Source organism: Sphingobium sp. YR768, assembly GCF_900111125.1.
Classification (GTDB): domain Bacteria; phylum Pseudomonadota; class Alphaproteobacteria; order Sphingomonadales; family Sphingomonadaceae; genus Sphingobium.
In genome coordinates this window covers 110,224-196,067 of the sequence record NZ_FOGE01000007.1, presented here as the reverse complement: position 1 = coordinate 196,067, position 85,844 = coordinate 110,224, and the positions used below count along the sequence as shown (strand labels likewise).

Genomic DNA, 85,844 nt, shown 5'->3' with positions numbered 1-85,844 from the left:
GCCCCCGACTGGCCCGCTTCATCACAGTGCCTCGACGCAAGGACGCTGCCTTATGAGGAAATTTTAGCCGGCCGCGCTGCTGGTTGAAGTGACTGCGTGCCCGGTAGCGTGAGAAACGAAGTTATTATCTCAGTTCAACGTGGCGCCCGCAGTCGGAACAGCTTGCACCTCTCGTGTGCGAGCACAGGCTGCCTTGCGTTGACTGCCCCCGAGCTCGCGGGTCGAACTTGATCACTTGCCAGACTTGACGCGAAGATTGCGGAAATGGGCAACTGTCCCAGACTCGATCCAGATACCAACACCCCCACGCTGGTCCGACGGCAATTTCATGTCGTTGACGATAAAGGCGGGACGCGGCGCGTGATCGAGATAGAGCTGGGCTGTCGATCCTTCGACGACAAGGCGCATGTGAATCCAGCGCCCCGTCGCGATATCGGCGTAGCTTTCATACTTCTCGGGAAACTGCGCCCGCAACATGTCGAACCTGAAATCGGGATAGGCGGCATATTGCACGGTATGATTGCGCCGCACCTGGTCGGGCGCGGTACTATTGGTTGGGCGAAGGTAGATATTCTCGAAGCGCCCCTGCGCGTCTATCCGGTAGGCGAGCCCGATGAAGCCGCGTGCATAGGCGGGAGCATCGGATGCCAGGTCGCTAGCCACCTCCACGTCGATCGTGCCGTTGCCGAAGTCGAGCGGCAACCATGCCATGAAATTGCGGTCCGATAGTTTCTCTCGCGCGGGATCTTGCCAGAAAGATGGCGGCATCGTCAGTTCGAAGGCTTGAGCGCCCTGATATGTCGACTCCCTGAGCGTCACGCCCGAGAGCCTGAACTGTTCGACTCTCTCCTGGGCGGCTCCGGGACTGGTGAGCGCGGCCGTGGTCACCACGGCAAGGATGATATTCTTCATACTCGGTCCTTCTTCTCTATCTGAGTGCCTTCCGAGGTCCGTTCGCCTTCCGTCGAAATGACGCCTGTAGCATCCGTCCCGGTTACGAAGGTGGCGAAATCCTTGAGCTTAGATGCCGTAATGGGCCGGCGTCTCTAAGGTAGCCAAGTGGGAGCTGTCCCTCAGAATGATGGTGTTGGAACGAGGTCCGAGCGATCGGCCTCAAGCATCATGAGAGGAACAGCCATGGACTATTATGCCGGGATCGATGTCTCTCTGAAAGAGAGCAGCGTTTGCGTGGTGGATGCGAAGGGCAAAGTGGTGCGCGAGGCCAAGGTGGCCAGCGGGCCTGAATGCCTGATTGGCTATTGCGACGAGCTGGATTTGACGGTGGTTCGCATTGGTCTGGAGGCAGTTCCCCTTTCCCAGTGACGGCACGCGGCGCTGGTTGCATCGGGACGGGAAGTCGTTTTGCTGGAGACCCGGCACGTGAAAGCGGCGCTGTCCGCCATGACCGTGAAAACGGACCGGAAGGATGCGCGCGGGATAGCGCAGTTGCTCCGTATGGGTTGGTATCGCCCAGTTCATGCAAAATCGCCACCGGCCCAGGACGTCCGGGCGCTTCTGGTCGGACGCAAGCTTTTGCAGGGCAAACTCCTCGACGTGGAACTGAGCATCCGGGGTATCCTGTGCGGCTACGGATTGAAGGTTGGCGAGGTCAGCCGCGGGCGTTTCGAGGCGCGCATTCATGAACTGATCGAAGGACAGGCCGCATTGTCGATTGTGATCGGCGGGATGCTGGCAGCGCGCACAGCACTGTGGGACGAGTTCACGCGAATCCACCGGGCAATGCTAAAAATTGCCCGCGCCGACAAGGTTTGCCAGAGATTGATGACGACGCCTGGCGTGGGCGCGCTGGTCGCGTTGACCTATCGATCGGCCGTTGATGATCCGACCCGTTTCGGGAAATCGAGCACGGTGGGCGCCTATTTCGGGCTCACGCCGAAGAAATATCAATCCGGCGAAACGGACCGGGATGGCGGCGTCAGCAAGGTCGGCGACGCGATGGCGCGGACCGCCTTGTTCGAAGCGGCGCATATCATGCTGACTCGAGCGACACGCTTTTCCAGCCTCAAGCGCTGGGCCCTCGATGTGGCGCAGCGCCGTGGCATGAAGCGCGCGAAGGTGGCGCTGGCGCGCAAGCTGGGCGTCGTCCCGCACCGCATGTGGATGGATGCGACGGACTTTCGCTGGAGCGCGAATGCCGTCGCGGCGTGAGGAGAGCTATGTGATTGACGCAGGCAAGTAGAAGGACTGCGTCTGATGAGGTCCCGTCGCTGGGACGCAGGCTTGGCAAGGTCGTGTGTAGTACTGTGATTGCATTGGCGAGGCACGCTCCCTAGATTGACCTGTCAGCTTGAGAATCTGATGGCATGGCGTGGCGGCCTTCGTGTCGGCCACGGACAGAAGCAATATCCTAGCGACGAGATATCATTCAGAGGAACTTGACGAATGAAGGACCACTACAGACGTACTACTTTGGCAGGTTGACGGATCCGATTAGAAGCGTCATTGATTCTCGTGTGTCAGTGTAGGCTGACGGATCATGTGTGATGGCGGTGGACGAGACGTGGAGGATTGATCTGGAGCGATGGCTTGAACCGTTTCTGGCGGGGCTGTCGCACCCGGCGCGGCGCAGGATGTGCCCGCATTACATTGCCGGTTTGATAGGGCCGGGAGATCGTAAGAGCGTACAGCCGATGGCGGCTCGCGCCGGCGAAGTGGGGTACGATCAACTCCATCATTTTGTTGCGGCGGGTATTTAGAACAGCGCTCCTTTGGAAGCGGCTCTGCTGGCAGAAGCGGATCGCCTAGTTGGTAGCACAGACGGCTTTCTGGTCATCGACGACACGGCGTTGCCGAAGAAGGGGCGCCACTCGGTCGGCGTAGCGCCCCAATATGCATCTTCGCTCGGCAAGACGTCGAACAGCCAGTCGCTCGTTTCAGTGACACTGGCATCGTGCGAAGTACCCGTGATGGTCGGCCTTCGTTTGTTTCTGCCGGAGAGTTGGACGAGCGATCCGGACCGGATGACGCGCGCTCGCATCCCAAAGGAACGGCAGGCCGCCATGTCGAAGCCCGAGATCGCGATCGAGGAGATCGACCGCGTCATCGCATCGGGCGTCCGCTTTGGCTGCGTGCTTGCGGATGCGGGCTACGGGTCCAGCGCGCCATTCCGACACTCGCTGAGCAAACGCGGTCTCCGTTGGGCAGTCGGCAAGTCGCGCCGACAGATGGTCTATCCCACCGATGTCGCCATGATCTTCCCAACGGAAAAAAGCCCGCAAGCCGCGCAAGCACCATATCCCTGATATGCCGCCGGTCTCGACCGAGGAGATGTTGGCCGATGAGACGTGGCGGAAGCTAAGCTGGCGGCGCGGCACGAAGGGACCACTCACGTGCCGCTTTGCGGCTCGGTGTGTCCGCATCGCTGATGGCCACAAACACCGTATTTTCGACAAAGGCGTCTCCAGAATGCCCGGTGATGAAGTGTGGATTATCGGAGAGCGCTAGTCGACCGGGGAACGCAAATATTACATCTCGAACCTGCCTGCCGATGCTAATCTCAAGGCACTCGCTGCCGCCGTCAAAGCCCGTTGGATTTGCGAGCAAGCCCATCAGCAACTCAAAGAGGAACTGGGCCTCGACCACTTTGAGGCGCGGTCCTGGACGGGATTACACCGACACAGCCTGATGACGATGATCGCCTACGCCTTCCTTCAGTCCCGCCGCCTCCAGGTAGCGGGGCGGAAAAAAGAGTCTCGGGACCACCGCCCCAACCGAGCATGCCGGCGGTTAGGCAGGTCATCCTCAACCTCTTCGCACAACCACAACCCAGCCGATGCCCGCACTGCCAGCGGCTGATCGCCGTATCGACTAAACCCAATGTGCCAAAGTAGTGTTAGTCGGTCGGTCACGCGATGCCTCTATACGAAAGGAAAAAAAAGGTAGAGGTTAGACGCGAATCGCAGAAGCAGGCTTAAACGGCGCAAGATCGTGAGGCGGGGACAGGACGGGATGATGCGCGGAAGTCAGTCACCAGCAGTGATGAACAGGCGTGCCGATGGCATAAATGCCTGGAATGATATCGTTCTGGAATCATTTTCGGGATCAAGTGTTGATGCCGCCGCAAGCGAATTTCCTGCTGAATTGGCCCGCTGTTCCATCGAAGAACTGAACTTCATTTGCGTGGAATCGCAGCCTTCCCAAGTCCATCGGTGGGCCACGGAACGTCCGTCAGGAAGCTCCGGCATTGCGCTGCTGCATCTCCAGGACACCGGACAGGGGGTCAATCACCAATGCGGGCACAGCGTTCCGCTGGCCCCCGGAAATGGCGTCCTTTGTAATCCTGACCAGCAATACACGGTTGATTTTAAAACCCCCTATCGCATGTTCATCGTTGAATTGCCGATCCGTCGCATTGCGGGAAGACGGCCGATGTTCGACTTGGAACAGGATGCAGGCTTGGGCGTGAACGCGCACAAATCGCGCATGCTGCTGTCGTTGCTGCGCTCGGCCTGGAGTGAATTCGAGTTTCTAGGCGACGATGAGGATTGGCGGCAGTGCGTAAGCCGTGCTGGCGTCGAACTCGCGCTGGGAGCGCTTGGGGGCGTCTCCTGTCCCCGCCCGGTCGGTCCTTCGATGGAATTACGGCGCGCCGTGATCGAACATATTCGATGCCACATCGATGATCCCAACCTCCGGCCCTCCGCGATCGCAGCGAAGTTCGGGGTCAGTCGGCGCACGATCCAGTCGGTATTCGAAAAAATGTCCACCACACCCAGCGCCTACATCCTAGATGAACGCTTGCGCGCAGCGGTCGAAATGCTGAGGGAGGAAAAAGGATCACGCACCATAACTGATGTGGCCCTATCATCGGGCTTCAGCGATTCCGCCTATTTTTCCCGCTGTTTTCACAAGAAGTTCGGGGTACCGCCACGCCTCTATATGAAGCGCTAAGAAGCCACCACAGCCTTATCGCACAAGGCAGGATCGAAAAGTTCAATCCTTTCCCAATAATCCAATTCCGTTTCCCACGAGTCAAAGACCCGCCGAATAAAGTCCTTAGGTTACCCCATATTGCCTCGTCAAAAAGAAGGCAGATGGGAGACAGGATGACAAAGAGGTATCTGTTCAGCACGGCCGTCGGAATATCGATGGTCTATTCGCTGCCGGCGATCGCGCAAGACGCGCCTCCACAAACCACCGGGCCTAATATCGGCTTGGACGATATTGTCGTAACCGCACAAAAGCGCGCCGAAAATATCCAAGACGTGCCTATAGCCGTCAGCGCTTTTTCTGGCGATGCCATCGCCCAAAAGAGTATTGGCGCCATTCAGGGTTTGTCCAATCTTACTCCTAACGTTACGCTTGATGCCGGCTCGCCTTTTTCAGGCTCATCCTCCGTCCTGACTGCCTATGTCCGTGGTATCGGCCAGGATGATTTCGCATTCAATCTCGATCCGGGCGTCGGTGTCTATGTCGATGGAATTTATCTTGCCCGTACCGTCGGGGCAAACACCGATCTCCTCGATGTCGAACGTATCGAAGTGCTGAAAGGCCCGCAGGGCACATTGTTCGGTCGCAATTCCATCGGCGGCGCTATTTCCATAGTCACCCGCGAGCCGGGCGAAGAATTCGGAGGCAAGGCGGAGATCACTACCGGCCGTTTCGACCGGCTGGACATTCGCGGCACCGTAGATTTGCCTTTGATTGCCGATAAACTATTGTCGACGCTAACATTCTCGTCGACGAAGCGCGACGGCTATGTCAAGCGCATACCCTTCCCCGGCACCTATGTCACCGACCCGCTTACCTCCGTCCCACGGTCGGGCACGCAGACGTCGGATACCGAAGGCGGCGAAAGCCAATGGACGGTCCGTGGTAAGCTGTTGTGGAAGGTCAGCGACAGCGTAAAGCTGACCCTCAGCGGCGATTACCAGAAGGGTGACCAGCCCGGCATGGCAAGCACACTCATCAAGGTGCTGTCGAACAACGGCGCGCCCACATTCCCAGGCGAGTTGTTCGGGTCGGTCTATAATCTGTGCATCAATGTCCCCAATGCGCTGCTGCCCAGTGCTATTGGCGGCAATATCCAGGCCATGTGCGGGGTACGGGGCACAAGCGGCACCAGCATCGGAAACGCCAATGTGGATGCCGATCCCAGCAACAATCGTCTGACCTGGAATCACCAGTTCATTACGGGCGACATAGACAAGAGCTACGCTACCGGGCCTAGCTTTTCCCGGCTTCAGAATTGGGGACTTTCGGGGGTCCTAGACGCCGACTTGACCGACAATATGTCCGTCAAGTCGATTACAGCGTACCGCAAGCTCAATTGGGCAGCCGGTATGGATGCCGACGGTTCGCCGATCACGATCATTGAACCTGGCTTCACCATGCATCAGCAGCAGTTCAGTGAAGAGCTGCAATTTTCGGGCAAGGCCTTCGACAACCGTCTTGATTATGTGTTCGGCTTCTATTATTTTCGGGAAACCGGCAATCTTCACGATTACGTGCCATTTGGTCAGGGGCTATTGCAGGTCGATGGCTTCAATACGTTCAAAACCAGGGCACTGGCTGCGTTCACCCACCTGAATTACCGCTTCTCGGATCAGTTCAGCATCACGCTGGGCGGTCGCTATACCGACGAAAGGAAACAGTTCGAGGGATTCCAGCGCGACCCCAACGGCTTCCTGTACAAACTGGTGCTCGGTAAGCAACTTAACGAGATCACCGAGGCCGATCGCATTGCACTGGGCTTCCCCGATCCCACTGACCCGCTGCGTTTTTATCCGACTGGGTTGAACAAGAAAAAGTTCACGGACTTCTCACCGCGGGTCGGCCTGGAATTCAAGCCCAGCGATGATGTGATGCTCTACGCTTCCTTCTCGCGGGGCTACAAGACGGGCGGTTGGACGACACGGCTGTCCAATCCCGAAACGGTTGCACCCGATTTCGACGAGGAAACCGCAAAGAGCTGGGAAGGCGGTATCAAGAGCGAATTGTTCGACCGTCGGGTCCGGCTCAACGTGGCGGGCTTTTACACCGAATATAACGGCATCCAACTCACCCAGACCAACGGCATTTCACCGACCACCAAAAATGCCGGCAATGCCGAGATTTACGGTGCGGAAGCTGAATTCCAGGCGGTGCTCACAGATGCGGTCCTGCTGACAGGCAGTCTGGGTTACGTGCATGATCGCTATGTCGAGAAGCTGCCTGGAACGACTGCAGGCGACCGCCTTCCCAAAACACCGCGATGGAAGGTCAACATCAGCCCCAAATATACGCTGGATCTGGAGGCCAAGGGGCAGGTCATCGCGATGGTCGATTACACCTATACTTCGTCGCTTTTCAACAACACGGAAAATACTGTCGAATTGAAGCGCAAGCCCGTCAACATGGTCAACGCGTCACTTATCTATGAAGAACCGGGGAAAAGCTGGTCGATCACGATCGGCGGTACAAACCTGGCCAACGAACGCTATATCACGACTGGCCAGTTCCAGCCGGGCGGTGGGCTTATCTACGGCACCTATAGCCGACCACGCGAATGGTATGCCAAACTGGGGGTAAGCTTCTGATGCGTCTTCGCGGAATTTTCGGCGGCGGCCTCCTGTTGGCTGCCACTGCCGGATATGTCTTGACGTCGCCGTCGGGCAATTCGGAGGCGGCAACGCCGCCGCCTTCCGCGACGCCCCGCTCCGGCGAGCTCGTGTACCAGCAGAGCTGCGGCTATTGCCATGGGCGCAATGTGGGGCCGGTCATACGTGGCCGCGCTCTGCCGCAGGATTATATCCGCCAGATGGTCCGCCGGGGCCAGAACGCCATGCCCGCATTCCGCCCCAGTGAGATCAGCGAACCGGAACTGGCTGCGGTCGCGACGTTCATCGAAAAAAGCAGAGCCGACAGCAAGGAGCATGGCCAATGAGCCTATTGGATCGCCGCGAGGCGCTTGGCCTCTCCGCGCTGACTCTCGCTGGTGCGCTCTCAAATTCAGCAACGTCATTCGCCGGCGCGTCGTTGCCGAGCGGACTGTCGGGCGATAGGTTCAAGGCGGCCCTTAAAGATTTGCGCTTGATCGTGGGCGATGCGTGGGTTTTCGCGGACCCTGAGGCAATATTGCCTTACGAAAAGAGCTATATACCCGATCCGCAGGGCCGCCATATACCTTGCGGTGCGGTTTGTCCGGCGTCGACGGAGGAAGTACAGGCCATTTTACGCGTTGCCGGCCAATATGGCCTGCCGCTCTGGCCGATATCGACCGGCAAGAATATGGGCTATGGCAGCGCTACGCCGGCCACGCCTGGCCAGATGATTCTCGACCTGAAGCGCATGAACCGCATCCTGCATGTGGACCCCGATCTGGCCACTGCTCTGGTCGAGCCGGGCGTAACCTATCAGCAGCTTTCCGACTATTTGGCCGAACACAATATTCCGCTGTGGATCGACGTGCCGACCGTCGGTCCGATCGTAGGCCCGGTCGGCAACACGCTCGATCGCGGTGTCGGCTATACGCCCTATGGCGACCACTTCATGTTTCAATGCGGCATGGAAGTCGTGCTGGCTGACGGTCAAATATTGAAGACCGGCATGGGGAGCCTCCCCCAAAGCACGACCTGGCAAGCGTTCAAATGGGGGTACGGTCCTTATCTTGACGGACTGTTCACTCAGTCGAACTTCGGCGTGGTCACCAAAATGGGCCTTTGGCTGATGCCAAAGCCCCCTGTTTATAAGCCATTCATGGTGCGGCATCACAAGATGGAAGACATCGGCCCGCTGGTCGAAGCAATGCGGCCGCTGCGGATCGCGCAACTCATACCCAATTGCGTGTTGATGATGGGGGCCGCCTATCAACTGTCGATGTTCAAACGTCGTTCGGACGTATGGGACGGCGAAGGCCCTATTTCCGACGAAGCCGTAGCAAAAGCGGCAAAAGCAAACGAACTGGGTATGTGGAACAGCTATTTCGCGCTGTACGGGACAGAGGAAATGGTCGCAGCGATCGAGCCAGTGACTACGGCGGCGCTCCGGGCCTCTGGCGGCGATGTCCTGACCGAACGGGAGATGAACGGCAATCCCTGGTTCCATCATCACGAGACGCTGATGCGCGGCGGTCTGAACCTCGACGAAATCGGCATGGTACGCTGGAAAGGCGCTGGTGGTGGTCTCGCATGGTTCGCGCCGGTAGCGCCCGCCAAGGGCGAGGAAACCAAGGCGCAGACCGATCTCGCCAAACAGATTTTGGGCAAATACGGATTCGACTATACGGCCGCCTGGGTCATTGGATGGCGCGAACTGCACCATATCTGCGCGCTTCTCTATGATCGCAGCGACCCCGAAGAACATGCGCGCGCCGATCAATGTTACAACGAGCTAGTGGTCAGCTTCGCAAAAAAAGGTTGGGGCTCCTACCGAACCGGCGTGTCGTCGATGGACCTTGTCGCCAAACAATTTGGTGAAACCAATCGGAACGTTAATCAGGCGCTCAAACGCGCTCTTGATCCAAAGGGCATCATCGCGCCCGGCAAATCCGGGATCATGTGAGGATGACCATGCAGCGCTTCACTGGAAAAACTATTCTGATCACTGGCGGCGCGACCGGCATCGGTAGATCAGCAGCCCAAGCTTTCGCCGCTGAAGGCGCGAGCGTCATGATCGGCGACATAGACAGCCGCGCGACTGAAACCGTCGATCTGATCCATGCAGCCGGCGGAACGGCGGATTTCCTTCTCTGCGACGTCGCCCAAGGCAGTGAGACAAGCGCACTGGTCGCGGCTTGCGTCCAGCGTTTTGGCGGAATGGATGCCGCGTTCAACAATGCGGGCATTCTACCGCCACCGCTGCCCTTCCATGAAGTGCCGGAAACAGATTTCGATCGGATCATGAGCGTCGATCTCAAGGGCGTGTTCAATTCTATGCAGGCCCAGATACGCCATTTCCTGTCGTCGGGCGGCGGGGCCATCGTCAATACCGCTTCGGTGGCAGGGATAGTCGCCGATCCGAACATGTCCTCCTATGTGGCGGCCAAGCATGGCGTGGTTGGCCTGACCAAGGCGGTCGCCATCGAATATGCGCAGCGTGGCATTCGCGTAAACGCGATCGGGCCCGGCTTCATAACCACGCCGATGACCCAGGCGTGGGTCGATAGCGAGGAATTCCGCAAGGTCTTCTTTGCCGAGAATATCAGCGGCCGGGCTGGGCGACCGGAAGAAGTCGCAGGCACTGTCCTGCACCTGTGCTCCGATGCCGCCAGCTTCATCAATGGTGCGCTGTTCGTCATCGACGGCGGCCAGACGGCCCATTGAGAGCACCTATGAAAGATCATCCCATGAAGCAGAAAATGGCAATCCTGCTCGCAGCGGCCGGTTTTTTGGTCGCAAACCCTGCTGTCGCCAAGCCGCTAGAGATGCAAGTCATCCCCACGAGCGTCAACAGTATGCATGCTAATATGACGCTCATTCTGGGCGAAAAATCCGCGGTTCTGGTGGATGCGCCCTTCTCGCGCGCCGACGCGCATCGGGTTGTCGCTGCGATCGTCGATAGCGGCAAGAGGCTCGAAACCATCCTCATCACGCACGACCATCCCGACCATTTCTTTGGGCTGGACGTGCTGAAGGATGCTTTTCCCGAAGCGAAAGTCGTCGCACATCCGATCGTCGTGAAGGATATCACGCGGTCGATCCCGATAAAGTTCGAGCGCTGGAGTCCGCTGCTTGGTACCAATGCGCCGCAGCAGGCCGTTATTCCTGTCGCCTTGACCGGCGACAGCATCACGCTCGAGGGCCATAAGTTAACATTACTCGGGCCGATGCAGGGTGACCATGCGCGCGCGACGGCGTTGTGGGATGGCGAGACACAGACGCTGATCGCGGGCGACCTGCTCTACAACGGCATCTATGTATGGCTCGGCGAGCATCTAAAACCGCAATATGACGGTTGGCGCAAAACGCTTGATACGCTCGCCGCCATGGATCCGGCGCGGATCATCGCAGGTCATACGCGTCCCGGCCTGCCCGACGACAGCTACGCGATCGAATGGACGCGGGCCTATATCGATGCATTTGAGCGTGAAGCGAAAACAGCCAGGTCGTCTAGGGAATTGGGTGAGCGGATGCGGGCCCTTTATCCAACCGCCGTCGATGTAGCGGGCGGCTTTCTGGTCGGGGTGTCGAGCCAGGTGGGGACAGGCGAGATACCTCCATGGGATGAATGACCGCGCGCCCGCTCCCCGCCAAATCCGTCTTTGTTCGAGGTTCATAATGTCGTCAGCAAAACCACGCATCCTGCTCATCGTCACGCAGGACACCAAAGAGGTCGAAGGACAATTTCTGCGCGAATGCCTGGAAGAAGCGGGGTGCGACGTCATTCATCTCGATCCGAGCGTAAGGCGGACCGTGGGTGGTGCCGAGATCGGTCCTGACGCCGTTGCCGCTGCGGCCGGCAAGTCGATCGAAGACATTCGGGCAATCGGCCATGAAGGCAAGATCCAGATGGAGATGATCGCGGGTGCGAGCAAATTGGCGCTGGAAACTCATGCGAGCACACCTCTGTCGGGCATTATTTCCGTGGGTGGATCGATGGGAACGACCTTGGGCACGACGGTCATGCGGGCTTTCCCCTATGGCCTGCCCAAAGTCATGATCTCCACGCTGGCGTCGGGCTTCACTGCGCCTTTCGTCGGCCTCAAGGATATCGTGATGGTCAATGCCGTGTGCGACATATCCGGGATCAACAGCATCACACTGGACGTCTATCGCAACGGCGCGTTCGGCATCGCAGGCATGGCGCATCATTATGAAAAACGCGTCGCCGACAAGCGTCCGCTCGTCCTGATCAGCACTCTAGGGACAACCGAGCGTGGGATGCGCCGCCTTCGCGAAAGTCTGGAAGGTGACGGCTATGAAGTCATGGTATTCCACACTACCGGCATGGGCGGACAGACGCTGGACGCCATCGCCGCAGAGCGCGATGTCGCCGCCATCGTCGACATGTCGCTCGTCGAAATCAACGACTTGATCCATGACGGGATTTGCAGTGCTGGACCGGACCGCGGCACGGCAGGCCTAAAACGCGGCATTCCAGTGATCTTCGCACCGGGCAACGCTGATTTCTACATTATGCCATCGCCCATGGCTGTAGGAGACGACCCGTTCCAGGGACGCCGCTTCCACGTCCACAACGCCGCGCTCACCGCCGTTCGCACCGGGCAGGCGGATCTGGAGAAGCTGGCGGATCATGTTGCTGGCCTCGTGCAGGAAGCGCCCGGCCCTGTCCGCTTCTATGTGCCGCTCAAGGGCTTCTCAAGCCATGACAGCGAAGAGGGCTATCTCCACGATCCCTCCTTGCCGCCCAAATTCGCGACCTATGTCGAGGCTGTCATGCCCGCCAATGTCGATGTGCGCCGGTTCGACGCCCATATCAACGACGCAATATTTGGTGACGCGCTGGCCGATGCGGTTCGCGAAATGACGAAAGCAAAGATCGAAGCATGAGCAAGGATATCATTCTGACCCCGGACGACGTGGCCGAGATCATCGCGATCATCGACGGCACGTCCTACGAGCATATCGACATCTCCACCCGCCGCTTTTCGTTGCGCCTGGCGCGATCAGGCGAGGGCTGGACGCAGGACTGGACCTGGGATCGCGGCGACGCGGCCCCAGTCGCGGTGGCACCAACCGCCGTGGGCGATGAAGTGGAAGCGGAAGCCACGGACGGCAGCATCGCCGTCCGCCCTCCTTTGCCCGGCGTTTTCTACTGCGCCCCTCAACCCGGCGCGGAGCCGTTCGTCAAAGCGGGCGACATCGTGACGTCGGAAACCGTCATCGGGATCATTGAGACGATGAAACTGATGAACCCGGTACATGCGGGGGTTGCCGGGGTCGTACAGGCGATCCTGATCGACAATGGCGTTCAGGTCGATCCCGACACGATCATCCTCCGCGTTGTGCCCGAAGTCCGATGATCCACCGCCTCTTCATCGCCAATCGCGGCGAAATCGCCCTGCGTATCATCCGCACAGCACGCCAGATGGGGATCACGACCGTCCTTGGCGTGTCCGAAGCCGACCGGGATTCATTGCCCGCCAGACAGGCTGATGAGATCGTGATCGTCGGCCCGGCCCGATCGTCGGAAAGCTATCTGTCCATCGACCGGGTGGTCGCCGCCGCCGTATCGGCGCGAGCCGATGCCGTGCATCCGGGCTACGGCTTCCTATCCGAAAATGCGGCTTTTGCGACAGCCATCCGAGCCGCCGGAATTCGCTTCGTCGGCCCGGAACTCGCCAGTCTGGAGGCGATGGGCGACAAACTGATGGCGCGCAAGGTCGGCATCGAAGCCGGACTGCCCGTCGTGCCGGGCGGTGAGGCGGCCGACAAAACCGAGGCCCGTCGCCGGGCGCAAGAGACAGGCTATCCGCTGTTGCTCAAGGCCGTATCTGGCGGCGGTGGGCGAGGCATGAAACGCGTCAATGCGCCCGAGGAACTGGATGCGCAGATCGACATGGCGATGGCGGAGGCCCAGGCGGCATTCGGTGACCCGCGCGTCTATGTCGAACGATTCATCGCCCGCGGCCGCCATGTTGAGGTGCAGGTGCTGGGCGATGGCGAAAACGCCATTCATTTGGGCACGCGCGACTGCTCGATCCAGCGGCGCTTCCAGAAGCTGGTCGAGGAAGCCCCGGCACCGGGCATCCCCGACGACAAGCACCAAGCGCTGATGGAAGCCGCTGTCCGGCTGACCCGCCATTTGAACTATCGGGGCGCGGGTACGGTCGAATTTCTGGTCGACGCAAAGACGTTCGATTTCTTCTTCCTCGAGATGAATGCGCGCATCCAGGTCGAACATCCGGTGACCGAAGCGATCACCGGTATCGACCTCATTGAACAGCAATTGCTGATCGCCGACGATCAGAAACTGGGCTTGACCCAGTCGGAAATATTCCTGACTGGGCATGCTATCGAAACCCGCATCAACGCCGAGGACTGGAGCGCCGATTTCCGGCCATCGCCGGGGACGGTACGGCGCGCGCTCTGGCCAGGGGGGCCGGGCGTGCGGGTAGATAGCCATATCGCCAGTGGCGACGTCGTCCCGCCCTATTACGACTCGCTCATCGGCAAGCTTATCGTGTGGGGCGCCACGCGCACCCAAGCCGTCGAACGGCTGGAACAGGCCCTGGCTAGCCTCGATATCGAGGGCGTCTCGACTACGGCCGATCTGCACCGCTGCATCGTCGCCGACGCGCGATTCCGCGCGGGCGGCATTGATACCCGCTTTTTCGAAGGACTGGCGCATGGCTAAGGTTGATCTCGTCGATGTGTCCATACGCGATGGCAATCAGAGCCTATGGGGCGCAACCGGCCTACGGACGGCGCAGATGCTGGAGATCGCAGCAAAGCTTGATCGCGCCGGCTTTCGCGCGATCGACTTCACTTCTTCAAGCCACATGGCCGTCGCCGTTCGGTATTTTCGCGACAATCCCTGGGAGCGAATAAGGCGTATGCGGGCGGCGATGCCGCGCACCCCGTTGCAATTCATCACCACCGGATTGCGTTTCATCGCCTGGCAGCAGGCCGATCCGGACTTCATGCGGATCGTCTATCGGCGATTGCAGGCCAATGGCATTCGCCGGATGGTGATGCTCGATCCGATGCATGACGCCGACGCCGTGCTGGAGGCATCGCGGATCGTCAGGCAGGAAGGCGATGCGGAGGTGATGGCCGCGCTGACCTTCACCCTGTCCGATGTGCATGACGACGCCTTCTATGCTGGTTTCGCCGCTAAACTGGCCGCCAGCCCCGACATCGACCTGTTCTACATCAAGGATCCGGGCGGTTTGCTTTCGCCCGAGCGGGCACGGACGCTGGCCCCCGCGATCAAGGCGGTCATTGGCGATAAGGCGTTGGAAATCCATTCGCACTGCACGATCGGCTTTGGCCCGATGGCATCGCTTTCCGCCGCCCAGACAGGCGCGATTTCGGCAGTCCATGTCGGCATAGGCCCGCTTGGCGACGGCAGTTCCCTGCCCGAAGCCGGCCGGATGATCGCCAATTTGGAAGAGGCAGGTCATAATGTGCCTGTCGATCCAAGCCTGCTTGGCGATGTCAGCGATTATTGGTGGCGCCTTGCCAAGGCCGAGGGGCTGGAGCCGGGCGCGCCACAGAATTTCGATGCCAGTTTCCTGCGACACCAGATCGCGGGCGGCGTCATGACCACGACGAAGCGCCAGTTGCAGGAACTGGGCCTGCTCCACAGGCTGCCTGAAGTGATCGCGGAGACCGAGCAGGTCCGATCGGAACTTGGCCAGCCGATCATGGTCACGCCCTTTCCGCAAATGGTCATGAGCCAGGCTCTCTTCAACGTGATCGGCACGGGTCGCTACGCCCAGGTGTCGGATCAGGTGATCCGCTATGTCATGGGCAAGTTCGGGCGTCCCACCCGACCGATCGATCCAACGGTCGAAGCTGCGATCCTGGGGCGTGGCCGCGCGAAGGAAATTGCCGCCGAGGAGGATTTTCCTTCGCTCGCCGATCTGCGCAAACGTTTTGGAGCAGGGATGGACGAGGAAGAATTCCTGCTCCGCGCGGTTATGCCCGGCGAGCAGGTCGATGCGATGCTGGCGGGTGGCCCCAGCCTGGCGCGCTACAATCCGCAAGCCGTACCGATCTTCGCGCTGCTCCGCGCGCTCGCCGAACGCCCGGCCGCGCGCGATATCGTCGTCGAACGCCCCGGCCTCCGCCTGGCTTTGCATGCGGGAGACAGCGTTGCCTGATCTTGACCCGGCGATCGCCCGACGCATGATCGACGCGACCGCATATATCTTCGACATGGACGGCACTCTCGTGCTCGGCGATGCCGCCAGCGGTGGACACAAGGCTTTGCCCGGTGCGGCCGATCTGCTGTCGACTTTGCGATCACGCTACACACCGTTTCGCGTCTTTACCAACGGCACCGCCAAGCCGCCATCGGTTTACGCTGCCAGTCTGCGTCATGCCGGGCTCGATGTCGCCGATCACGAAATGATGACGCCGTCGACCTCCGCGGCAGCATGGTTCGTTCGCAAGGGTATCAAGCGCGTCCGGGTTCTGGGCTTGGACGGAGTCCAGGCACCGCTCATCGAGGCCGGCATTGAGGTGGTCGGTCCCTCGGAAATGGCATCGAACGTGGAGGCAGTCTACACTGGCTGGTTTCGCGAATTCACTCTGCCCGATCTGGAAATGGCCTGCCGAGATGTGTGGGACGGCGCGATCGTGACCACCGCGTCCAATGTCCCGTTCTTCGCTGCCTTGGGGGGGCGGGCCATCGGTGCAAGCTTTGCCATCAATGCGATGATCCGCGCAATGACGGGGAAGCAGGCCAAAGTCCTTGGCAAGCCATCGCAAAATGCCCTGCACAGCGGATTGGCGCTGATGAACCTGCCCCGGTCCGCCGCAAGATCGACGGTGATCGTGGGCGATGATCCGGCGCTCGAAATGCGGATGGCCCGCGTATCGGGCGCGCTGGGCGTCGCCGTAACCACAGGCCTCAACAACGCGGCCGATTTCCTGGCGTGCGCACCATCCCAACAGGCCGACGTCATTCTTTCCGGCCTCGAACCCATCGTAAAGGCGCTATCCTGACATGTTTGTGAACCGACGTGATGTCACAATCGAATGGGGTGACTGCGACCCGGCGGGCATCGTCTATTATCCCCGTTATTTCGCCATGTTCGACGCCTCCACCGCCGCATTGTTCGCGGCGGTAACGGGCATGCACAAACGAGCCATGCTGGCGCGGTTCAGCATGATCGGATTTCCGATGGTCGACACGAGTGCGCGCTTCATCACGCCCAGTCGCTTTGGCGACATCGTCACGATCGAAACCCAGGCTACGGATCTAGGCCGCAGCAGCTTCGGCATCTTGCATCGCATGGTCCGCGCCGATGGCACACTCTCGATCGAGGCTGTCGAAAAGCGGGTCTGGGCGAGCCGGCACCCGAATGACCCTGAACGCATCACCGGGACGGCAATCCCGGACGCCGTTCGTGCCGCTCTGACCAACGGTCCCAATCTCTCTCTTTTTTCCCAGGAGCAAATATGAGCAAGGTAATCATCACCGTCGCCCCCACCGGCGGCATGGCATCCAAGGCACAGAACCCGAATCTGCCGACACAGCCGGAGGAAATCGCGGAATCGGTGCACAAGAGCTTCAAGGCGGGCGCAAGCATCGCGGCGCTCCACGCCCGGCGGCCGGACGATGGCGCGACCTGCAACGCCGAGATCTACCGCGACATCAATGCCCGCATCCGCTCGCGCTGCGATATCGTCATCAACAACTCCACCGGCGGCGGATCGAGCGGCGACATGTTGATCGAGCGACCCGACGGTCTCTACGAATCCAGCTTCGAAGAACGGCTCAAGGGCTGCGAAGCAGGTGCCGAGATGGCGACTTTCGATGGCATGACCTTCGTCGATGTCCATGGCGGCAAGGAGATCTTGGTCATCACCCCACCCAGCCGCTGCGAGACACTGGTCAAGCGGATGATAGATCGCGGGATCAAGCCGGAATGGGAAGTATTCGCGCCCAACCACATCCTTCAGGACGTGACGCGCCTGATCCAGAAAGGATATGATAAGCCGCCTTATTATATCAACATGGTGCTGGGCGCGGACAAGGGCTTCCAGGGCGCGATGCCTTACAGCCATGATGTCCTGAACGCGATGATCGCCGCTTTGCCGCCGCAATCGATCTTCTGCGTATCGGCAATCGGCCCTGCCCAGCTTCCCGCCACAACGCAGGCGATGCTGCTCGGCGGTCATGTCCGCGTCGGCCTGGAAGACAATAATTATTTCAGCCGCGGCGTCTTGGCGACCAATGAACAGCTTGTCGCCCGCACAGTCGGCATCGCGACGGAACTGGGCCTAGAGCCGACAAGCCCAGCCGAAGCGCGCGAATTGCTGGGCCTGCCGCAGCAATGAGGCCGTAACAGAAATGGAAAGCTTAACGATGTCGGCATTGCCGGAACTATTCGATTTAACCGGGCAGGTTGCGCTCGTCACGGGCGCGGCTAGTGGCCTGGGTGTCGCTATTGCGGAAGCCTTGGCGCAGGCGGGTGCCGACGTCGCCCTGTTTGACATCGATGGGGACGGCCTGGCGCAGACAGCCGCGCGCGTCACCGCGCTGGGCCGTCGTCCCTTGCCCATCGTCGTCGATATCAGCGATGAGGACGCGGTTGAACACGCCTTCGCAGTCATGGATGCCGAATTTGCTCCCCTCGACATCCTTTTCAACAATGCGGGAATGGGCGATCCGGAACCCAGACTGCTTGACAGTTACGCGACGCAAAACTGGATGAAGGTCACCAACGTCAATCTCCATGGCACATTTTTCTGCGCGCGAGCGGCACTGGCACGTATGGTGCCCAGAAGGCGCGGCAAGCTGATCAACGTCGCGTCGATGTGGGGACTGGCTGGGCCTTCGAGCATATTTCCCCTGCCCGCCTATGCGGCGACAAAAGGCGCTGTGGTCAATCTTACCCGTGAACTAGCGCTCCAATATGCGCCACTGGGAATTAATGTGAATGCGATTTGCCCTGGCTTCTTCAGGACGAATGTCGGGCCGTATGACGACCCCGAGTTCATGGCGGCAACCACCAGCTTCACCCCGGCGGGACGGATTGCAGACGCGGAGGAGATCAAGGGCACGGCGCTCTATCTGGCATCGCAGGCGTCCAGCTTCGTGCATGGCGCAATAATGGTCATAGACGGCGGATGCATGGCGAAATGAGGAATGTTTTGGAACCGACCGTGCCGCGTGCGCGCGCCGAATGGTGCCGCGAGGATATCGCAGCCCTTTTCGACCTGCCCTTTGCGGATCTGCTGTGGCAGGCGCAGGTTGTGCATCGTGCGCATCACAACCCCAATGTTGTGCAGCGCGCGACCCTGTTATCGATCAAGACCGGGGGATGCGCCGAAAATTGCGGCTATTGCAGCCAAGCGGCGGGCAACGACACTGACCTTAAAGCAACCAAGCTGATGCAGGTCGAAGAGGTTCTGGCCGCAGCGCGTGAAGCGAAGGCAGGCGGCTCAGAGCGCTTCTGCATGGGCGCAGCATGGCGATCCCCGAAGGATCGCGACATGGACGCGATTGTATCGATGATCGAGGGCGTAAAGGCCCTGGGCTTGGAAACCTGCATGACTCTCGGCATGCTCAGCGCTGATCAGACCGGTCGTCTCGCGGATGCGGGCCTCGATTACTATAATCACAACCTCGACACTTCGCCCGAATATTATGGTAATGTCGTCACAACCCGTACCTACGGGGATCGGCTCGAAACGCTGGAGCGCGTGCGCAACGCCGGGATCAACGTCTGCTGCGGAGGCATCGTGGGCATGGGCGAGAGCCGCGCGGATCGCGTCGGCTTCCTCCACGCGCTCGCGACTCTGCCGGAACCGCCTGCCAGCGTGCCGATAAATCGACTGGTGCCGATCGAAGGGACGCCGATCGGAAACATGCTCAAGGGCGTACCAAGCGCGCAGATCGACGAGATCGAGTTCGTTCGTACCGTCGCGGTCGCCCGAATCACCATGCCCCCATCCATCGTCCGCCTGTCAGCGGGTCGCGAGAGCATGAGCGACGCAACCCAGGCGCTTTGCTTCCTTGCAGGGGCCAATTCGATCTTCACCGGCGACAAATTGCTGACCACTGGTAATGCCGGAGCAGACATCGACGCCAAGCTCTTCGCCAAATTAGGACTGGCTTCCCCAGCGACGAGCGCGGGCGGATCCGCGAGCTAACGACAATTTTCGACTTCATCCCAATTCGCAGGACAATGGCGCGCAACTTTCAGGCCCAATGTCGCGGCGTCATGGTCAGGTCGCGTCAGCGTAGGGTAGTTTGTGCGAGTGGAGTTATCGAGCAGTAGCCGGATTGCCTGGATGACGGCATCGCGCAGCACAACCTGCAATGGCATCTGAATACTCGCTATTGAATCGAACGGCATGCGCCCGCTCGATCTTTGGCCATAGGCTCGGTCGGCCAGGTTTCCGTACCGACCTGCGACCGGGCTTCCGCCATATAACGAGGTCCAAGACGCGCATCGACATGGGCCTGGACCCGCATGAAGGCTTCCAACGCACCTTCTTCGGCGCGCTTCTCCTCATGTTCGGTCAGAGCGACCGCATCGAGGGCGGCCACAAATGCGCGCCAGTGCGGCGCGGGGCCCTCGGGCGCAGGGGCGAGATGGCGCGCACCGACATCATCGGTGAGGCCGAGCTTTTGCGCCTCCTTGCGGAGAGGGCAGCGCCCATGTTCGAGCCTTCGGCGACATAGAGCCAGCCCAGCGCAATCCCCACGTCCACCGTGGCACCGGCGACGAAAGCTGGCGTGCCGGCGTCCGGTGCGGCAACGCCGAGATCCTCCATGTCGGCCGTAACGAGCGGGAGGCGGCAGCGCTGGACGAGATCAGGGAAGGCTGCCTGGAGACGTGCATCCGCATAGAGGGCGGCCACGTCGCGGTGGAAGAGATACTGAAGCTCGGCTCGAACTCGCCGGGCAGGAGCAGATCGTAGGCCAGACAGGCGCGGCGTCACTGCCGCTACGCCGCATCACGCGTCTGGAAGTCGACGGCAGGACGATGGGGCCGATCGTGGCGAGTGAACTGCCTGAACGTGCCGATGGTACGGTGATGGCGGGTATCATCGTCCTCGACGTGATGGGCGGCTATCTCGTGGACTTCGATCTCCCATCTGCCCGCCTATCGCTGCTGGACGGCGCCGAGGCCAAGGCCCTGGTCGGATCGCTGGGACCCGCCGTGCCCGCCCGCTCGGTCAATGGCGGGCTGCTCGCCGTGCCCGTAAAGGTGAATGGCGTAACTGGATGGGGCGTCATCGACACCGGCGCACGCGAGACTCGTATCAACACCCGCTTTGCGAATCTGGCGCAGATCGCGGTGGACCGGGCGGGGATGTCCACGACGGTATATGGTGCAACAAACAGCGCTTCCTCCTTGCGGCCGGGACAAACTCGCTCGGTCCATTTGCTTGGCCGCGAACTGGGCGTAACGTCGATCCGCATTGCCGATCTACCCGTTTTCGAAACATTCGGTCTTCAAGACGAGCCGGCGATGATCATTGGCGCTGACTATCTCGGACGCTTTCGCTTGGTGATCGATTTTCCGACGCGCCGCGTTTGGTTACGATAACGCCTCCCATGGCTCGGACGAATGCCTGCTGTTCGCGGTCGCGTGCTCAAAGCTACTAGCCTACTTTGGCAAAGTATTGATATTTGGGATTGAACTAACCCGCTGACGCGGCAGACGGGCGGGTCATGGCCAGAATTGCCTCCTGATGAGATGGTTTGGTCGCTGGACCAACTTTCAATCAGGGGACCATCCGATGACTGGCGCCACGGCAGCGGTAAGCCCGCTGCGTCATGGTATGATCGATGATATGAGCCTGCGCACCCTGTCGCCTGCAACGCAGCGCTCCTACATTCACGCGGTCAAGCAGTTCAGCCGTCATTTTGGCCGTTCACCTGATCTTCTGGGGTTAGAGGATGGTAAGCGCGAGATTCCGCGCACCTGTTCGGTTAAGTGACGTGATTGTGAAGGTTGTGTCCACCAAGGATGAGGCGGACACATGGAGATGGCGTCAATGGGCTCCTATGAACGAACTCGAGGTTGTGAGGGTGGCGAGTAACGGCCGGCGCTATTATGATCCGGCGGGAAAGGGACGGTTGGTTGAGGCGTGCCTCGAGCCGGGCATATCGATGGCGGGGTTTGCGCTGGAGCACGGTCTCAACGCCAATCCACTGCGCAAATGGGTCAGGAAGTCTCAGCAGCGGCAGTACGATCGGGCAGTGGAGTGGCGCGCGGAAGCAGTTGCCGGATCCGTCGGCGTTTGTCCGGGTGGAGACGTCCCCGCCGCGAACCGTGCGACGCACTGGTTGGATCGCAAGCCGGCCTGCGGAATTGGTACCGTCAGCGCGGCTGCAGGCGTCGATGCCGAAATCTCCGATGCCGCCCAATCCTTGATGTGGGTCCCTTGATGCGGTTCGGCGGCAGCATACGCTCGATGACTAAACGGGAACGCCATTCATTCGGCACCAGTCTGGTCGCGCAGATGAAGATGCCGATCGACCAGGCGGACCAACTCTTCGCCATTCCCTGCTTCCAGAAGCTTGAACATCTGGACGTGATCCTCGTGGCTACGCCCGATACTTTCCACGGTGCGCCAGCCGCCCCGGAAGCCGTTCTGCGCCCGATGCCGCAGCGCCTGGATCTGCTCTTCCAACACGGCATTGCCGCAAATCGCATAGAGCCGGTCGTGAAACGCCGCATTGAGCTGGCGTAGGTACACGAGGTCACCACTGAGCATGTTCGCAGCGAAATTGTCGAGAACTTCGCGCAGGTCCGCCAGATCCTGAGCGGTCACATTGCGTGCCGCCAACATCATCGCCGCACGCTCTAAAATCGCGCGCGTTTCCAACAGGTCTGAACGCTCCTTGTCGCTCAGAGACGAAACGCGGTAGCCGCGATTCGGCAGGTGCTCCAACATCCGCCGCGCACTCAAATCCTTGAGCGCCATGCGCACGTCGAATCGGTTTGCCTCGTAACGTTCCTCGATATCGGCCTGCTTCAACCATTCGCCCGGCCTGAAATGACCGGACAGCAGGTCTTCCTCCATCCGCAGGATAAGAGTGCTGGGGCTGCGGGCCTTGCGCGCCGAAAGTTGAATAGTCGCCAAAATCTTCTCCTCAGCGCCTCCTTTAGCTTCACTCGTCGCTGTGGACCAGAGGATCACGCGGCGACAGCGTTGCATAGAAAAACTGCGAAAGCACAATTGCGTATTGACACGTTCAGAATAGTAGCCAATCTATACACATATAAACGCGCCTATTTCCAAGCATGCTCATAGCTCCGACAGGGAGGCCGAATTTTGACCGCGACATTCAAGGTGGCGTGCGTGCAGAGCCGCGCGACGCCCGATCATACCCGCAGCGTCGCCGAGGCGATTGATCTCGCCACGCAGGCGGCCCAGGTCGGCGCGCAGATGATTGCGCTGCCCGAGGCGTTCGACTGCCTCGTTCCAACGTGCGAGGAACTGCTCGACTATGTCCGGCCAGAGGACAGCCACGCCGCCGTCCTCGCCTGCGCGGCCTTCGCACGGTCGCACGCTGTATGGCTGCTCGCCGGTTCGGTTTCGGTACTCGCCGAGCATGGCCGCCCGGCCAACCGCTCGCTGCTGTTCGCCCCTGACGGCAACGTGGCCGCGCGCTACGACAAGATCCACATGTTCGACGTGGACCTGCCCAACGGCGATACCTTCCGCGAATCCGACTTCTACGAGGCCGGCCGCCGCGCGGTGGTGACGCCGCTGCCCTGGGGCAACCTCGGCCTCAGCATCTGCTACGACGTGCGCTTCCCGTACCTGCACCGCGCGCTGGCGGGGCATGGCGCAGCGATGATCGCCGCCCCGGCGGCCTTCAGCAGCATGACTGGCCCGTTGCACTGGGAGCCCCTGCTGCGCGCCCGGGCGATCGAGACCGGCTGCTTCGTCGTCGCCCCGGCGCAGTGCGGGCACCACTACGGCGCGCGGCACAGCCACGGCCATTCGCTGATCGTCGATCCTTGGGGCTGCGTGCTCGCCGAGGCGGGCGACGAGCCCAGCTTCATCGTAGCCGACCTCGACCTTGCCGAAGTGGCCCGTTTCCGCGCCGCGATCCCCTCGCTCGCGCCCGACCGCGCCTTTGCCATCGAGAGCGCCGCATGACCCCGAAAGTCGAACGCATCCGCCTCGCCGAAGGCTTCGAGGTCGCCGCCTATGTCTATGGCAACGGGCCGGAAACGCTATTTCTCGCCAACGGCGGCCCCGGCCTGCCCAGCCTTTACTTGCGTGAGCCGCACGCCGTGCTCGCCGGGCGCGGATACCGCGTCGTTGCGTGGGACCAACTGGGCTGCGGCGCCTCGGACCGGCCCGACAACCCGGCCTTGTGGACCCTAGAGCGCTACGTCGCCGAGGCCGAGCAGGTGCGCGGCGCGCTGGATCTGGGGCAGGTCCACTTCCTCGGCCACAGCTGGGGAACCTGGCTCGGCACCGAATACTGCCTGACCCATCCGGACAAGGTGAAGAGCTACATCGCCGCCGATGGCGCCTGCGACATCCCGCACCTGATCGGCGAACTCCAGCGCCTGCGCGGAGCACTCGGGCCAGAGACGGTGGCGATGATGGTCGCGCGCGAGGCCGAAGGCAGCCTCGACCACCCCGAATATAAGGCGGCGATCGCGCTCCTCAACTACCGCCACGTCTGCCGTCTGGCCGAGTGGCCCGCCAGTCTCACCGAAGCCCTCGCCGACTGGAACATAGGGCCCTACCAGACCATGCAGGGCCCGAACGAGTTCACCTATACCGGCAACATGAAGGCGTGGAACCGCATCCCCGCCATGGACGCGATCACCGTGCCCGCGCTGGTGCTGTGCGGGCGCTACGACGAGCTGACGCCGGCCTGCTCGTACCTGATGCACGCGGCGATGCCGAACTCGCACATCCGGGTGTTCGAGCAAAGCTCGCACATGCCCTTCTACGAGCAGCCAGAAGCTTACTTCGACACACTCGAAGCCTTCCTGAGCGTGGTCTGATCGGTTTGCACGCTAAAAAATTTAACTGAGAGAAAATTGGCTACTATTCTCTCAAAAAGATACAGGGATGGTACACGCATGAAAAACGTAACGAATTTGCTTTGCACCGCCGCGCTTTGCACCCTTGCCTCGCCGGTACTCACCGCCCCCGCACTGGCGCAGGACGTGGCCTCGGCCGACAATGTCATCGGCGGTGACATCGTCGTCACCGGATCGCGCATCGCAGACACGCTCGAAACTTTCCCCGGTTCCTCCACCGTGGTCGACAAGGCCCGGCTCGACCAGCAGCTCTCGGTCACCAACGACCTCGGCTCGGTCCTTGCCGCCACCATCCCCGGCCTCGCCGCATCGAGCAACACCGCCGCCAACGTCACGCAGAGCCTGCGCGGCCGCCCGTTGCGCGTCTTCATCGACGGTATCCCCATCTCCAACCCACTGCGCGACGGCGGCCGCGACTTGCGCCTGATCTCGCCCAACGCGATCCAGAGCATCGAGGTGATCCGCGGCGCCTCGGCGCTCTACGGCCAGGGCGGCGCGGGCGGCATCATCAACTACGTGACGCGCCGGGGCAGCGCCTCGGACGAGTGGAAGTTCCGCACCGAACTCTCGACGGGCTTCTCCACCCAGCACTTCAAGGACAGCCTCAACCCGGCGATCGAGCAAAGCGCATCGGGCGCGATCGGCGGCTTCGACGTGACGTTCAATGGCCGCTACGAACGGACCAACGGCCAGTTCGACGCGGACGGCGAGCGCATCGCCCCCGATCCCAACAATTTCGGCGGCATCGCCGATTCCGAAATCTACGACGTGTTCGGCAAGATCGGCTACAACTTCGGCGACCAGCGCATCGAGGGCATGGTCAACTACTACCGCCAGCACCAGGACAGCGACTACATCCCGGTCGCGGGCAATATCGCCGCCGGCATCAAGGAAACTGCCGTCAAGGGCGAGCTCGATCCGCGCGCGATGGACCCGGTCAACCGGAACTTCATCTCGTCACTGTCGTACTTCAACAACAGCCTGCTCGGCAGCTTCCATGCGCAGGGCTATTACCTGAAGAACTATTCGGTGTTCTCGTTCAACGCCGCCAACTTCGGGGGAACGCAAAGCGTGATCCGTTCGAAGAAGCTCGGCCTGCAGATGGACTTCAACACGCCGCTGGCAATGCTAGGGCTTGGCGACGGCGAAATCCTGTGGGGCGCCGACGTCAACCGGGACGAGACCGAGCAACCGCTGATCCCGCAGACCGCCACCCCTGGCGACGGCCGCACTTACACGCCGCCGCTGCAGCAGATGAACTACGCCGCCTTCATCCAGCTGGAAAAGCCGCTGACCGACTGGCTGACCCTACGCGCCGGTATCCGCCACGACATTTTCCGCATGAAGATCGACGACTTCGTTGCCGCGCTCACCAACGTCCACGTCGCCGGTGGCAAGCTCAAATATAACGCCACCCCGGTCAACATCGGCGCGACGGCGAAGATCTCGCCCGCCGTCGAGGTGTTCGGCGGCTTCTCGCAAGGCTTCTCGATCCCCGACATCGGATCGCCGCTGCGGCGCGTGTCCGCGACCTCGCTCGACGGGTTCCATCCCGAGCCGCAGATCATCAACAACTACGAACTGGGCCTGCGCGGCACGGTGCTGGGCAGCGTCACCTATTCGGCTGCCTACTTCATCAGCACCGCGAAGTTCGGCACCGACTTCGTGATCGACCCGCTCAACCCCAACGATGCCGCGACCCTGCGCCAGAAGGAGCGCGTCCACGGCTGGGAGATCACCGCCAGCGGCAAGATCGGCGCGGCGACGCGCTGGTCGGCGAACTATGCCCACACCGAAGGGCGCACCGACGCCGACCAGGACGGCAAGCTGGATACCCCGCTCAGCGGCCGCCGCATCGGCCCCGACCAGTTCAACCTGATGCTGGAGCACGACCTCGCGGCCGACTGGAGCGTTAGCGCGCAGTACAACCATTCAGGCAGCCGCAACGCCTTCCCGGACTCGCCCATCGGCAACTACTACACCGGCCGCGTGCGCCCGACCGATCGCATCGACCTGTCGAGCCGGTTCAAGGTCGCGCCGTTCGACTTCAGCGTGGGCGTGCGCAACCTGCTGAATGCCGATTACTACTCGATCGACTCCCAGCTCCTCAATCGCAACGAGCTTTACAGCAAGGCCGAGGGGCGGACCATTTTCGTCAAGATGGGCGTGAATTACTGACTACCGATTACCGGCCACCACTTATCGGCCTCCAATTACTGACTGCCAGAGCAACGTCGCCCTGCCGCCGCCCCCCGGATCACCCGACCGGCGGCAGGGCACGATACGGGATACCACATGACCACCCTATCCGAAGCCGGGCGCTTTTCCGCCTACGACCTCAAGCGCACGCCGGCCACGGCCTGCAAGGCGGACCAGCGCTTTTCCTACTGCCTATACGTTCCCCCTGAAGTCGATCCGGCGAAGGCACGCGTGCTTGTCGCCATCCATGGCACCGAGCGGGACAACGCGGCGCTACGCGACCTTTTCGCGCCGCTGGCAGAGCGGCACGGGCTGATCGTTATCGCCCCGCTGTTCCCCTGCGGCATAGACGACCCGCGCGACCGCGAGAACTACAAGTACATCGAATATGGCGACATCCGCTTCGACACCCTTGTCCTGTCAATGGTGGACGAAGTGGCCGAACGATACGACATAGGCGCGGACCGGTTCGGGCTGTTCGGCTTCTCGGGCGGCGCGCATTTTGCGCATCGCTTCTTCTACCTGCACCCACAGCGGCTCGATGCCGTATCGATCTGCTCGCCGGGCTCGGTGACGCTGCTCGACGAACAGCGCGACTGGTGGGTCGGCGTCGCCGACATGGAGGCGCGCTTCGGTCGCTGGCTCGACCTGCCCTCGATGCGGCGCACGCGCGTCCATGTCGCGGTTGGCCGGGCGGACGACGCCACTTGGGAAATCACGCACAAGCCCGGCAGCGCCGCGTGGATGCCGGGTGCCAACGACGCCGGCGTCACCCGCGTCGAGCGTGCCAACAGTCTCGAACGCTCGTTGCGCGAGGGCGGCATCGACGCGCGCTTCGACATCCTGCCGGGCGTGCGCCACGAACGCGACCGCCTCGTCGCCTCGGCGACCGAATTCTTCGATGCGGTCTACGGCAAGAACGATGTTGCGGCCTAACCCGCTGCGGCAGGCGGTCGCGGCCCGGCGCCGCGCGATCGGGGCGTGGCTGTTCATGGCCTCGGCATCGAACGCCGAACTGCTCGCCGACGTGCCGTTCGACGCCCTCGTCATCGATCAGGAGCATGGTCCCGGCGGGCTGGAATCGGTGGTCGCCCAACTGCGTGCCGCCGGCTCCACCCAGAGCGCCCCGGCGCTGCTGGCGCGCGCGCCCGATTGTTCGATGGCGGCGATCAAGCCGTTGCTCGATGCGGGCGCAGAGGGCATCTTCGCGCCCAATGTCGAGAGCGCCGATCAGGTCGCCGCACTCGTCGAGGCCATGCACTATCCGCCGCGCGGACGTCGGGGGCTGCACTACACCGTTTCGCGCGCCGCCGGCTGGGGGCGCCATGTCAACGAGTACGCCGACCATGCCGAGCGCGAGTTTCTGACCGTGGCCATGATCGAATCCGCAGCCGGCGTCGCCGCCCTGCCGCAGATGGCCGCGCATGGCGGGATCGACATGTTCTTCATCGGCCCGCTCGACCTGTCCGCGAGCATCGGCCACGCCGGGGACTACGCGCACCCGCAGTTCCGCGAACTGCTGGCCGAGGCCGAGCAACGTATCCTGGAATCGGGCGCGGCGCTGGGCGGTGCGATCATTCCCGGCCATGACGCCAGGGCGCTGTTTTCACGCGGCTATTCCTTCATGACTGTGGGCGCCGACGCAGGCTTCCTGCGCAGCGCGGCGCTGCAGGCGCTGGCCACTGCCGGAGCGGATCGCGATGGCTGAGCACCGCCTCTCCCGCCGCCAGTGGATCGGTGGCGCTCTCGCCGCAGCGACCATCCCGCGCATGGCGCTGGCGGATGATCTGGAGCGCCGCTCGCGCGCCGAGGGCAGCCTGCTGATCTATTCCAACATGGCCGAATACAACTGGCAGCCGATCGTCATGGGCCTGCGCCGCCGCTATCCGTGGCTGCGCGTCGATGCCATGGACATGGGGCCGACCGAGGTTTTCGAGCGCTATTACGCCGAGACCTCCGCCGGGCGGCGCTCGGCCGACATCATCGTCAGCAGCGCGCCCGATGCCTGGCTGCGCTTTGCCGGGCAGCAGCAGATTGCCGCGCATCGCAGCATTGAAGACGCGGCGCTGCCGGGCTGGTCGAAGCCGCTGCCGGGGCTGCACACGCTCTCCGCCGATCCGATGGTGATGGTCTACAACAAGGCGCTGCTGCCGCCGCAGATGCGCCCGCGCGGGCTGCGCCAGCTGGCCGCGATCGCCGCCGCCAATCCGCGCAAGTTCCGCCACCGGATCACCACCTACGATGCCGAAGTCCATGCCCTCGCCTATGCCGTGCAGTGGACCGCGATCAGCGCCGGAAGGCCCGGCGGCTGGGATCTGATGGCGAAACTAAGTCCTTATGTTCGGGTGGAAAGTGGCGGCGCCACGATGCTCGACAAGGTCACCGTCGGCGAATATCTTGCGGGCTATCACATCTCTGCCGTGACCGTGCTGCCCAAGATGCGCGACAAGGGCCGCGCCGAGATCGTCAGCTGGGAACTGTGCGCCGACGGTACCCCCGTCGTCCCGCGCGGGATCGCGGTGACGCGCAAGGCGCGCAATCCCGCCAGCGCCGCGCTGGCGCTCGATTTCATGCTCGGCCGCACCGGCCAGATCGCCGCCGCGCAAGGGGGCCTGACGCCCTATCGTCATGATGTGGGAGAACGCGAGGTGCCCTATCTCACGCTCGACGGGATCGCCCGCAGGATCGGCCGGGAAAACCTGGTCATGGTTGGCTACGACCACCGCATGGTGGCGCAGAACACCGCCTTCATCCGCAAATGGGACAGCATTTTCAAGAGGTTCGACGGATGAACGCGCCCGCTTTCCCGTCCGGGAACACAACGGCACCTAGCGGCACCATGGCGGCACCTAGCGGCACCAACCGCCAGCTTACGCTCGCCATCGGCATCCAGTGGCTGACCGCCATCGCCACGCTCGTTCTGGTGCTCGCGCCGCTGGGCCCGATCCTGTGGCAATCGCTGCTCGACCGGCCGCTCTACCAGCCGAACGCCGTCCTTTCGTTCGACAATTTCGCCCGGCTACTGAGCGACGCGGGGTTCCTGCGCGCCGTCGCCACCTCGTTCGAACTGGCCTTCGCCGCGACCGCCATCGCCTGCGCCACCGGGGTCGGCCTCGCGCTGTTCCTCGAACGCACAGACCTGCCCGCGCGCGGGGCCTTCCGGTTGTTCGCGCTGGCGCCGATGTACATGTCGCAGCTGGTCAACGCCTTCGCCTGGTATCTGATCTATGGCCCAGCGGGCTACCTCACCCTCTTCGGCGAGATGCTGGTCGGGGTGCCGCCCTGGGACATGTACGGCATCGGCGGCATGGCGATCGTCGCGGGCACGTCGATGACGCCGCTGGTCTACCTGTTCTGCTCCAGCTCCGCGCGCATGGCCGACGCCACGCTGGAGGACGCCGCGCGCAGCGTCGGTGCCGGGCCGCTCAGGGTATTGTGGTCGGTGTCGCTGCCGCTGATGCGCCCCTCGATCATCTATGCCGCGCTGCTGGTGTTCATCGGCACGCTGGAGACGCTGGCGGTGCCGCTGGTGTTCGGGCGACCGGTGGGCCTCGAAAGCTTCACCACCTTCCTGTTCAGCCGGGGCCTTGGCGCGATCACGCCGGACTACGGACTGGTCGGCGCCGCCGCCGTGCTGCTCCTGGTTCTCGTCGCCGTGCTGCTGGCCGTCCAGAGCGTGCTGCTCAAAGGCGCGGGGCGGTTCGTCACCGTGCGCGGCAAGGCGCAGCGGCCGCGCCGGATTGCGCTGGGCGCGCTGCGGCGGCCGGTCGCGACGGTCTTCTGGGTCTACTTCGTACTGACCTTGATGCTGCCGCTCCTCGCCATAATCGCGCGGTCCTTCACCACGTTCCTGACGCCGCTGCTCTCGCCACTCAAGGTGCTGACCACCGACAACTACGCGCTCGTCCTCGGCCACCCGGCCTACTTGCGTTCGATCACCAACAGCGTGATCGTCGCCTCGGTCGGTGCGCTGGTGGCGACGCTGGGCATCGCGGTGATCGCGCTCGTCGCCAAGCGTTCCGCCTTCCGCTTCGCCAAGGGACTGGAATATCTCGCGATGTTCCCGCGCGCGATGCCGGGGATCGTCGCTGGCATCGGCTTCTTCTGGGCGATGCTGCTGCTGCCTTTCGCGCACTGGCTGCAGGGGACGATCTGGATCCTGATGATCGCCTTCGCCATGCGCGGCATCCCTACCGCCTACGGCGCCATCGCCGCCGCGCTCGTCCAGGTCGGCACCGAGCTGGACCAGAGCGCCCGTTCGGTCGGCGCAGGCTGGTGGAAGACCTGCACCGCGATCGTCCTGCCGCTGATCCGCCCGGCGCTGTTCTCCGCCTTCACGCTGCTGTTCCTCGGCTTCCTCAAGGAATATGCCTCGGCGGTGTTCCTCTATGCGCCGGGATCGGAGATCATCGGGACCACCATGCTCTCGCTGTGGTCCAATGGCGATACCGGCGCCGTCGCCGCGCTTTCGGTGATCCAGATCGCGATCACCGGCGTGTTCGTCTCCCTTGCCCATTTCGTCACGAGGACCAACCGCGATGTCTGATGTCCTGATCCAGCGCCTGACCAAGCGCCACGGCGAGGTGACCGTGCTCCACGGCATCGACCTCGACGTGCCGCGCGGCGAATTCCTCACCCTGCTCGGCCCCTCGGGCTGCGGCAAGTCCACCACGCTGTTCGCGCTGGCGGGGCTCGACAAGCCCTCGGGCGGGCATATCGCGGTGGGCGGGCGCACCTTCTACGATGGCGAAGACGGCACTTTCGTGGCGCCGGAGGAGCGCAACCTCGGCCTCGTCTTCCAGTCCTACGCGCTGTGGCCGCACATGACGGTGGCGAAGAACCTCGCCTTCCCGCTGACACTGCGCAAGGTACCCAAGGCCGAGCAGCGCAGCCGCATCGCCGAAGCGCTCGAACTCGTCGACCTCGGCGATTACGCGGACCGCTTCCCGCACGAGCTTTCGGGCGGCCAGCAGCAGCGCGTCGCACTGGCGCGCACGCTGGTGTTCCGCCCCTCGCTGCTGCTGCTCGACGAGCCGCTGTCGAACCTCGACGCCAAGCTGCGCATCAAGTCGCGCGCGCTGCTCAAGTCGCTGCAGCGCCAGTTGGGCCTCACCACCCTCTACGTCACTCACGATCAGGAAGAGGCGCTGGCGATGAGCGACCGCATCGCGGTGATGGAGAAGGGCCGGATCGTCCAGATCGACCGGCCCGAGGCGATCTACAATCGCCCCGCCACCCGCTTCGTCGCCGACTTCGTGGGCGCGGGCAACTTCCTGCCGGTGCGCGCATCGCGCGGGCGGCAGGGCGAGATCGTCGAGGCCCGGCTGGACCATGGCGAAGTGCTGCGCGCCGTCCGCAGCGCCGCGACGGGAAGCGACACGCAGGGGTTCATGACCGTGCGCCCGCAATACCTGCGCCTCGCCCCTGCGGGCAGCGCGGTGGCGGCGGGCAACAACCGGCTCGACGGCATGATCGAGGAGCGCACCTTCCTCGGCGTGCGTAATGGATATGCCATCCGCGTGGGCGACCACCTCGTCACCGCCGAAAGCGAGGACCGCTTCGAAACCGGCCCGGTCACGCTGGCGTTCCGTCCCGAGGACACCCTGCTGCTGGATCACTGAGCGCCATGTACCGGATCGACCTCGGCGGCACCCGCCACATATTCGCCAGTCTCGCCGCGCTGCTCGCGGCAGCGAGTCCGCTGCGCTCGGGCGACGTGCTGGCGGGGCTGGCGGCGGGCAGCAACCTCCAGCGGGTGGCCGCGCGCATGGTGCTGGCGGACATGCCGCTGGCCGACCTGCTGACCGACGCGCTCGTCCCTTACGAGGCCGACGAGGTGACCCGGCTGATCCTCGACGGCCATAACGACGACGCCTTCGCCCCGCTCGCCCACCTCACCGTCGGCGAGTTTCGCGAATGGCTGCTGGCGGACGAGACCGACGGCGCCGCGATCCTCGCCGCCAGCCCTGGTCTGACGCCCGAGATGGTCGCGGCCGTCTCCAAGCTGATGCGCAATCAGGACCTGATCGCCGTCGCTGCCAAGGTCGAGGTCGTCACCCGCTTTCACAACACGCTGGGCCTCAAGGGGCATCTGGCGGTGCGACTACAGCCCAATCACCCGACCGACGATCCGCTCGGCATCGCCGCCGCCGTGCTCGACGGGCTGCTGATGGGCTGCGGCGACGCGGTGATCGGCATCAACCCCGCCAGCGACAGCGTCGATGCCGCCTGCACCCTGATGCACATGCTGGAACAGATGCGCCTCGCCCATGCGATCCCAACGCAGACTTGCGTGCTCACCCACGTCACCAACACCCTGATCGCGATCGAGCGCGGCGCGCCGGTGGACCTGGTGTTCCAGTCGATCGCCGGGAGCGAGGCCGCCAACCGCAGCTTCGGCATCGACCTTTCCCTGCTGCGCGAGGGGCGCGAGGCGGCACTCTCGCTGGGGCGCGGGACGGTGGGCGACAACGTCATGTATTTCGAGACCGGGCAGGGTTCCGCGCTCTCCGCCGACGCGCATCACGGGGTTGATCAGCAGACCATGGAGGTCCGTGCCTACGCGGTGGCGCGCGCGTTCTCGCCGCTGCTGGTCAACACCGTGGTCGGCTTCATCGGACCGGAGTATCTCTACGACGGCAAGCAGATCGTGCGCGCCGGGCTGGAGGACCACTTCTGCGGCAAGCTGATGGGCCTGCCGATGGGCTGCGACGTCTGCTACACCAACCATGCCGAGGCCGATCAGGACGACATGGACACGCTGCTGACCCTGCTGGGCGTGGCGGGGGTTAACTTCGTGATGGGCGTGCCCGGCGCCGACGACGTGATGCTCGGTTACCAGTCCACCAGCTTCCACGACGCGCTTTACGCCCGCACCACGCTGGGCCTGAGGCCCGCGCCGGAGTTCGAGGCGTGGCTGGGCGCGGTCGGTCTGCTGGGCGACGACGGGCGACTGCGGCAGGTGGCGTTCGACACCGCCCCCCGCCTGCTGGCCCTGCCGGACACGATCCGATGAACGGCACCCCCGACCCGCGCCGCTCCGCCGCATGGCTGCGCACGCAGACGCCCGCGCGCATAGGCATCGGCCGCGCCGGCGCCGGAGTGCCGACAGCCCCGCTGCTGGATTTCCAGCTCGCGCATGCCCTCGCCCGCGACGCCGTGCAGCAGCCGATGGACTGCGCGGCGCTGGCGCAGGAATTGGCGCAGGCGCTCGGCAGCGCGCGCGCCCTGCTCCTTGCCAGCGCCGCCGCCGACCGCGCGACCTACCTCACCCGCCCCGACCTAGGCCGCAGGCTGGACGATCCCTCGCGGCGCTTGCTGGAGGAGGCCGATCGCCAGCCCTGCGACGCCGCGCTGGTGATCGTCGACGGGCTTTCCGCCACCGCCACTCGGTCCCACGCCCCCGCGCTGGCGGAGGCGCTGACGGAACGGCTTACCGGCTGGCGCTGGGCCGCGCCCGCCATCGTCACGCAGGGCCGCGTCGCGATCGGCGACGAGATCGGCGCCCTGCTGCGCGCCGACATGGTGCTGGTGCTGATCGGCGAACGCCCCGGACTCTCCTCGCCCGACAGTCTGGGCGCCTACCTGACCTGGAACCCCCGCGTGGGGCGGAGCGACGCGCAGCGCAACTGCGTGTCGAACATCCGCCCGCCGCACGGCCTCTCTCCAGCGCAGGCGGCAGACAAGCTGGCGTGGCTGATGACACAGGCGCGACACCGCCGCCTCACCGGAACCGCCCTCAAAGACGAGCACCTGCTGCCCGCTTCCATTTCATCCCCGCCGGAGAGCTGACCTTCATGTTCACAATCGCCCCCATGCCCGCCTGTCCGGGCGCCGAGACGCTTGGCCGCCTGGCACAGATCGAGACGGCCACCTTCGGCCATATCCTGCACGCGGGATTCCCCGACCGCGCCATCGCCGCCGTCGTCCCCGGCAAGCGCGTCGCCGGCCGCGCGATAACCGTGCGCATCGCGGGCGCGGACTCCACGCTACTCCACTACGCTGTCGGCATGGCCGGGCCGGGCGACGTGCTGGTGATCGACCGCTGCGGCGACGACCGCCATGCCTGCTGGGGCGGCGTCACCGCCACCGCGGCGCATTTGCGCGGCATCTCGGGCATCGTCATCGACGGCCCCGCCACCGACTTCGCCGAGATCCGCCGCCTTGACCTTCCCGTCTGGTGCCGGGGCCAGACCGCGCTGACGACCAAGTTCCTGACCTTGCCCGGCGCGATCAATGTACCGGTCCAGATCGGCGGCACCACCGTCACCCCCGGTGACGCGATCCTCGCGGACGACTGCGGTGTGGTGGTGCTCGACCCCTCTGCCCTTCCTGACCTGATGGTCCGCGCAGAGGCCATGGAAGCGCGCGAGCCTCAAGTCATCGCCCGCCTGCGCGCGGGAGAGGCACTTGCCGACATCTCCGGTGCCACCGGATTATTGTTCCCAGCGGATGTCTAAGCGCGAACTGCTGGCATGGCATCGCCGCATCGGCATCGCCTGCGCGCTGTTCCTCATGTTGCAAGGCCTGACCGGTGCGGCGCTCGCCTGGCGCGGCCCGCTGGAACGCGTGCTTGCACCGGAACTGCGGCTTACCCCGTCGTCGAAGCGCAATCTTCCTGTGGAGCGCCAGATCACCTTGGCACGTGCGGCCCAGCCCAACGCCGTCCTGCTGCGGGCGACTTACGCCGACGACGACCTTTCTCCGCCCCGGTTCCTCTTCGATGCGAATGGACGTTTCTTCATGCTTGCCCTCGATCCCCGCAGCGGCATCGTGCTGCGGGAAGGCGGCCTGGCTCGCTGGCCGATCGAATGCGCTGTGCGCCTGCACGCGAACCTGATGAGCGGAAGCGTCGGTCACATCCTCGTCGGACTGGACGGTGCAGCGCTCGTGCTCCTCGTCGTGCTGGGCTGGCAGCTGTGGTGGCCTGGCAAGAAGCGGCTCCGCAACGGCCTGAAAATCGTGCGCGGCGCCGGTGCCGAACGGTTCCTGCGCTCCGTCCACCGAACCGCAGGCGGTATCGGTGCAGTGCTTCTGCTCTGCGCGGGCCTTAGCGGAGCCACACTGTCCTGGTTGCCGCACGTGCAGCCACACTTCGGTTCCGAGAATGTCTTCACTCCTCGAGGCACGCTCGACATGGCACTTAAATCCTGGTCACTGCGGCATAACCACGCCACGCCTGCCAGATTCACTTTCGAACCGGGGGAACAGGAACCCGCCCAGATCCACTGGAACAGTTCGGTGTCTGCTTTGCCATTGCGGACGACTCTGCGCAGAGGGCCTCACGGCTTGCGCATCTCCGAAACCTCATCTACCCCCGGCATGGCAGAGTTTCAACTGGTAGTGCTGGGTCTGCATTCGGGCCGGGTCATCGAGCCGCTGGGCCGGCTGATCGCATTGACGACCGCATTCCTTCTGATGGGTCTGTCCGGAACCGGTACATGGATCTGGTGGCGGTTCGATCGGCAGCGCCGCAAACATCCTTCGGAGCATCATAGAAGGAATTTGCCGTCGAATACCGGATCCTAACTAAGGTCGCAGATGGGGTGAGCAACCATGGGCTGACGAAAGCTACCGATTGAGCGCTAGCGACACCGGACGATCAGATATTCCCACGCAGCCGAATGCCGAAACTCCAAGCATTATAGGGGACGACGGCAGCGCGTGTACTGTAGCTCAACTGCGCGCCCTGCCAATACACCTCGTCGAACAGGTTGTTCATATAGGCCGTCACACTCCATCGATCATGCTCGATGCCGACGGACAGGTTGACCAGATCATAGGCAGGCAAGGTTCCGGCCGGCCCCAGACCCGTCCATGGAAATGCCGCGTTGCTGCTGTCACGGTGCGAATAATCGACGCGCGTGACCAGTTTGAGTGCATCGCCGACCGGTTGGGCATAGGTCGCCGACAGGTCCACCGTCCAAAGGCTGACGCGGGGGAAAGCCACGTCGGCATAGGTCTGTCCTTCATACACAATGCTGTCGATGGTCGACTTAACATAGGACACGCGGCCGGTAAGGCTTAGGCGGTTGAACGGCTGCCATGCCCCCTCGACCTCGAAGCCATAGGCCTTGGCGCTGTTGACGTTGTCATCGAACCGAATTAACTAGAGGCTATCCCGCTTTCTCCCCGAACAGCCAATCAGCGCAATAGCAATTCAACTGGCGTGACAGAGCGCGCCATCGCATCACCATCAAGTTCCGATGCTCGCATCGCGATCCAGTTGCCGAAATCGACGAGCGCCGGGTGGTTTTCCCATCCCTGGCGTCGGACGAGATAATAGGCCTCCTCGCTGGAGAGCGACTGCGAAAAAGGCATGGCGAGTGCGCCTGATTCCAGTTCCGGATCGATGAGGAAGCGGGGGATGAGCGCCACCCCTGCCCCTGCGGCAGCCGCCTGCGCCAGCATCAGGAAATGTTCGAAGGTCGCTCCTTTGAGCGGCGGCAGGTCGGCGATCCCGCAATCGGCGAACCAGCGGTTCCAGGCGTTCGGTCGGGACGACTGGAACAGCAGCGGCTTGCCGATCAGGTCGCGGGGTTCGCGGATATTGCTGTCGCGCAACCATGTCGGTGCGCCGACCAGCACCGCCTGCTCGCGGAACAGGAACAGGTGCGAGGCATCCGGCCAGTCGGGCTTGCCGAAATGGATCGCGGCGTCGAAGCCCTCGTCGCGCAGATCGAAGGGGAAGGCGCGCGCCGCGAAATTCACCGTCATCTCGGGATGCCGGGCGGTAAGGTCGGGCAGGCGCGGCGCGAGCCATCGCATGCCGAAACTGGGCAATGTGGCAACGGTCAGTTCATGACTGCCCTTCTGGTGAAGCAACTGGCCGGTCGCCGCACGGATGCGGTCGAGCGCCGGGCGCACCTGATCGGCATAGGCCTGCCCCGCCGCGTTCAGCGTCACCCGCCGCCCCTTGCGGTCGAACAGCGGCGTTTGCAACCATTCCTCCAGGATCGCGATCTGCCGGCTGACCGCGCTCTGCGTCAGCCCCACCTGCGCACCCGCGCTCGAGAAGCTGCCATGGCGGGCCGCCGCGACGAAGCTGTTGAGCGCGGCCATGGGCGGCAGCAGTTGCCGCCCCTCACTCATTCCATAACGTCATCAACAGATGATCCTATTGTGTTTTGATCTGGCGCATGAAGGCTCCATATAGTCTCAAATTGTCCCCGCCACGAGATGAATCATGATGACGATCGCGAATGAAGATTGGGTGATGAAGCTGACCGGCGCCGTATTGGGAGAGGAACGGCGCGACGCCATCGCCGCCATCCTGGCCCCCATGGTCCCGGACGTGCAAACGGACGGCGTGACCCGCGCGCAATTTTCCGCCGCGATGAACGTCCTGCTGTTTGCCGATCTACTGGAGCGGGTGCCGAGCGGCGCGGCCTATGTCGCGGATGTGCGGGCGAGCGGCGCAACCGTGTGCTTCGATCATGGCGCGATCCGGACTATCGCCCTGGTCAAGGGAGACACCGGCGCACTGCCGCGCGGCGAACTGGCCTTTCGCCGGATCCTTGAACCGCTCGGCTATGAGGATGCCGCGCTCTATCCCCTGCCCGCCCTGCGCATGACCGGCCGCGCCTATCGCCACCGCGACTTCCCCGAGGCAATTCCGCAATTTTTCGTGAGCGAACTGCATGTCGACCAGTTCGATGCGGAATTCGCCGCGGCGGCGGTCCGCGTCTTCGGCGGGTCGCGCGATCCGCTCGACACCCATGCCGAGGCGGTGCTGGATCGCTTCGCAACGGGCGAAACCGTCTCCTTCGAGGACGCCGTCCGCGCCCTGCCCACCGTCGTCGGCGCCTTCGACCGGCAGCATGAGCAGCCCACGATCACGGACTATGAAATCCTCAAGCAGTCGTCCAAGGAAGCCGCATGGATCGCGACCGAGGGCAATGCCTTCAACCATGCGACCGATCGCGTCGCCAATGTCGTCGCCCTGTCCGACGCACAAAAGGCGATGGGCCGGCCGATGAAGGAGAAGGTGGAATTCTCCCGCACCGGCCGCGTGCGCCAGACTGCCTTCCGCGCCGACATGATCGAGCGCGGCTTCATCACCGCCGACGGCGCCGAACAGCGCATCATGGTGCCCGGTTCCTTCTATGAGTTCATCAGCCGCGATCTTGACCCGGAAACGGGCGCGCTCGACCTATCCTTCGACAGCGGCAATGCCACCGGCATCTTCCACATGACCAAGGGCGCATGAGCGATACCGCCGTCCTGATCGAGCGACTTGCCACCATCGTCGGCCGTACCAAGGTGCTGACCGATGCGGACGATGTCGCCGGTTATCGCGCGGACGGACGTGGCGAAGGCGGCGGCGCGCCCTTGGCAGTGGTGCGTCCGGCCGATGCCGACGAAGTCGCGGCGCTGGTACGGCTGGCGGCCGAGACGGGGCTGCGCATCGTCGTGCAGGGCGGACGCACGGGTCTTGCCGGCGCGGGCCTCGCTTCGGAAGCGGGTGGCGACATCATCGTCAATCTCGACCGGCTGTCGCGCCATATCGAGATCGATCCGGTCAACCGCACCGCGAGCGTGGATGCGGGCGTGCGCCTGTCCGCGCTCAACGTCGCGGCCGCCCAGCATGGGCTGTTCTTTCCCATCGATCTGGGCGCGGATCCGTCGATCGGCGGGATGATCGCGGCCAATACAGGCGGGGCGCGGCTGCTGCGCTATGGCGACGTGCGCGCCAACCTGATGGCGGTGGACTATGTCTGCGCCGATGCGGATGGCACGCAGCAGACGCTTGGCGCGCCGCTCTGGAAGAACAATACCGGCCTCGACCTGAAACAGATGCTGGTCGGCAGCGGCGGATCGACCGGCATCGTGACCCGCGCGACGGTGGCGCTGCACCGCCGCCCCGCGCACCAGATGACGGCGATGATCGCGCTGCGCGAGGCGAGTCCCGCACTAGGGCTGTTGCTCGCGCTGGAGGACAGTTTCGGCGCGTTTCTGTCCGCCTTCGAGGGGCTGAGCGCGCCTGCCATGGCGGCGGCGCTCGATCATGTCCCCGGCCTGCGCGCGCCCTTCGGCGCTATCCCGGCCTATGCCGTGCTGGTGGAATTGTCGGCTCCCGCCGCCTTCGATGCCGATATTTTGGAGGAACAGCTCGCCGCGGTGCTGGCGCCGATGATGGAAGGCCTGGAGGCGCCGGTGATCGATGTCGCCATCGACCATCGCGACGGCCTGTGGGCGATCCGCCATGCGGTGCCCGAAGGGCTGCGCGCCAAGGGGATGGTCGTGGCGTGCGACATTGCGCTGAGGCGCGGCGACGTCATGCGGTTCCGAACCGACATGGCCGCGCGGCTCGCCGAGGCGGCTCCCATGCTCCAGCCCCATGATTTCGGCCATATCGGCGATGGCGGGCTGCACTATAATCTGGTCTGGCCCCACGGCGCCGGCACGCCCGACGCGGCGATGATCGAGCGCGCCCGCACGATCATCTTCGACGCGGTCGTCCGCGAATATGGCGGCAGCTTCAGCGCGGAGCATGGCATCGGCCCGCGCAACATCGCCCATTATTCCCGTTTCGTGCCCGCCGGCGTGCGCCGCCTGACCGGAGCAATCCAGCGCCTGATGGCGCCTGTCCCAATGGGACGCATCGATTTCGGAATGGAGTAAGTGACTATGTCGAGTGACATGATGGGGTCGAGTGACCTGATGGCAGTCTATAACCGCGCGCCGGTGGAGGTGGAACGCGGTGATGGTGTGTGGCTGCATGCCACGGACGGCCGCAGTTTCCTCGACTGCGTGGCCGGCATCGCCACCAACAGCCTGGGCCATGCCCATCCCGCCCTCGTCGCGGCGCTTACCGAGCAGGCCGGCAAGCTGTGGCACGTCTCCAACATCTTCCGTATCCCAGGACAGGAGGCGCTGGCGCACAGGCTGGTCGAAAACAGCTTTGCCGACGTTGTCTTCTTCGGCAATTCGGGATCGGAGGCGGTCGAATGCGCGCTCAAGACCGCGCGCCGCTATCACAGTGCCAATGGCGCGCCGGAGCGGATCGACATTTTCGGCTTCGTCGGCTCCTTCCACGGCCGCACCTATGCCGCGATCAATGCGGCGGGCAATCCCGGCTATGTCGAGGGCTTCGGCCCGCGCCTGCCCGGCTATGAGCAGCTGGACATCGACGATGCCGCCGGGATCGAGGCGGCGATCCGTCGCCCCACCAGCGCCGCCGTCATCGTGGAGCCGGTACAGGGTGAAGGCGGTGCCCGCGCGCTGAGCGAAGACTGGCTGCGTCGCCTGCGCCAATTGTGCGACGAGACCGGAACGCTGCTCATCTATGACGAGGTGCAGTCGGGCATGGGGCGCACCGGCAAGCTTTTCGCCCACCAGTGGTTCGATGGCGTCGCGCCGGACATCATGGCGGTGGCGAAGGCACTGGGCGGCGGCTTTCCGGTGGGCGCCACCCTCGCCACGGCGCAAGCGGCCAAGGGCATGGTCGTGGGCGTCCACGGCTCCACCTTCGGCGGCAATCCGCTGGCGATGGCGGTCGGCAGCGCGGCATTCGACCTGATCGCGCGGGAAGAGACGCTGGAGAATGTCCGCACCATCTCGGCCCGGCTGCGCGCGGGGCTGGAGGCGCTTGCCGCCCGCTATCCCGACATCGCGGTGGATGTGCGCGGCAAGGGGCTGCTGATCGGCGTCAAGCTCGTCACCAACAATCGCGAGATGATGGCGACCGCGCGCGACCATGGCCTGCTGGTGGCCGGCGGCGGCGAGAATTGCATCCGCATGCTGCCCTCGCTGCTCATCACTGCGACGGAAGCCGACGTGGCTGTCACGCGGCTGGAAGCGGCGTTCGCAGCGACCCGCGCATCCCTCGCCAAGGCGGCCTGATGCTTGTCGTCCGTCCGGCGGGGCCGGCCGACATCGATGCACTGATGGAACTTGCCTATCTCTCCGGCCGGGGCTTCACCAGCCTGCCGGAGGACCGGACGACGCTGACCGATCGGCTGGCGCTGTCGGAAGCCAGCTTCACCGGCGCCGTCGAGCCGCGCGATGCCTGGTATGTGCTGATGCTGGAGAATGGCGAGACCGGCCAGATCGAGGGTGTGGCCGGCGTGAAGGGGGGCGTCGGCATCGCCCGCCCCCATTTCTCCTTCCGCGTGGTGACGCTGGCGCAATATTCCTCGGCCACGGCCACCCGTTTCGACCATAACGCCCTGGTGCTGGTCAATGAGTGCAGCGACATGTCCGAAGTCGGATCGTTGTTCCTGCGGCCGGGCAAGCGGCAGAGCGGCGCCGGCGCCCTGCTGGCGCGGGCACGCTACCTGCTGATCGGGACGCAGCGCGAGCGTTTTTGCGAGACGATCATGGCCGAATTGCGCGGCTGGTTCGACGATGCCGACAACAGCCCCTTCTGGGACGGTATCGCCAGCAAATTCTTCCGCCTGCCCTTCGAGGAGGCGGATCGCATGATCACCTCGACCGACGGCCAGTTCATCCTGGACCTCGCCCCGCGCCACCCGCTCTACACCGAACTGGTCGATGCCGCCGCGCGTGAGGCGATCGGCGTGGTACACCGGCACGGCGTCCCGGCGCTCAAGATGCTGGAAAAGGAAGGGTTCCAACGCTCCGGTCTGGTCGATATCTTCGACGGCGGGCCGACCATGACCTGCCGCCGCGACACCATCAGCACCATCGCCGGGGCGCGGATGCGGTCACTGAAGATCGCGCCCGTCGATGAAGGGAGCGAGGAGAGGCTGATCTCCACCGACAGCATCGCCGCCTTCCGCGCGACGCGGGCACCCGTCCTGGTGGACGGCGACAGCGCCACCCTCTCCCCCGCCACCGCCACCCTGCTGGGACTGGCCGAGGGCGCCACCCTTCAGCTAAGCTAGGACTTATGATGCTTCGTTCGATCGACCCCGCCACGCAGGATATCGTCTGGGAAGGCCCGGCCCTCGACCCCGCCGGCTGCGAGGCAGCGATCACGCGCGCCCGCGCCGCCTTCCCCGGCTGGGCGGCGACCGCCCTCGACGCACGGATCGCGATCGTGCGCCGCTATGCCGACGCTTTGAAAGCGGATGCGGAAGACATGGCCCGCACCATCTCACGCGAGACGGGCAAGCTGCTGTGGGAAAGCCGGGGCGAAGTCGCCGCCATGATCGGCAAGGTGGAAATTTCCATCACTGCCCAGGCCGAGCGCGCCGGCACGAAGGACCAGGCCATGCCCTTCGGCCGCGCCGTGCTGCGCCACCGGCCGCATGGTGTGATGGTCGTGCTCGGTCCCTATAATTTTCCCGGCCACCTGCCCAACGGCCATATCGTGCCGGCGCTGCTAGCGGGCAATGTGATCATATTCAAACCGTCCGAGGAAGCGCCCGCGACGGCCGAGCGGATGCTGGCGGCGTGGCGGACAGCGGGGCTGCCCGAGGATGTGCTGCAGGTTGCGCAGGGCGGCCGGGAGATCGGCGCGGCACTGCTCGCAGCGGATATCGACGGGCTGCTCTTCACCGGATCCGCCGGGGCGGGCGCGCATTTTCGCCGCCTTTTCGTGGACCGGCCCGGTGTCATCCTGGCGCTGGAGTTGGGCGGCAACAATTCGCTGATCGCGTGGGACGGAGAGCCCGACGCCATCGCATCGCTGGTGGCGCACAGCGCCTTCATCACCACAGGCCAGCGCTGTTCCTGCGCGCGTCGGCTGATCGTGCCCCAGGGCGCGGCTGGAGACGCGACAGTGGAGGCGATCGTCGCGCTGGCCGCCCGGCTGCCGATCGCGGCGTGGGACGAAGATGGCGAAGCGTTCATGGGGCCACTGGTGTCGGCCCGTGCTGCCGATGGCGCGCGTGCTGCGCTCGACGGCCTGCTGGCCGCTGGGGCAAGGCCGCTGCTTGGCCCCAGCGCGCTTGAAGGCCGCAACAGCGCCTTCATGGCGCCGGTGGTGCTGGAGACGACTGGCATCAGCACGCCCGACAACGAAATTTTCGCGCCGGTGCTGCAGATCCGCCGCGTCGCCGATTTCGATGCCGCCATTGCCGAAGCCAACGCTACCGCCTTCGGCCTGTCCGCGGGGCTGATTTCGGCCGATCCGGCACTGTGGGACCGTTTCTCCGCGCATATCCGCGCGGGCGTGGTCAACTGGAACCGGCCGACCACCGGCGCAGCCTCCTCCATCCCCTTCGGCGGACTGGGCAGTTCCGGCAATCACCGGCCGAGCGCCTATTATGCCGCCGACTACAGCGCCTTCCCCGCCGCCAGTTTCGAAGCTTCGGCAGTCGAGGCGATGGCCGTGCCGGGACTGAGCTGATGGCGACGGACGCGGACCTGCTGCCCGAAGACCGGCCGGTACTGGAGGCAGCCTGCGCCGCGCCGATGCTCGACCAGATACTTGACTGGTCGGCGATCAACAGCGGATCGCGCAACATGGACGGGCTGTCGGCAATGGCCGGGCGGCTGGTCGACGCCTTTTCCGTGCTGCCGGGCGACCTTGACCGCCTGCCTGCTGCACCGGTGACGTCGGTTGCGGCGGACGGACGGGAAAGCCCGATGGCATTGGGCGACAATATCCTGCTGACGGTTCGCCCGGACGCTCCGCTGCAACTGCTTTTCACCGGCCATATGGACACGGTGTTCCCGACAGATAGCCGCTTCCAGACGTGCCAGTGGCTGAATGAAAGCACGCTCAACGGCCCCGGCGTCGCCGACATGAAGGGCGGGATCGCGGTGATGCTGGCCGCTCTCAAGGCGTTCGAAGCGTCGCCGCTGTGCGACCGCATCGGCTATCAGGTGGTGCTGAACAGCGACGAGGAGATCGGATCGCCCGGTTCCGCCGCGCTCCTCATGCAGGCCGCACAGGGCAAGCAGGCCGCCTTCACCTATGAACCCTCCGCCCTGCCCGACGGCACATTGGCGGGCGCGCGGCCGGGCAGCGGCAATTTCTCGATCGTCGTCACGGGCCGAAGCGCCCATGCCGGGCGCAATCCCGGCGACGGGCGCAACGCCCTGTTGGCGGCGGCGGATATAGCGCTCCGGCTGGAAGCGCTGATCCGTGACGGGCTGACCATCAATCCCGCGCGGATCGAGGGCGGCGGGCCGAACAACGTCGTGCCCGATCATGCAATCCTGCGCGTCAACATGCGCGCCCGGACACCAGCCGACCAGCAGATGGCGCAGGACGCACTGAAGGCGGTGCTGGACGAAGTGGCGGAGCGCCGCGAGGTGGCGATCCACATCCATGGCGGCTTCGGCCGACCGCCCAAGCCGATGGATGATCGCGCGCTCGCGCTGTTCACGCTGGTACGCGATTGCGGCCGGTGGCTGGGGCAGGACATCGGCTGGCGCGACACGGGTGGGGTGTGCGACGGCAATAATATCGCCGCCTGCGGCGTGCCCGTGGTGGACACGATGGGGGTCCGCGGCGGATCGATCCATTCGGATCAGGAATATCTGATCGTGCCGAGCCTGGGCGAACGGGCGAGCTTGACGGCGCTGCTGCTATACACGCTGGCACGGAACGGGATGCCCCGCCCCGCCTGACGTCCCGTCCTCCGTCGTTCGAGAAACGAACGGGAAGCAAGGGTTACAGCGCGGCGACCTCGCTCAGCAGCGTCGGCGTGTCGGTGACGCGGCAATAGCCCTTGGTCAGCTCCAGCGCCCAATGATGACGGTCTTGTGTATAGGTCGCGCAGGCATCCTCCGGCACGACGACCAGAAACCCCCGATCGCACGCATCGCGTACGGCGGAAATCACGCACTGGTCGGTCAGGAGACCGACGATCACCAGCCGGGTGATGCCGAGGTTGCGCAAAACATAATCAATGGCGGTGGAATTGAACACGCTCGACGTCGACTTGGCGAAGCGCATCTCGTCACCCTGCGGCGCGATCGCGTCCAGAACCTGCGCCTCCCGGGAGCCGCGCGCCACGTTGATGCCGCTCACCTTATAGTCAAGGCTACGGTCGCGGCCGTCGTCGGTCAGATTCTCGACCGTGGTGAAGATCACTTCGCTCCCCGCCGCCCGGAACGCATCCTGCAAGGCGCGGATATTGGGCAGCATGACCTGCTCGATCCGGTCCATATACCAGCGCTTGTCGTCCGGCAGTGTCTCGCGGGTGTAGGCGGCCAGATCGCCATGGCCATAGGCCGCAACCTCATATTGCACATCCACCACCAGCAATGCGGTGGTGGCAGCGTCGGAGAGCGGCGCGTTGCGAAGGGCGGTCATGGTCCTGTCCTTAGTAGATGGCGGCGTAACGGGCGCAGACGGCGTCGGCATCGAGCCCCTCACAGGCTTCGATCTCGTGCCGCTTGGCGAGCAGGAACGCCTCGACCAGCGGCGCGCCCAGGGCGGCGCACAGCACCTCGTCCGCTTCCAGCCGGTTCAGCGCCTTGCCCAGCGACTGGGGCAGGCGCTCGATGCCGCGCGCTGCAAGGTCCGCCTCGGGCCATTCGGATGGGTCGGTGTTGACCAGCGGCGGCGCGCCAAGGCCGGCGCGAATGCCGTCGAGCCCGGCGGCGATCAGCGCGCCCAGGATCAGATAGGGATTGGCGGTCGCGTCGGCCGCACGATATTCGACGTTGAACTGGTGATCGACCGGCGTCGATCCGCCCGTCACCACCGGGCAGATGCGCAAGGTCGCTTCCCGGTTGCGGTCGCCCATGCAGGTATAGGCCGAACTCCAGCGATGCGGCTGAAGCCGCTCATAGGACACAACCGAGGAGGCCGTCAGCGCGCAGAGCGCGGGCATGTGCCGCACGATGCCGGCACAGAAGGCCTGCCCCAGGACGGTGAGGCCGCCCAGCCCCTCGGGATCGTGCAGCAGCGGATTGCCGTCGCGGTCCCAGAGCGAGAGATGGACATGTACGCCGCTGCCGACGCCCCCCGCCACCCGCAGCGGACAGAAGGAGGCGCTGCCGCCGGCATGATGCACCGCCGCCCGCACGACCTCGCGCGAGACCACGGCACGATCGGCGGACGCGATGCCGAAGCTCGGCTCCATCGTCATTTCGAACTGGTCGGCGGCAAATTCGGCAAGCAGCATTTCGGGCGCACAGCCAGCCTGCTGCAACAGCGCCATAAGAGCCGCGCCGAAGGGCTCGTTGCGGATCGCACGCTGATAGGAAAAGCCCGGCGTCGCCGCGCCGCTGCCCGGCATGTCCAGCCAATATTCCTGCTCGAAGGAGGAGAAGATGCGCAAGCCTTCCGTCTCCAGCTCCGCGATCATGCGTCGCGCGAAGCCGCGCGCGCAGATACCGAGATCCGCGCCGTCCAGCCCCGCGATGTCGCACAGCACGAAGCGCAGATCCGGTCCGTCTGGCAGCGTAACATCGACCAGCGTGTCCGGGTCTGTACGCAAGCGGCAGTCGCCATGCGATCCCCAGGGATTTGGCGAAGCGATCGTGTCAAAGGGCGAGATGATCTGGTTGACCGGCACCCAGCCGACGCCGGATTTGAGCGGCGCCCCCTTCGCATCCCACACGCCGCGGCCGCGGGTCATCGCGCCGAGATCGGTGACGAGATAATGGGTTAGCTGATGGTCGTTGGACATGGTCAGGCGCGGCCCTTAAACTATATTCGCTTCATATTATCCATTTTTGGATATTATGGAATATAAATTTCACCCGTCTTCGCCGCGCGTGCCTTGCTCGCCAAAGCGACGGATCTGCTCGATTTCGACGATCCGCTCACGCCCTTTCTCGCTCGCCGCGCGCGTGATCGCGGCGATCATCAATTCCACCACCGCCATGCACGGCACCAGCGAATCATAGGGCGAAGGTGCGTCGAGATCGCAAGTCAGGACATGGCTGGCGATGCGGGCGATTGGCGACAGCAGCGGATCAGTGACGAGCACGATCGTCGCGCGGCGCAACTTGGCAAACTCCGCCAGTTCGATCACATCCTCCTGATAGCGGCGGATGTCGAACACCACGAGCACGTCGCGCCGGCCGATATCGACCAGATGATCACGCGGCGACACGACCCCGCTGCGCAGCACATAGGCGCGGGGGCGCAACTGGTGCAGATGGCCCCAGAGGATTTCGGCCAGATGATGGGTGAAGCGTCCGCCCAGGACATAGACGGCATGCGACCCGTCCGCGAGCAGATTGGCGACCTTGTCCAGCGTCGCGGCGTCGATGCGGGTGAGCGACCGGCGGATGGCCTCGCTGAAGATATCGGCGGCCTGGGCCGAGAGCGTGTCGCCCTCCCCGCTCTGCCGTCCATAGAGGTCGAGCGGCGATGCGAGGCGGCTTTCGATGTCGAGGCGCAGGCTGGCCTGCATGTCGGGATAGCTGTCGAAACCGATCTTGGTTGCGAAGCGGATGACCGTCGGCCCGCTGACCCGCGCCCGCTCGCCCAGCCTGACGACGGTGTCGAGACCCGCGAGCAGATTGGTCGAGAAGAGAACCTCGGCTATGCGCTGCTCACCGGGGGTAAACTGGTCGGAATGCTGCTTAATCCGATCCGCGAAGCTCAATTTCCCACCCTCCATCAGTCGTTTCCGACAGAGTGATGGATCATTTGCTTCAGGCTCGCCAGTATAGACTGCATGGTCTGAAATATTTCACGCGCCGGCGCAGAACATCTGGCGCGCCGCCGCCGATTGCCGGCGCCATGCGTGAAAGCCCTTCAGACCATCGGCAGGCGTCACATGCTGTTCGGTGCGATGCCAGGCGTCACGATCGCCGATCGTCTCGAACGCATCGACGAAACGGTCCGCCCAGCCTTCCGCCTTGCGGCGATCGGTCAGCAAATCCTGCCGGAACTCCAGCTGCAGATGGGCCAGGCCGCGCGTCATCGCATGTTCGGGCGTGGTGAAATCCATGCCCAGATCCAGCCCATAGGGTTGATTGTCGCCAACCACCACGTCGCCTCGCGCTTCCAGCGCCCGGATCAGCGGTGCGGACATGCGCGTGTCACGGGTCCAGCCCACGCCGATTTCCCATGGACGCGGCGTACCGTCCATCGCCGGCGCGCAGCTATGGATGGAGAGCAGCGCAGGCGTGACGCCCGCGGCCAGCGCCCGATCGAGATGATCGGCAATAACCTGGTGATAGGGCAGGAATATCCCGGCAATCCGTGCGTTGCGATCGATATTGGAGAGGCCGTCATTCGCTGGCACGACGCGCCCGTCGCTGATTGCGGGCATCGCGTCCGTCGCTTCGGGATAGCGGTTGCAGTCGATGACAAGGCGGGAATAGACGCCTTCCACCAATGGCGCCCCCAGCCGCGCGGCGATCCGGCGCGCAACGATGGCCGCGCCCGGATCCCAGCCGATATGATCCAGCCGGTCGGCCAGCGCCATGCCAAGATCACCCAACTGCGCCGGCACCAGATGCCCGGCATGATCGCATATGATCAGAAACGACAGGTCAGCGCCATCCGCGACCCGGAAGGGTGCGGGCTCATGCACGGAGAGCAGGGACGGAAGGCGAGCCGTGCCGTTCATGGCAGCATGCATCCTTTGTCCGATGCCGCGATATTGCCTCTGTACACACGTCCCTCATTGCCTCTGTACACACGTCCCTCACTTTGCCGGACCACCGCGCTTCCTCCTGGGAAGGCTGCGCCGTGTCGCCTGATGTAATCCTGTTCGCCCACCGGGTTAGGAGCCACGCACAGACCCTTTGGAGTGCGCGATTCTCATTCCCGTCCCCACCTCAATCCCAAAAATGTAATAGTTTTGTCAATATGGCCATTGACGGCAAATATTAAAGTGATGTTTCATTGACGCATAACGAATCAGCCAAGCTTGGGGAGGCTAAGGGCCAAAAGGCCGGAAAAAGGGGGAAGCATCGACATGATGGTTAATGAGATTCGTAAGGGATATATCCGCAGCGGCGTCGCGATGATCGCGATCATGACAGCGATGACCGGCATCGGCGCATCCGGCACGGCCTTTGCCCAAGCCCCCGATGCACAGGACGCATCGGTCGACACTGCCGGCGGCGAGATCGTCGTTACTGCGCGCAAGCGGCAGGAATCCATGCAGGACGTCCCCGTTTCCATCACCGCCTATGGCGCCGAGGATCTGGCGAAGGTGGGCGCGACCAATGTCGAGCAGACGATCGGCGTGACGCCGGGCCTGGCCGTCACCGTCAACGGCCTGTCCCCCGCCCGCGACTTCCGCCAACTGGTGATCCGCGGCATCGGCGCCAATTCGCAGCTGGAACCATCCACCGCGACCTTCATCGACGGCGTCTATTCGCCGGGATTGAGCTTCGATTCCGATCTGCTGGAAGTCGAGCGCGTCGAAATCCTGAAGGGTCCTCAGGGCACGCTGTTCGGTCGCAACACCGAAGGCGGCGCCGTCAACATCGTGCTGCGCCGCCCCGACGCGACGACGCGCGGCCGAGTGGATGTGGCCTATGAATCCTTCGACACGGCCAAGGCCAGCGCATCGCTGAGCGGCCCGATCGCCGGCGACACGCTGTTCGGCTCGATCGCGCTCAGCATGACGCAGTCAGACTATTTCGTGAAGCAGAACGGCAGCGCACAGGTGGGCGAGAACCCCTTCTGGCCGGGACGCGATCTCGAACAGGAATATAATGCGGGCAATACCAATATTAAGTCCGCAGACGGGCAACGGAGCCTTTCGGGTCGCGCTGCATTGCGCTTCGTTCCCACCGACACGCTGGAATTCAACCTTTCGGGTCATTATTCCAGCTTCAAGGGTGTCGATCAGGCACCCGGCCCACTGTCGACATGCCACTGCTACACGGTGGATGGCGACCAGGCGTTCCAGAACACGTCGAAAAACTATGGCATCGCCCTGAATGTCGAGAAGACGTTCGATGCCATGACGCTGAACCTGATCGGCGGCTACGAGTTCGCCGACAGTTCCGCGCCGTTCGATTTCGACGGCACCGCGACGCGGGTGAATAACTATCACGACTTCGATCGCACGCAGAAGAGCGCGTCGGTGGAACTGCGGCTCCAGTCCAATCCGGGCGGCCCGCTGCAGTGGCTGGCTGGCCTCTACGCCTTCCACGACTATCAGTATAACAGCCGCTGGTACAATTTCTCCAACATGGACGATCCGGCGGGCGCGGCGCCGCAAAGCTCCTATGACGGCCTGTGGAACCAGCAGCTCGCCGTGCTGAAGCGCGACGGCGTGGCCGGCTTCGGCCAGGTCAGCTATGAAATCACGCCGCAGCTGGAAGCCACGGTCGGCGCACGCTATTCCTATGAGAAGGTCAAGGTTTCGGCCCTCGAGCGTTTCGAATTCCCGGTCAACGGCGTCATCCGCGCCTATACGCCCAGCACCGCCTATGGCTGGGCCGATTTCGTGACGCCGGTCAAGAACAGCGAGGGCTTCAACAACTTCTCGCCCTCCGCCTCGCTGCGCTACAAGATCACGCCGCAGCTGACGACCTACGCCACCGTATCGCGCGGGTTCAAGGGCGGCAGCTTCCAGGTCGCGCCGGTGCAGCCGTCGGACGTGGTGCCGATCAATCCCGAAACCACCACCAACTATGAAATCGGCCTCAAGGGCTCGCTGTTCGACCGGTTGGTGAGCTTCAACCTCGCCGGCTATCATATCGACATCAAGGACCAGCAGCTCCAGTCCTCGGTCATTCGCGGCAATTTCGTCGCGACGACGATCAACAATGCGTCGAGCAGCAAGGTCGACGGCTTCGAGTTCGACATGACGGTGCGGCCGACCAGCCGCCTGACCCTGTCGGGCAATGTCGCCTATACCCGTGGCCGCTTCACCAACTATCTGGTGTCGCCGGGTGACCGCAATGGCGACGGCGTCGTCAACCAGGCGGATCAGGTCGATAAGTCGGGCGATCCCTTCCCCTATGTGCCCGAGTGGACCTATTATCTGTCGGCCGACTATCGCATTCCGGCGGGCAGCGGCGACGTCGTCCTGGGCGCGAATTTCCGCCACGTTGCCAGCACGACGGTGGGCTCCGGCGCGACGTCGAGCGATCCGGTCTACCCGCTGCCCGGCTGGGACCGTCTGGACCTTTCGATCGGCTGGGAAAACGCCAACTGGAAGATCCGTGCCTATATGCAGAACGCGACCGACGAATACATCATCCTGTCGCGCTGGAAATCCTTCCAGGTTCAGCCCAATGCAGCCTTCTGGCACGATCGCGTCGATGCGCCGCGCCGGACCGGCATTTCGGTCGGCTATCGTTTCTGACGGCTGACATAAGGGAGACATTCATGCGCGGCCTATCCTCCTTCCTCGCCATCGCGGCCTTTACCCTGGCCATGGCGACGCCGGCGGCCGCGCAGGATGTCTCCCACGCCCGGATCGACCGTTCGGCCGATGCGGTGGAGGCGCAGGTCATCGCCTGGCGCCGGCAGATCCACCAGTATCCCGAACTCGCCTTTCAGGAGGTGAAGACGGCGGCGCTGATCGCCGGGGCATTGCGGAAGATGGGCTATCAGGTCCGCACCGGCGTCGCCGGCACGGGCATCGTCGCGACGCTGACGGGTGGTCGCCCCGGCGGCGGCGTCGCGCTGCGCGCGGACATGGACGGCTTGCCGGTGAAAGAGGAGACCGGCCTGCCCTTCGCCTCTACCGACACCGGCGTGTGGGAGGGCAAGACCGTCCCTGTCATGCATGCCTGTGGCCATGACACCCATGTCGCGGTGTTGCTGGGCGCCGCAAAGATCCTGTCGGACATGAAGGCCGACCTGCCCGGTTCCGTGACGCTGCTGTTCCAGCCCGGCGAGGAAACCGGCTGGGGCAAGGAGCGTGACGGCGCGGCGCGCATGATCGCGGAAGGCGCGCTGAAGGCTGCGCCGGTCGATGCCGTCTTCGGCCTGCACGCGGGCAGCGATCTTTATGTGGGCGAGGCGGCAACCCGGCCCGGCCCCTATCAGGCAAGCTACGACACGGTGAACATCGTCGTGCAGGGCCGCCAGACCCATGGATCTGCGCCATGGACGGGCGTTGACCCCGTGGTCGGCGCAGCGCAGGTCGTAACCGCGCTGCAGACCGTGGTCAGCCGCCAGATCAACGCGACCCAATATCCGCTCGTCTTCACCATCGGCAGCATCCATGGCGGTGATCGCGCGGGGATCATCCCCGATTCCGTGGCGATGGAAGGCGCAATCAGCACCTATGACGAGGGCTTGCGCGATCAGGCCTTCGCAAAGATCAAGGCAACGGCAGAGGCCGCCGCCGCGACCGTGGGCGCCACCGCCAGGGTCGAGCTGGTCAAGGGCTATCCGGTCAACGTCAACGACGCCGCACTCTACGAATGGGGCAAAACCTCTCTCGCTGCGGCGTTCGGCAACGGATTGAAGCTGGCCGACCGGCGCACCGGATCGGAGGATTTTTCCTGGTTCGGCCGGGAGGTTCCTGGCCTCTTCCTCCACTTCGGCATCACGAAGCCGGGCACCGACATTGCCACGGTCGCGCGCAACCATTCGCCCAAATTCCTGGTGGATGAGGACGGCCTGAAATATGGCGTCAAGGCGCTGACTTATCTGGCCGTCGATTATCTGTCACAGCACAGCAAGCCGGCTGCGCAATGAGCGCCGAGCCCCCCGCCGACACACTGCATCGCAGCCGCACCGGCTGGTTGATGCTGGCGGGCCTTGGCGTTTCCTACGTCATCGGCGGCGACTTTTCGGCCTGGAATTTCGGCCTCGCCAAGGGCGGCTGGGGCGGGATGATGATCGCGGTCGGCCTGTCGGCGCTGATCTGGATTGCGCTCATGATGACGCTCGCCGAACTGTCAAGCATCCTGCCGACGGCGGGCGGTGGCTACAGCTTCGCCGACCGGGCGTTCGGGCCACTCGCCGGCCGGCTCACCGGCTTTGCCATCATGGTCGAATATGGCGGCGCGGCCGCCGTGGTCGCGATCTTCATCGAAGCCTATTTCAAGAGCCTGACCGGGATCGGCGGGCTGCCTGTCATCCTGGCGGCGTTCATCATCCCCGTCGCAATCCATTTGCGCGGGGCGAAGGAGGCCATCGGCACCGTCTTCGCGCTGACGCTGGTGGCAATCGCCGGCATCGTCCTGTTCGGCGCGGCGATGGCCCCGGCCTTCTCTCCCGCCAAACTCTTCGACATGGCCCCGGTGGGCAGCGGATCGGCGTTTCTGCCCCATGGCTGGACTGGCATATGGGCCGCCATGCCGTTCGCTACCGCCTTTTTTCTGGCGGTGGAAGGCATAGCGATGGCGGCCGAGGAGGTGGTGGAGCCGCAGCGCGTCCTGCCCCGCGCGATGATCGCTGCGGTGCTGGTGCTGCTGGCCATGGCCGTGATCCTGCTGCTGGCGGGGCCCGGCGGGGCGGGTACTGCGAGCCTTGCCGACCGCAACGATCCCCTGCCCGCCGCGCTCAATGCCGCGGGATCGGGGCGTGCGGTCGTCATGATCGTCAATATCGCCGCGCTGGTCGGGCTGGGCGCCTGCATGTTTTCAGCGATATACGCCTTTTCGCGGCAGGCCTTCGCCCTTGCGCGGGAGGGGCACCTGCCTGCCGTCCTCGGCCGCACCAACCGGCACGATGTGCCGGCCAACGCCATATTGATACCGGGCACCCTGGCACTGGTGGTCGCATTGTCCGGCGAGGCAGAAGGCGTGTTCGTGGCCATGGTGTTTGCCGCGATGGTTTCCTATCTGTTCATGACCGCCGCCCATATCCGCCTGCGGCGGACGGAACCTGGCCTTGCGCGCCTGTATCGGACACCTGCAGGGGGTCTTGTCGCTGGCTTCGCTTTTGTCGCGTCGGCGCTCCTCTTCATCGCCTGTGTCAACGCCAGTCCGCTCTGGTCGCTGATAACGGGCGTCCTGCTGATAGCCATGGTAGGAAGCGTCACGGGAAAACGCATAGAGGTTACCCGCTGAAATTCTTCTACCTAACGGACATGATGTACTGCCTCGCTTGGTTGCAGTTCCAAGATCGGCCAAAGAGCTTTTTGTCAGCTATTTACTTACGAATAGCCATCGTTGGATGGTGCTTCAAATCGGACGCGGAGGCGGCTGGTTTTACATTTTCTGCTGGTTTCGAGCTTTGAAATCGCCGCTTCTCCCAGTCCTGAGTCCCGCGCTAGATAGTGCGCATCGAGGATCGTCGCGACGTCCCTGAGGCTGTGTCCGGTGATAGTCGCGATCTGCGGGACAGTGCATCCCGCGATCGCCAGACGGGTCACGACGGTACCACGCAGATCGTGGAAGGTCAGGCCGGCGACCCCCGCTTTTATGCACCCCTTGCGCCAGGACGTCCTGAAACCGTCACTTGTCCACTCGCTGCCCCGCAGCGTTATGAGGATCGTTCGCGGGAGTTCCTTCCCCTCGGCCTCGTAGCCGGCCTTGAGCGTGTCGAGCGATTCCTTGAGTGGCGCCCCCACGGGAATGACGACACGATTCACTTGCAGTTTGGCGGCCTTGCTCCTCGTCTTGTTTTGCGCCAGCCGGATATGAGTTCCGTCATAGGCCTTCCAGGGGAGCTTGATGAGATCACCCTGCCGCTGACCAGTCCACAGCGCCAGTTTGAGCGCGAGATGGAGATGCTCTGGCGCATTGGCATAGAAGGCAGCTTCCTCTCCTTCCCGCCAGATATATTCGGCGCGACTGCCCCGATAAAGCCGGCCAGGTCGTTTGCAGGGATTGGCTGTCACAAGGCCCCGGTCAAGGGCCCATGCCAGGATACGAGCGAGAATCGCGAAACGGTAGTCCGCCGTCCGCTCGGAAGTTTTCCCAACCCTGTCTCGCCAGGCGAGGAACTCACCTCGGGTACGGCGATCGCCAAGGGCTGAGACCGGAAAATCGCCGAATTCGGTCTCGATGTGCCGCAGATGCTTTGCATAGTCCTTCCGGGTTCGGTCGGCGAGAGATGTATAGGCTGAGGATTGCTCGAAAGCCCGAAACACTGCGTTGAACGTATCGATCGGCTTGTTGGATCGCGTCGCATGGGCCGCGACATAAGCCTGGTGAAATTCCGGCGTGCCGAATTTGGCCTCGATGCGGGGCCCCCGCGCCACGCGTAATAGCAGGTCGCGTACAGGCCCGTCGCCAGTTTCTTACGAAACCTGTGGACACCTTTAAGATTGACGCGCATCGCGCCGCGCCTTCCATTCGTCGAACGGGGTCGACGAAACCGCGGATGGTTCCGTTTCCAGATGCACGAGGATGATCCGCCCATCGGGGTGGATCTCGGTACGCACGATCGTCAGTCCGCCCTCGCAGGCCATGCGGATGGCCTGGGCGAGACTGGGGCGTCGTGGTGAGGATTTACGCGGTCCGGCCACAGCACGCTACCCAAGGCCGCAGGGCGCAGACCCAACTCGTGGTCCCCTGCCCGCCGCACTCCCCCCTCCCTCCCCAGGCGAGTCGGCTGGAGAGCGCTGACTTTACGCCTGGCTGCGTCCGCAGGCGCCGTATCCCGGCGAGGGTCGCCGCTGGTGCATGGGCCACAGCCTCCAGGCGGCGACGGATCGTGGCTGCAACAGCCAGAAGGACCAGAGGCGGTCCCGAGTACCAAAACATGGCAAAACGCATTGCGCGCTCCTCACTGGAGCACCCACGCGATGTCATGAAGCAAAGCCAATAATATCATAGTCTGGAGCAACTTGAAGACCGTCCTCTATCGGTTTTCTCATTTCAGTTGCACGGAGCCGTGAGGAGGTTCAGCGCACAAACACATCGTTCCCAAACCTTGCGCTCAGGTGCACGGCCACAGAGGCGGTATAGTTACGCTGACGCCACGCCGTCGGGCTGTGGTAGACGCCGACTGCCTTCCAATAGTCTCCCGTGGTCCGCAGGGCGGACAGAAATACCCACCGCGCGGCCTCGGCATTGAAACAGGGATCAAAACGGAGCCAATGGTGCACATGGGTTTTCGGTCGGTCGATATGCGCTGCGATGCGCGCTACCCACCAACTGTTGATCTGCAACGGCCCCAGATCATGGGTGCCGTTGGTGTTGGCAACCTCGGCACCGATCCAGCCTGCCTCCTGATCGCGCAAACCCCACAGCGTCTTTTCGAGCCAGGGCCTGCCGAGCGAGGCGCGTCGGATGCACGCTCCTATCAGACGTTCGTCGTCCGGATTGCGCGTCCTGGCCTGCGCCGGGGATGGTGCGATCAACGCTGCCCACAGCAGCGCGCAGATGAGATAGGGAACGCAGCGCGTCATTGACCCGTCATCCCCACCGACACCGATCGAGCATGAAGTCTCGTGCCGCTGAGGTCCGGGAACGGCCCATCCGTCAGCAAGGCCAGCAACGCGCGCCCGGCAAGGATTTCGATAGTGCTGCCGTGAGCGACGACGGCCCGACTTTGCGGCCCAGTCCGCCCAGTATGGATGAAAAGGCCGCGCTTCCCTCTCGCGCGACAGAGCGCCTCGAAAGCCGAGACATGTTCCGGCCGGATCGTATCGGCATAGCGCTTGGCCTGGATCAACCAGATGGCGCCATCGATGACGACCTGTCCGTCGATCCCGCCATCGCCCGTGTAACGGCGGTTGCGAATGACCTTGTAACCACGGGGCTCGAAACTTTCGAGCAACAGCTCCTCGAATGCGAGCAGGTCCATGGCGCGCAAGCGGGCATAGAGAAGCTGTGGCGGCTGCAACCGGTCCCGCCCGCGAAGTTGAGCCGCCATGGTCCTGGCCTGCCGCCGCCGCCAGCCATGCTTTACCGGCACCCGCAATCGATGGGCGAAGAAGGCCAGGATGATGAGCATGACCGCGGATAGGGCAAACAGCATGAGAGGCAACCTTATCGCTCGGGACCACGAGAGGGCTCGGGGTGATGGACAGGAGATGGCGCCGGCCGCGCCGGCTGATTGTCCGATGCGTCGCGATTAGTACGAGCGCGGTCGAGAATGCCCTCGAGAATGCGATCGAGGACCTGCGCGACGCTGCGCGCGCCCTCGGCGAGATGTTCGGCGGCGCCGCGCGGCGGACGCTGCCGGCGATCGAGTTGCCGTTCGAGCATTTGATCACGGCGCTCCGCGCGCAATTGCTCCTGTTCGGCCCTGAGGTTGGCCAGATGCTCACCGCGGCGGCTCGAGAGAGCATCGACGCGGTCTGCCTTCAGCCGGCCCAGTCCTTCAGACGAGGATGTTTTCTCGCCGGACTGCCGCTCGAGCTTTGCGATCAACGCCTTGACATCGTTGGTCCAAAACCTGGCGCCGAAGGCCGCACGGGTGATGGCGGTGTAGAAATTCTGGGCATTGACGAGCGGCGATTCGACCGGCGCCAGCACGAAGACGCGCGGATAGGTTTTGGACTGGGCGGAATAGACGGTCTCGGTATAGCCATGATCCCAGGTCCTGTGCTCGGAGAGATCGACCTTCTGTACGCGCCCGTCCCGATCCCAGCGGATCGTTGCCAGCGCCCCTTCCAGTTGAGCCACGGTCCCACGCTCGGCATTGCGCAGATCGAGGTCACGGTTGACGAGACGCCACTGGATACGATCTCCCTCGGCAAGGTCGCGATCCTCAGGATTGAATATGTTGATATGCCGGGCCCTGGTGGTCTGCGGATCCCAGCGGATCGTGCGTCCCTGCTCATCGATCAGGCGCACGACCTGCCGGCCATTGGGCTCACGCCCCAATCCGGCGACGCGATAGCCGACATTGCGGGCGACGCCGAGACCCACGATATCGCGGTCGAAGCGCACGACCTGACCAGAGCTATAGAAACGCGCCATATGCTTCTCGACGTCCGTCAGGCCGGCCGGGGCCAGGATAGACAGGCGGCTGTCTTCGGCGGCGAGACCATTCTCGTCTTTCAGCGCATCGCGAATCTTGCTGTTGACGATCAGGCGCGTCGCATTGTCGAGAACGAGGATGTTGGTACCGTCCCGCGAATCAGGTTTGAGCCGCACCCAGGCATGGACGACCTGCTCGGCCATCTTCTCATTGTCGGTCACGGTGCTGACGCTATCGAGTTTGGAAAGCGCTTGCGCGAAGTTACCGGCTCGCGCCTCCGTCACCGCAGCCTTGATCGATCTGGTTTCCTGACGCACGGCCTCGGTGAGTTCGACCGTCGGCAGGCCCAGTTTGCGCATCAACCAGAACGGCTTACCCTGCTCGATGGCACCGGTCTGTTTCTCATCGCCCAGGAAGAGCAACCGTGCCCCGGTCGTCCTGCTGATCTCAAGCAGCCGCTGGGCCTGACGGTTACCCAGTTGCCCTGCCTCGTCGAGGACCAGCACATGGCGGTCGGTGATCCCCTGCCCGCCTCGCGCGACAAAACCGGCAACGGTGAAGGACGCTATGTCGGCCTTCTTGCCCAGTTCGGCTGCCGCTGAAGATGTAGGCGCCAGGGCGATCAAGGTCGTGCCGGGCTCAGCCGCTTCGACCAGCACGCGGACCAGGGTCGATTTGCCGGAGCCCGCCACACCGTGGATGGCGGTGACGCGATCGCGGGTCAACGCCGTCTCGACAAGGGCATTCTGTTGCTGCTTGTTGAGGCCGGTTCGTTCGAGGATAGCGAGCAGTCGATCGCTTGAGGCGATCGGGCGGGTATCGCCCAGCCCCAGCGCGATATGCTGGGTGAGCGCCAATTCCAGCCGCCAGGTTTTGCGGCTGGTGCGCCCGCGGGTCAGAACCTTGTCCCCGGTCTGCTCATGAGTGGGGAGCAGCTTGCGGACGAGTTCGTGGCTTTCGATGCGGGGACGGATATCCTTGAGCCGGACTTCGCCGACATGAGCGGCGAGCCCTGTGCGCAGGATATCGCCGAGATTGTTGACTGCTTCCGTGGTCTCCAACTGCCGCAGGCCGAACAGCGCCGCGCGCGATGCCTCCCGTTCGGTGGGTGGCAGGTGCATGTCCTTTCGCTCCTGCGTCGCTGTGGCGATCAGGTGAAGCGGCTCGAGGCGGGGTCCTGTGCGCCGGTGCCACCGCGCGACAAGTTCCTCCTTGCCGATCTTCACCTTGGCCTTGCGCGTGGCATAGAAGGAGGCCCGCTGCGCCTTCTGCCCGACCAGCTCATGCTGGCGGGCATGTTCCTCGATCGCCTCGGCGCGCTGCGAGAATTGCGCGATGAGATCCCCGGGCACACCGCGAATTTCAAAGAGCCCTGACCGTGGATCTGTGTCGATCTCATAGCCTGCCTCGCGCAAAGTAAAGGCCAGCGCATTGCGATATATCTGGCCGGCCACGCGCTGCTCGCCATACATGACCCGGCTTTCCAGGCTCGCCATGGGATCGCCGGCTTGGCGGTTGGTCATGTTGAGGACGACCAGATGAGTATGGAGATGGGGATCGAGTTCCCGGCTGCCATGTTCGGTGAAGCGCGCGACGAGGATGCGACCGGTGGTTTCGTGCACGATCTTGCCTTCGTCACGGCGGCGCAGTTGCGCCTGCTCCTCCAGATAGGAGATGGCGGCGGTCACCGCGCCCTCATGGGCCGCAAGCACGCGCTCGTCGCCCGCCACCAGCGCCATGATCGACACCGACTTGGGCGCATTGACCGCAAAGTCCCAGCCGGGATGATGTTGTAGCTGCCCGTCGCCTCGGTAACGGCCAAGCTGCTGGCCGCCGACCTTGCCCGCGAGAAGCGGCCGGAAGACTTTCGGGTCGACCGCGCCTGACAGCCCAAGATCGTCCGCGAGCTTGCCGGCCCATTCCGAGGGCTCGTTCCCACCCTTGGTGTAATAATCGCCCACCGTATAATAGCGGGCAATGTTGGCAGGCTGACCATGGAGGCGCTGAGGCTGGATCATGCCGGCCTCGCCGGTTCGCGCGGGCCGTCTTCACGGCCGTGCTGAACAAGGTCCGAGCGAATCTCCCCCTGCTTGCCGGCAAGGATGGTCCACAGGGTTCGCGCGGGAGCCGGGAGCTCGGCATGCTCTTCATTCAGCAAGATGTCCTCGACCCGCTGCGGATCGATATCGGGTGCCGGAGGGCTGAACAGATCCGGCTGTGGAGGTGGGGCCGCCGGTGCATCAGGAGATGGCCGGGGTTTCCTGGATGGCGTGTCCACCGCGTTGGGAGTTGGCTGAGTCTGCGCGGCCTCGCGCTCCATGGCTTCACGGACACGCGATTCGGCGTGGGCAATGCGAACGAGAGCTTGTGCCTTGTCGATCTGGACGGGCGGATCAGTGCGCTCGGAAAAGGCTTCTCCCAGCGAGGGAATGTCGTTGAACCGGCTTTCAAACCGCACCACGGGAAGATTGCGGCCGAAGCGCAGGAAGCCGATCAGATTGGGCAGATTGGTGACCTCGGTCGGCATGACCAGAGGCCGGGTCACCTGCATGCGCGACAGATTGACGCCGTCGCGCATGTCGTTGACGCCATAGGACATGCCCTCATTGGCCTCGACTTGCTCGACCTGACCAAGGTTGATCGAGACATGCTCTGCGGTATCCGTGTCATTCGCCCGCAGCGCCACCCAGGTCGAGCAATAGCCGGTGATCGCCGCAGCATCTTCCTTGCCGTAGGTGGCCTTGAGCTGGGGATAGGACTGGAAACCCAATATACCGCATCCGCCATATTTGCGGGCCCGCGCAAGGAAGTCCGAGAGCGACGGCAGCTTCTGCAGCGTCGGCAACTCGTCGATCACGCAATAAAGCCGCCGGTCGCGATCGGGCGTCAGGCTCATGATCGCGCTGATCGCGATGTCGAGCCAGACGGTGATCAAAGGGCGGAGCGAGGGTAGCTGATCGGCTTTCACGGTGATAAAAAGCCAACTGCCCTCTTCACCCTTCTCCACCCAGTCCCGGATCGAGAAGCCGTCCTCGGTATCATGGAGATAGCCGAAGCTGCGCATCACCGAGGCGAGTTCGGCCTGAATGCCGGCGGACGTGCGTTCACCCTCGGTGCTGATGAAGGCGGCGGCATCGGTGCCGGTCACGAAGGCAGCCAGATCCTTGAGCTTCGAGCGCAACAGCCGGTCCAGCAGGACCGAGACATAGGTGTGCTTCTGGCGCGCGAGTTTGCGCATGACCGCGACCAGGGTGCCCCGCGCCGCCTTGGCCCAGAAAGGATCGCCATGCTTGTCTGGGATCGTCGACTCGGCAATTTGATCATAATGGTAGTCGCAGGGTACATCGACCCAGGGCGACCAGCGCGCCGTGCGTTGATCGAGCGGGTTGAGCAGCATGTCGGTGCCCTGCCGATAGAATTTCTCGACGAAGGTACCGGCGGTGTCATAGACGATCGCGCGACGACCTGATTTACGGATACCCTCGAGCATGCCAACGATGAGGTTGGTCTTGCCGGTACCCGGAGCGCCGCACAGCAGGATATGCTCGGGCTCGAAGGCTTCGGGAACGGGAACGGGCCCGATGACGAGGGGCCCCTTTTTCTGGCCCCACAGCGCACGTCGGACCTGGCGGATCGTGCCGAAGCGCGCGCCTCGCAAATATTCGTTGGAGCCCAGCCCCCTGCCCGTCCGCGTGAAATAGAACCAAGCCCAGCCGAGCATGACAGCAGTGAACAGCCCCGCAATCAGCGCCCCGTGTAGCAGATAGCCCTCGAAAGACCGCAGGGTCTTGTTCGCCAGCGCCGAGGCGACCAGCCAGTCCGCCGAAGTCCAGTAATCCTGCCCTTCCGGGGTGCGAAACTGTACTGGGTCATTGGTTCCGCCGGCCGCATCGACCTTGATGGTCGCTTCGGCCAGCTTGAGCAGAACGAAACGCTCATATTCGCTCGATTTCTCGAACGCATACCAGACTGTGCCGATGATCCAGATGATGAAGCCGGCTAATATGGTCTGGTAGAAGACCTGCGTGGTCATGCGGACGTTGTGGACGATCGCCTGGCCGCCGCGCGTCCAGGAACCCAGCATATCGTTGCGGAAGATGCTCATAGGGCATCCTCCCCGCCAAGCAGACCGCGTTCGGCGAGAATGGCGCGGGCTTGGGCCATTCCCTGCTCGAGCGCCTTGGGAGACTGCTGGCCGACGGACGTCGCGACGATCGAGAGGATCTGGATCGAGGTGGCGAGGATCTCATCCTGCGAGGAGAAGACGTAGCGCTTGCGTTCATCGACCGCCTGCTCAAGCAGCTGGCGGATGAAGCCCGACAAAGAGAGGTTCGCACCGCGCGCACGCCGCGTCAACGCTGCGTACAGCGTACCATCGAGGCGAAAATTGACCTTGGGCAAGCGAAGGGTCTCCCTGTCCGGGGACCTTCGCAGATGTCATGAAGCGAAGTGATGGTACCGAAGCCGCATTCGTCGCGCAAGTCGCGGCGATCTAAAAATCCATAATCGAAGGGTTATAGGAACAGTTTCCGGCTGTTAGCGACCGCGGGGTGTTTCACGCATGGAGTATGGATATGCTTCCTCGCGGCTAATCGCCTTGATGGCGTGCGGAGATTGAGCATTACCATATCGAGTGGTTGGTCAGGAGGAAGGCATCAGTGGAAGAACCGGACGACCTCTCCCGCTGGTCCCGCCTTACCCACAAGCATCGCGCCTGCCTCGACCTTGTAGTTGAACGCAAGAGCTCGAAGGAAATCGCACGATCCTTCAGATTTTCAAACCCACAGTTGATCAGCGCATCACCGCCGCGCGAAAAATTCTCGGTGCAGCCGACCGCGATGAGGCGGCCGTCGTCTACGCCCGGCTGAAGAGCGTATATGATCGCGTCACATATGATCTGGTGCAGCTTCCCCCCGTGCCTGTTCTGGTGCCATCCCACTTTTCGGACGGCGACCCGTTATCGGTTCTTTTGCTGAGCGACAGCATTGCGCCCAGCATCGGGACCGGGGGGCGCAGGGAAGGATCTTCTGGCGCCGTTCCAGGAAGGGTGGAGACACGATTACAGCATCCCGGCACGCATAATGATCATGGTTGCTATGCTCACCGCCCTGGTCATCGTCGTGTTTCTGGGCCTCGGCATTGCCGAGACGCTTACGCGCCTCGTTTCCAACTGATCCTGACAATCTGGCCCAACATTGCTCCGGAGCGCTCCGCGCTTCCGGCGAAGGAGAAACTATGTCCAATTCCGAATCGCTCGCGGTAGCGCGTCTGCAACGTGATGTGCCCTGTGCATCGCAATTGAATTGGCAAAATGCCAGGGCTGCGGGCGAATGGCCGGCCTGATCGACGGCTGCCGCGCCACCTTTGTTGGCAATTACGTGCGCAGCGGCGGCAAAAGCCTGATTTTCGGACATAGATTCCGAGATGGGGTTTCAAACAACGGCTGCGTGAGGTGCGAAGCGGTAGCCATCGATCTACCGGGAGGTGCGGCACTGTTCGCGTTGCTTACGAGTGCCGATGGTGACGCTGACTATGCGCGTCAGCTTCCTGGAAGGGCGCTCGGAAGCAGGCTGTCGCAAGAGCCAGCCAATGACAAAGCCTATCGGTGGCGCGATGTCACAGAACTCTGGCCAACACACCCTGATACAATTGGTTTTGAGAGGACCAATCCACTGCCGAGGCTCATTCGGTTCCGTGACCCGAATGATCCAAGGAGTGGTGAGGAAGTAGCGCCCGGCAAACTGGCCGCAGTTTTCGGACCCGGAGTTCGGCTCAAACGTATCACGATCGAGAAAACGTCGGAGACCGTGACGGGCGGGATTGAAAAGCGGCTGAGGTGGCTCGACCATCTAATTGTCTGGTTGCGACACATCATTGGGACATGGTAAGTAGCGCTATCGCGGATCACGCGTGGCGCTTTGCCGCTTTTGCTGATGAGGTTTCGTGATGGTGCAGATACATCCCCAAGCCCGAACCATGCCTGTTGTGCGGGCGGAAATCGCTCGTTCTAGCGAGCCCGCCAGTGTTCTCGCAAAGCGCTATGGCATCAGCGACGAAACCGTCCGCAAGTGGCGCAGACGCGGCGAGCAGGCGGTCCAGGATTGCTCAAGCCGGCCTAAGCGCCTGGCTTGGTGCATGACCGAGGAAGAACGCGCCATCATCTGCGCTGTGCGCAAGTCGACTGGCTCGCCCTGGATGATCTCACCTTCGTGCTCCGGCACTTCCTGCCACACCTCAATCGCGACAGCATCTATCGGGTGCTTAAGGCCGAGGGTCTCAACCGCCGCCCACCCAAACCCTCGACGCAACCGCGCAATGGGCAAGGCCGCTTCAAGGACGAGGATCTGGGCTTCGTCCACATCGACGTAAAACATCTGCCCAAGCTGCGCACTGCGGACGGTGAGATCCGCAAGCGCTTCCTCTATGTGGCCATCGATCGTTGCTCACGGTTCGTCCATCTCAACGTCTACGACGCCGAGAATGCCGCCAACGCTATCACCTTTCTCAATACCGCCAGGAAGGCATTCCCTTTCCGTGTCACCCATGTCCTGACCGACCGGGGATCCTGCTTCACCGCCGACGATTTTGAACGCACTTGCGCCGAGATCAAGGTCAGTCAACGCAAGACAAAACCCTATACACCCCAGACCAATGGCATGGTCGAGCGCTTCAACGGCCGCATCGCCAGCGAGGTGATGGGCATCAACGTCGCCGGCCACGCGGATCTCGAAATCCTGCTGGCCGGCTTCAACCGCGCCTACAATCGACGACGACAGCGCGTGTTCCAAGGCAACTCACCACGCCAGAAGGTGGAGAAACGGATCGCGCAGGCACCCGCGCTCGCCAACCCTCTTTACAAGCCCACGGCGCCAGACGATCTTATGGCCAAAGTCGACGACGTCCTATATTATGCCAATGATGTGTCGCAACCAGACAGTCAGATGAGATGACTACCGCACGATTAAAGCGAACCATTTACGAGCACATTACCAAGTGAAATCGGCGCTCTGCGCAGTCGATGATAGGATAACAGTCCCAGCTATCAAGCCGTTCGACAATCACATGGTCCACGCGCATCTGCGCGAGAAACTGCCCGACGGCAAGAAGCCGGAACCACTCAAGAACCCGGTCTGATCGCTACCACGACGGTTGCAATCGACCTGCCTGGGTCTTTTGCGTTCGGCGCCCAAAGATTTATTTTTCCGGGCAAGGGGATCCTCGTGATGCCGATTTGACCATCAGGCGTCGTTCCAGAGATAGTCAAAAGGCGCCTCTCGAAAAGCGAAGCGGTCGAGATGTGAGGTCACGACATGCTTCATGGCTTCCAGTCCTTCCGCTTCGTCCGCACGCAAGTGAACATTTAAAGCGTCGTCGTCGGCATGCATGGTCAGAAGCGCCTGCGGCAGCTTCACGATAGCGTGGGTTTCATGCTCTTCCACGTTGAGCTTGTGCCCCCAATGCTTGCAAAGCTGGCTTTGATAACGTCTGGAATTCGTCGTCGCGATGGTAACATGGCTCTCGGCCATCTTCGATCTCCTGATTGAGCAAGCACGCTGACCGGCGCAGGCGCTCGTCGCTACTTTACGATACGCATTCAAAAGACCCCACCGCGGATTTCGCAGGCTGGACCTCACGACAGCAATTCTGGATTTCGCGATAGCCCCGCGCATTGCGGCGCGATCGACCTTCACCCTATTGCAAATTACTCGCAATAGGGGATTCAGATGAGTGGTGTGAGACTATCCGCGCGTAAAGAAATGTCCGACCTTCGGGGAGCAGCCCAGCTGAAGCGGCCGTCCATTGCCGGCTCCCTGCTGGCATATGCGCTTGTGTCGGCGGCACCGGCGGTTGCGCAGGATGGCAGCGAGGCGGACATCGTCGTGAACGCCTATCGTCCGGCCGAGACGATCGACGCTTCGACCAAGACCACCACCCCGCCGCGCGAGACGCCGCAATCGGTGTCTGTCATCACCCGCGACGAACTGGACGCGCGCGGTGTACAGACGCTCAACGAAGCCACCCGCTATGTCGCGGGCGTCCTGCCCGAAAGCCAGGGCATGGATAACCGCATCGACGACATGTACATCCGTGGTTTCGATGCGGGCGGATTTGCCAGCAACATCATGCTCGACGGGCTGCGAATGCCGTCCGACAGTTCATCGAGCTGGAACCATGCCGCCTATAACAATTGGAGCATGGAAAGGGTCGAGGTGCTGAAGGGCCCATCGAGCGTCCTCTACGGCCAGCTCGCGCCCGGCGGCATGGTCAACCAGATCAGCAAGACCCCGCGAGCCGGGCAGCCGCAGATGCTGCAATTGCTGACGGACGAATATGGCAAATATCAGGCCGCCTTCGACCTCGGGCATGCCAATGAGAGCGGCAGCGTTGCGGCGCGTTTCGTCGGCCTGTTCAAGGATGGCGGCACGCAACTGGAGCATGTCGATCACCAGCAGTGGTTTTTGGCGCCGAGCGTCACCTTCCGGATGAGCGAGAGGACGAAGCTGACGCTACAGGCCTTCTACCAAGAAGACAGCGGCGGCAGCACCTTCCAGTTCCTGCCCTACCAGGGATCAGTGATCCCAGGAGCGGACGGCTATATCGACAACCGGACGTTCCTCGGCGAACCGAACTGGAACGTCTATGATCGCATGGTCTGGTCGGCAGGCTGGCAGTTCGAGCACAAGTTCAGCGACACGTTCAAGCTCAGCCAGAATGCGCGCTTCACCCATGTCGACTCGCTCTATCGTGCCACGGTGGTCTATGGCGTGCGCGGGCAGACCGTCACCAATCCGAACACGCTGACGAACGGACGCATTCTCCCGCGCCGTGCGGTTCAGGGCGAAGGCGATTCCAACGGCTATACCATCGACACGCGGCTCGAAGGACGGTTCGTCACCGGCGACATCGAGCATGTCATGCTGGCGGGCTTCGACTGGCAGCGGACCAAATGGAATTTCCTGCGAAAGCAGGCGGCGGTGTCGCAAACCGCGATCCAGATCGACATCTACGATCCGGTCTATACCCATTATGATTTCGCGCCCACATTGGTCAATCAGGTCGGCACGCGCGAGACCGATAGCCAGAGCGGTGCCTATCTCCAGGACCAGATCGCGGCAGGCAATTGGCGGCTGACCATGAGCGGTCGCTACGACTGGGCGAAGATCGACTCGCTCAACACGCTGAACAATGTGGCCACCCGATCGCGGAACGAAGCCTTCTCGGGCCGGGTCGGGCTGCTCTATGCCTTCCCCAACGGGCTGTCGCCCTATGCCAGCTTTTCGCAGTCGTTCCAGCCCGCGATCGGCACGGCGCGCGACGGCAGCGCCTTCAAGGCGATCTCCGCCGATCAATGGGAGATCGGCATCAAATATGAGCCGCGAACGATCGACGGCATGATCACCTTGTCGGCTTTCGATCTGCGTCAGAAGAATGTCCTGACCACCGACCCGCAGAATACGAGCACCGAATCCTACCAGGTGCAGACGGGCGAGGTCCGCATCCGGGGCATCGAACTTGAGGGCCGGGTGACACCGCTTGCGGGCTTCAGCGTCATCGGGGCGGCGACGTTGTTCGATTCCAAGGTCACGCGGGATACGACGAACCAGGGCAACCGGATGATACGGGTACCCGACTGGATGGGCTCACTCTGGCTCGACTATAGTTTCCAGCATGGCGCGCTGACCGGCCTGAGCCTCGCAGCGGGCGCCCGCTATGTCGATGACACCTATGGCGACCTTGCCAACACCCTGCATATCGATGCCTACCATCTCTTCGACGCATCTATCCGCTACGATCTGGGGCAGGTCGGCGGCGCAAAGGCCCTGCTCTCGATCAACGGAAGTAATCTTGCGAACAAGCGCTATGTCGCCACCTGCTCAGCCCTGACGGCCTGCTATTATGGCTCGGGCCGCACGCTGACCGGCTCGATCAGGCTGAGCTGGTAACCTCCAGGCCGGGCGCGGCGTCGCTCAATTGAGCGTTGCGCCGCGCTCTGCCGATGGCGGATGCCCGAACTGGCGGCGATAGGCGGCGGTGAAGGCGGCCGGGCTGCCGAAGCCGACGCGGTAGCCCGCTTCGGCGATGCCGAGCCCCTGATCGAGGATCAGTTCTCGGGCCAGCTTCAGCCTTTCGACGCGGACATAGGCGAATAAGGTCAGCCCATAGGCGGTCTTGAAATTCTCCTGCAGGGTGGTGAGGTTCACCCCGACCTGCCGGGCAAGCTCGAGTGAACTTGGCGGATCAGCCAGCCGCGCGTCGAGCATCTCGCGCGCTTCAGTCACCCGGCCAAGGTGCCAGCGGCCGAGTTGACGGACGAGCCGGTCTTCATCACGCAGCAGGAAAGCGATCTCGAGCACGAACTGCAGCGCGCTGCTTTCAAGGAACAGGGACGCTAGAGGTCCGCGATAAGGGTGATCAAGAAGCCGCGCCGCAATCTGCGTGAGCGCGCGAGAGGATGGCAGGACGGTCGAACGCGAACCGGGCTGCAGATACTGGTGCAGCAATGCGAGCCCGTCTTCAGCGACATCCGCTCCAAAGCGCTCGAGAAAGTCCGGGTTCAGCGTGACCCCTGCCCCGCGGCTCCGTGTACCGGCGCGCCACAGCCGGTCGCATTGCGTGGCCTGGCCGAGACCGAAGAGGAATGGCCGCCCGCGTGTCTGGATGACCGGATCATATCCCCGGATGCCGATCGGTGCGACTTCGCCCGCAAGAAGCAAGCCGCAGCTTAGAGATCGTTCCTTGCGGGCATCGAACGCACAATCGCCGAGATAGAGGACATCGTGCATATTGACGTAAAGCCCCGCCTGGACCTCGCGCGAGAGCAACTGGCCTGAGATGATGGTTCGCTCGGGCCAGGCTTCTTCCTGCTCGTGAGTGCTGGCATTCAGCACCGGTTGCGCTGCCTGTTTCAACACATCCGCGACAGATAGCGCGGCGGCTGTCGAAGAAGCCGACGAAGGCATGACGTTCCCACCTTATCCGGAGGCACCCTGCACAGCCGTGCGCGAAACCCCGCGATTGCACGATAGAATTCCCGCATCTCGCAATAGGCGTCAGGCTTGCGCTTCCCGCTCCAATGCATTTAATGCGACTTATTCGCAACAATAGCGCCCCCTGTGGCCGGCGCAAGCATATTGATGGAGGCTGACCCGCAAATGGAGGGAATGACGGTAACACGTCGGCATGCCGTTATGGCTTTCGGCCTCTTGATCCTGGCCGGCGGCCTGGTTGGGTGCGGAAAAAGTGCCGGGGGTTCGGCTTCACAGAGTGAGAGAAGCATCCGCTTTATCAACGCGGACGGTACTATCACCGATATTCCTGCCAGACCGCGCCGCATTCTCTCTACGTCAGCGTCGGTGACCGGCACCCTGCTCGCGATCGACGCGCCGCTGATTGCCAGCGCCTCTGCTGCCAATGGCCAGTATTTTCCGCAATGGGCAGGCGTTGCCAAAGAGCGCGGCATCAAAAATATCTGGCCAGCCGGCGATGTCGGCATCGAGGCCGCCATTGCGGTGAAGCCCGACCTCATCGTGGTCTCGACGGGCGGCGCCGATTCCGCTCTGGCTCAGCGCGCCGAGCTCCAGGCGATTGCGCCCACCATAGTGGTAGATTATGGAAGCCAGTCCTGGCAGTATCTCGCGATCCAGCTTGGCAAGGCGGCGGGTCTCGAAAATGAGGCTGCGGCGCGGATCGCGGCGTTCGAGCGCTATGTGGTGGACGCTCGCGGAAAAATCGCTGTGCCGGCGGGCAAGGTGAACATCATCAGCTATAATGGATCGGGTACGACGAACCCGATCGCAACCGCCAATGGCGCGCATGGCCGCCTCCTTGCCGGCCTTGGCTTTACAGTCGAGGATCCGGATCCGGCTTGGCACGCTGCCTCGGAGGCGCGAGGCGACTTCGTCTGGGCTCCTTATGAAATGCTGCCCCGACTGACCGCAGCAACGACCTTCCTGCTGCGCGCGAATGACGAGCGCGTTGCGACGTTTCTCAGCGACCCGGTGCTTGCCAATCTGCCCTCGGTCCGCGCACGGCAGGTCCAGAGCCTGGGCACCAACAGCTTCCGGATCGACTATTATAGCGCAACCCAGATCGTCGACGGTATCGTCAAGACCTTCGGGAAATGACCGATACGGATTGCGGCGGCGAATGCTTGCGGCATCGACACCAGGATTGCTGGCTCGCGGGCGGGATTGCATTCGTCCTGCTGCTGGCTGCCGCAAGCATAAGCATCGGCGCGGAAGATTTGTCGCCCCGCCAGGCTTGGAATGCGGTGACCGCGTTCGATCCAGCCGACAACCGGCATCTTCTGGTTCAGCATTTACGCATCCCCCGCGCTCTGGCAGCGCTTCTGGTTGGCGTGGCGCTGGGCGCGGCCGGCGTGGTGATGCAGGCGCTGACGCGCAATCCGCTGGCAGACCCCGGCATCCTGGGCGTCAATGCCGGCGCGGCGGCGGGCATCGCGATTGCCATCGCCTTTTTCGGACAGACCGAAGCTGGCTCCTATGTATGGTTCGGCCTTGGGGGCGCCGCGCTTGCCGGTATGGCGGTCTATCTGCTCGGCAGTATTCGCCAGGGCATGAATTCCGTGCGGGTGGTGCTTGCCGGATCGGCGCTGACGGTCATGTTCCTTGCCCTCACCCATATAGTAACGATCAACAGCGAAGCTGAGGTCTTCGACCAGTTTCGGCACTGGACGGTGGGCTCGCTCGAAGGGCGCGGCTTTCCGGTGCTTCGCGCGGTCACCTTGCCGATCGGCACCGGACTGCTGATCGTGGCTGGTCTTGCCCGCAGGCTCGACGCCGTCGCGCTCGGCGATGATCTTGCCCGTTCGCTGGGCAGCCATCCGGGCCGGACATTGGCGCTGGCCGCCTTCGCGGTCATCCTGCTTGCGGGAGCCGCCACCGCCGCGGCAGGACCAATCACCTTCCTTGGCCTGACCGCCCCGCATGCCGCGCGTGCGATCGTGGGGACAGCGCATCGTCGCCTCCTTCCCTTGGCAATGCTGCTGTCCGCAGGCACGATGATCGTGGCGGACATGGCCGGACGGATGGTCGCGCGCCCCGGCGAAGTCGGCGTCGGCATCATGATCGCCCTGATCGGTGGCCCCTTTTTCATCGCGCTGGTGCGCGGGCGAAAGCTCGCCCATTCATGACGGACACAGCAATCACAGCACGTTGCAGGCGCGTTGTCTGGCGAGCGGGCAGCTTATCGCTGATCGTGTCGGCGAGAGCGTTGCTGCTCGGAACGGGCCTGCTGCTCATCATCCTGATCCTGGCGCTCGTGGCGCTCACCATGGGCCGGATCGATGTGCCCTTCACCCAGATAGCGGCAATCCTTGCCGGAAATTCGAACGACGAAATGGCCAGCAGGATCATCTTGAGCATCCGTCTGCCGCGCGTCATCACGGCTTGCGGAGCGGGCGCGGCGCTCGGCATATCGGGAGCGATCTTTCAGTCGGTCTCGCGCAACGTGCTGGGCTCGCCGGATGTCATCGGCTTCCTGACCGGAGCGGCGACCGGCGCGATCGGCTGGATCGTTCTCGTCGGGGCATCGCCGCTTCCCGTCGCGGCGGCGGCGGTCACCGGCGGCCTGCTGACGGCGATCCTCGTCTATCTGCTCTCGCTTCGCGATGGCGCGGTCGCGAGCCAAAGCCTGGTGCTGGTCGGAATAGGCGTCGGCTCGGTGCTCTCGGCGCTGAACGGCCTGCTTTTGGCACGGGGACAGCTCGACAATGCGGTCATGGCCAATCTATGGCTGGCCGGATCGCTCAATGCCCGCAACTGGGGGCATGTAGCACCGGTCGCGGTTGGCGTTCTGATCCTGACACCCGTGGCGATGCTCTGCGCCCGCCCGCTGCGCCTGATTGAGCTGGGAGATGATATGGCCAGCCAGCTTGGCGTTCGCGTCGGGCGTTGCCGGCTCGGTGCCATGGCGATCGCCGTCGTGCTGGCCGCGCTCGCGACCGGCGCGGCAGGGCCGATCGCTTTCATCGCACTGGCGGCCCCTCAGATCGCGCGCAATCTGGTGCGGGATGGGGATATGCCGGTTCTGACAGCCGCCCTTACCGGTGCGGTGCTGCTGATGCTCGCCGATGTCCTGACACAGGCCCTGTCCTTTGGCGCCACGCTGCCGATCGGGCGCGTAACCGGTCTTATTGGCGGCCTCTATCTTGCCTGGCTTATCACCCGATCGAGGGAATTGTGACGACCGATACGCATGACGATAGCGCGATCCTGCGCGGTGACGGCCTGACCCTGCGATATGAAGCGCGCGAGATCACGCGGAATCTCGACATAATCATCCCGACCGGCCGGATCACTATCATCGTTGGCCCTAACGCCTGCGGCAAATCGACCCTGCTACGGGCCTTGTCACGGTTGCTGAGCCCCTCATCCGGCCATGTGTTTCTCCATGGCCGTGACCTGCGGGACTGGAAGGCGCGAGATCTGGCGCGCACCATAGCGCTGCTGCCGCAATCATCGATCGCGCCGCAGGGCATAAGCGTCGCCGATCTGGTGGCGCGCGGCCGCTATCCGCATCAGAGCTTACTGCGCCAATGGTCCCTCGACGATGAACGGGCGGTCGAAGCGGCGATGGCTGACACACGGATCAGCGACCTTGCCAATCGTCCGGTCGATGCCCTTTCGGGCGGACAACACCAACGTGTCAGGTTGGCAATGACGCTGGCGCAGGATACGCCGCTCATACTGCTCGACGAGCCGACCACCTATCTCGATATCGCCCATCAGATGGAACTGCTCGACCTGTGCCGGCACCTCAATCGCACCAAGGGGCGAACGCTGGTGCTGGTGCTGCACGACCTCAATCTGGCGGCGCGCTACGCCGACAATATGATTGCGATGAAGGCAGGCGCCATTGTCGCGTCTGGCACGCCCACAGATGTGCTCACGCGCGAGAGGATTGCACAGGTGTTCAGCATGGACTCGCTGGTCATGCCCGATCCGGTCACCGGCGCGCCCATGGTCGTGCCCGTCAGTAGCCAGACCGGAGTGTTCGCATGACGACGGCACCGTCGCTGTGCGTCGGGCTCAGCATCGCGGTCACCTGGCTGACCGGCAATGGATGGCGCAGGCCCGGCAGCCGCGTTGAGGACATTTATTCGAGCGACTTCTACATCGATATCGCCCGACAAGCGGAAGCGGCAGGGGTCGATTTTCTGTTCCGCCCGGATTCGCTGTTCCTCGATCCCGCCGCACTCGCCACATCACCGGGGTTCAGCAGCCTGGATCCAACGCTGCTTCTCTCCACCCTTGCACGCGAGACCCAGCGCATTGGACTAGTGACCACGGCGTCCACGAGCTTCTACCCGCCCTATATCGTTGCCCGGCAGCTGCAATCGCTCAACTGGCTGAGCAACGGGCGCGCGGGCTGGAATATCGTCACCTCTATAGACGGAAGCGGCAATTTCGGGAGCGAGCCCTTCCCGTCTTCCACCCGGCGCTACGCCCAGGCAGCTGAATTCACCGATGTCGTGCGGGCGCTATGGTCGAGCTATCCGGCTGAGGCGCTGGCCTATGATCGTGACAACGGACTCTATGGGCATACTGAGCAGGTTCGGCCAATCGAACATCGTGGCACGCACTTCGCGGTCGAGGGGCCGCTCAACCTGCCAACGTTCCCGGGTAGACGCATTCCGCTGTTTCAGGCCGGCGCATCGAATGAAGGACGTGATTTCGCGGCGCGAGTCGCCGATGGGGTATTTGCCGCTACTCCTGACATGGGCGCGGCTATCGAACTGCGGCAAGATATTCGTAAGCGTGCCGCGAGCCATGGACGCGATCCCGACACCGTGCGCGTCCTGCCGGGGCTCAGCCTCTATCTTGCGGACAGCGAAGCGGAAGCCAGGGATCTGTTTGCCGAAACGCATCGCGGGCTAGGAGAGGCGCGCAAACACCGCTTGATCGCTGATAGTCTTGGCCTGGATGTGAGCTCGATGCCGGAGGACCAGAGGATCACGCCGGCAATGTTGCCGGATCAGGTTCGTACAGTGCGCAGCCGGACGCACACGGCCCTTTTGCACCGGCTGATCGCACGCGATACGCCGACGGTTGGTGATCTTCTTTCTCGTCCCGAGGTTGCCGGATCAGCGCATTGGCTCTTCGTCGGGCGACCAGACGACGCGGTGCGCGAGATAGAACGGTGGGCGCATGCGGGAGCGATTGACGGCTTTATCGCGCTGCCCGGCGGCTCCGATCGATCGGTGGCGCTACTGCTCGACGAGCTATTGACCAACCTGCAGCTGAGTGGCCTTTTCCGATCCAGCCTATCGGAATAGGAGCGTTTGCGACACGCACGAAGCGGGTGACGCCTTCACCTGATTTTCGGTTATCTGCTACACCTGAAACTTTACGACGGCGGGCATTGCCTACGCGCGTCAATAGACCAACAGGCAAATGGGCGCCATTCGCTCTGGCGCTCATCTGCTGCAACTTCATGTGCCGGCGTCTCACCAAACTCCAGCAATCTAGTGAGGAGCGCACGGCGTTCCGGGGTTCGTCAGAAACTGAAGCCCAGTGTTCCGCGAACCGTCCGAGGCGCGCCGTAAAGCGCCTGGTCCCATTGAAGGCTGGACCAGTACTTTACATTGGTGACATTATCGACATTTGCCGCGATGGAGATGTTCTTGGTCAGTTGGTAGCGCGCCATGAGGTCGACGACAGCATAGCCCTTCTGCTCAATATAATCGTTGTGGATGCGGCTTTGAAAACGAGCCGAGGCACCGAAACGTAGTGCTTCCAGCTTTGGTGGAGAATAAACCGCACTCAGGCGCAACGTATGGCGCGGGATGAAGGTGCGTGTATCGTTGCCGTCGGTGTCTTCGACATCGACGTAGGCGTAACCACCTGACAATTGCAGCCCCGGCAACGGCTGCCCCGCGACATCAACTTCGACGCCTTGGGATTTGGCGTCGACAGCCTGATACAGGGTGGCGCCCAGAGTGCTGTCGAAACCGATGGATTCCGCGACGTTGTCCTGCTCGGTCTTGAATACAGCGATGGCAGCAGTGAGCTTCCCATCATTCCATTCACCCTTGATACCAGCTTCGTAAGTCTCGCCTTCAAGCGGATCGATGATCGAACCGTCAGCGGTCAGATAGACCTGCGGGCTGAAAATCGTCGCGTAGCTGGCATAGGCGGTGATATTACCCGTCAGGTCGAACGTCAGTCCCGCAAAGGGAAGAAACTTGGTCCGGTCGAACGAATAAGGCGTGCTGTACGACGTGCCATCGCGCTTGGCGTGAGTAACGTTGCCGCCCAGCATCAATTTGAGCGGATCAGCCAGCGAAAGACGGGCAAGGCCATAGGCGCTGGTGATCTTTGTCGTGAAATCGGCCCGGACTGTGTAATCGGCCCAATCCGGATAGGGGAAACTTCCCGCGAAAGCGCTGTTGCCGGTGAGCGCCACGCCGATCGCGCTGGCATCGACGGCTTCTTGCTCAATGATCCGCGCCTCACCATAATTTACGCCGAACATGATATCGTGCTCACGGCCTGCAACCTGAAGTTTGCCGGTCACATGCGCATCCAGCGTCGTTTCACGCTGTTTATCGAGATAGGCTCCGGGATAGGAATATAGCCCGTCGCCCGTTTCCGGATCCTGAGCGCCATAGACGTAGAACAGCTTAGCATCCTGATCGCGGGCACGACGTAAGACCGAGACCTTGGCATTCCAGCCATTACCGAAATCATGAGCGATGTCGCCGAACAGGTTGCGATCGACAGTGTCCCAACGCGTCCAGGGCTGCGCCGAACTCGTTGAACGAGCATAGGTTACGGGCGACCCGTCCGAATAGACGAAAGGCAACGCCCCCCAGGTCACGCCGCGTGGATCGCTTTCCTGCCAGGAATAACCCACGGTCGCGACGGTATCGGGGCCAAGGTCGACGGCGGCAGCACCATATAGCGTCAGGCGCGAGACGTGATAATAATCGAGGTAGGAATCACCGCTTTCGTAAGCGCCGACAAAGCGTGTGCGGACGCTACCGCTTTCCGTAAGTGGTGTATTGATGTCCACATCACCACGTACCTGATCGTAGGAGCCATAGCTCAGGCTCGCATAGCCGCCCAGTTCACGGCCGGGGCGCTTGCGCACGAAATTGACCGCCGCTGAAGGATTGCCGGTCTGGGACAGCAAGCCGGCGGCGCCACGCACGACCTCTACACGGTCGAACAATGCCGTATCGATTTGACCGGTCTGCAGGCTGTAGGCGAGCGGTTGGCCGATGCCGTCGAACTGGAAATTGACGATGTCGAAGCCGCGCGCATTATAGTAGGTGCGATCCGTCTCAGAACTTTCGACGTTGACGCCGGTGGCACGGCGCAGAACGTTATCAACGGTATCGAGGTTAAAATCCTCGATCTGCGCGCGGGTGATAACCGTGACGGCCTGCGGGGTCTCCCGCAATGAGAGGGGCAGGCGCGTGGTGATCCCTTGGGTACCGATTTCATAGTCGCTTTGGAGCAGGCCGGTAACGATGATCTCGTCCTTGTCGTCGGTTTCTTCCGCCCGCGCGGCGGTTGCTGAAATTCCCGCAAGAATGAGAGCGGCAACCGAAACGCCGCGACAGAGCCTCTGGCCTTCGCGGCCATCGAACGCATCGTCGCGCTGCCATAGCATCACCATAGAACATACCCTCCGCAGAAGTGATAATGATTATCAATACCGGCGCCAATTGTCTTTTACCGTACTGATGTCAATCATCAGGGAGGAAATTTCGGTAGCAGGCCTTGCGGTCTGGGCCTGACCTATCCGCTAGCGGCGTCTCAATCGACCAATCCTTGGCATCCTGGGAAGGGATGCAGCGCGCACCTGATAATCACACGATAAGCGTCGGGTCATGATGCCCCCGGCCACCAATTCAAGCCGCTAGCAGGCGGAGCCAGGAAAACCGAGCGTATCAGCTACGCACCCCAAACCCATAGCGTCCGAAAAACACTGCCGGAAAGTTGGGCTGTCCGACAACATGGTATTAGGGGTTTTCCGACATGCTCATTGGTTACATGCGCGTCTCTTCCACCGACGATCGCCAATCGGTCGATCTTCAGCGCGATGCGCTGATCGCTGCCGGCGTCGATAGCCGGCATCTCTTTTCCGACAAGGCGTCCGGTGCTCGCGAGGATCGCGTGAACCTGAGAGCCTGCCTGGAATATCTGAAGACTGGCGATACCCTCGTTGTTTGGAAGCTAGACCGGCTCGGCCGCTCCTTGCCGCATTTGCTCTCGATACTGACCGATCTGCGAGAGCGCGGCGTCTCGTTCCGTTCGCTTACCGAGCAGATGGACACGGGAACCCCGCACGGCGAACTTCTGTTCTCGCTTTTCGGCGCGCTCGCCCAATATGAGCGGGCGCTGACACGCGAGCGCATCATGGCAGGTCTCGCCGCCGCCAGACGGCGTGGCCGTCGCGGTGGCCGTCCGCCCAAGATCGATGCGGAGAAGCTTGAACAGATAACAGCCGCCCTCGCGGGGGGGCGCGAGCAAATCGTCGATCAGCCGCACATTCAATGTGCCGCGATCGACCCTTGCGGACACCTTAGCTCGAACAGGGTGGGCAGCGCCAAAGGCGGACGTGTAATGTCGCGCGCTCATGTCGATCTTTTTAGGGTGCACGAAAATTATTGCGCGACCGATTTAATGGGTGTACGAAATTGATATGGAGATCGAGTTCGACCCGGCCAAGGACGAGAGGAATATCGCCAAACATGGCATATCCTTGCAGGCTGCGGAAGGGTTCGATTGGGACACGGCCTTTGAACGCGAGGACGACCGCTTCGATTATGGAGAGGTCCGTTTCGTTGCCATAGGGTTGATCGGTGATCGCCTGCATGTGCTGGCTTTCACCGACGGCTCTCACGACGATGCGGTTCGCGCCATCAGCCTGCGTCCGGCGGAGAAGCATGAAGCGAGGTTTTATTATGGCCAAGTTTGATCCGAAGATTCACGACGACAACCCGCCGATGGATGCGGCGTTCATGGCCGGAATGAAGCCGTCCCGGCGGGGTCGCCCGAAGCTCGACGCCCCCAAGGTAGAGGTGAAAATCCGCCTGGATGCGAAGACGGTCGAGCATTTGCGTGGGAGCGGCCCAGGCTGGCAAACGCGCGTCAATGCCCTCTTGGGGAAGCTCGTGGCGTCGGGGCAAATCTAGCAACTTCGCGGCCAGCACTCAGACCGAGATGCGCCGCCATCCCGAGGCGGGAGACGCTCGCGACTGCCAAGAGTACAGAACATTCCAGACAATATAGATAGTTAGCCTGACGGAATCATGTGATTGTCGAACTTATGGTGCGGGGAGCGTATCGCTCCATTGCCGCTCCGGCGGCTGTAGATCGGCTCTCCCAATTTCGCCGTTCGGCCGATGCTGCAAAGGGCAACCGGGATGGTGATGCGAGTCGGTTCGGCCAAAGCTTGAGAAGCGATCTGGATGGAGGCTGCATCTACTCAGATGGACGGCGGAGACCGGACGAGGTAGAAACGCTTCCGCCATAATGATTACGGATCGTCCCGCTTGGACCCTCTCAGCGATGTCATAGCCTTGCTCCGGCCCAACACAGCCATTTCCAAGCCCATCAACGGGCGGGGGCGGTGGGGCGTCCGCTATGCTGCCCATGACGCCCCTGGCTTCACGATCATCTTGAAGGGGGCCTGCTGGATCGCCTTTGAAGCCGAGGAGCCGTGGAAGCTGGAGAAGGGCGCCTTTCTTCTCCTGCCATCGACCCCGGCCTTCACCTTGAGCAGTCATTCGGGCATCGCCTGCGAACTGCGAGATCCTACGGACGTGGCGGTCCGCCATGGCGAGCCGGAGGGCGAAGCAGATTTCGAAGCACTTGGCGGCACCTTCCGCATCGATGCGATCAACGCGCCGCTCCTGCTGGCCTTGCTCCCGCACATGATCCATATCCCCGCCTCGGAAGGGCGATCGATGCGCCTCGGCCGGGTGATCGACCTCATCATGGATGAATGCGGCGGCGACGAACCGGGTAAGGACATGATCCTTCAGCGCATGCTCGAGGTTCTGCTGGTCGAAGCCCTGCGTTGGCACGGCGTCGCGCCCGGGGATGACCGCGCTGGTATTCTTCGCGGCATGCGCGATCCGGCACTGGCGCGCGTGCTCGGCGCGATGCACGCCGATGCCCGGGCCGACTGGACCGTGGCAAGCCTTGCCAGGATCGCGGGGCAATCGCGGTCCGCTTTCGCCGCACGCTTCGGCTCGGTTCTCGGGTGCGGCCCGATCGAATATCTTGCCCGCTGGCGCATGGCGCTTGCGAAAGACGCGCTACTACGCAGCGCGAAATCCCTCGACCGGATCGCCGACGAGATCGGTTACGAATCCGCAAGCGCCTTCAGTACCGCTTTCCGCAAGCGGCTCGGCTGCCCGCCGGGAAAATTCGTTCGGCTCGGCGGCGTCTACGATCCCACCCAGGATCGATCAAACGGGCCCGGCTTGCAGTAGCCAGTCCATTACGCCCGAAGGAGAGGCGACGCCCAAGGCCCCGCCAATCAAGAGAGCACCGTCCGGCAGGCGCTCCAGCGTGAGGTCGCTGTAATCGACAATCGCCGGATGCTCGGTTTCCACCGGTTCGGGGTGGGTCGCGGTAACGACCAGCACCGCTGCCCCCGCGCTTACGGCCGCAGCAATACCGGCGGCGGAATCCTCGATTACCAGGCACCTGTCAGCAGTGGTCCCGAGCCTTTCGGCGCCAAGGTGGAAGCAGTCGGGCTCCGGCTTCCCGTGCGCGACGTCCTCGGCGGCGATCAGAAACGGCGGAACCGGCAAGCCCGCAGCCTCGATCCGGCGCAAGGCAAGCGCGCATGGCGCAGAGGTGACGATGCCCCATCGCGCGGTCGGCAGCGCGGCGAGAAACGCAGCCGCGCCGGCAATCTGCTCGATCCCCTCGACCTCATCGATTTCGGCCTGTGTGATTGCCGCCGCTTCGGTCACCGGATCGAGACCGGCGATACCCGCCCGCCGAACCGTCTCAACCGACTGCATGCCGTGGATCGTCGGCAAGAAGGTCTCGACGTCGATGCCGTGCCGCTTCGCCCACGCGGCCCAGATGCGCTCGGCGGCCTTGATGGAGTTTAGGATCGTACCATCCATGTCGAGCAGGACGGCATCGATCGGTCGTGTCTGCGAAGGCGTCTGCACTTGGTGTCGTACCTCTTTGAAGCGGACTGCCGGTGGGCAATGCTTCTACTATCGTTCTTATCAATTGGATAGTTGGAAAGGAATAATGGACTTCGGATTATGGATCGTCCTCATGCTGAAGCCTATCGAGGGAGCACCCGAAAGCTAATGGAGGTTCTCATGCAGACGATCCTGATCACCGGCACATCCTCAGGCTATGGCTTGGAGTCGGCGCATCATTTCCTCGCCAGGGGTTGGCATGTCATCGCGACCATGCGCCGCCCTGACGCCACGCTTTTCCCGGCATCGCCTAACCTGCGCATCTTGCCCCTCGACGTCACGAGCGAAGGGAGCATCGCCGCCGCCGTGACGGCTGCCGGGCCGATCGATGTGCTCGTCAATAATGCCGGGATCGGCGTGGTCGGCGCGCTCGAGGCGACGCCGATGGCGCATATCCGCAAGGTGTTCGACACCAACACATTCGGCGTCATGGCGATGTGCCAGGCAGTCATTCCTCAGATGCGCGAACGCCGTTCTGGCGTCATCGTCAACGTGACGTCGAGCGTCGCGCTGGCCGCGATGCCACTGGCGGCGGCCTATACCGCCAGCAAGCAGGCCATTGAGGGCTTCACCGGCTCGCTCGCCCATGAGCTCGCTCACTTCGATGTCCGCGCAAAACTGGTGGAACCGGGCTATGCCCCAACCACGCGGTTCGCCCACAATAGCGATGTGCGGGTCGAGGATCTCATCCCTCCGGCTTATGCTGGTTTTGCAGCACCGATTTTCGAGACATTTGCGAGCCCGGCGCTGACGACGAAGGAAACGGATGTCGCCAAGGCCGTCTGGGCCGCCGTCCACGACACGTCCGATCGGCTTCAGTTTCCAGGTGGGGCCGACGCTATAGCTCTCTTTGAGGCATGCCACTGCTGAGATCCAAGTCTTTCGATCATTGGGAATGGGCGAAAGGCTGGTGCTTCCGTACCGGTCCGCTTCCCCAAGGGCAGCGTCCGTAAATGAGGTCAATCCTGTCGGTTGGATTGACGGATGCTCGCCAGCATCGCCCGCGCGCGTTCGACATTGCCGCCGTGCGGATTGGACGCGATCGGGATCAAGGCTTGCTCAGCGGCCGCATATTGGCGACTCGCCATGAGCGCCGTCGCCGCATCCACGGCGATGTCGCCGACCAGCGGCGCCAGGGCATGCGCCGTCGTGAGTTGGGCAAGAGTCTCTTCTGAAACCGGGAAACCGTTGGCCGGCGCAGTTTGGGCGAGGCGGTAGATCGCGGTATAGTAGCCCGGATCGGCCGCCGCTGCACGGGCGAACCAAGGTCGCGCCGCAGCAAACCTCTCGACGCGGACCGCTGCGTTTTTCCGCCCGGTGTAGAAGTCACCCAGGCCCCGGAAATAAAGCAACTCGGCATCGTTCGGCGCGCTCTGCAGAAGCCGATCGATGGTCGCCGTTCCGGCCGCCCGATCGCCCGAGCCGATCTCGGCGCGCGCCAGCACGCGCTGGGCATAGGGATCGTCAGGATAGCGTGCGGCCGCTGTCTTGATCGTCGCGAAGGTCGCCGCTTCACGCTCCGGCTGCGGAATGCCGATCATCAGCGCCGCCAGCGGCAGCAACAGATCGTCGGCGGCCGGCGAGAGTGGCCGAACCGTTATCGCGACGTCGCCAGCGGGTGGCCGCGCCATCACGCTATAGGCGATGCGGCCCGCCATATAGCGTTTCAGTTCGGCTTCGAAGCCTTTGTGATCGGTGCCAAAAGCGGTACGAAAAGCTTGCGTCTCAGCGACGCCCCGATGAAGGTCGGCGAAGTAGCGCTTCAATGCCTCCCGACGCGCTTCGTCAGCGAAGAGGTAATGCACGATCAGCCAGCTTTCGGCATAGAACTGCCCGGTCTGCTCGCGGCTAAGGCCGCCGAGTTGGCCGGAGAATATCCGATCCACCGGTAGCCAAGTGCCGCGCAACAGCGTGATCGCGCGACCGGCGTTGTAGCGACCGACTTCGATCCGATCGCCCGTGAACCGCGCTGTCATCAGATATTCGGCGAAGCCCTCGCTATACCAGGCCGGATAGTAAGCAGGATAATAGTGCGTCGCGAAGTGGTGGGCATATTCGTGCAGCATAACTTCCTCGCCGCCCACACCGGGCCTGTCGCCACGCACGGCGAATGCGGCGGTGCCGCCGACGCGCGCGCGGTAGAAGGCAAGCACCCCACTGGGAACCGGCTCGACCTGGTTCAATTTGTCGGTCGAGCTCACCAGATATACCTTCAGCCGGCTTGCGGATGGCGGAGCCGTTGTGCCAGTCAGGGTGCGGAGGAGCCGGTCATAATCCTCAAGGAGCTGGACGGAGCGACGCAGGCTATCCTCGCTACCGTAGCTGTAAACGACGAAATTCGAGGACCGCGCCTCGATCCAGCGAGCCGACGCTATCGAGGGCGCCAGAGCACACAAGGCACATATGAAAAAGTGAGTCAGTAGGCGCATCACGAATGAATGCCGTAGTTGCGAACGATTATCAACTCTGCTGGCAGCTATGCGGGGCAGCGACGCGGTGCACGCAATCCAGGCCATTTTTGTCATGCGTCGCCGTCAATTTCGCAGTTGCGGAATCAAGTTCGCAGGTGCAATATTATCCTCGCCGGCAGGCTCGGCACCTCTCCTAACTAACTAAGGGCCGGCAACGCGTCGGCCTTTTTTGTTCGCCAAATTTGTCGAACCACGAAAAGGTATGTTTCGATCACCGGCTGATGGCGCAGCAATCGGGCGAACCCGCCGCCACAACGTGTTTGCCGCTGCCGTTTTGCGCGGCGTTCGAAGACTGGCAGGATAGCGTCATTGCCGTTTCACCGCGTCATAGTAGTTGTTGCCGGCGTCATCGGTAAGACAACGAACCAAAACAAGTCCGCTCCTGTTGAGACGGCTGGCATAGGCGTCGGCGCCTAGCGAGAGCGAGGTGCGCCCGGTCAGCGTGTCGTGCCATTCACAAGCTTGTTGCGGTGCGCTGAAAAGAAACCGACCACCGGGTTCGAGGGCACTAGCCACCTTACCAAGCACCGTATTTTGATCGTCTGCTCCAAGCAGGAAGATCAGGCCGATCGACACAGCACCTTTGAAAGTTCGTCCGAAGAAGGCACTTTCCTGCGCCGGCTCGCACGCGACGGACACGCCAGGAAGGTTGCCACGGAACGCCTTGACAAGCGAGCATGACGCATCGATGCCGAACACGACAAACCCTTCATCGCTGAGCGCCTTCGCGATCGGAACGCCGGAACCGCATCCCACATCCACGATAGGCGACGATGGCACCAGACATTCCTGTGCCCACGACCGCACCAGCTCTGCCCCGATCTCGGATCGGATCTCTATGAACCTGTCGGCAACAACTTCCCAGCCTTGGGAATGGTCGGTCGCCACCAAAATGCCTCCTGCTCATGCTGAGAATCAGCGTAACAACCGCTCAACTGTCAGAGAAGCGCATATTCTCGTAAACATCCTCAGGCTGGCCGAAAATCAGGACGTTCCCGGCCGCGCCGCCGAAAACGCGCAGAATCGAGCCTTCCGAGATGAGGAAACCCGGCGACGGCAAAGTTGGAGAACAGGAGGTCAACGCTCATCGCAGGAAGAATTCGACGGGCACCACCAATTCGATCGTGTCGCCCGTTACCGATCCCGGCGGTTTGGGCAGCGGCTGCGCACGCTTGGGCAGGCTGACCGCTTCGGCATCGAGCGCTGCGAAGCCCGATGACCGTTCCAGCCGCACGCTCAGCACCTTGCCATCCCGATCCATCACGAAACGGATATAGGGCACACCCTGCTGCTTGCGGAACAGCGCGTCGCGGGGATAGCGGCGCACCTTGTTCAGCGCGCCCAGCACCTGGCCCTCCCAGGTCGGCTTGGCGTTGCCGGGCGGCGGCGGGGCAGCGGCTGGCTTGATCTCGGAGAGAGGCGGGGTACGATCGACCGGGGGCGCTGGGCGCACGGGCGGTGTCGGGATGGTGACGGGCGTCGGGATCTGCACTTTGGGCGTTTCGGGCTGGGGTTGGTCAGACTGCGGCCGGGGCGGGATGATTTCGGGCGGCGGCGGCTCCTCGCTCACAATTTCGGCCGGCGCTGCGGGTGGCGCGACATCGAACACGCTGAGCGTCGCAGGCTGCTGCTTCACATATTCGCTATGCCATTTCACCAGCATCAGGGCAGCGGCCAGGATATGGACACCGATCGTCAGCGACAGGCCCAGGCCGCGCCCGGCACGCCCCGCATGGTAGCCGCCACCGGGGGAGGATGCGGGCACGGCCTGGAGGATGACGGGCATTTCCGGATCGACCAGATCGGCTGGTTGGGGACGGCTTGCAGCGCGCAGCATCAGGATACTCCCGAAAGGGCCGCAGCACAAAGCGATAGCGGCAGGGCGATCAGGCCCGCTGCAGGCAGCAGGCTCGGACGATAGGTCAGGGCGACGGCGACACCGAGCGCGCCGAGCGTCAGCATCCCAAGCCAGAAGATGAGGCCGACCGCCAGGCCGAACCGTGCCTCGAGCGGGACAGCGGCGAAGCTGAGCGCCGCCCATCCCCCGGCCTTGAACATCAGCAGGTTGCGACCCTTGGGCAGCGCGCCGATCATGTCGCGGTGATGCCGGTCCATGGCGAAGGCCAGGGCGGTGAAGCCGCCAAAGCCGGCGAGCAGCGCGGATATTTCGCTCATCAACGCGATCATGAGGCCGCTCCCAGCCGGATGGCCAACAGGATCATTCCGGTGGGAACGGCGGCCGCCATCAGCCCCGTCCATGCGCGGGTCGCACTGGCGGCATGGAACACGGCCATGATGATGGCGGCATAGGCAAGGAAGCTGGCCATGGTCGTGGCGTGCAGCGCCTGCGCCATGGGCACGCCCAGCAGCGGCAGCGCGTAGGTTGCAAGGAGGGTCAGCAGGCTGGTCAAGGCATAGCCGCCGACGACCGCAGCCAGGATGCGCGACAGCAGCGGCCAGTCGATCGACACGGCACGGGTGCGGGAAAGATGCCGCTTCATGCGGGCACGGCCTCGACCTGGCGGGCGCGTGCTATGGCAGGGACAGAGGCGGCGGCGCGCCGTTTGCGGATCTGGATGCCGAGCATATGGGCGAACAGCAGCGCGATGCCGATCGCGCCCAGATCGATACCGGCGAGTGTCCAGTCGCCCGCCGGCAGCGAAACGCCCAGATGCCGGTCCGTCGTGAGCAGATTGACGACGGGGATCAGCGCGAAAGCGGCGATCGCCGCGCCGGTCATTTCCACCCATGCCTTTGGCACCGGCCGCCAGATGGCGTAGAGGA

76 protein-coding genes and 4 pseudogenes (1 of these 80 running past the window's edge) are annotated in these 85,844 nt (G+C 63.1%); 54 read left to right on the top strand and 26 right to left on the bottom strand.

All coding sequences use genetic code 11. The annotated features are described in order from the left end of the window. Nucleotides 1–231: 231 nt before the first annotated feature. Nucleotides 232–912, bottom strand: a complete 681-nt coding sequence (locus tag BMX92_RS11300; protein ID WP_218145764.1) for a hypothetical protein — start codon at nucleotides 910–912, stop codon at nucleotides 232–234. A gap of 225 nt (nucleotides 913–1,137) precedes the next feature. Here BMX92_RS11300 and BMX92_RS11295 point away from each other — a divergent pair. The 17 genes and pseudogenes from BMX92_RS11295 to bioB all read left to right on the top strand — a co-directional run bounded on the left by BMX92_RS11295 (nucleotide 1,138) and on the right by bioB (nucleotide 19,730). Further along, nucleotides 1,138–2,169, top strand: a pseudogene (locus BMX92_RS11295) (IS110 family transposase). A gap of 335 nt (nucleotides 2,170–2,504) precedes the next feature. Further along, nucleotides 2,505–3,832 (top strand): annotated as a pseudogene (locus BMX92_RS11290) (IS701 family transposase). Nucleotides 3,833–3,999: 167 nt separating this feature from the next. Further along, nucleotides 4,000–4,911 (top strand): AraC family transcriptional regulator, encoded by a 912-nt coding sequence (locus tag BMX92_RS11285; protein ID WP_177185009.1) that lies wholly within the window; start codon nucleotides 4,000–4,002, stop codon nucleotides 4,909–4,911. A gap of 197 nt (nucleotides 4,912–5,108) precedes the next feature. After that, nucleotides 5,109–7,538: a TonB-dependent receptor gene (locus BMX92_RS11280; RefSeq protein ID WP_256213387.1), complete on the top strand. Its 2,430-nt coding sequence runs from the start codon at nucleotides 5,109–5,111 to the stop codon at nucleotides 7,536–7,538. Between the two features lie 59 nt (nucleotides 7,539–7,597). Further along, nucleotides 7,598–7,885: a c-type cytochrome gene (locus BMX92_RS11275; RefSeq protein WP_256213386.1), complete on the top strand. Its 288-nt coding sequence runs from the start codon at nucleotides 7,598–7,600 to the stop codon at nucleotides 7,883–7,885. Beyond that, nucleotides 7,882–9,501 carry an FAD-binding oxidoreductase gene (locus tag BMX92_RS11270; RefSeq protein ID WP_093016404.1) on the top strand — a complete coding sequence of 540 codons (1,620 nt, stop codon included), beginning with the start codon at nucleotides 7,882–7,884 and terminating at the stop codon, nucleotides 9,499–9,501. Before BMX92_RS11275 ends, BMX92_RS11270 begins: the two co-directional genes overlap by 4 nt. 2 nt (nucleotides 9,502–9,503) lie before the next feature. Beyond that, nucleotides 9,504–10,262, top strand: a complete 759-nt coding sequence (locus tag BMX92_RS11265; protein ID WP_256213385.1) for an SDR family NAD(P)-dependent oxidoreductase — start codon at nucleotides 9,504–9,506, stop codon at nucleotides 10,260–10,262. Between the two features lie 8 nt (nucleotides 10,263–10,270). Next, nucleotides 10,271–11,170, top strand: coding sequence for an MBL fold metallo-hydrolase (locus BMX92_RS11260; RefSeq protein ID WP_093016402.1), 900 nt, complete (start codon nucleotides 10,271–10,273; stop codon nucleotides 11,168–11,170). A gap of 46 nt (nucleotides 11,171–11,216) precedes the next feature. Next, nucleotides 11,217–12,449 carry a Tm-1-like ATP-binding domain-containing protein gene (locus tag BMX92_RS11255; RefSeq protein WP_093016400.1) on the top strand — a complete coding sequence of 411 codons (1,233 nt, stop codon included), beginning with the start codon at nucleotides 11,217–11,219 and terminating at the stop codon, nucleotides 12,447–12,449. Further along, nucleotides 12,446–12,922, top strand: coding sequence for an acetyl-CoA carboxylase biotin carboxyl carrier protein (locus BMX92_RS11250; RefSeq protein ID WP_093016398.1), 477 nt, complete (start codon nucleotides 12,446–12,448; stop codon nucleotides 12,920–12,922). Before BMX92_RS11255 ends, BMX92_RS11250 begins: the two co-directional genes overlap by 4 nt. Further along, complete coding sequence (locus BMX92_RS11245; RefSeq protein WP_093016396.1) at nucleotides 12,919–14,256, top strand: acetyl-CoA carboxylase biotin carboxylase subunit; 1,338 nt, start codon at nucleotides 12,919–12,921, stop codon at nucleotides 14,254–14,256. The genes BMX92_RS11250 and BMX92_RS11245 overlap by 4 nt, the downstream gene beginning before the upstream one ends. Next, nucleotides 14,249–15,727, top strand: coding sequence for a biotin carboxyl carrier protein (locus BMX92_RS11240; protein ID WP_093016394.1), 1,479 nt, complete (start codon nucleotides 14,249–14,251; stop codon nucleotides 15,725–15,727). Before BMX92_RS11245 ends, BMX92_RS11240 begins: the two co-directional genes overlap by 8 nt. Further along, a complete protein-coding gene (locus BMX92_RS11235) occupies nucleotides 15,720–16,574 on the top strand; it encodes an HAD-IIA family hydrolase (RefSeq protein WP_256213384.1) in 855 nt (284 codons plus the stop codon). Before BMX92_RS11240 ends, BMX92_RS11235 begins: the two co-directional genes overlap by 8 nt. A 1-nt stretch (nucleotide 16,575) precedes the next feature. Next, nucleotides 16,576–17,034 (top strand): acyl-CoA thioesterase, encoded by a 459-nt coding sequence (locus tag BMX92_RS11230; protein ID WP_093016390.1) that lies wholly within the window; start codon nucleotides 16,576–16,578, stop codon nucleotides 17,032–17,034. Continuing rightward, nucleotides 17,031–17,912, top strand: coding sequence for a BKACE family enzyme (locus BMX92_RS11225; protein WP_093016388.1), 882 nt, complete (start codon nucleotides 17,031–17,033; stop codon nucleotides 17,910–17,912). The genes BMX92_RS11230 and BMX92_RS11225 overlap by 4 nt, the downstream gene beginning before the upstream one ends. Before the next feature lie 28 nt (nucleotides 17,913–17,940). Beyond that, a complete protein-coding gene (locus BMX92_RS11220; protein WP_093016452.1) occupies nucleotides 17,941–18,720 on the top strand; it encodes an SDR family NAD(P)-dependent oxidoreductase in 780 nt (259 codons plus the stop codon). After that, nucleotides 18,717–19,730 carry a biotin synthase BioB gene (gene bioB, locus BMX92_RS11215; protein ID WP_093016450.1) on the top strand — a complete coding sequence of 338 codons (1,014 nt, stop codon included), beginning with the start codon at nucleotides 18,717–18,719 and terminating at the stop codon, nucleotides 19,728–19,730. Before BMX92_RS11220 ends, bioB begins: the two co-directional genes overlap by 4 nt. Before the next feature lie 187 nt (nucleotides 19,731–19,917). On the opposite strand, the gene BMX92_RS27995 is transcribed toward bioB, so the two are convergent. Beyond that, the gene (locus BMX92_RS27995; RefSeq protein WP_256213390.1) at nucleotides 19,918–20,271 is read right to left on the bottom strand and encodes a biliverdin-producing heme oxygenase; all 354 of its coding nucleotides are present in this window, start codon (nucleotides 20,269–20,271) and stop codon (nucleotides 19,918–19,920) included. Nucleotides 20,272–20,569: 298 nt separating this feature from the next. Between BMX92_RS27995 and BMX92_RS11205 the strand changes: the two genes are divergently transcribed. From BMX92_RS11205 to BMX92_RS11195, 3 genes are all read left to right on the top strand, one after another. Then, a complete protein-coding gene (locus BMX92_RS11205; RefSeq protein ID WP_093016386.1) occupies nucleotides 20,570–21,136 on the top strand; it encodes an aspartyl protease family protein in 567 nt (188 codons plus the stop codon). A gap of 193 nt (nucleotides 21,137–21,329) precedes the next feature. Further along, nucleotides 21,330–21,530 (top strand): phage integrase N-terminal SAM-like domain-containing protein, encoded by a 201-nt coding sequence (locus BMX92_RS11200; RefSeq protein ID WP_256213383.1) that lies wholly within the window; start codon nucleotides 21,330–21,332, stop codon nucleotides 21,528–21,530. A 67-nt stretch (nucleotides 21,531–21,597) separates the two neighbouring features. Next, nucleotides 21,598–21,981: a transposase gene (locus tag BMX92_RS11195; protein ID WP_093016448.1), complete on the top strand. Its 384-nt coding sequence runs from the start codon at nucleotides 21,598–21,600 to the stop codon at nucleotides 21,979–21,981. Between the two features lie 47 nt (nucleotides 21,982–22,028). Here the strand turns inward: BMX92_RS11195 and BMX92_RS11190 are convergent, their stop codons facing one another. Next, on the bottom strand, nucleotides 22,029–22,679 hold the full coding sequence (locus BMX92_RS11190) for a GntR family transcriptional regulator (RefSeq protein ID WP_177185008.1): 651 nt from the start codon (nucleotides 22,677–22,679) through the stop codon (nucleotides 22,029–22,031). 192 nt (nucleotides 22,680–22,871) lie between these two features. Between BMX92_RS11190 and BMX92_RS11185 the strand changes: the two genes are divergently transcribed. From BMX92_RS11185 to BMX92_RS11130, 12 genes are all read left to right on the top strand, one after another. Next, nucleotides 22,872–23,705 (top strand): carbon-nitrogen hydrolase family protein, encoded by an 834-nt coding sequence (locus BMX92_RS11185; protein ID WP_093016382.1) that lies wholly within the window; start codon nucleotides 22,872–22,874, stop codon nucleotides 23,703–23,705. After that, nucleotides 23,702–24,571: a proline iminopeptidase-family hydrolase gene (locus BMX92_RS11180; RefSeq protein WP_093016380.1), complete on the top strand. Its 870-nt coding sequence runs from the start codon at nucleotides 23,702–23,704 to the stop codon at nucleotides 24,569–24,571. Before BMX92_RS11185 ends, BMX92_RS11180 begins: the two co-directional genes overlap by 4 nt. Before the next feature lie 78 nt (nucleotides 24,572–24,649). Continuing rightward, entirely contained in the window at nucleotides 24,650–26,788 is a 2,139-nt protein-coding gene (locus BMX92_RS11175; RefSeq protein ID WP_093016378.1) for a TonB-dependent receptor, read from the top strand. A gap of 117 nt (nucleotides 26,789–26,905) precedes the next feature. Beyond that, nucleotides 26,906–27,745, top strand: coding sequence for a hypothetical protein (locus BMX92_RS11170; RefSeq protein ID WP_093016376.1), 840 nt, complete (start codon nucleotides 26,906–26,908; stop codon nucleotides 27,743–27,745). Next, entirely contained in the window at nucleotides 27,732–28,517 is a 786-nt protein-coding gene (locus BMX92_RS11165) for an HpcH/HpaI aldolase family protein (RefSeq protein ID WP_093016374.1), read from the top strand. The genes BMX92_RS11170 and BMX92_RS11165 overlap by 14 nt, the downstream gene beginning before the upstream one ends. After that, a complete protein-coding gene (locus tag BMX92_RS11160) occupies nucleotides 28,510–29,601 on the top strand; it encodes an ABC transporter substrate-binding protein (RefSeq protein ID WP_093016372.1) in 1,092 nt (363 codons plus the stop codon). Before BMX92_RS11165 ends, BMX92_RS11160 begins: the two co-directional genes overlap by 8 nt. Then, nucleotides 29,568–31,355 (top strand): ABC transporter permease, encoded by a 1,788-nt coding sequence (locus BMX92_RS11155; protein WP_093016370.1) that lies wholly within the window; start codon nucleotides 29,568–29,570, stop codon nucleotides 31,353–31,355. Before BMX92_RS11160 ends, BMX92_RS11155 begins: the two co-directional genes overlap by 34 nt. Beyond that, nucleotides 31,348–32,430 carry an ABC transporter ATP-binding protein gene (locus BMX92_RS11150; RefSeq protein WP_093016368.1) on the top strand — a complete coding sequence of 361 codons (1,083 nt, stop codon included), beginning with the start codon at nucleotides 31,348–31,350 and terminating at the stop codon, nucleotides 32,428–32,430. The genes BMX92_RS11155 and BMX92_RS11150 overlap by 8 nt, the downstream gene beginning before the upstream one ends. A gap of 5 nt (nucleotides 32,431–32,435) precedes the next feature. Next, complete coding sequence (locus tag BMX92_RS11145) at nucleotides 32,436–33,824, top strand: ethanolamine ammonia-lyase subunit EutB (RefSeq protein ID WP_093016366.1); 1,389 nt, start codon at nucleotides 32,436–32,438, stop codon at nucleotides 33,822–33,824. Further along, complete coding sequence (gene eutC, locus BMX92_RS11140) at nucleotides 33,821–34,600, top strand: ethanolamine ammonia-lyase subunit EutC (RefSeq protein WP_093016364.1); 780 nt, start codon at nucleotides 33,821–33,823, stop codon at nucleotides 34,598–34,600. The genes BMX92_RS11145 and eutC overlap by 4 nt, the downstream gene beginning before the upstream one ends. A gap of 5 nt (nucleotides 34,601–34,605) precedes the next feature. Continuing rightward, nucleotides 34,606–35,268 carry an RraA family protein gene (locus BMX92_RS11135; RefSeq protein WP_093016362.1) on the top strand — a complete coding sequence of 221 codons (663 nt, stop codon included), beginning with the start codon at nucleotides 34,606–34,608 and terminating at the stop codon, nucleotides 35,266–35,268. Further along, nucleotides 35,261–36,337, top strand: a complete 1,077-nt coding sequence (locus BMX92_RS11130) for a PepSY-associated TM helix domain-containing protein (protein WP_093016360.1) — start codon at nucleotides 35,261–35,263, stop codon at nucleotides 36,335–36,337. Before BMX92_RS11135 ends, BMX92_RS11130 begins: the two co-directional genes overlap by 8 nt. Nucleotides 36,338–36,410: 73 nt before the next feature. Here BMX92_RS11130 and BMX92_RS11125 read toward each other — a convergent pair whose 3' ends face one another. Beyond that, the gene (locus tag BMX92_RS11125; RefSeq protein WP_093016358.1) at nucleotides 36,411–36,914 is read right to left on the bottom strand and encodes a TonB-dependent receptor domain-containing protein; all 504 of its coding nucleotides are present in this window, start codon (nucleotides 36,912–36,914) and stop codon (nucleotides 36,411–36,413) included. 38 nt (nucleotides 36,915–36,952) lie between these two features. Further along, nucleotides 36,953–37,900, bottom strand: a complete 948-nt coding sequence (locus tag BMX92_RS11120) for a LysR substrate-binding domain-containing protein (RefSeq protein WP_093016356.1) — start codon at nucleotides 37,898–37,900, stop codon at nucleotides 36,953–36,955. Nucleotides 37,901–37,997: 97 nt separating this feature from the next. Between BMX92_RS11120 and BMX92_RS11115 the strand changes: the two genes are divergently transcribed. From BMX92_RS11115 to BMX92_RS11090, 6 genes are read left to right on the top strand one after another with little or no spacing between them, the layout of a single operon-like run. Beyond that, nucleotides 37,998–39,017 carry a 2-oxoadipate dioxygenase/decarboxylase family protein gene (locus BMX92_RS11115; protein ID WP_093016446.1) on the top strand — a complete coding sequence of 340 codons (1,020 nt, stop codon included), beginning with the start codon at nucleotides 37,998–38,000 and terminating at the stop codon, nucleotides 39,015–39,017. Further along, entirely contained in the window at nucleotides 39,014–40,432 is a 1,419-nt protein-coding gene (locus tag BMX92_RS11110; protein ID WP_093016354.1) for an FAD-binding oxidoreductase, read from the top strand. The genes BMX92_RS11115 and BMX92_RS11110 overlap by 4 nt, the downstream gene beginning before the upstream one ends. Before the next feature lie 6 nt (nucleotides 40,433–40,438). Next, nucleotides 40,439–41,653, top strand: coding sequence for an aspartate aminotransferase family protein (locus BMX92_RS11105; protein ID WP_256213382.1), 1,215 nt, complete (start codon nucleotides 40,439–40,441; stop codon nucleotides 41,651–41,653). Next, nucleotides 41,653–42,657 carry an arginine N-succinyltransferase gene (locus BMX92_RS11100; protein WP_093016352.1) on the top strand — a complete coding sequence of 335 codons (1,005 nt, stop codon included), beginning with the start codon at nucleotides 41,653–41,655 and terminating at the stop codon, nucleotides 42,655–42,657. Before BMX92_RS11105 ends, BMX92_RS11100 begins: the two co-directional genes overlap by 1 nt. Before the next feature lie 5 nt (nucleotides 42,658–42,662). Continuing rightward, complete coding sequence (gene astD / locus BMX92_RS11095; RefSeq protein ID WP_093016351.1) at nucleotides 42,663–44,066, top strand: succinylglutamate-semialdehyde dehydrogenase; 1,404 nt, start codon at nucleotides 42,663–42,665, stop codon at nucleotides 44,064–44,066. Beyond that, nucleotides 44,066–45,295, top strand: coding sequence for a hydrolase (locus BMX92_RS11090; protein WP_093016349.1), 1,230 nt, complete (start codon nucleotides 44,066–44,068; stop codon nucleotides 45,293–45,295). The genes astD and BMX92_RS11090 overlap by 1 nt, the downstream gene beginning before the upstream one ends. 43 nt (nucleotides 45,296–45,338) lie before the next feature. Here BMX92_RS11090 and BMX92_RS11085 read toward each other — a convergent pair whose 3' ends face one another. The 4 genes from BMX92_RS11085 to BMX92_RS11070 form a co-directional block, all read right to left on the bottom strand. Further along, nucleotides 45,339–45,983 carry an isochorismatase family cysteine hydrolase gene (locus tag BMX92_RS11085; protein ID WP_093016347.1) on the bottom strand — a complete coding sequence of 215 codons (645 nt, stop codon included), beginning with the start codon at nucleotides 45,981–45,983 and terminating at the stop codon, nucleotides 45,339–45,341. A gap of 10 nt (nucleotides 45,984–45,993) precedes the next feature. Beyond that, nucleotides 45,994–47,307 (bottom strand): hypothetical protein, encoded by a 1,314-nt coding sequence (locus tag BMX92_RS11080; RefSeq protein WP_093016345.1) that lies wholly within the window; start codon nucleotides 47,305–47,307, stop codon nucleotides 45,994–45,996. A gap of 69 nt (nucleotides 47,308–47,376) precedes the next feature. Further along, a complete protein-coding gene (locus BMX92_RS11075; protein WP_177185007.1) occupies nucleotides 47,377–48,234 on the bottom strand; it encodes a MurR/RpiR family transcriptional regulator in 858 nt (285 codons plus the stop codon). 87 nt (nucleotides 48,235–48,321) lie between these two features. Beyond that, nucleotides 48,322–49,206, bottom strand: a complete 885-nt coding sequence (locus BMX92_RS11070) for an N-formylglutamate amidohydrolase (protein WP_177185006.1) — start codon at nucleotides 49,204–49,206, stop codon at nucleotides 48,322–48,324. 351 nt (nucleotides 49,207–49,557) lie between these two features. Here BMX92_RS11070 and BMX92_RS11065 point away from each other — a divergent pair, with 351 nt between their 5' ends. From BMX92_RS11065 to BMX92_RS11055, 3 genes are read left to right on the top strand one after another with little or no spacing between them, the layout of a single operon-like run. Beyond that, nucleotides 49,558–51,909 carry a TonB-dependent receptor gene (locus BMX92_RS11065; RefSeq protein WP_093016339.1) on the top strand — a complete coding sequence of 784 codons (2,352 nt, stop codon included), beginning with the start codon at nucleotides 49,558–49,560 and terminating at the stop codon, nucleotides 51,907–51,909. A gap of 23 nt (nucleotides 51,910–51,932) precedes the next feature. Then, nucleotides 51,933–53,255: an amidohydrolase gene (locus BMX92_RS11060; RefSeq protein ID WP_093016337.1), complete on the top strand. Its 1,323-nt coding sequence runs from the start codon at nucleotides 51,933–51,935 to the stop codon at nucleotides 53,253–53,255. After that, nucleotides 53,252–54,574 (top strand): amino acid permease, encoded by a 1,323-nt coding sequence (locus BMX92_RS11055; RefSeq protein WP_093016335.1) that lies wholly within the window; start codon nucleotides 53,252–53,254, stop codon nucleotides 54,572–54,574. Before BMX92_RS11060 ends, BMX92_RS11055 begins: the two co-directional genes overlap by 4 nt. Nucleotides 54,575–54,660: 86 nt before the next feature. Here the strand turns inward: BMX92_RS11055 and BMX92_RS11050 are convergent, their stop codons facing one another. From BMX92_RS11050 to BMX92_RS11025, 7 genes are all read right to left on the bottom strand, one after another. Then, nucleotides 54,661–55,710 carry a tyrosine-type recombinase/integrase gene (locus tag BMX92_RS11050; protein WP_256213381.1) on the bottom strand — a complete coding sequence of 350 codons (1,050 nt, stop codon included), beginning with the start codon at nucleotides 55,708–55,710 and terminating at the stop codon, nucleotides 54,661–54,663. Between the two features lie 60 nt (nucleotides 55,711–55,770). After that, nucleotides 55,771–55,920 carry a hypothetical protein gene (locus tag BMX92_RS27340; RefSeq protein WP_177185005.1) on the bottom strand — a complete coding sequence of 50 codons (150 nt, stop codon included), beginning with the start codon at nucleotides 55,918–55,920 and terminating at the stop codon, nucleotides 55,771–55,773. Between the two features lie 435 nt (nucleotides 55,921–56,355). After that, the gene (locus BMX92_RS11045; protein WP_256213380.1) at nucleotides 56,356–56,862 is read right to left on the bottom strand and encodes a lytic transglycosylase domain-containing protein; all 507 of its coding nucleotides are present in this window, start codon (nucleotides 56,860–56,862) and stop codon (nucleotides 56,356–56,358) included. After that, a complete protein-coding gene (locus BMX92_RS11040; protein WP_093016333.1) occupies nucleotides 56,859–57,434 on the bottom strand; it encodes a restriction endonuclease in 576 nt (191 codons plus the stop codon). Before BMX92_RS11040 ends, BMX92_RS11045 begins: the two co-directional genes overlap by 4 nt. A gap of 11 nt (nucleotides 57,435–57,445) precedes the next feature. Next, nucleotides 57,446–60,400, bottom strand: a complete 2,955-nt coding sequence (mobF, locus tag BMX92_RS11035; protein WP_093016331.1) for a MobF family relaxase — start codon at nucleotides 60,398–60,400, stop codon at nucleotides 57,446–57,448. After that, nucleotides 60,397–62,487: a type IV secretion system DNA-binding domain-containing protein gene (locus BMX92_RS11030; protein ID WP_093016329.1), complete on the bottom strand. Its 2,091-nt coding sequence runs from the start codon at nucleotides 62,485–62,487 to the stop codon at nucleotides 60,397–60,399. The genes mobF and BMX92_RS11030 overlap by 4 nt, the downstream gene beginning before the upstream one ends. Continuing rightward, nucleotides 62,484–62,783, bottom strand: coding sequence for a ribbon-helix-helix protein, CopG family (locus BMX92_RS11025; RefSeq protein WP_093016327.1), 300 nt, complete (start codon nucleotides 62,781–62,783; stop codon nucleotides 62,484–62,486). The genes BMX92_RS11030 and BMX92_RS11025 overlap by 4 nt, the downstream gene beginning before the upstream one ends. A 929-nt stretch (nucleotides 62,784–63,712) precedes the next feature. Between BMX92_RS11025 and BMX92_RS11015 the strand changes: the two genes are divergently transcribed. After that, nucleotides 63,713–64,270 (top strand): hypothetical protein, encoded by a 558-nt coding sequence (locus BMX92_RS11015; RefSeq protein ID WP_093016324.1) that lies wholly within the window; start codon nucleotides 63,713–63,715, stop codon nucleotides 64,268–64,270. A 58-nt stretch (nucleotides 64,271–64,328) separates the two neighbouring features. After that, nucleotides 64,329–65,332 (top strand): annotated as a pseudogene (locus BMX92_RS11010) (DDE-type integrase/transposase/recombinase). Nucleotides 65,333–65,620: 288 nt separating this feature from the next. On the opposite strand, the gene BMX92_RS11005 reads toward BMX92_RS11010, so the two are convergent. Next, complete coding sequence (locus tag BMX92_RS11005) at nucleotides 65,621–65,908, bottom strand: DUF2218 domain-containing protein (RefSeq protein ID WP_093016322.1); 288 nt, start codon at nucleotides 65,906–65,908, stop codon at nucleotides 65,621–65,623. A 231-nt stretch (nucleotides 65,909–66,139) separates the two neighbouring features. On the opposite strand from BMX92_RS11005, the gene BMX92_RS11000 reads away from it, so the two are divergent. Next, nucleotides 66,140–68,326 (top strand): TonB-dependent siderophore receptor, encoded by a 2,187-nt coding sequence (locus BMX92_RS11000; protein WP_218145763.1) that lies wholly within the window; start codon nucleotides 66,140–66,142, stop codon nucleotides 68,324–68,326. A gap of 24 nt (nucleotides 68,327–68,350) precedes the next feature. Here the strand turns inward: BMX92_RS11000 and BMX92_RS10995 are convergent, their stop codons facing one another. Next, the gene (locus tag BMX92_RS10995; protein WP_093016320.1) at nucleotides 68,351–69,343 is read right to left on the bottom strand and encodes an AraC family transcriptional regulator; all 993 of its coding nucleotides are present in this window, start codon (nucleotides 69,341–69,343) and stop codon (nucleotides 68,351–68,353) included. 174 nt (nucleotides 69,344–69,517) lie between these two features. Between BMX92_RS10995 and fepB the strand changes: the two genes are divergently transcribed. Genes fepB through BMX92_RS10970 form a run of 5 tightly spaced genes read left to right on the top strand, consistent with a single transcriptional unit; the run spans nucleotide 69,518 to nucleotide 74,679 of the window. Then, entirely contained in the window at nucleotides 69,518–70,507 is a 990-nt protein-coding gene (fepB, locus tag BMX92_RS10990; RefSeq protein ID WP_218145762.1) for a Fe2+-enterobactin ABC transporter substrate-binding protein, read from the top strand. Beyond that, nucleotides 70,504–71,535: a FecCD family ABC transporter permease gene (locus tag BMX92_RS10985; RefSeq protein ID WP_093016316.1), complete on the top strand. Its 1,032-nt coding sequence runs from the start codon at nucleotides 70,504–70,506 to the stop codon at nucleotides 71,533–71,535. Before fepB ends, BMX92_RS10985 begins: the two co-directional genes overlap by 4 nt. After that, entirely contained in the window at nucleotides 71,532–72,587 is a 1,056-nt protein-coding gene (locus tag BMX92_RS10980; protein ID WP_093016314.1) for a FecCD family ABC transporter permease, read from the top strand. Before BMX92_RS10985 ends, BMX92_RS10980 begins: the two co-directional genes overlap by 4 nt. Next, nucleotides 72,584–73,405, top strand: a complete 822-nt coding sequence (locus BMX92_RS10975; protein WP_177185004.1) for an ABC transporter ATP-binding protein — start codon at nucleotides 72,584–72,586, stop codon at nucleotides 73,403–73,405. The genes BMX92_RS10980 and BMX92_RS10975 overlap by 4 nt, the downstream gene beginning before the upstream one ends. Continuing rightward, a complete protein-coding gene (locus BMX92_RS10970) occupies nucleotides 73,402–74,679 on the top strand; it encodes an NtaA/DmoA family FMN-dependent monooxygenase (RefSeq protein ID WP_093016312.1) in 1,278 nt (425 codons plus the stop codon). The genes BMX92_RS10975 and BMX92_RS10970 overlap by 4 nt, the downstream gene beginning before the upstream one ends. A gap of 221 nt (nucleotides 74,680–74,900) precedes the next feature. Here the strand turns inward: BMX92_RS10970 and BMX92_RS10965 are convergent, their stop codons facing one another. Then, nucleotides 74,901–77,027 (bottom strand): TonB-dependent siderophore receptor, encoded by a 2,127-nt coding sequence (locus tag BMX92_RS10965; protein WP_093016310.1) that lies wholly within the window; start codon nucleotides 77,025–77,027, stop codon nucleotides 74,901–74,903. A 362-nt stretch (nucleotides 77,028–77,389) separates the two neighbouring features. Here BMX92_RS10965 and BMX92_RS10960 point away from each other — a divergent pair. The 4 genes and pseudogenes from BMX92_RS10960 to BMX92_RS10945 all read left to right on the top strand — a co-directional run bounded on the left by BMX92_RS10960 (nucleotide 77,390) and on the right by BMX92_RS10945 (nucleotide 79,854). Next, nucleotides 77,390–77,978: pseudogene (locus tag BMX92_RS10960) on the top strand (recombinase family protein). Nucleotides 77,979–78,056: 78 nt separating this feature from the next. Continuing rightward, nucleotides 78,057–78,332: a BrnT family toxin gene (locus tag BMX92_RS10955; protein WP_093016308.1), complete on the top strand. Its 276-nt coding sequence runs from the start codon at nucleotides 78,057–78,059 to the stop codon at nucleotides 78,330–78,332. Continuing rightward, a complete protein-coding gene (locus tag BMX92_RS10950; protein WP_218145761.1) occupies nucleotides 78,319–78,549 on the top strand; it encodes a BrnA antitoxin family protein in 231 nt (76 codons plus the stop codon). Before BMX92_RS10955 ends, BMX92_RS10950 begins: the two co-directional genes overlap by 14 nt. A 360-nt stretch (nucleotides 78,550–78,909) precedes the next feature. Beyond that, nucleotides 78,910–79,854, top strand: coding sequence for an AraC family transcriptional regulator (locus BMX92_RS10945; protein WP_093016306.1), 945 nt, complete (start codon nucleotides 78,910–78,912; stop codon nucleotides 79,852–79,854). On the opposite strand, the gene BMX92_RS10940 is transcribed toward BMX92_RS10945, so the two are convergent. After that, nucleotides 79,831–80,550: an HAD-IA family hydrolase gene (locus BMX92_RS10940; protein ID WP_256213379.1), complete on the bottom strand. Its 720-nt coding sequence runs from the start codon at nucleotides 80,548–80,550 to the stop codon at nucleotides 79,831–79,833. The two genes, BMX92_RS10945 and BMX92_RS10940, sit on opposite strands and share 24 nt — an antisense overlap. A gap of 159 nt (nucleotides 80,551–80,709) precedes the next feature. Between BMX92_RS10940 and BMX92_RS10935 the strand changes: the two genes are divergently transcribed. Further along, on the top strand, nucleotides 80,710–81,459 hold the full coding sequence (locus BMX92_RS10935; RefSeq protein WP_093016436.1) for an SDR family oxidoreductase: 750 nt from the start codon (nucleotides 80,710–80,712) through the stop codon (nucleotides 81,457–81,459). Nucleotides 81,460–81,548: 89 nt separating this feature from the next. Here the strand turns inward: BMX92_RS10935 and BMX92_RS10930 are convergent, their stop codons facing one another. The 6 genes from BMX92_RS10930 to BMX92_RS10905 all read right to left on the bottom strand — a co-directional run. After that, nucleotides 81,549–83,114 carry a tetratricopeptide repeat protein gene (locus BMX92_RS10930; RefSeq protein ID WP_143066766.1) on the bottom strand — a complete coding sequence of 522 codons (1,566 nt, stop codon included), beginning with the start codon at nucleotides 83,112–83,114 and terminating at the stop codon, nucleotides 81,549–81,551. A 252-nt stretch (nucleotides 83,115–83,366) separates the two neighbouring features. Beyond that, nucleotides 83,367–83,948 (bottom strand): class I SAM-dependent methyltransferase, encoded by a 582-nt coding sequence (locus BMX92_RS10925; RefSeq protein WP_093016300.1) that lies wholly within the window; start codon nucleotides 83,946–83,948, stop codon nucleotides 83,367–83,369. 196 nt (nucleotides 83,949–84,144) lie between these two features. Continuing rightward, nucleotides 84,145–84,897, bottom strand: a complete 753-nt coding sequence (locus tag BMX92_RS10920; protein WP_218145760.1) for an energy transducer TonB family protein — start codon at nucleotides 84,895–84,897, stop codon at nucleotides 84,145–84,147. Further along, a complete protein-coding gene (locus tag BMX92_RS10915; RefSeq protein ID WP_177185002.1) occupies nucleotides 84,897–85,235 on the bottom strand; it encodes a DUF3325 domain-containing protein in 339 nt (112 codons plus the stop codon). Before BMX92_RS10915 ends, BMX92_RS10920 begins: the two co-directional genes overlap by 1 nt. Nucleotides 85,236–85,243: 8 nt before the next feature. After that, nucleotides 85,244–85,561 (bottom strand): hypothetical protein, encoded by a 318-nt coding sequence (locus BMX92_RS10910; protein ID WP_093016432.1) that lies wholly within the window; start codon nucleotides 85,559–85,561, stop codon nucleotides 85,244–85,246. Continuing rightward, a protein-coding gene (locus BMX92_RS10905) for a PepSY-associated TM helix domain-containing protein (RefSeq protein WP_093016296.1) crosses the window boundary here: on the bottom strand, nucleotides 85,558–85,844 show its 3' portion. The gene runs 1,318 nt beyond the window's last position; the window shows 287 of its 1,605 coding nt (coding positions 1,319–1,605); the start codon falls outside the window, past its right edge; its stop codon occupies nucleotides 85,558–85,560. Before BMX92_RS10905 ends, BMX92_RS10910 begins: the two co-directional genes overlap by 4 nt.

Bases quoted from the DNA above. Each gene is read 5' to 3' on its own strand.
- BMX92_RS11300 (WP_218145764.1), bottom strand. From the start codon at position 912: ATGAAGAATATCATCCTTGCCGTGGTGACCACGGCCGCGCTCACCAGT.
- BMX92_RS11285 (WP_177185009.1), top strand. From the start codon at position 4,000: ATGAACAGGCGTGCCGATGGCATAAATGCCTGGAATGATATCGTTCTG.
- BMX92_RS11280 (WP_256213387.1), top strand. From the start codon at position 5,109: ATGGTCTATTCGCTGCCGGCGATCGCGCAAGACGCGCCTCCACAAACC.
- BMX92_RS11270 (WP_093016404.1), top strand. From the start codon at position 7,882: ATGAGCCTATTGGATCGCCGCGAGGCGCTTGGCCTCTCCGCGCTGACT.
- BMX92_RS11265 (WP_256213385.1), top strand. From the start codon at position 9,504: ATGACCATGCAGCGCTTCACTGGAAAAACTATTCTGATCACTGGCGGC.
- BMX92_RS11260 (WP_093016402.1), top strand. From the start codon at position 10,271: ATGAAAGATCATCCCATGAAGCAGAAAATGGCAATCCTGCTCGCAGCG.
- BMX92_RS11255 (WP_093016400.1), top strand. From the start codon at position 11,217: ATGTCGTCAGCAAAACCACGCATCCTGCTCATCGTCACGCAGGACACC.
- BMX92_RS11250 (WP_093016398.1), top strand. From the start codon at position 12,446: ATGAGCAAGGATATCATTCTGACCCCGGACGACGTGGCCGAGATCATC.
- BMX92_RS11245 (WP_093016396.1), top strand. From the start codon at position 12,919: ATGATCCACCGCCTCTTCATCGCCAATCGCGGCGAAATCGCCCTGCGT.
- BMX92_RS11240 (WP_093016394.1), top strand. From the start codon at position 14,249: ATGGCTAAGGTTGATCTCGTCGATGTGTCCATACGCGATGGCAATCAG.
- BMX92_RS11230 (WP_093016390.1), top strand. From the start codon at position 16,576: ATGTTTGTGAACCGACGTGATGTCACAATCGAATGGGGTGACTGCGAC.
- BMX92_RS11225 (WP_093016388.1), top strand. From the start codon at position 17,031: ATGAGCAAGGTAATCATCACCGTCGCCCCCACCGGCGGCATGGCATCC.
- BMX92_RS11220 (WP_093016452.1), top strand. From the start codon at position 17,941: ATGTCGGCATTGCCGGAACTATTCGATTTAACCGGGCAGGTTGCGCTC.
- bioB (WP_093016450.1), top strand. From the start codon at position 18,717: ATGAGGAATGTTTTGGAACCGACCGTGCCGCGTGCGCGCGCCGAATGG.
- BMX92_RS11205 (WP_093016386.1), top strand. From the start codon at position 20,570: ATGGGGCCGATCGTGGCGAGTGAACTGCCTGAACGTGCCGATGGTACG.
- BMX92_RS11200 (WP_256213383.1), top strand. From the start codon at position 21,330: ATGACTGGCGCCACGGCAGCGGTAAGCCCGCTGCGTCATGGTATGATC.
- BMX92_RS11195 (WP_093016448.1), top strand. From the start codon at position 21,598: ATGAACGAACTCGAGGTTGTGAGGGTGGCGAGTAACGGCCGGCGCTAT.
- BMX92_RS11180 (WP_093016380.1), top strand. From the start codon at position 23,702: ATGACCCCGAAAGTCGAACGCATCCGCCTCGCCGAAGGCTTCGAGGTC.
- BMX92_RS11175 (WP_093016378.1), top strand. From the start codon at position 24,650: ATGAAAAACGTAACGAATTTGCTTTGCACCGCCGCGCTTTGCACCCTT.
- BMX92_RS11170 (WP_093016376.1), top strand. From the start codon at position 26,906: ATGACCACCCTATCCGAAGCCGGGCGCTTTTCCGCCTACGACCTCAAG.
- BMX92_RS11165 (WP_093016374.1), top strand. From the start codon at position 27,732: ATGTTGCGGCCTAACCCGCTGCGGCAGGCGGTCGCGGCCCGGCGCCGC.
- BMX92_RS11160 (WP_093016372.1), top strand. From the start codon at position 28,510: ATGGCTGAGCACCGCCTCTCCCGCCGCCAGTGGATCGGTGGCGCTCTC.
- BMX92_RS11155 (WP_093016370.1), top strand. From the start codon at position 29,568: ATGGGACAGCATTTTCAAGAGGTTCGACGGATGAACGCGCCCGCTTTC.
- BMX92_RS11150 (WP_093016368.1), top strand. From the start codon at position 31,348: ATGTCTGATGTCCTGATCCAGCGCCTGACCAAGCGCCACGGCGAGGTG.
- BMX92_RS11145 (WP_093016366.1), top strand. From the start codon at position 32,436: ATGTACCGGATCGACCTCGGCGGCACCCGCCACATATTCGCCAGTCTC.
- eutC (WP_093016364.1), top strand. From the start codon at position 33,821: ATGAACGGCACCCCCGACCCGCGCCGCTCCGCCGCATGGCTGCGCACG.
- BMX92_RS11135 (WP_093016362.1), top strand. From the start codon at position 34,606: ATGTTCACAATCGCCCCCATGCCCGCCTGTCCGGGCGCCGAGACGCTT.
- BMX92_RS11130 (WP_093016360.1), top strand. From the start codon at position 35,261: ATGTCTAAGCGCGAACTGCTGGCATGGCATCGCCGCATCGGCATCGCC.
- BMX92_RS11120 (WP_093016356.1), bottom strand. From the start codon at position 37,900: ATGAGTGAGGGGCGGCAACTGCTGCCGCCCATGGCCGCGCTCAACAGC.
- BMX92_RS11115 (WP_093016446.1), top strand. From the start codon at position 37,998: ATGACGATCGCGAATGAAGATTGGGTGATGAAGCTGACCGGCGCCGTA.
- BMX92_RS11110 (WP_093016354.1), top strand. From the start codon at position 39,014: ATGAGCGATACCGCCGTCCTGATCGAGCGACTTGCCACCATCGTCGGC.
- BMX92_RS11105 (WP_256213382.1), top strand. From the start codon at position 40,439: ATGTCGAGTGACATGATGGGGTCGAGTGACCTGATGGCAGTCTATAAC.
- BMX92_RS11100 (WP_093016352.1), top strand. From the start codon at position 41,653: ATGCTTGTCGTCCGTCCGGCGGGGCCGGCCGACATCGATGCACTGATG.
- astD (WP_093016351.1), top strand. From the start codon at position 42,663: ATGATGCTTCGTTCGATCGACCCCGCCACGCAGGATATCGTCTGGGAA.
- BMX92_RS11090 (WP_093016349.1), top strand. From the start codon at position 44,066: ATGGCGACGGACGCGGACCTGCTGCCCGAAGACCGGCCGGTACTGGAG.
- BMX92_RS11085 (WP_093016347.1), bottom strand. From the start codon at position 45,983: ATGACCGCCCTTCGCAACGCGCCGCTCTCCGACGCTGCCACCACCGCA.
- BMX92_RS11080 (WP_093016345.1), bottom strand. From the start codon at position 47,307: ATGTCCAACGACCATCAGCTAACCCATTATCTCGTCACCGATCTCGGC.
- BMX92_RS11070 (WP_177185006.1), bottom strand. From the start codon at position 49,206: ATGAACGGCACGGCTCGCCTTCCGTCCCTGCTCTCCGTGCATGAGCCC.
- BMX92_RS11065 (WP_093016339.1), top strand. From the start codon at position 49,558: ATGATGGTTAATGAGATTCGTAAGGGATATATCCGCAGCGGCGTCGCG.
- BMX92_RS11060 (WP_093016337.1), top strand. From the start codon at position 51,933: ATGCGCGGCCTATCCTCCTTCCTCGCCATCGCGGCCTTTACCCTGGCC.
- BMX92_RS11055 (WP_093016335.1), top strand. From the start codon at position 53,252: ATGAGCGCCGAGCCCCCCGCCGACACACTGCATCGCAGCCGCACCGGC.
- BMX92_RS27340 (WP_177185005.1), bottom strand. From the start codon at position 55,920: ATGGCCTGCGAGGGCGGACTGACGATCGTGCGTACCGAGATCCACCCC.
- BMX92_RS11045 (WP_256213380.1), bottom strand. From the start codon at position 56,862: ATGACGCGCTGCGTTCCCTATCTCATCTGCGCGCTGCTGTGGGCAGCG.
- BMX92_RS11040 (WP_093016333.1), bottom strand. From the start codon at position 57,434: ATGCTGTTTGCCCTATCCGCGGTCATGCTCATCATCCTGGCCTTCTTC.
- mobF (WP_093016331.1), bottom strand. From the start codon at position 60,400: ATGATCCAGCCTCAGCGCCTCCATGGTCAGCCTGCCAACATTGCCCGC.
- BMX92_RS11030 (WP_093016329.1), bottom strand. From the start codon at position 62,487: ATGAGCATCTTCCGCAACGATATGCTGGGTTCCTGGACGCGCGGCGGC.
- BMX92_RS11015 (WP_093016324.1), top strand. From the start codon at position 63,713: ATGGCCGGCCTGATCGACGGCTGCCGCGCCACCTTTGTTGGCAATTAC.
- BMX92_RS11005 (WP_093016322.1), bottom strand. From the start codon at position 65,908: ATGGCCGAGAGCCATGTTACCATCGCGACGACGAATTCCAGACGTTAT.
- BMX92_RS11000 (WP_218145763.1), top strand. From the start codon at position 66,140: ATGTCCGACCTTCGGGGAGCAGCCCAGCTGAAGCGGCCGTCCATTGCC.
- BMX92_RS10995 (WP_093016320.1), bottom strand. From the start codon at position 69,343: ATGCCTTCGTCGGCTTCTTCGACAGCCGCCGCGCTATCTGTCGCGGAT.
- fepB (WP_218145762.1), top strand. From the start codon at position 69,518: ATGGAGGCTGACCCGCAAATGGAGGGAATGACGGTAACACGTCGGCAT.
- BMX92_RS10985 (WP_093016316.1), top strand. From the start codon at position 70,504: ATGACCGATACGGATTGCGGCGGCGAATGCTTGCGGCATCGACACCAG.
- BMX92_RS10980 (WP_093016314.1), top strand. From the start codon at position 71,532: ATGACGGACACAGCAATCACAGCACGTTGCAGGCGCGTTGTCTGGCGA.
- BMX92_RS10970 (WP_093016312.1), top strand. From the start codon at position 73,402: ATGACGACGGCACCGTCGCTGTGCGTCGGGCTCAGCATCGCGGTCACC.
- BMX92_RS10965 (WP_093016310.1), bottom strand. From the start codon at position 77,027: ATGGTGATGCTATGGCAGCGCGACGATGCGTTCGATGGCCGCGAAGGC.
- BMX92_RS10955 (WP_093016308.1), top strand. From the start codon at position 78,057: ATGGAGATCGAGTTCGACCCGGCCAAGGACGAGAGGAATATCGCCAAA.
- BMX92_RS10950 (WP_218145761.1), top strand. From the start codon at position 78,319: ATGGCCAAGTTTGATCCGAAGATTCACGACGACAACCCGCCGATGGAT.
- BMX92_RS10935 (WP_093016436.1), top strand. From the start codon at position 80,710: ATGCAGACGATCCTGATCACCGGCACATCCTCAGGCTATGGCTTGGAG.
- BMX92_RS10930 (WP_143066766.1), bottom strand. From the start codon at position 83,114: ATGACAAAAATGGCCTGGATTGCGTGCACCGCGTCGCTGCCCCGCATA.
- BMX92_RS10920 (WP_218145760.1), bottom strand. From the start codon at position 84,897: ATGCTGCGCGCTGCAAGCCGTCCCCAACCAGCCGATCTGGTCGATCCG.
- BMX92_RS10915 (WP_177185002.1), bottom strand. From the start codon at position 85,235: ATGAGCGAAATATCCGCGCTGCTCGCCGGCTTTGGCGGCTTCACCGCC.
- BMX92_RS10910 (WP_093016432.1), bottom strand. From the start codon at position 85,561: ATGAAGCGGCATCTTTCCCGCACCCGTGCCGTGTCGATCGACTGGCCG.